The 80808-nt window shown below is 45.0% G+C and carries 80 protein-coding genes and 1 other RNA gene (1 of these 81 only partly in view); 39 read left to right on the forward strand and 42 right to left on the reverse strand.

Going from position 1 to position 80808, the window contains the following annotated elements; translation table 11 throughout:
- From F7R24_RS01365 to F7R24_RS01390, 6 genes are all read right to left on the reverse strand, one after another.
- Positions 1-293 carry the 5' portion of a PaaI family thioesterase gene (locus tag F7R24_RS01365; protein ID WP_240775934.1) on the reverse strand. Its footprint begins 142 nt before the window's first position, so the window shows 293 of its 435 coding nt (coding positions 1-293); its start codon is at positions 291-293; its stop codon lies off the left edge, out of view.
- A 2-nt stretch (positions 294-295) separates the two neighbouring features.
- Positions 296-787 (reverse strand): TlpA family protein disulfide reductase, encoded by a 492-nt coding sequence (locus F7R24_RS01370; protein WP_151669432.1) that lies wholly within the window; start codon positions 785-787, stop codon positions 296-298.
- An 8-nt stretch (positions 788-795) separates the two neighbouring features.
- A complete protein-coding gene (locus F7R24_RS01375; protein WP_151669433.1) occupies positions 796-1104 on the reverse strand; it encodes a hypothetical protein in 309 nt (102 codons plus the stop codon).
- 121 nt (positions 1105-1225) lie between these two features.
- Positions 1226-1579 carry a RidA family protein gene (locus F7R24_RS01380; RefSeq protein WP_151669434.1) on the reverse strand — a complete coding sequence of 118 codons (354 nt, stop codon included), beginning with the start codon at positions 1577-1579 and terminating at the stop codon, positions 1226-1228.
- Positions 1580-1674: 95 nt separating this feature from the next.
- Positions 1675-2274 carry a MarC family protein gene (locus F7R24_RS01385; RefSeq protein ID WP_151669435.1) on the reverse strand — a complete coding sequence of 200 codons (600 nt, stop codon included), beginning with the start codon at positions 2272-2274 and terminating at the stop codon, positions 1675-1677.
- A gap of 5 nt (positions 2275-2279) precedes the next feature.
- Positions 2280-3506: a CynX/NimT family MFS transporter gene (locus F7R24_RS01390; RefSeq protein ID WP_151669436.1), complete on the reverse strand. Its 1227-nt coding sequence runs from the start codon at positions 3504-3506 to the stop codon at positions 2280-2282.
- A gap of 195 nt (positions 3507-3701) precedes the next feature.
- Here F7R24_RS01390 and F7R24_RS01395 point away from each other — a divergent pair, with 195 nt between their 5' ends.
- Complete coding sequence (locus tag F7R24_RS01395) at positions 3702-4904, forward strand: ABC transporter substrate-binding protein (RefSeq protein WP_151669437.1); 1203 nt, start codon at positions 3702-3704, stop codon at positions 4902-4904.
- 98 nt (positions 4905-5002) lie between these two features.
- On the opposite strand, the gene F7R24_RS01400 is transcribed toward F7R24_RS01395, so the two are convergent.
- From F7R24_RS01400 to F7R24_RS01420, 5 genes are all read right to left on the reverse strand, one after another.
- Complete coding sequence (locus F7R24_RS01400) at positions 5003-6274, reverse strand: branched-chain amino acid ABC transporter permease (RefSeq protein WP_240775935.1); 1272 nt, start codon at positions 6272-6274, stop codon at positions 5003-5005.
- Positions 6274-7272, reverse strand: coding sequence for a branched-chain amino acid ABC transporter permease (locus tag F7R24_RS01405; RefSeq protein WP_151669438.1), 999 nt, complete (start codon positions 7270-7272; stop codon positions 6274-6276). Before F7R24_RS01405 ends, F7R24_RS01400 begins: the two co-directional genes overlap by 1 nt.
- Before the next feature lie 18 nt (positions 7273-7290).
- Positions 7291-7995, reverse strand: a complete 705-nt coding sequence (locus tag F7R24_RS01410; protein WP_151669439.1) for an ABC transporter ATP-binding protein — start codon at positions 7993-7995, stop codon at positions 7291-7293.
- A gap of 17 nt (positions 7996-8012) precedes the next feature.
- On the reverse strand, positions 8013-8780 hold the full coding sequence (locus tag F7R24_RS01415; RefSeq protein WP_151669440.1) for an ABC transporter ATP-binding protein: 768 nt from the start codon (positions 8778-8780) through the stop codon (positions 8013-8015).
- 75 nt (positions 8781-8855) lie between these two features.
- Positions 8856-10079 (reverse strand): BaiN/RdsA family NAD(P)/FAD-dependent oxidoreductase, encoded by a 1224-nt coding sequence (locus F7R24_RS01420; RefSeq protein ID WP_151669441.1) that lies wholly within the window; start codon positions 10077-10079, stop codon positions 8856-8858.
- 252 nt (positions 10080-10331) lie between these two features.
- On the opposite strand from F7R24_RS01420, the gene F7R24_RS01425 reads away from it, so the two are divergent.
- The 5 genes from F7R24_RS01425 to F7R24_RS01445 all read left to right on the forward strand — a co-directional run bounded on the left by F7R24_RS01425 (position 10332) and on the right by F7R24_RS01445 (position 15293).
- Positions 10332-10781, forward strand: a complete 450-nt coding sequence (locus tag F7R24_RS01425; protein ID WP_151669442.1) for a hypothetical protein — start codon at positions 10332-10334, stop codon at positions 10779-10781.
- The gene (locus F7R24_RS01430) at positions 10782-12296 is read left to right on the forward strand and encodes a tripartite tricarboxylate transporter permease (protein WP_151669443.1); all 1515 of its coding nucleotides are present in this window, start codon (positions 10782-10784) and stop codon (positions 12294-12296) included. It begins immediately after the preceding gene.
- Between the two features lie 45 nt (positions 12297-12341).
- Complete coding sequence (locus F7R24_RS01435) at positions 12342-13301, forward strand: Bug family tripartite tricarboxylate transporter substrate binding protein (protein WP_151669444.1); 960 nt, start codon at positions 12342-12344, stop codon at positions 13299-13301.
- 149 nt (positions 13302-13450) lie between these two features.
- Entirely contained in the window at positions 13451-14464 is a 1014-nt protein-coding gene (gene ansA / locus F7R24_RS01440) for an asparaginase (RefSeq protein ID WP_151669445.1), read from the forward strand.
- Between the two features lie 13 nt (positions 14465-14477).
- Positions 14478-15293, forward strand: a complete 816-nt coding sequence (locus F7R24_RS01445; protein ID WP_151669446.1) for a helix-turn-helix domain-containing protein — start codon at positions 14478-14480, stop codon at positions 15291-15293.
- A 9-nt stretch (positions 15294-15302) separates the two neighbouring features.
- Here the strand turns inward: F7R24_RS01445 and F7R24_RS01450 are convergent, their stop codons facing one another.
- From F7R24_RS01450 to F7R24_RS01460, 3 genes are all read right to left on the reverse strand, one after another.
- Positions 15303-15584 (reverse strand): hypothetical protein, encoded by a 282-nt coding sequence (locus tag F7R24_RS01450; protein WP_151669447.1) that lies wholly within the window; start codon positions 15582-15584, stop codon positions 15303-15305.
- A gap of 98 nt (positions 15585-15682) precedes the next feature.
- Positions 15683-16198 (reverse strand): protein disulfide oxidoreductase, encoded by a 516-nt coding sequence (locus tag F7R24_RS01455; RefSeq protein ID WP_151669448.1) that lies wholly within the window; start codon positions 16196-16198, stop codon positions 15683-15685.
- Positions 16199-16212: 14 nt separating this feature from the next.
- Complete coding sequence (locus F7R24_RS01460) at positions 16213-16818, reverse strand: LysE/ArgO family amino acid transporter (protein WP_151669449.1); 606 nt, start codon at positions 16816-16818, stop codon at positions 16213-16215.
- A gap of 101 nt (positions 16819-16919) precedes the next feature.
- Between F7R24_RS01460 and F7R24_RS01465 the strand changes: the two genes are divergently transcribed.
- On the forward strand, positions 16920-17786 hold the full coding sequence (locus tag F7R24_RS01465; protein ID WP_151669450.1) for a LysR family transcriptional regulator ArgP: 867 nt from the start codon (positions 16920-16922) through the stop codon (positions 17784-17786).
- Positions 17787-17813: 27 nt separating this feature from the next.
- On the opposite strand, the gene F7R24_RS01470 is transcribed toward F7R24_RS01465, so the two are convergent.
- The gene (locus F7R24_RS01470; RefSeq protein WP_151669451.1) at positions 17814-18386 is read right to left on the reverse strand and encodes a glutathione S-transferase family protein; all 573 of its coding nucleotides are present in this window, start codon (positions 18384-18386) and stop codon (positions 17814-17816) included.
- 63 nt (positions 18387-18449) lie between these two features.
- Between F7R24_RS01470 and F7R24_RS01475 the strand changes: the two genes are divergently transcribed.
- On the forward strand, positions 18450-19529 hold the full coding sequence (locus tag F7R24_RS01475; RefSeq protein WP_168926751.1) for a DMT family transporter: 1080 nt from the start codon (positions 18450-18452) through the stop codon (positions 19527-19529).
- A 9-nt stretch (positions 19530-19538) separates the two neighbouring features.
- Here the strand turns inward: F7R24_RS01475 and F7R24_RS01480 are convergent, their stop codons facing one another.
- From F7R24_RS01480 to F7R24_RS01495, 4 genes are all read right to left on the reverse strand, one after another.
- The gene (locus F7R24_RS01480; protein WP_151669453.1) at positions 19539-20270 is read right to left on the reverse strand and encodes a 3'-5' exonuclease; all 732 of its coding nucleotides are present in this window, start codon (positions 20268-20270) and stop codon (positions 19539-19541) included.
- Positions 20271-20275: 5 nt separating this feature from the next.
- Positions 20276-22144 (reverse strand): DUF294 nucleotidyltransferase-like domain-containing protein, encoded by a 1869-nt coding sequence (locus tag F7R24_RS01485; protein ID WP_151669454.1) that lies wholly within the window; start codon positions 22142-22144, stop codon positions 20276-20278.
- Between the two features lie 73 nt (positions 22145-22217).
- Positions 22218-23849, reverse strand: a complete 1632-nt coding sequence (locus tag F7R24_RS01490; protein ID WP_151669455.1) for a BCCT family transporter — start codon at positions 23847-23849, stop codon at positions 22218-22220.
- Between the two features lie 190 nt (positions 23850-24039).
- A complete protein-coding gene (locus F7R24_RS01495) occupies positions 24040-25671 on the reverse strand; it encodes a BCCT family transporter (RefSeq protein WP_151669456.1) in 1632 nt (543 codons plus the stop codon).
- Positions 25672-26047: 376 nt separating this feature from the next.
- On the opposite strand from F7R24_RS01495, the gene F7R24_RS01500 reads away from it, so the two are divergent.
- From F7R24_RS01500 to mnhG, 7 genes are read left to right on the forward strand one after another with little or no spacing between them, the layout of a single operon-like run.
- A complete protein-coding gene (locus F7R24_RS01500; protein ID WP_151669457.1) occupies positions 26048-28612 on the forward strand; it encodes a putative monovalent cation/H+ antiporter subunit A in 2565 nt (854 codons plus the stop codon).
- 1 nt (position 28613) lies between these two features.
- The gene (locus tag F7R24_RS01505) at positions 28614-29045 is read left to right on the forward strand and encodes a Na+/H+ antiporter subunit B (protein ID WP_151669458.1); all 432 of its coding nucleotides are present in this window, start codon (positions 28614-28616) and stop codon (positions 29043-29045) included.
- 13 nt (positions 29046-29058) lie between these two features.
- A complete protein-coding gene (locus F7R24_RS01510; protein WP_151669459.1) occupies positions 29059-29406 on the forward strand; it encodes a Na+/H+ antiporter subunit C in 348 nt (115 codons plus the stop codon).
- On the forward strand, positions 29403-30908 hold the full coding sequence (locus F7R24_RS01515; protein ID WP_151669460.1) for a Na+/H+ antiporter subunit D: 1506 nt from the start codon (positions 29403-29405) through the stop codon (positions 30906-30908). Before F7R24_RS01510 ends, F7R24_RS01515 begins: the two co-directional genes overlap by 4 nt.
- A complete protein-coding gene (locus F7R24_RS01520) occupies positions 30905-31378 on the forward strand; it encodes a Na+/H+ antiporter subunit E (protein ID WP_151669461.1) in 474 nt (157 codons plus the stop codon). The genes F7R24_RS01515 and F7R24_RS01520 overlap by 4 nt, the downstream gene beginning before the upstream one ends.
- A 20-nt stretch (positions 31379-31398) precedes the next feature.
- Positions 31399-31668, forward strand: a complete 270-nt coding sequence (locus F7R24_RS01525) for an MrpF/PhaF family protein (protein WP_206057448.1) — start codon at positions 31399-31401, stop codon at positions 31666-31668.
- Positions 31661-32101 (forward strand): monovalent cation/H(+) antiporter subunit G, encoded by a 441-nt coding sequence (gene mnhG, locus F7R24_RS01530; RefSeq protein ID WP_151669462.1) that lies wholly within the window; start codon positions 31661-31663, stop codon positions 32099-32101. Before F7R24_RS01525 ends, mnhG begins: the two co-directional genes overlap by 8 nt.
- Before the next feature lie 15 nt (positions 32102-32116).
- On the opposite strand, the gene F7R24_RS01535 is transcribed toward mnhG, so the two are convergent.
- Positions 32117-33409, reverse strand: a complete 1293-nt coding sequence (locus tag F7R24_RS01535; protein WP_151669463.1) for a M18 family aminopeptidase — start codon at positions 33407-33409, stop codon at positions 32117-32119.
- 162 nt (positions 33410-33571) lie between these two features.
- Here F7R24_RS01535 and F7R24_RS01540 point away from each other — a divergent pair, with 162 nt between their 5' ends.
- From F7R24_RS01540 to rpsA, 3 genes are all read left to right on the forward strand, one after another.
- On the forward strand, positions 33572-35665 hold the full coding sequence (locus F7R24_RS01540; RefSeq protein WP_168926752.1) for a carboxy terminal-processing peptidase: 2094 nt from the start codon (positions 33572-33574) through the stop codon (positions 35663-35665).
- Positions 35655-36497 carry a hypothetical protein gene (locus F7R24_RS01545; RefSeq protein ID WP_151669464.1) on the forward strand — a complete coding sequence of 281 codons (843 nt, stop codon included), beginning with the start codon at positions 35655-35657 and terminating at the stop codon, positions 36495-36497. Before F7R24_RS01540 ends, F7R24_RS01545 begins: the two co-directional genes overlap by 11 nt.
- A gap of 239 nt (positions 36498-36736) precedes the next feature.
- Positions 36737-38419 (forward strand): 30S ribosomal protein S1, encoded by a 1683-nt coding sequence (rpsA, locus tag F7R24_RS01550; RefSeq protein ID WP_151669465.1) that lies wholly within the window; start codon positions 36737-36739, stop codon positions 38417-38419.
- A 90-nt stretch (positions 38420-38509) separates the two neighbouring features.
- Here rpsA and F7R24_RS01555 read toward each other — a convergent pair whose 3' ends face one another.
- The 9 genes from F7R24_RS01555 to ffs all read right to left on the reverse strand — a co-directional run bounded on the left by F7R24_RS01555 (position 38510) and on the right by ffs (position 47347).
- A complete protein-coding gene (locus F7R24_RS01555; RefSeq protein WP_151669466.1) occupies positions 38510-40705 on the reverse strand; it encodes a sensor domain-containing phosphodiesterase in 2196 nt (731 codons plus the stop codon).
- 84 nt (positions 40706-40789) lie between these two features.
- A complete protein-coding gene (locus F7R24_RS01560) occupies positions 40790-41254 on the reverse strand; it encodes a YcgN family cysteine cluster protein (protein ID WP_151669467.1) in 465 nt (154 codons plus the stop codon).
- Complete coding sequence (locus F7R24_RS01565; RefSeq protein WP_151669468.1) at positions 41254-41541, reverse strand: YcgL domain-containing protein; 288 nt, start codon at positions 41539-41541, stop codon at positions 41254-41256. Before F7R24_RS01565 ends, F7R24_RS01560 begins: the two co-directional genes overlap by 1 nt.
- Positions 41541-42743 carry a ribonuclease D gene (gene rnd, locus F7R24_RS01570; RefSeq protein WP_151669469.1) on the reverse strand — a complete coding sequence of 401 codons (1203 nt, stop codon included), beginning with the start codon at positions 42741-42743 and terminating at the stop codon, positions 41541-41543. The genes F7R24_RS01565 and rnd overlap by 1 nt, the downstream gene beginning before the upstream one ends.
- Positions 42740-43348, reverse strand: coding sequence for a recombination mediator RecR (gene recR, locus F7R24_RS01575; RefSeq protein ID WP_151669470.1), 609 nt, complete (start codon positions 43346-43348; stop codon positions 42740-42742). The genes rnd and recR overlap by 4 nt, the downstream gene beginning before the upstream one ends.
- Positions 43348-43671 carry a YbaB/EbfC family nucleoid-associated protein gene (locus F7R24_RS01580; RefSeq protein ID WP_151669471.1) on the reverse strand — a complete coding sequence of 108 codons (324 nt, stop codon included), beginning with the start codon at positions 43669-43671 and terminating at the stop codon, positions 43348-43350. The genes recR and F7R24_RS01580 overlap by 1 nt, the downstream gene beginning before the upstream one ends.
- A gap of 13 nt (positions 43672-43684) precedes the next feature.
- Positions 43685-45454, reverse strand: coding sequence for a DNA polymerase III subunit gamma/tau (dnaX, locus tag F7R24_RS01585; protein WP_151669472.1), 1770 nt, complete (start codon positions 45452-45454; stop codon positions 43685-43687).
- Between the two features lie 72 nt (positions 45455-45526).
- Positions 45527-46975, reverse strand: a complete 1449-nt coding sequence (gene nhaD, locus F7R24_RS01590; RefSeq protein ID WP_151669473.1) for a sodium:proton antiporter NhaD — start codon at positions 46973-46975, stop codon at positions 45527-45529.
- A gap of 275 nt (positions 46976-47250) precedes the next feature.
- Positions 47251-47347, reverse strand: an RNA gene (gene ffs / locus F7R24_RS01595) — signal recognition particle sRNA small type.
- A 143-nt stretch (positions 47348-47490) separates the two neighbouring features.
- Here ffs and F7R24_RS01600 point away from each other — a divergent pair.
- Together F7R24_RS01600 and F7R24_RS01605 are read left to right on the forward strand one after the other, a co-directional pair.
- On the forward strand, positions 47491-48036 hold the full coding sequence (locus F7R24_RS01600) for a DUF2058 domain-containing protein (RefSeq protein WP_151669474.1): 546 nt from the start codon (positions 47491-47493) through the stop codon (positions 48034-48036).
- Positions 48037-48090: 54 nt separating this feature from the next.
- Complete coding sequence (locus F7R24_RS01605) at positions 48091-48885, forward strand: response regulator (RefSeq protein WP_151669475.1); 795 nt, start codon at positions 48091-48093, stop codon at positions 48883-48885.
- A gap of 19 nt (positions 48886-48904) precedes the next feature.
- On the opposite strand, the gene alr is transcribed toward F7R24_RS01605, so the two are convergent.
- Together alr and F7R24_RS01615 are read right to left on the reverse strand one after the other, a co-directional pair.
- Positions 48905-49993, reverse strand: coding sequence for an alanine racemase (gene alr / locus F7R24_RS01610; RefSeq protein ID WP_151669476.1), 1089 nt, complete (start codon positions 49991-49993; stop codon positions 48905-48907).
- Positions 49994-50039: 46 nt separating this feature from the next.
- Positions 50040-50429: a RidA family protein gene (locus F7R24_RS01615; RefSeq protein WP_151669477.1), complete on the reverse strand. Its 390-nt coding sequence runs from the start codon at positions 50427-50429 to the stop codon at positions 50040-50042.
- Positions 50430-50638: 209 nt separating this feature from the next.
- Here F7R24_RS01615 and F7R24_RS01620 point away from each other — a divergent pair, with 209 nt between their 5' ends.
- From F7R24_RS01620 to F7R24_RS01630, 3 genes are all read left to right on the forward strand, one after another.
- Positions 50639-51145, forward strand: coding sequence for a winged helix-turn-helix transcriptional regulator (locus tag F7R24_RS01620; protein ID WP_151669478.1), 507 nt, complete (start codon positions 50639-50641; stop codon positions 51143-51145).
- 145 nt (positions 51146-51290) lie between these two features.
- Positions 51291-52238: a GTP cyclohydrolase FolE2 gene (gene folE2, locus F7R24_RS01625; RefSeq protein ID WP_206057449.1), complete on the forward strand. Its 948-nt coding sequence runs from the start codon at positions 51291-51293 to the stop codon at positions 52236-52238.
- Between the two features lie 3 nt (positions 52239-52241).
- Positions 52242-53042, forward strand: a complete 801-nt coding sequence (locus F7R24_RS01630; protein WP_151669479.1) for an RluA family pseudouridine synthase — start codon at positions 52242-52244, stop codon at positions 53040-53042.
- Between the two features lie 282 nt (positions 53043-53324).
- Here the strand turns inward: F7R24_RS01630 and ftsZ are convergent, their stop codons facing one another.
- The 3 genes from ftsZ to F7R24_RS01645 all read right to left on the reverse strand — a co-directional run bounded on the left by ftsZ (position 53325) and on the right by F7R24_RS01645 (position 56760).
- The gene (gene ftsZ / locus F7R24_RS01635) at positions 53325-54533 is read right to left on the reverse strand and encodes a cell division protein FtsZ (RefSeq protein ID WP_151669480.1); all 1209 of its coding nucleotides are present in this window, start codon (positions 54531-54533) and stop codon (positions 53325-53327) included.
- A gap of 46 nt (positions 54534-54579) precedes the next feature.
- On the reverse strand, positions 54580-55839 hold the full coding sequence (gene ftsA, locus F7R24_RS01640; RefSeq protein WP_151669481.1) for a cell division protein FtsA: 1260 nt from the start codon (positions 55837-55839) through the stop codon (positions 54580-54582).
- Positions 55840-56406: 567 nt separating this feature from the next.
- On the reverse strand, positions 56407-56760 hold the full coding sequence (locus F7R24_RS01645; protein WP_151669482.1) for a hypothetical protein: 354 nt from the start codon (positions 56758-56760) through the stop codon (positions 56407-56409).
- Between the two features lie 184 nt (positions 56761-56944).
- On the opposite strand from F7R24_RS01645, the gene F7R24_RS01650 reads away from it, so the two are divergent.
- The 8 genes from F7R24_RS01650 (at position 56945) to gcvP (ending at position 66497) form a co-directional block, all read left to right on the forward strand.
- The gene (locus tag F7R24_RS01650; RefSeq protein ID WP_151669483.1) at positions 56945-57583 is read left to right on the forward strand and encodes an O-methyltransferase; all 639 of its coding nucleotides are present in this window, start codon (positions 56945-56947) and stop codon (positions 57581-57583) included.
- A gap of 31 nt (positions 57584-57614) precedes the next feature.
- A complete protein-coding gene (locus F7R24_RS01655) occupies positions 57615-59690 on the forward strand; it encodes an intermembrane phospholipid transport YdbH family protein (RefSeq protein WP_151669484.1) in 2076 nt (691 codons plus the stop codon).
- A gap of 90 nt (positions 59691-59780) precedes the next feature.
- On the forward strand, positions 59781-59999 hold the full coding sequence (locus F7R24_RS01660) for a YnbE family lipoprotein (RefSeq protein ID WP_151669485.1): 219 nt from the start codon (positions 59781-59783) through the stop codon (positions 59997-59999).
- A gap of 9 nt (positions 60000-60008) precedes the next feature.
- A complete protein-coding gene (locus F7R24_RS01665; RefSeq protein ID WP_151669486.1) occupies positions 60009-60344 on the forward strand; it encodes a YdbL family probable chaperone protein in 336 nt (111 codons plus the stop codon).
- Between the two features lie 29 nt (positions 60345-60373).
- Positions 60374-60883, forward strand: coding sequence for a disulfide bond formation protein B (locus F7R24_RS01670; protein WP_151669487.1), 510 nt, complete (start codon positions 60374-60376; stop codon positions 60881-60883).
- A 10-nt stretch (positions 60884-60893) separates the two neighbouring features.
- On the forward strand, positions 60894-61781 hold the full coding sequence (locus F7R24_RS01675; RefSeq protein ID WP_151669488.1) for a DUF1853 family protein: 888 nt from the start codon (positions 60894-60896) through the stop codon (positions 61779-61781).
- Between the two features lie 106 nt (positions 61782-61887).
- Positions 61888-63459 (forward strand): SulP family inorganic anion transporter, encoded by a 1572-nt coding sequence (locus tag F7R24_RS01680; protein ID WP_151669489.1) that lies wholly within the window; start codon positions 61888-61890, stop codon positions 63457-63459.
- Positions 63460-63596: 137 nt separating this feature from the next.
- Positions 63597-66497, forward strand: coding sequence for an aminomethyl-transferring glycine dehydrogenase (gene gcvP / locus F7R24_RS01685; protein WP_151669490.1), 2901 nt, complete (start codon positions 63597-63599; stop codon positions 66495-66497).
- 127 nt (positions 66498-66624) lie between these two features.
- On the opposite strand, the gene F7R24_RS01690 is transcribed toward gcvP, so the two are convergent.
- Together F7R24_RS01690 and F7R24_RS01695 are read right to left on the reverse strand one after the other, a co-directional pair.
- Positions 66625-67554 carry an electron transfer flavoprotein subunit alpha/FixB family protein gene (locus F7R24_RS01690; RefSeq protein ID WP_151669491.1) on the reverse strand — a complete coding sequence of 310 codons (930 nt, stop codon included), beginning with the start codon at positions 67552-67554 and terminating at the stop codon, positions 66625-66627.
- A complete protein-coding gene (locus F7R24_RS01695; protein WP_151669492.1) occupies positions 67554-68303 on the reverse strand; it encodes an electron transfer flavoprotein subunit beta/FixA family protein in 750 nt (249 codons plus the stop codon). The genes F7R24_RS01690 and F7R24_RS01695 overlap by 1 nt, the downstream gene beginning before the upstream one ends.
- A 380-nt stretch (positions 68304-68683) precedes the next feature.
- Here F7R24_RS01695 and F7R24_RS01700 point away from each other — a divergent pair, with 380 nt between their 5' ends.
- Positions 68684-70318 carry an electron transfer flavoprotein-ubiquinone oxidoreductase gene (locus tag F7R24_RS01700; protein ID WP_151669529.1) on the forward strand — a complete coding sequence of 545 codons (1635 nt, stop codon included), beginning with the start codon at positions 68684-68686 and terminating at the stop codon, positions 70316-70318.
- Positions 70319-70396: 78 nt separating this feature from the next.
- Here the strand turns inward: F7R24_RS01700 and F7R24_RS01705 are convergent, their stop codons facing one another.
- Positions 70397-71878, reverse strand: a complete 1482-nt coding sequence (locus F7R24_RS01705; RefSeq protein WP_151669493.1) for a CYTH and CHAD domain-containing protein — start codon at positions 71876-71878, stop codon at positions 70397-70399.
- A 166-nt stretch (positions 71879-72044) separates the two neighbouring features.
- On the opposite strand from F7R24_RS01705, the gene F7R24_RS01710 reads away from it, so the two are divergent.
- Entirely contained in the window at positions 72045-72515 is a 471-nt protein-coding gene (locus F7R24_RS01710; RefSeq protein ID WP_151669494.1) for a Dps family protein, read from the forward strand.
- 143 nt (positions 72516-72658) lie between these two features.
- Here F7R24_RS01710 and F7R24_RS01715 read toward each other — a convergent pair whose 3' ends face one another.
- Positions 72659-73939, reverse strand: a complete 1281-nt coding sequence (locus F7R24_RS01715) for a HipA domain-containing protein (RefSeq protein WP_151669495.1) — start codon at positions 73937-73939, stop codon at positions 72659-72661.
- A 13-nt stretch (positions 73940-73952) separates the two neighbouring features.
- A complete protein-coding gene (locus F7R24_RS01720) occupies positions 73953-74186 on the reverse strand; it encodes a helix-turn-helix domain-containing protein (protein WP_151669496.1) in 234 nt (77 codons plus the stop codon).
- A 653-nt stretch (positions 74187-74839) separates the two neighbouring features.
- Here F7R24_RS01720 and F7R24_RS01725 point away from each other — a divergent pair.
- The 3 genes from F7R24_RS01725 (at position 74840) to vapC (ending at position 77108) form a co-directional block, all read left to right on the forward strand.
- Positions 74840-76405, forward strand: coding sequence for an ATP-binding protein (locus tag F7R24_RS01725; RefSeq protein WP_151669497.1), 1566 nt, complete (start codon positions 74840-74842; stop codon positions 76403-76405).
- 71 nt (positions 76406-76476) lie between these two features.
- Positions 76477-76710: a type II toxin-antitoxin system VapB family antitoxin gene (vapB, locus tag F7R24_RS01730; protein ID WP_151669498.1), complete on the forward strand. Its 234-nt coding sequence runs from the start codon at positions 76477-76479 to the stop codon at positions 76708-76710.
- Positions 76710-77108, forward strand: coding sequence for a type II toxin-antitoxin system tRNA(fMet)-specific endonuclease VapC (gene vapC / locus F7R24_RS01735; protein WP_151669499.1), 399 nt, complete (start codon positions 76710-76712; stop codon positions 77106-77108). Before vapB ends, vapC begins: the two co-directional genes overlap by 1 nt.
- Before the next feature lie 390 nt (positions 77109-77498).
- On the opposite strand, the gene F7R24_RS01740 is transcribed toward vapC, so the two are convergent.
- Positions 77499-77834: a nucleotidyltransferase domain-containing protein gene (locus F7R24_RS01740; RefSeq protein WP_151669500.1), complete on the reverse strand. Its 336-nt coding sequence runs from the start codon at positions 77832-77834 to the stop codon at positions 77499-77501.
- Entirely contained in the window at positions 77803-78219 is a 417-nt protein-coding gene (locus tag F7R24_RS01745) for a nucleotidyltransferase substrate binding protein (RefSeq protein ID WP_240775936.1), read from the reverse strand. Before F7R24_RS01745 ends, F7R24_RS01740 begins: the two co-directional genes overlap by 32 nt.
- Before the next feature lie 435 nt (positions 78220-78654).
- Here F7R24_RS01745 and F7R24_RS01750 point away from each other — a divergent pair, with 435 nt between their 5' ends.
- From F7R24_RS01750 to F7R24_RS01760, 3 genes are all read left to right on the forward strand, one after another.
- Positions 78655-78942, forward strand: coding sequence for a type II toxin-antitoxin system HigB family toxin (locus F7R24_RS01750; protein WP_151669502.1), 288 nt, complete (start codon positions 78655-78657; stop codon positions 78940-78942).
- Positions 78939-79352: a helix-turn-helix domain-containing protein gene (locus tag F7R24_RS01755; RefSeq protein WP_151669503.1), complete on the forward strand. Its 414-nt coding sequence runs from the start codon at positions 78939-78941 to the stop codon at positions 79350-79352. Before F7R24_RS01750 ends, F7R24_RS01755 begins: the two co-directional genes overlap by 4 nt.
- A 129-nt stretch (positions 79353-79481) precedes the next feature.
- Complete coding sequence (locus tag F7R24_RS01760) at positions 79482-79691, forward strand: CopG family transcriptional regulator (protein ID WP_151669504.1); 210 nt, start codon at positions 79482-79484, stop codon at positions 79689-79691.
- 356 nt (positions 79692-80047) lie between these two features.
- On the opposite strand, the gene relB is transcribed toward F7R24_RS01760, so the two are convergent.
- Positions 80048-80260 (reverse strand): type II toxin-antitoxin system RelB family antitoxin, encoded by a 213-nt coding sequence (relB, locus tag F7R24_RS01770; RefSeq protein ID WP_036514644.1) that lies wholly within the window; start codon positions 80258-80260, stop codon positions 80048-80050.
- Positions 80261-80808: the final 548 nt, after the last annotated feature.

An 80808-nucleotide genomic window follows, 5' to 3' on the forward strand; every position in this document is an offset into this window, starting at 1 on the left:
TCAGGTTTATTGAGAAAGTGACAGGTGAAGTCTGTCGTGACAGCTAAGGCCACCGGCCCAATCCTAGACAGTATGGCAACATAGAGAGCAACATCGGCCAATGCCATCATCGTCGGTCCAGAAACGGTACCGCCCGGACGAAGGTGACTCTCATTGATCCTTTGTTTAACCACAGCCTCATCAGCTGTCACCGCTAAGATTTCGCATTGAAATTGCGGAAACTCACGAACAAGAAACACAGATAGTTCTTGCACGTTCATTTTTAAATTCATGTTGTCGGGCGCTTTTTTCATACTTACAGAGGCACATGCGCTTTAATAAACGCATCCAAATGACGGTCGTGTATCTCACCTAACTGTTCGTTAACTAAACCACCGTCAGCATTAAAAAATTGCGTTGTCGGTAGCCCTCTCACTTGCATGGCTTGATAGGCACGTTGGTGTGAATCCAACAACATATGCTCAAAATCAAGGCCAGCCTCATCAAGATAAGCCTGAATCGTAGCAGCGGATTCGGCTTGATTAATCAGAACCAGCGCAAAGCCTTCTTTCTCTGCATAGCGCGCCAGTAAAGGCATTTCACGAACACAGGGTGGACACCAAGTAGCCCAAAAGTTAATGATCACAGGCTGACCTTCAAAGTCACTCAACTGAATCGTTTCACCCTGCATGTTGACCAGTGCTATGTCATTCGGTATCGAACGCGAAGCTTCAGACTGCTGCAGCCCCCAAAATACGATTAAGGCAAATCCTGCTAAAGCCAATAATCCAATTGGCCATTTCCACATTCGCAACACTATCTCCTTTGACGATGCACAACGGCATGAAGCGCAATCTCGTACTCAAAATAAACGGTAAAGGTTTCATAAACCCAACGACTGATAGGTGGCTGCCCTACTGGCGCTAATCGTTGTTGCGGTTCACCAAAGCGAGCTAATACAGCCTGCTGCGACAACCCGTTCACAAACAGATTATCACCAGGCCGCGCTTCAGGCTGAAAAGTATTAATCGTTAACACATCCGCACTGACGGTTGCACTAGTGAGCGCCAAAAAGATCAATCCCAGAAGACCACAACGTTTAACAAGTCTAGTAATACTGTTCATACGACAATCCTGTTTTAAATCAGCTTTCTATTATAGAACTCTAGACTGCCTAGGTATGGATGACAACTCTTAACAGCTATTTAGAAACATTATGTTCACTGGGATTGATATAAGGCAATGTTTATTCTGGAAGAGCGGCAATCACCATGATTTCTACTTTCCAAGCTGGACCTGCCAAGTTTGACTCTACACAGGCACGGACAGGCGGACGCCCCTGCACTACCCAAGCATCCCAAACAGCATTCATTTCAGAGAATTCAGACATATCTGTTAACCAAATGGTTGCAGAAAGTATGTTTTCTTTAGAAGTACCCGCTTCAGCTAACAGCTTGTCGATTCCGTCGAGAATCTGTTCAGTTTGACCACGAACATCTGCAGATGGATCACTGGCAACTTGACCTGCTAAGTAAACCGTATCCTTGTGGATAGTAACTTGGCTCATACGATGATTGCTGTGAAGATATTTAATGCTCATTATTTAACACTCATTGTTGATGGAAAATTCAGATTTGCATTTTGCCTAAAACTCATATGTAAAACAGCTTGAATCTACAACTTTCTTAAAAGTATTTACGCCGCCATCATATTGACAAAGCCATCATAGATAAACTGTATTGCCAAAGCTGCTAAGATTACGCCCAGAAAACGTCTCAGTATCTCATCACCCGTACGACCTATGACTTTTTTTACGTACTTTGATAACAGCATCAGTACCAGTGTGAGTCCATAAATACTGATGACAGCCATGAACACTGAAACTTCCTGAGTGGTGGTTTGAGCGTTTGAGAATAGCAGGATAGAGAGTGTTAGCGCCCCCGGTCCTGCTAACAAGGGAATCGATAATGGGTAAACAGAAATATCTTTCTTTTCATCTGACTGAGCTAACTTTACCTCACTAGTAATTAAATTAAATGCGGTAAAGAACAGCAGTAAGCCACCGGAAATGCGAAGTGCATTAATGTTAATACCGAGTCTGTTTAAAAAAGCCTCGCCAAAATTACCAAAAATGATGAGCAAGATGACACTAATTAACGTTGCTTTAACCGCCATCACAACCCGATGCCGACGATCGGTTTCTGGAACCAAGGCATGAAAAATCAACGCGGTACCGATTGGATCCACAATCACGAAAAAGCCGGTAAACGCATTTAAAAAAGCGGTGAGTTCCATAAAGTCTATTTCTCTTGATTCGATTGCCGAGTATCCGGTTTAACATAGACGGCGGCAGCGCCCTTCCAGCCAAACGCTAATTGTATTAACTGTAAACACATCAATAGCAGGATAGCATGTAACCAGTGTCCACTTAATTCATGAATCCAAGCCATCACCACTGGGCCGGTTGATGCCAATAGGTAACCCAAGCTTTGCGCCATGGCTGATAACGAGGTTGCCTGAATACCATCTTTTGTTCGTAACACAAAAAACGATAGTGCCAAACTCAGCGATCCTCCGGCACCCATACCGATTAATGAAGCCCATAGCATTGGAGCTTTTTCCGGGGCCAGCCACAAACCAAACAAACCACTAAAAGAAATTGCGAAAATCAGAACCACTAAGATACGCTGATTATTCATACGAGCCGCTAAAATGGGCACAAATAAATTAAATGGAATGCTGACAAGATTAATTAACGCCGTCGCAGTGCCCGCTTGAAGAGGTTCCAGACCACTTTCAATTAAAATTTTTGGTAACCAGGTCACAATCGCGTAAAAAAAGAAAGACTGAAGCCCCATATAGAAAGTGACCGCCCAGGCGGTGCTATTCTTCCATAAGGTGACTTTAGCACCCGTGACGGGTGTGACCGAAGAGCGCAAGCGCAACAGCGGCAACCACAAAAAACAGGTCAATATTGGTAACACAGCCCAAACTAAAACGGGTGCTTTCCAATTATCAAAGGCCTGCATCATCGGCACGGCGATAAACAGTCCCATCCCTGCTCCAAGGCTGAGCATGATGGAATAAAGCCCGGTCATTAAACCGATACGTTTTGGAAAAAATACCTTTACCAGAACCGGAATCAACACATTTAACAAAGCAATAGCAGAGCCAAGAAGCAAGGTTCCGACGATCACCCAGGCGTAATGAGGTGTCAGACGTAACAGAACACCGGCTGCAATAATTAATAATCCTGCAATCACCAGCGTGATTGATGAGAATATCCGTGTGAAAGCCGGTACCAAAATGGAAATTATGGCAAAACAGATCAAAGGCAAGGTTGTTAACAAACCAAATTCGCTAGCACTTAGCGAAAGCGCAGCACGAATCTCCAATACCAATGGCGCAAAAACAACCAAACCACCACGAAGATTAGTGGCGGCCATCAGTAACGCAAGCATGGCTAAACCTATGACCCAAGGCCTAGCGGAGATTAGTGGTGATATATTGGCTTGATGAGAAGACATAGACGTCCTAAAAATAATTAATGCTACCGAAAACAGCTGATTCAGCCCAGCGCTATTTTGTACTCAATACATCTTTGCTGAACGATTGATTTTAAGAGGATAAAGTGTCATAAAAGCATCAGGTCATGACTCTCTTCAGGTTACTCGAGATTCATACCCACTCACAGATCGGCATAAAAATACACGGGAGTTACAATGATTAAAAAAACACTACTGTGCAGCGCCATTGTTGCAGCAACGGCAATGACCAGCCTTGCACATGCAGAAGTTAAGTTAGGTTTCCTGGGCGGGTTCACGGGTCCGATTGAAAGTTTAGCACCCCCTATTTTCAGTGGTGCTCAGCTCGCTATCAGCCAAATCAATGAACAAGGTGGTATCTTGGGTGGTCAAACACTCAGTATCATTTCAGCCGATACCACTTGTACAGATGCATCGGCTGCTATCAACGCCGCTGACCGCATGATCAACTCCGAAAACGTGACAGCGATTGTCGGCGCTTTATGTTCAGGTGCTACGATTGCTTCTGCTAATAACGTTGCTGTACCTGCAGGTGTTCTGATGGTGTCACCTGCGTCAACTTCGCCTGCCATTGCAGAAATTGATGACAATGACTTGGTTTTCCGAACCACCCCATCCGATGCTTATCAAGGGGAAGTATTAGCACGTCTATTGCTATCAAAAGGCATCGATGAAGTCGCCATGACCTTCGTTAATAACGACTATGGCCAAGGCCTTGCAAATGCATTTTCGTCAAATTTTGAAGCCGGTGGCGGTGTTATTGCCGGAAGAGCGGCTCATGAAGATGGCCGTGCTGATTACCGCTCTGAATTAGGTAGCCTTGCATCAAGCGGAGCTGAAACATTGCTGGTGCTTGCTTATGCTGATACATCAGGTCAAACCATTCTTCGCCAAGCTTATGAAAGTGGCATGTTTACCCAATTTATCGGTGCAGACGGAATGGTCGGTGACGCACTTGTCAACGCCGTAGGTGCTGACGTACTGGAAGGTATGATCGCCACTCGCCCTGGTAAACCGGACATTCCAGGCACCGAGTCTTATGCTGAAGCAGCGCGCGCAGCAGGTATGGACCCTAATGCGGTATTTGCCAGCCAAGCATACGATGCGGCTTTCCTGATCGCGCTAGCAATCGAGAAGAACGGTTCAGCAGAGCGTGCCGGACTGAACGAAGCACTGCGTGCGGTTGCTCTACCTCCGGGTGAAGTGATTCTTCCTGGCGAGTGGTCAAAAGCGGTTGAACTGATTGCTCAAGGCGTAGAAATTAACTACGAAGGCGCAGCGGGAACTCAAGACTTTGATGAGCGTGGTAACGTACCCGGTGTCATTGAAGAAATGGTTGTTCGTGATGGTGCTTTCCGTACCGTAGGATTAATTGAGTAATACAGCAAAGCTTAGATATGTTTAGCATCAAGTCTGCCGCCTTTGGCGGCAGACTTGCAATGGCGAGCGAGGTGTAAAACTGAATTACCCCGTTTTAGCTATTGGTGATGTTGTACTTTCTCGGGAAACAATCCTTTCGGTGCATAACGCAGCACTAAGGTGATAATTAACCCGATACTAAATACCCTCGCCTGCAATGCCCGACTACTAAAGTCAGAAGGCGCTTCCCAGGCAAACCACAAATCGCCTAAATAGCTGATCGAGTTCAAAATAAACAAGGCAACCGGTTCAGACATGACCCAAATCACATAGACAAACACGGCACCAAAGATCGTCCCCAAGTTATTACCCGGCCCTCCTAAGATCACCATTACCCAGATCAAGAAGGTATGATTGAGAGGCAAGTAACCATTAGGATCAAAGATACCGTTAAAGGTTGCTAACGCAGCACCACCGATCCCCATCAAGATACAACCCAGGACAAACACTTCTAAACGGCGCTGATTGACATCCTTACCCATGGCTGACGATGACAGCTCGTTATCTCGGATAGCGCGCATCATTCGACCCCAAGGGCCATTGTATGCACGATGTAACAGATAAAAGATAATCGCAATCAGGACGGCTGTGACGGACAGATATAATGCACGTGCCATCACAAACCCCACTTCACTGGCACCAGGAACAGGCCAAGGTAGGGGTGATACCGTTAAGGTACCGCGTGTTAACCAATCAGAGTTTTTCAGGAAGGCCTTAATGATCTCAGCCACACCCAGTGTTGCGATGGCCAGATAGTCACTACGAAGACCTAAACAGATATGGCCAATAAAATAAGCAACGGTTCCTGCCAAGATACCACCGACCAGCCATCCAGCCCACACAGGCAAACCTAGCCCACCGATAAATCCATGTTGGGAAACGATACTCTGCGTCACTGGTGCAAAACCATTCACCACCCACAGATACAAGGTAGCCATGACCATCAGAATAATTGGCAAACGGATACTGCGTGGGACTTTGATGCGGTGTAACTGCATCACGGCAGCAACAAGTGCGACCGCAGCGACCAGCTTTAGAAAGGCAACACCTAATTCACCCGACAGTTCTGAGTCCCAAAAGCTTTGATTCACGGGGAAGGTCAACAACATGGCAGAAAATCCACCGATGGCGACAAACCCCATAATGCCGGCGTTAAATAGGCCTGCATAACCCCATTGAATGGTTAACCCCAAGGCAATGATTGCGTAACAGCTCGCCTCAACCAGCACACGAACACCATAAGCGGTACCCATGACTTGAATAAGTAATAACACCGCAACCGCAAGTGCCACGATCATCAAGGTTTCTTTCATTGGCAGTTTCATTAGCATCAGAGCACCTTACCCTTAAACAGGCCGGTCGGACGCCAGACCAGAATGGCCAGCAGAATAAAGAATGGAACAGTGATTTTATATTCGCTAGGAACAAAGGCTAAGGTAGATGGCAAATCAAACCATAGATAATCACGAAACGGTCTTAACAAAACCGCCCAATTAAAAACGGAAAGTGTTTCTGCAAAGCCGATGACAAAACCACCTGCCAAGGCTCCATAAGGATGACCCACGCCACCGACAATAGCAGCGGCAAAGATGGGCAACAGTAAGTGGAAACTCAAATCAGGTTTTAACGATACATCCAGCGAGAGCATGGTGCCTGCGATGGCAGCTAAAGAGCCGGCAATCACCCAAGTGACTTTCACGACTGTATCGGTATTGATGCCCGATACTCGCGCTAAATCCGGGTTATCTGACATGGCCCGCATCGCTTTACCCAAGCGGGTACGGTTTAAAAACAGATGCAGCGCAATGACGATAATGACCAATAAAACGATGATGATAATCTGCGGATCTGTTAGCACAATGGGACGACTGGCTAACTCAAAAGGCAGTTCGATACGATGTATACCTTTACGATCATCAATGTACATACTGCGCGCACTGGTTCCCATAAACATACGAATGAGACCTTGCAGCATTAAGGTCACACCCAGTGAAGCCATGACAATGACGATCGGCTTTACACCGTGGCGTCTTAGAGGTTTGTAGAAACCTTTGTCTATATAGACAGCCGCCACTGCGGTCATCACCATCGCAAGTGGCAACATCACAAAAGCCGTCGGTAAACCGACAGCAGGGCCGACTGCAGGAAACATCGCCGTTAAGAAAAACGCAAAGAAGGCACCTAAGGTCATTAGATCTGCATGGGCAAAGTGGGCAAAACGCAGAATACTAAAGATCAGGGTGATACCCACTGCACCTAAAGCGTAGATAGAGCCAATCGTCAGGCCCGAGATCACTACGTTATTTATAAAAAAAACCAATTCGTTCAATGTTGTATCCTCAACCGATTAACCGCCCAAGAAGGCTTTGGCTACTTCAGGGTCATTAATCAAATTTTGGCCCGTATCTGTAAAGCGATTTTGTCCTGCCACCAGAACAAAGCCTTTATGGGCGATCTTTAATGCCTGTTTAGCATGCTGTTCAACCATTAAAACTCCCACACCTGCTTTATTGATGGAGATAATGCGCTCGAAAATCTCAGACATATATAAGGGTGATAAACCCGCGGTAGGTTCATCTAGCAAGATCAAACTGGGTTCTGTCATCAAGGCTCGGCCCATTGCCACCATTTGACGTTGGCCACCGGATAACTCACCTGCTGGCTGTTTTCGCTTATCCGCTAAAGGCGGGAAAAAACTGTACACCTTGTCCAGCATGGGTTGAAAATCATCGTGACGAATAAATGCGCCCATCTCTAGATTTTCTTCCACCGTTAAGGAAGGAAAGATATTTTTTTCCTGCGGAACAAACGCCATTTTTCGTTTCACCAATTCGACCGGATCGGCGTTGGTGATCGACTCTCCACGTAACTGAATACTTCCCTCGTTAACATGAAGTAAGCCGAAAATGGCTTTTAACATGGTGGACTTACCGGCTCCATTAGGACCCACAATCACGCCAATTTCATTTGCCTCTAGTGACATATTGACGCCATTGAGGATATTCATCCCACCATAACCGCCATGCACATTAGTCGCTTCAAATAATGCCATCGATTTGCTCTACTCAATCAGTGGGCGTCATTGCCAAAATAGGCTTCAATGACTTCTTCGTTTTGTTGAATCTCTTCGATCGTACCTTTCATCATGACACTGCCTTGTGCCAGCACGATAACGGGGTTACAAAGTTGTGCGATCATATCCATATCATGTTCAATCACTAGAAAGGTATATCCCATCTCTTGGTTGAGGCGCTGAATATTGCGTATCAGATCCTGCAGCAGCGTTCTGTTAACACCCGCTGCGATTTCATCCAGCAACACCACTCGAGCATCCACCATCATGGTTCGACCTAGCTCTAATAGCTTTTTTTGACCGCCGGATAGATTACCGGCCAGCTCGTTACGAACATGCTTCAAGCCAATAAACTCGATCACATCCAGTGCTTTTTGACGCACTTGAGCTTCTTGATCTTTGACGAGCGAGGGTCTAAGCCACGTATTAAATAAGCTTTCACCTGCTTGAGGAGGCACCATCATGAGGTTTTCGAGTGCCGTCATATGGGAGAATTCTTGTGCAATTTGGAAAGTTCGTAGTAAACCGCGATGAAACAGCTGATCCGACGGCACAGCGGTAATATCCTGACCGTCGAAGTAGATAGAACCATTATCGGGAGCAAAGGTACCGGCGATGAGATTAAACAGCGTTGATTTACCCGCGCCGTTAGGGCCAATCAGTCCAGTAATTGAGCCCTGCTCCACTTCAATCGAGCAGTTATTGATGACTTGCAGGGTACCAAATGCTTTATTGACTTGGTCCACTTTTATTATTGATGACATTTATCTACCAATACCCTGTTATTGAACTAACGTATCATAAGTGACTAACGATCTTTCTTAAAGTTTTTTTGATCACTAAACATACTGACCCGCACACCAGCCGCTACTCCAAGCCCATTGAAAGTTAAACCCGCCCAACCAGCCAGTGACGTCCAGCACTTCACCAATAAAATACAAGCCGGGTTCAGACTTTACTTCAAAGGTTTTCGAGGAAATGTGATCGGTACACACCCCCCCGCGAGTCACTTCGGCAGTTTTGTAACCTTCGGTACCGGATGGAACGAGCTGCCAGCCCTGAAACATTGATACTAACGATTCGATATCTTCTCGACTGAGTTGGGCAATGGGCTTTGATTCAATGGATTGCAATTCAGCTCGTTCAAGCCATGCGCTGACAAAGCGCTTAGGCAACAAACGACTTAACTGGGTTTTTAACTCCGCTTTTACTCCCGCCTGTTGCCACTGACGTATTTCAGTCGCTAAATCCATTTGCGGTAAGAAGTTAATGGTCAGCGTATCGCCGGGGTACCAATAATTACTGATCTGTAACGCGGCAGGACCACTGATGCCTTTGTGAGTAAACAACAGCGCTTCTTGGAATATTTGATCACGACACTCGATACTCACAGGCATGGAAACACCTGCTAAGGATTGAGCGAGCGAGAGCAAATCGCCCTTCAAAGTAAAAGGAACCAGCGATGCCTGAAGGTCGGTTACTTTCAAGCCAAACTGACGCGCTAATTCATAACCATAATGACTGGCTCCGAGAGTCGGGATCGACGGCCCACCGGTTGCGATAACCAGTGATTCGCACACCACTGGACCATTGCTGGTTAACAACTCAAAACGTGCCTGTTGTGGGACTTCATCTGTCATTTCATCTTCTGATAAGCGTCGAATACGGCTAACTGCACAGCGGGTTTGAATATCTACGCCACCCAGTTCACATTCAGCCAGAAGAATAGCGAGTAGATCTTTAGCACGATTATCACAAAACAGCTGACCGAGTGTTTTTTCGTGGTAAGCAAGCTCATATCGCTGAACCAGTTCAATAAAGTCATGTTGTGTGTAGCGTTTTAAGGCAGAAATGCAGAAGTGAGGGTTATCGGATAGGAAGTTTTTCGGCTCGACAGTGTAATTGGTAAAGTTGCAGCGCCCCCCGCCCGACATTAGGATTTTTTTGCCTACTTTATTGGCATGATCAACAACTAATACCTGCCGACCCCGCTGTCCTGCCGTAGCAGCACACATCAACCCCGCAGCGCCTGCGCCAATAATCACCGTATCTACAAATCGCATTGAAAACCAAGTCACGTTAAAAAAACATCATCATAACATGTGCACCTAGCCACCGGCACTGAGTACAAGTGAAACTAAATAGCAAAAATAGCGCTACTAGATGCTTATTTAGTATCCAGAAGCATCTAATGAAACCCGATTAGCACGTTACATTTATATCAAATGTATGTTGAAATAAATTGATAACAATAATTGAAGCGAAGCAATGTAAATCGCTTAGTGCCCATGAGTTAACTTAATTGGGAACAAAATATGCTCAGAATTAATTTCTGGTCCGGATTGGCAGTGATTATTTTTTCAATAACGCTTTTAACCTGGATTATTCCTACCTTTGGCGGAGGTGGCTTTTCGTTCGGCTTACCGCCTCAACTGGTAGCAACGATTGGCACATGGATCATGCTCTTAAGTGCAAGTTCTCTTGTCGTCTTATCTGCTGTGACAATGGTGCGTCATAAACACCCCTTTATTGTCGGTGTTAATCTTGGTGAAATATGGCATCAAGTCTGGCCCTTCTTATATGTTCTTTTCTTTATCGTGCTTGCTATTTATCTACCCCTGACTTGGATAGCGCCATTTCTAATCGCCGGGTTGCTATTCATTTTAGACGAGCGTCGTTGGCATATTTACCTCATCTGCTCTCTTACACCCACCGCAGGACTTTATATTCTGACCGTTTATCTTATGCGCATAGGAGTGGTGTAAATGCCTGAATTTAGTCTTTTGTATAGTGCATTCTCAACCGCACTGAGCTGGGAATCCATTACCGTCATTTTAGGTGGTGTTTTACTGGGGTATATAGTCGGGGTGATTCCAGGCCTCAACCGTGCAGTGGCTATCGCTATTGCCATCCCATTAACTTTTTATATGTCACCTTATGCAGCCATATCCTTTTTGATTGGCTTATCCAAAGGTACGGCTGCTGGCAGTGCTGTTTCCGCTATTCTTCTAAACACACCTGGCGAAAGCTCTTCTGCCGCAACCTGTTTAGATGGTTATCCTATGGCGCGAGATGGTCGGCCGCGAACCGCCTTAAAAATAGGTCTACTGGCCTCCGTTATTGGCGATCTTCTTGCGACATTATTACTGATTGCTGTGGCAATTCCCTTCGCGTCTGTAGCTCTAAAATTTGGTCCTTATGAACTCGCTGCCATCTTAGTCTTCGCACTCATCTTCATTGCAGGCATGGCAGGCGGTTCTTTCCTAAAAGGCATGGCAGCAGGGGGGCTAGGCATTATTCTGGGTACCGTAGGCATGGATCCTGAAACAGGAGCTATGCGTTTGACCTTTGGTTACATTGAGTTAATGGATGGTGTGCCGATTTTACCTTTGGTCATCGGCACCTTGGCTTTGTCAGAAATGTTTGTACAGCTAGATGAGTATCGACGCAATAAGGGACAAAAAGCCATCAACCTCTCTCAAAATAAAGATGACAATCTTAAATGGTCAGAATTTAAAACCACCTTACCAACCATTTTCAAGGGTACGGCCATTGGCGCATTTGTCGGCGCACTCCCAGGGCTCGGTCCTTCGGTAGGCTCCTTTATGTCTTACGGTGCAGCCAAACGTGCTGCGAAAAATCCCGATACCTTTGGTAAAGGTGACCCAAGGGGTATCGCAGCATCGGAATCTGCTGACAATGCCGTCATTCCAGCCAGTTATATTCCTCTATTTGGTTTAGGGATTCCAGGCAGTGTATCGGCTGCACTGTTGGTCGGTGCTTTTATGATTCATGGAATTACCGTGGGTCCTTTAATGCTTCGCGAACAGCCTGAAATGCTGTTTTCCCTATTTTCAGGAATGATCGTGGCTAGCCTGTTAATGCTGGCCATCGGTTGGTACGGCTTACGGATCTTTGCCAAAATCACTAGCATTCCATCGCACATGGTCATTCCTATCGTCATTTTCTTGTGCTTAGCCGGTATCCAAGTCCAGGGTTTTGGCACATTTGGACTCTTGGTAGTTTTTGGTTTTTCTATTCTAGGTTTCTTCTTAAAAAAGTTTGATTATTCATTCGTCACTTTTTTAGTCGCATTTATCGTCACACCGATGCTGGAGTTAAATCTCCGACAATCCATTATTTTATCTGGAGGCGATATCGCCATCTTGATTGATAGACCTATTGCAGGCTTTTTTGTCCTGCTAACCGCAGTGTTACTGATTCGCTTTGCCTGGACAGGCATACAACAACGGAAGAAATCACTTCCGAATGCTGATTGAGCCACTGTCTCAATTCAGCAAAATATTAAAACTGAGGGGAACACAATGAAATTGAAAAGTTTAGTTAAAACGGCACTAATCACGGGCGCTCTTGCACTAAGCAGTTCAGCTTTTGCAGATAATTTTCCATCCAAGCCACTAAGCATGGTGATCGGTTGGGGCGCAGGTGGTAGCACCGATATTCAAGGTCGTGTACTTGCCAATGTCATGAGTGAGCACCTAGGACAACCTGTGAACGTAATTAACCGCCCAGGTGCTGGCGGTGCAGTAGCCTTACAACAACTAGCCAACAGCCGTGATGAAGGCTATACGTTTGTGTTTGGCACATCCATGTCGGTAACCTTTGGCCCATTAGCGACGCCTACCAATTTCGATGTCGATAGCTTTACTTATGTGGCAGGCGTAACCCTAGGGCAGTCTGCTATTGTGACGGGTGCAGGTAAACCCTACAGCAACTGGGACGAGTTCCTTGAGTTCGCTAAAGCCAACCCAGGTACCAGCTATGCGTCTCAATTGCCATTTGATCGCATGATAGTTGATTATATTTCCAAGAAAGAAGGGCTCGATTTACGTATCGTTCCCACCTCTGGTGGCGCGGGTATGGCACCGTTAATCCTATCCGGTGATGTTGATTTCGCCTACAGCGGTGGTACGCACTCCGGCTATGCCACCACAGGAGAAATGCCTGTTCTGGCCAGCTTAGCGGATGATCGTCTGGTGGCTTTCCCTGATGCACCCACGCTCCGTGAGCTAGGATACGAAATAGATCCCGGTGAAATTCGCGTAGTCATGGTGCCTAAAAACACGCCTGATAACCAAGTGGCTCGCTTAGCCGAGGTCCTTAAACTTGCGACTCAAGATCCACGTTTTATTGAAATTACCGAAGAGCGTATCCTGATGCCAGTAGTCTATATGGAAGGGACTGAAGTCCATGACACGCTGCGCAATCAGGTTGAAAGCTTTAAAGCTATTCTTGAAGATATTGGCGGCCTAAACGCTGAATAAAGATAGCAACGCTGACGCCTAAACTAACGTCGCCAAGCTCCCCTCACCCAGAAAGATCTGTTTCTGGGTGATTTTTTAAAATGCTCAGTGTCACACTCACCCTATTTTCGATACCCTTACCTAATACTGCCATAATAGGATCAAAAACCATGAAACGCCGCGTGCTAATTGTTTATGCTGGAGGAACCATAGGAATGCAACCTTCTGATAGAGGTTATATTCCTATGAAAGGCTTTCATAAGCACCTTGACAGTTTTTTTCGTGCTCGTGGTCTTAAACACCTTCCCAGCTTCGATATTATCGAGTGTCAAGAGCTCATTGACAGCTCAAACCTGCTACCCAAAGATTGGACAGCACTGTGCCAACTGTTAATGCAACATTGGGATGAATACGATGGTTTTGTATTACTTCATGGAACGGACACGATGGCCTATACCGCTTCTATGCTATCGTTTATGCTTCAGGGATTGAATAAACCTATCATTCTCACTGGCTCCCAGATACCGATGATGGAAGCCAGAAGCGATGCTTCGGAAAACTTAATTGCCTCAATATTGGCTGCAGGAAACCTCAATATCCCTGAAGTATGCATTCTCTTTGCCAATCGAATATTGCGTGGTAATCGCAGTACTAAAATTAAAAGTGCTGGATTCGATGCCTTCGACTCTCCTAACTATCCTTGGTTAGGCAATATCGGGATTAATATCGACATTCAAGACCCGTTATTACTCAGTAAGCGAGTACCTTGTTACCTTGCACCCAGCTTCGATCAAGATGCGGTTGCTGTGCTGCAAACCTATCCTGGCATTTCCACCAATATTCTTACCGCGGTTCTGGATCAACCAGGCATCAAAGGTTTGATTTTACAAACCTATGGTGCGGGTAATCCTCCCGACGCTAACAAAGACTTTATAAAGGCACTTGAGGAAGCGTCAAAACGGAATATTATCACGTTGAATATAACCCAATGCACCTATGGCGCAGTCAGCCAAGGCACGTATGCAACGGGAGCAACACTGAACAGTATTGGCGTGGTTGCGGGAGCTGATTTAACCTTAGAAGCGGCTTTTACCAAGCTACACTTCTTACTCAGCCAAAACCTCTCTGTCGATAAAATTCGACAGAAGCTTAGAACACCGTTGGCGGGTGAAATGACAGTATAAGGGGAGACATTTAATGACAGAGGACTTTTCACGCAATTTACGACTGCTATGCAGTTACTATAAATCGATAGCTGAAGTCTGTCGTCGAATGAAAATGAACCGACCTCAATTTAATCGCTATTTAAATGAACACGCCAAACCTTCGGCTCATACGCTTCGTCGGTTTTGTGATTTTTTTGGCGTGGAGGAACATGAGCTATTACTCCCTCATAATCAGTTTGCTCGGTTAATTCAGGTTCGACCAAGATCAGCCGAACTGGACATCAACCCACTTCCTGATGAATGGCAGCACATCGAGCATCTACTGGATATTGGGCATCAAGGTTTAGATAAATACCTTGGCTATTATTTCGAATATCATATGTCGATGGCATACCCAGGTAAGCTGTTAAGAATGTTGACCTGCATAGAACGTCATGAAGATAAGGTGTATTACCAACGCACGGAGCGTTTACAAGAAACACCCAGTGAAAGAGTTTATCACGGAAAATACATTGGCATTGCCACCTTCTTAATTGATCGGATTTTTATGATTGATTATGAAACCTTGACCGATCAAGAAATAACGCAAACAATTTTATTCCCAACGTTTAAGAATCGTGTTGCACGACTGACAGGGCTCAAACTAGGCGTATCCGGGAGTGGCGAGCGGATGCCCTGCTGTGCTCGAGTTTTGTATGAATATTTAGGTGCTTCTGTGGATATTCGAAGAGCTTTAAAGCTTTGCGGCCTATATGACTTGGATTCGCCGGAGATTGACGAGAGCATCAAACACGCTGTAACCAATGATATTCAACCCAACGAGTGGCATTTTCGAGCACGATATTAAATTGCAGAACTAACTTCGTGAGCGCCAAATTTTGCACACGGCCGAATCAGATCCAAAAATCCCCAACACCAGCGCCACAAAGCCTACCGCGAAAAAAACCACCATAGGGATGAGCGCACCCATCTCACCAGTCACGTTACCCATCCATGCAGATCCAAATGACAAACCCAAAAACAACACTCCCAAAATAATCAAAATGATTCGGTGAGATTTCTGATACCCAACTGCGTCTTCACCTGTCTCAAAGATGCGCAACAATGGCCAAAAGACCTTTTGCAAAATTTTTCTCATGATTAGATTCCTTGATACATTTTACCTAACGATTAGTGATTCACTAATGCCTGCACACATCGCTAAAACCTAACCAACATCTTACTAGAAAAAACTGGCTAATACCTGCCCGCCCACCATAATCGCGCTTTAAGTCCCCAACCACTGGTCAAACCAACTTCAGTGAATCGAATAGTGCCTTCTCGATCTAAGATAAACATAACAGGCACTCCACGAACACCCAAGGCGTTTGCCAATTGACTTTGTGGATCATTTAAGACGGGTAGCTGATGTAGGTCTTGCTCTTCAAGAAACTGCCTTACCTCTTCATCTGTGCCTGATTGTATCGCTATCGTCAGCACCTGATGATCTTTTGCCAGAGGTTGAATCATGGGTAACTCTATTCGACAAATTCGACACCACTCTGCCCAGACAACGATCAGCAATGGCTCTCCACGATACTCGGCTAAAGAGACGGTTTGCCCATCAAGGGTGATACCCTGAAAGTCCGGCGCACTGCCAGCTTCAATATCGGGCGCTTGATAAGCGCGAATCGCAAGAAAAATAGCCACAAACACCAGAATTTCGATAGTCCACCGCGACCAGCGCGGTAGAGATTGATAACGCTTAAACATAGTTTGGCAATTCTTTATCCACTAAAAGGTATCAGTGAGAGTGCCACAATGGATAAAAGTGCCGCCATTCCGCCATCAAATATTCGCCAATGCTTAGGAGAGCGAAGAATTTTAGCCAATTTGGGTGCAAGACCCGTCAATAATGAAAACCATGTCAGTGAGGCCAGACAAGCCCCCATCACGAACGCCAGCTTATTGGTTTGCGACGAGCCAACACTGCCAATCAACACCACGGTATCTAAGTAAACATGGGGATTAAGTAAGGTAATAGCCAATGCCGTTAAACCAATTTGCCATGCGCTTTGGATACGAACCTCTGGGTCAGCCTTTAATCCACCCGTTCCTTTGATAGCACGTTGCGCAGCGTTCCAAGCTAACCACAAGAGCAACGCAACACCCGCCCAAGTTAATACAGGCACTAAAGGAGGTAACCATTCGCGTAGATGATGCACTGAGTAAACTCCTAGCGTAATCAACACAGAGTCACAGACAATACACACCATGGCAATAACAGCGCGATGCTGTCCCCGCATGGACTGACTCAGCACCCAAGCATTTTGCGCACCGATGGCCACGATGAGCCCTAAAGCCACCACAAACCCTGTCACAAATGCGGTCATCACCTATCTCCCCAATATAAAACGTTATCGACTGGGCAAGACTAGCGAAAGATCGTATCATTAATCAAACGAATTATTTTAACCTATTATTAGCTGAGCTTATGATTGACTATCGCCTTCTGCAAGCCATGGCCGCCGTATTAGAACAAGGTGGCTTTGAACGAGCTGCCAACACCTTACATCTCACTCAGTCTGCCGTGAGCCAACGCATTAAACAGTTGGAACAACAACTAGGGCAGCCCGTACTGATTAGAAGCATTCCACCAAAAGCCACATCGTTGGGTCAACGCTTACACAACCATCTTCAACAAGTCAGGCAGCTAGAAGCGGGGCTTGAACTCTCTGCTAACCCGGATGATTTAATTGTTCGTATCACCGTGAACGCAGACTCATTAGACACTTGGTTACCTGCTGCTCTTGTCTTACCTACTTATCCGTTGTTGCGATTTGAAGTCTCTGTGGAGGATCAAGCGGTGGGATTACGACGAATGAAGCAAGGGGAAGTGATGGCTTGCTTATGCGCCAGCGATGAAGTCGTCAATGGTGGCGGCGCTATTGCACTTGGCATCATGCGCTATAGAGCACTTGCTAGCCCCGAGTTTATTGCTCGATTTGAACTCAACACGGCCGATCCCGTTAAACTGAGACAAGCACCTTGTTTGGTGTACAGTCGAGATGACCGACTTCAACATCAATTTATGGCGGAAGTTGCCGGAACCGAACCTGTTTACACGCATCACCTTCCCTCTTCAGAGGGCTTTATTCGTGCTGCTTGTGCAGGGTTAGGCTATGGCATGATGCCCGAGTTACAGGTTAAAACGGAGCTTGAAAATGGATCATTGGTCGATTTAGTACCTGGATACAGTATGGATGTACCGCTTTACTGGCACTATTGGCAGATGGAAAGTCCAGTCATGGAAAAGCTTCGCCAATCAGTGCTTGCGGCTGCTCGGCAAGCACTGTATTGACGCTGAGTGGCTGAAAGTGTTGATCTGCTAGATACGAGGATCCGTCGCACGAACGCTTTTGCGCGCTTGGTGACGCTCATGAAATGCCTGCAGTTCAGGGTAATCAGCAAAATCATTCAGTCGTCTAAACATGACCCAATCGATTAAACAGTAAAGACAAATGGCCGGAAAGTGCCAATACTCGAACACACCCAGTTTTAACTGATCCTCTAGTACCTGTAACGTGGTTTGAATGCGTTCACGCTGCAGATTAAAAAACAATGTATCTTGCGTGGTATCGATGCCTGAACGAGACAAGAGAAGTAGCTCAATGAAAGAGTCACTTGCTGCATTTATTATCGTAATGGCGTTCTCATCATCGATGGTAGTGACTTCTTTTTCGAGTTTATGATTCAGATAATTAAAAATCACTCTAGAATCAAACACCGCTTGCCAATCATCCACTAGCATAGGAATTTTCAGTGCTGGATTGATACTTCTGAGTGTGGCTCGACCTTCTTCACTGTAGATGTCGATATTAACAAACTCATGAGGCACATCTTCCAGCCAAACACGTAAACGACGCACATAAGGGGACGTAGTAGAACCATACAATTTCATAGCAGGCATCCTTATTGTTATACCTGAGATTATTCAGTTCAGCTTAGCCGTTAACTAGGTGAATTGACAAGAGATCTTAGTGGTTCTGTTTTCCGTAATCGTGATATTGTTATCAGGCTGGAAAAAATACAAATCAATCCTAATAAAACCAGCCTGAGTTCTATTCAAGTATTAACTATCGGAGCCGCCCCCATGACACAGCGCCCACTGACTCAGTGGCTTTTACTTTTTTCTTTAGCCATGATCTGGGGGAGTTCCTTTGCACTTACCAGCATTGTCCTGCGTGAACTCAGTCCAGCCTCGGTGGTGTTCTTGCGCAACCTATTTGCCTGCTGTTTGCTCTTTCCTTTGGCGCTAGTGCTTCGTCGCTCATTGCCTAAAGGTACTCGTTTATGGTTGTTTATTTTAGCCATGGCACTGATAGGTAACGCCCTTCCCTTTATGCTCATCAGTTGGGGACAACAAAGAATTGATAGTGCTCTAGCAGGTATTTTGATGGCTGTTATGCCATTGGTAACGATCATCTTGGCGCACTTTTTTATACCGGATGAACCACTCAATCGACCAAAGCTGATAGGTTTTTTTATCGGATTTTTAGGTATTTTTGTGTTGATTGGCCCAAGCGCCTTGAGCGCATTTCAGCTCAGTGGTGAAGCCTTCTGGGCTCAGCTTGCCGTACTGTTAGCAGCGATATGCTATGGCATGAATGGCATCATTACACGACGTAAACCCAAAAGTGACTCATGGAGCACAGCAGCCTCAGTACTGATGATCTCCGCGGTGATGCTATGGCCACTGGCTGCGTTCACATCCGGTTTTAGTCATCAGTTAGAGCTTCAAGGCTTACCTGGTTTTACTAACTTAACTGACTTTTCACAGAAAACCTGGATCGCCATTACCCTATTAGGCTTTATCTGTACGGGTATCGGTACGGTGATTTATATGACTTTAATTCACTCCGCTGGCCCTAGTTTCGTCTCGTTAATTAACTACTTGATTCCTATTTGGGCCATGATACTGGGGGTCACTTTTATGAATGAAGTCTTGTCTTGGAGTCACTGGCTAGCACTCGCCCTGATTCTAAGCGGAATTGGAATCTCCCAAGGACGCAGTTTCAGATCTGTAGTCAAACAAGATCCATGAAGTGGTTGATTATTTCCATAGCTCACGAATAGGCGTGTCTTCAGAAAATCGGTGACTTACTTGCGCTAAAAAAAGCTCAGCGGTTGCCAAGGCGTCTGTGAGTGCGTGATGTTGTCGATAATAGGGTAGATGGTAACGTTCGCGACTGTCTACCAATCTGATCGAAGGTAACGTGTGACCCCGAAAGCGCTGCCAAAGTGTTAAGGGCTTGGCGCGATGAAGTCTCGCTTCCAACTCCATGGTATCAACAACGGGGAAAACAATACCTTCGTTAATACGTTTCTCTAGTGCAGCATTTAAAAAAGGCCGTTCGATTCCACGGTGATGAACCACAACAATTCGACCTTCGAGTGCCTTGAGTAAATATTCAACGATCCGCATCATATCAGGCGCACTTTTAATGTCTGAGTGGGTAATACCGTGCACCACCACAGAGTCTTTATCTAAGGTTGTTCTTGGGCGAACGATCCAGTGTTTAGCGCCTTTGCAGTGAATTCGCTGAAGATCGAAAGGCACTAAACCGATGCTGACGATACCATCACGCTTAGGATCAAAACCGGTAGTTTCAAAATCTACGGCAACAAATGGAATAGCCTTGATGGGGGTATCTGGAGCAAACGTACCGGCTTTATAAAAAGACGTTAAACGATCATCTTTTACAGATGCTAGGCGCTGCTGATAAAGCTGAAGCCAATCAATCTGTTGGATATCCGTCTTAATTTTTTCAGTGCTTAAGTACATAGTATTTATCGCGCACCTTGATAACGGAATTTCATGAATTTTTGTGCATTACTGAGTATCTGGAAAGCATCTTTGAGATTCTTGCGTTCAAACTCGGATAAGTTTTCCGGTGCTATGCTGTTATCGGGTGTTTCCCCTCTTTCTAACGCTAAGGCTTGGTGACGAATTCTAACCATAGAGATCAACTCTAACGCATCACGTAAGTCCTGCCCTCGCCCCCTAGGCAATATATCCGCTTCGATAATCTCATCTAAACGCAAGAAAGAATTACGTGCTTTGGAACCAATCGCCAAGGCATGAACCCTAGCTAAATCAGCTAAAGGGGCGGTACCTCGACGTTTCATATTGATAGTATTGTTTTGGCGGCCATCCTGTTCCATGACAAAATCTTTGAAGAAGCCCAGCGGCGGCGTTCTGTTTAGTGCATTTCTCGACATCGCAGCAAGAAAACGTTTTCCCTGTCTTGCTTTACGGACAATATGGTCATTCAAGTGATCCGCCCACTCGGTTTTGCCCCACACACCTTCTAGATCAAAGAAAATGGAGCTATGCAGCAGGCCTTCCAATGATGGGTTATCAATCCATTCGGTAAAATACTGCTGCCAAACACGCTTAGGCTGACGCCACTGTGTATTGGTCGCCATAATATTGCCTGTACAGTAGGTATAACCGCAGGCATCTAAACCATCGCTAACAAATTTAGCCAAGGCAGCGAAATAGTCATCGTGAAGCTTAGGGTCAAATGAATCATCCAAAATCATGGCGTTGTCTTGATCGGTAACGATCAACATTTCATCTCTCGCCATCGAACCTAATGCCAAGAAACAATAGGGTATCGGCGGAGGACCCAACGCCTCTTCACCTAGCTCTAATAAACGCTGCTTAAAACTGCGACCTATGACCGCCATAGAGCTACCAATCATGCGCGAATTCGCATCTTCATTGACCATACGAATAAAGCTGGCACGCACATCAGAGACGAGGGCTTTTAGATCGTCGACTGAGTGCTGACGGAAGATATTACTAACAACAAACAAACTGTTTTGTGACTCGTAGCGAATGATGTCAGAGATCGCAATAACACCTACTGGACGATCTTTTTGCAATACTGGCAAATGGTGCAAATTATGGCGAAGCATGGCGAGCATGGCTTCAAAAACAAATTGGCTGGCGTCAATGGTAATCAACTCTTCCGTCATGATTTCGCCCACAGGCGTGCTATAGGGTAAACCTTCAGCAACCACGCGAGTACGTAGATCACGATCGGTAATAATACCTGCAACACTATTGGCTTTTGGATGATCAGGAGGATTCATGATCAATAAAGAAGAGATGGATGACTCTGTCATCAGAAGCGCAGCTTCATGAACACTGGCGCTACTGATTATTGAGACAGGTTCACGTGTGATCAAGGAGGTGACTTTGGAAGTCATTAGCTCATTGGCATCTTCTCGACGCGCCACAGCTTGGCGTAATCGTGTTCTGTCTTCAATTTCAACAGCATCGGCAAACTGCTCGAACTCATCGAAGAGTTTATTAAACACAGCCACCGGAAGAAAATAGATTAAGGTATCTTCAATCGCTTTTGCAGGAAATCGAATTTTTCCATCGCGGAGTAAGCCAAACTCGCCAAAAAAACCACCTTCAGAAAGCTTGTTATAAAGCTCGCCATTGCGACGGTAAATATCGACGGCACCCGATCTTATTACATGCAGAGCATCTACTTGTTGGCCAAGTTCCAAAATCTGAGTGTCTGCTTTGAAATAGCCCACTTCAATCTCGGTAACAACCCAACCTAAGGTCTCCTCTGGTAGGCCATTAAAAGGAGGAAAACGTCTGAGAAAATCCAGCACTTCTATTGGCTCAATCTGCATAAAGCCTCAACGATATGATTAATGAAAGCTCGCCACAGCCGAAACGTCTCTGGCGAGCTTTGCGGGTTAAATATCAACCTCGTGGTTCAGACGCCAGTCCTTTGAACAAGGCTACGCAAGCAACCAAGAGTACAATCGTAAATGGAAAGCCTGTACTCACAGCCATGGCTTGCAAGGCAACAAGACCACCGCCTAGTAACAAAGCCACCGCTATTAAGCCTTCAAAGGTACACCAGAATACGCGTTGTGGTGTGGGCGCATTGACCTTACCACCCGCAGCAATGGTATCGATAACCAATGAACCTGAGTCAGAAGAGGTGACAAAGAAGATTACCACTAAGATGATTGCGATGAAGGACGTAATCTGTGCCAGTGGCAATACATCCAGCATGCTAAACAATTGCAGCGGAAGTGCAGCATCCGCGGCGCCAGAGTAGCCACCCACATATTGACTGATCGCTGTGCCACCAAATACAGTCATCCAAAGCACACAGGCCGCCGAGGGTATCAATAGCACAGAGATCATAAACTCACGCACGGTGCGTCCTCGTGACACACGCGCAATAAACATACCGACAAATGGCGACCAAGAGATCCACCACGCCCAGTAGAAAGCAGTCCAGCCAGAAGCAAAGTTACTGTCTTCGCGGCCTATCGGATTAGCAAGTGCAGGTAAGTGTTGAAAATAAGCAGCTAGATTGGCAAAGAAGCCCGTCAATATCGCTAACGTAGGACCAACCAGGATCACAAACAGCATGAGCAAAACAGCCAGCGTCATATTAATCTGAGACAATCGCTTAACACCGGCCTCTAAACCTGCAACCACCGACACTAATGCGATCAAGGTAATACCGAAGATCAATAGCACCTGCATGGTCGTGCCTTCAGGCAATCCAAATAGATAATTTAAGCCTGCCGCTGCTTGAGAAGCACCAAAACCTAATGACGTCGCCAAGCCAAACAGTGTCGCAAACACCGCTAAGATATCAATAATATGACCAGGCCAGCCCCATACTCGCTCACCCAATAGTGGGTAGAAGACTGAGCGAACCGTTAATGGCAAACCTTTATTGAAGGAAAACAAGGCTAACGCCAACGCCAAAACAGCATAGATAGCCCAAGGATGAAGTGCCCAGTGATAAATGGTCGCAGCCATGGCCAAACGTTCAGCCGCTTGTGGATCACCTGCCGCACCACCTAACGGCGCCCAGTCTGTTCTAGCGCCCGCTTCACCAGCAACACCGCCCATTGAGGATGCGAAATGAGACAGCGGTTCAGATACACCAAAGAACATCAATCCGATACCCATACCTGCGGCAAACAGCATTGAAAACCAGCCAAGGTAGGAAAAGTCAGGTGTCGCTTCAGTACCACCTAGGCGGACTTTGCCCAATGGAGAGACAATCAAAAATAAACAGATGAGTACAAAAATATTACCCGCACTGATAAAAAACCAGTCTAAGTTACCGGTTAACCAGTTTCGTAGATTATTAAACAGTGGTTCAAGATGGGCCTGAAAGGCTAAGGTAAGAATAACAAAAGCAACTACCGTAAGACCGGATATTAAAAAGACTCTGTTGTGTATATCAAGGCCAAAAGGGCCTATTTGTAATTCAATATTATCCTGTCCAATTTGGTAATCCGTATCTATGGGATTGACCTCACCGTCAGGCACCATTGGGTCTTTCGAGTCATGCTCACTCATAGTGAAAGAAACCTCGCTTGCTAGTTTTTGTTTAATATTTCCATCGGCAATGTCTCACAAGAAAGCGCACTACATCAGAATAACTTATGATTAATGCATTATTCATAAGGAAATACTATTCAGTCTTTTATGGTAACACCCAGTTTTAGCCTTGTACAATTCAGCTAAAACTGGGAAGACCAACAAAAAGCTAACTTCGCGGCTCTGAAGCAAGCCCTTTCAATACCGCAACGCAAGCCACTAAAAGAACAATGGTGAATGGAAAACCTGTCGAAACCGCCATTGCTTGAAGCGCTGCAAGACCTCCACCTAGTAACAATACAATGGCGATGACACCCTCAAAAGTACACCAAAAAACACGTTGGGGTGTCGGTGCATTGACTTTCCCACCCGCTGCAATCGTATCGATGACCAACGAACCAGAATCTGAAGAAGTGATAAAAAATACTACAACCAAGATAATGGCGATAAAGGAGGTAATCTGGACCAAGGGTAAGGCTTCAAGAGATAAAAACAGCTGCAAAGGTAAAGCAGCATCGGCAGCTGCACTGTACCCCGAAACAAACTGGCTGATCGCTGTACTACCAAACACGGTCATCCACAGCACACAGGCAGCAGAAGGTATCAGTAATACAGAGATCATAAACTCTCGTACAGTGCGTCCACGAGAAACACGCGCTATAAACATACCGACAAAGGGTGACCAGGAGATCCACCAGGCCCAATAGAAAGCAGTCCATCCTGAGGCGAAATTACTATCTTCTCGTGCTATTGGGTTAGATAAAGCCGGTAAATTTTGAAAATACGCAGCTAAGTTTGAAAAGAAACCCGTAAATATAGCGAGTGTTGGGCCCACAAGAATAACGAACAGCATGAGCATGACTGCCATGACCATATTGACTTGTGAAAGACGTTTAACACCCGCTTCTAACCCTGCAATAACTGATATCAATGCAATAATGGTAATTGCAAAGATCAGCACCACTTGTGTGGTTACCCCACCTGGAATATCAAATAAATACTCTAAACCCGCCGCTGCTTGTGAAGCACCGTAGCCTAGAGAAGTTGCCAAGCCAAAAAGGGTTGCAAACACAGCCAAGATATCAATAAAGTGACCTGGCCAACCCCATACCCGCTCACCTAATAACGGATAAAATACCGAACGCATCGTCAGTGGCAATCCTTTGTTAAAGGAGAATAATGCCAAACTTAACGCAATAACCGCATAGATTGCCCAAGGGTGTAATCCCCAGTGAAATATTGTCGCAGCCATCGCCAGGCGCTCTGCGGCCAACGGATCACCTGCTGCGGCTCCTAAGGGAGCCCAATCGGTTCGTGCTCCTACTTCACCAGCAACGCCACCCAATGATGATGAGAAATGAGACAAAGGTTCAGATACGGCAAAAAACATCAGCCCGATACCCATTCCTGCCGCAAACAACATGGAAAACCAACTTAGATAGGAAAAGTCTGGTTTGGCTTCAGTCCCTCCTAAACGAACTTTACCCAAGGGTGAAACAATCAAAAATAGGCAAAGTAATACGAAAATATTAGCTGCACTGATAAAAAACCAACCTAGGTTGCCCGTTAACCAGTTTCTAATCTGAGTAAACAATGGCTCTACTTGAGACTGAAACACCACAGTCAAGATAACAAACGCAACCACTGAAATAGCAGAAATCAGGAAAACACGGTTATGGATATCTAAGCCAAATGGCCCAATTTTTAATTCAATGTTGTCTTGTCCAATTTGGTAGTCTGTATCGATAGCATTGACCTCACCATCAGGCACCATTGGATCTTTAGCGTCATGTACACCCATAATGACAGATACTCCGTTCAATTATGTTGATTGAATATCGCTCTCTGAAATCTTTCTACTGATACCTCAGCAAAGCGTCATAGAGACCGGCAATACAATGCGCTCCTAATATCCACTCATGTTATTTTTCTCAGCAATATCAGCAGAGCACTGATGATTTTTACACTAACAACTCAACCATTTTTCTGCGCCACAACTGCGCCCTACACGTGCTTATTCACGACAAATACAATTACTTAATAAATAAACGTGTCATTTCGATAAGTCTTTACGGAACTTTCTACTTATGTAGAATGTCAGTGAGTATTCATACAATAAGAGTGGCCTGCTACTAGCACGGGCACGTTAAACGACCGGAAATTGAACAGGATAAACCATGCAACTAAGCGTCTTGGTTATTTACCTTCTGGCCGCGCTGACACCCTGGCTGTACAGCAAACAACAGGCCCGAACTGCTAACATTTTGGCACTTCTGCCTGCTGCATTGACCCTATGGTTTGCGTCTCACATCCCCTTAATCACCAGTGGTGGCATATTGGTTCATGAGTACGCATGGATACCCGGCTTAGATATCTCACTGACCATGGTGCTAGATGGTCTATCACTGATGTTCGCGTTATTAATCTGCGGCATTGGTACATTTATTCTGCTTTATGCAGGTAGTTACTTAAAAGGTCATAAAGACTTAGCCAGATTTTTAGTTACCCTACTGGCATTTATGGGGTCTATGCTCGGATTAATCCTTGCTGACAATCTCATCACCCTATTTGTATTCTGGGAACTGACCAGCATCACCTCATATTTACTGATCGGGTTTAAACACGAAAGTGCTGATGCTCGTAAAGCAGCCTTGCAAGGTTTGATAGTTACTGTCGGCGGAGGTCTTGCACTGCTCGCAGGGCTTATCATGCTTGCTGGCGCAGGGGGGAGTTACTCGCTGCAAGAAATCTTCAATAGCTCAGAAGTGTTAAGCGAGCATCCTCTTTATGTGGGCATGATGATCTGTATCCTTTTAGGTGCATTCACCAAATCCGCTCAATTCCCTTTCCATTTCTGGCTTCCCAATGCCATGGCCGCACCGACGCCTGTCAGTGCTTATCTTCACTCTGCAACCATGGTTAAAGCGGGGATCTATTTGATGGCTCGTCTCTACCCTGAACTGGGTGGTACAGAGTTCTGGATCAATACACTGACCTCTTTCGGTGCCCTAACCATGCTAACGGGTGCATTTATGGCCGTTCGCAGCACCGATTTGAAAAAATTGCTTGCCTACTCGACAGTGATGGCTCTAGGTACATTGACTCTGTTGCTAGGTTTAAGTACAGAACTCGCCATGATGGCGTTTGCAGCCTATTTACTAGCGCATTCTCTTTATAAAGGTGCGCTGTTTATGCTGGCGGGGATTGTTGACCACGAAACTGGAACTCGTGATGTCACACAACTCGGCGGGCTAAGAAAATTGATGCCAATTACGGCGATCTGCACCTTAATAGCTGCTTTTTCCCTTGCAGGTTTGCCACCGATGTTTGGCTTTGTCGCAAAAGAATTGTTGCTAGAATCCCTTCTCAAAGGCCCCGTAGGTTTATTAATCATATTAATGGTGATTACATCAGCCATCTTTGTGGTTGTCGTTGCCGCAGTGATCGCGCTCAAACCTTTCTACGGACGCTTTGTGCCACAAGCTCGTACCATTCATGAAGCACCTAAATTGATGCTAGCTGGACCGGTTGTTTTAACAACCTTATCATTGCTTGCGGGCTTGTTCCCTGCTGTGACAGGTCAGTTAATTACCTTACCTGCTTCTATGGCTGTTGCAGGTCAACCGATAGAAGGATATTTAGCACTCTGGCACGGCATTAACCTGCCACTGCTTCTATCAATAATCAGCCTTGCCGTAGGTTATGGTCTATACCGTTATTGGGATACCCTAAGGGATACCTTGCGCATCCTTAACCCCATCATTGAACGAGGTCCAGAAGCAGGTTATTTCCGCTTTATGCAGGGCATTGTGATTGTCTCAGAGTGGCAAACACGTGTGCTACAAAATGGTTCGATGCGTAATTACCTTCGCACCATCATACTGACCTTTGTGGGTGTAACAGGCTACACACTACTATGGCGTTACCAAGTTCACTGGAACTGGGATGTCAGCGTGTATTTACATGAAATAGTCGTTGTACTGATTCTGGTATCAGCCGCAGCCGCCGTCAGTATCACGGGTTCACGACTTGGCGCCGTAGCAACCATGGGATCAGTAGGCTTCTCAGTTGCCTTAATCTTTATTTTATTCAGTGCAACAGATTTAGGCATCACTCAAATCTTAGTGGAAACACTGACCGTCATCCTGCTGGTATTAGTACTCTTCCGCCTTCCGGGTTTCTCCAGCACATCAACCCCTGCGGAGCGCGGCAGAGATGCGTTTGTCGCTGTGCTGACGGGTGTGCTGATGACATTATTGATCATGATCACTATAGATGTGCAGTTGTTCCCATCCATTTCAGACTACATGATCGAAAACAGTCAGCCTTTAGCTTATGGACGTAATATCGTTAACGTCATATTAGTAGACTACCGCGCACTGGATACCCTGGGTGAGATCTTCGTACTCGCACTGGCAGCGTTAGGTGTTTACGCCATGATTAAATTCCGCCCGGATACACAACCCGGGGCAAACCATTATGCCGGAACTCTAATCCTTCCACCCAAGCAGGTTCCCGAAAAGCATCTAGTGTTGTCATTGGATGAGCGTAAGCAGATTAAAGAAGAACAGATTCGTGCAGAAAAATTAAGAATCAAGGCTGAAGCGGAAGCAAAAATTGCCACTGAAACGTCTTCACTGACAGCATCCAATTCTTCTAATGCGACTGAAGATGATTCTTTAAACACAACATCTTCCGATGAGCAGAGCAACAACTCAGAATCAAACAAAGGAGCTCAGTAACATGATGAAGCCAGGTACGTTGATTCTTCATGTAGCGGCTCGTTTTTTAGTTCCGCTACAGTTACTTTTCTCGGTGTTTTTGTTGCTTCGAGGTCACAATGAACCCGGTGGTGGCTTCATTGCAGGTCTTGTTGCCTCAGGAGCCTTTGCGCTGTATCTCTTTACCTTTGGTGCGGTAATGACGCGTGACTTAATGCGAATCGATCCCCGCAATCTTATCGGCATTGGCTTGTTTTTGGGAATGATTTCAATCTTCCCTGCTTGGTTTCAAGGTGAAGCCTTTTTAACCTCACAATGGTGGCCAGTGATGCTTCCAGGTGGCAACGAAATTAAGTTATCGACACCTCTTATTTTTGATATTGGTGTGTACTTTACGGTCTTTGGTTCGGTGATGCTGATGCTAGTGGCATTGACTGAAACTGAAGAGCGCTAAGAAGGGGAAAACAATGGAACCTATAATGGCAATTGCGGTGGGCTGTTTGTATGCCGCCGCTATCTACATGATGCTAAGGCGCAGTATTGTTAAGCTGGTGATTGGCTTAATGCTACTCTCAAATGCGGCTAACTTATTAATATTTACTTCCGCTGGCATGACGCGCGGCGCTCCTCCTCTGATTCCAGTGGGAGCCATGCAGCCTGAAGGCATCATTGCAGACCCCTTACCGCAAGCATTAATTCTAACCGCGATAGTGATTGCATTCGGTGTACTCGCATTTGCAGTGGTACTGATACACCGTGCATACAACATTATTCATACCGACAACCTGGATCAGATGAAGGATACCGACACGTGAGCCCAGAAGTTGCACTGCCGATAATTGTCCCACTGATGACAGGTACGCTAACACTGTTAGTGTGGCGTTCTAATATGTTGCAAAAAATACTTTCCATTATTGGAAGTATCGCTTTGCTGATAGCCAGCATCTGGCTATTGGTCAGCGTCAAGGAACAAGGCCACGTCGTTATGTACATGGGCGGCTGGGTTGCGCCCTATGGTATTACCCTAGTCGCAGACATGCTCAGCGCGATCATGGTTGTACTGACGGGCATGATGGCTGTGGCGATTGCGGTGTTCTCTTTATCGTCTGCATCCGCGAGCCATGAGCGCTTTGGTTACTACCCTTTAATGCACCTTTTGCTGGCGGGTGTTGCAGGCTCCTTCTTAACTGGCGATATTTTCAACCTGTATGTCTGGTTTGAAGTGATGCTAGTCGCCTCTTTTGCCCTGCTGATCTTGGGTGGCGAACGCGCTCAAATGGAAGGGGCTGTTAAGTATGTCACTCTAAACCTTCTCTCCTCAGCAATCTTCCTCAGTGCCATCGGCTTACTCTATGGCTTAGTCGGTACACTCAATATGGCCGATATTGCACTGAAGCTTTCTCAGACTGAGCATACTGGCCTTGTGGATGTGATTGCGGTCATGTTTATGGTGGCTTTTGGCATCAAAGCAGCAGCTTTTCCGCTGTTTTTCTGGCTACCCGCTTCTTATCATACCGGCCCTGTCGCTGTTTCTGCCCTATTCGCAGGCTTGTTGACCAAAGTCGGCGTCTATGCACTTTTCCGTGTATTTACGCTTATATTCAACCAGAGTCCAGAGTTTACTCATCAACTGCTGTTATGGGTGGCTGCATTCACCATGATCACAGGGGTTCTAGGTGCAGCGGCACAGTTTGAGTTCCGTCGAATATTATCATTCCATATTGTCAGTCAGATCGGCTACATGCTGCTTGGATTGGCGCTGTTTACACCTTTAGCCATTATTGGTGGGGTGTTTTATATCATGCACCATATCATCGTGAAGACGAATCTATTCCTGATCAGTGGTATTGCACACCGATTACTAGGAACTTACGACTTGAAAAAGCTCGGCGGTTTGTACAAAAGTCGTCCTTTCTTAAGTGTCATGTTCCTGATACCAGCATTATCACTGGCTGGACTTCCTCCGCTTTCCGGATTTTTTGCAAAATTTATCGTGATTCGCGCAGGGATTGAAGCTGAAGCTTGGGTGGTCACTGGCGTGGCGTTATTAGTGGGACTACTCACGCTGTACTCCATGATCAAAATCTGGGCTGAGGCTTTCTGGAAAAAGCTACCCGATGAAACAGATGGCAGTGGTCTTAATCAAGCCATGACGCCCTCATTGGCAGCGTTATATCTACCTGTGATCATTTTAGCGGCTTGCACCTTATTTATCGGCTTAAATGGCCAGCCCATTTATATGATGGCTGAATTTTCCGCCCAACAATTGATGAACCCAGCGGGTTATATCGAAGCGGTTCTGGGGGTGAAACCATGATGGGATTTATGTGGAACCTGCTACTCGCACTTATTTGGGTGGTATTAACCGGAGATCTTAGCGGCATTAATCTATTCGCGGGCATGGTTGTTGGCTACATCGTCCTAGGACTGATGCAACGCCAAATACCCATGCTAAGGGGGTACACCAGTCGCTTACCACGACTGATTCGCTTTATCTTCTTTTTCTTTAGAGAGTTGATCATGGCAAACATGCGTGTTGCCTTTGATATCGTAACTCCTGTTTGGCATATGAAACCCGGTGTGATCGCCTTTCCTCTGGAAGCTCGCACAGAGATGGAAATCACCATGGTTGCCAACATTATTTCGCTGACACCCGGAACCCTGAGTTTGGATGTTTCCGACGACAGACGGGTGTTATTTATCCATGCGATGTTCCTTGATGATGAGCAGTCTGTTCGTGATGACCTCAAAGAGATGGAGCGTCGGGTTTTAGAAATCCTTCGCTAACCGATTTAACGGGAGGAACTGTGCAATTTGTCATTTATTTAAGCTTTGCCACGATGAGCTTAGCAATGGTGATTATCTTCATTCGACTGATCATCGGTCCAACGCTACCCGATCGAGTCGTTGCCCTAGAGCTATTGGCGTCGGTCATCGTTGCTATGATCGGTGCTTATGCCATTTACACTGATACGTCTAGCTTCATCGATGTTGCCATCGTTGCTGCGTTAACTGCATTTTTAGCCGCGATAGGCTTTGCTCGATTCTTAGAGCGCGGAGGTCCACGAGATGATTGATTGGATAATTAAGTTATTAATGCTTAGTAGCTCTATTTTTATTTTACTCGCTGCCATTGGTGTACTTCGATTACCAGACTTGCTGACTCGCATGCATGCCAGCACCAAAGCAGGTGCCTTAGGCATTACCTTGATGATGATTGCGGCTAGTTTTCACTTTTTTGATTCTGTGGTGATGGCGAAAAGCTTGGCAGTTATTATTTTCATCCTGATTACTGCACCCATCGCAGCGCATGCTATTGGACGAGCAGGTTACTTCGTCGGAGTACCGGTATGGAGTAAAACAGTGAAGGATGAGTTGATCAACTGTTATGATCCAGACTCGCATCGATTAATGAGCGGATTGGAAACCGAAGAAGAACTGGAGGTTTATCGTCAGAATCTCGACTATAAACCTCGCATTAGAGTCTCTTCTAAAGACAAAAAAGATTAAGGATAAAGAGCAGCATTACGACTGGTAATGCTGTTCCAATACTTTCGCTAAGCCAAACGCATCCTCGGCCCCGGCGGTTTCTCTAATGGAATGCATCGCAAACTGAGGAACCCCGACATCAACGGTTGGGATACCGGTTTCCGTCGCAACAATGGGGCCAATCGTGCTACCGCATCCTTGATCACTACGCACCACAAAACTTTGTACCTTAACACCTGCCCTATTGGCTAAATCGCGGAATTGAGCGCTGGTTTCGCTATTACTGGCGTAACGTTGATTGGCGTTAACTTTGATCACGGGTCCCTGATTTAAGAGTGGCCCGTGATTATCATCATGACGCTCTGCAAAATTCGGATGTATTCCATGCGCATTATCAGCTGAAATAAATAGTGAGTTCGCTAAGATGGCATAACGATTTGACTCTCTAGGTAACACTCGGTCCAACCATTGAGACAACATAGGGCCTTGAGCACCACAGGCGCTCGCACTGCCAACTTCTTCATGATCATTACAGATCAATACTTGCCCTGCCCCCGACGTTGATACCAAAAGTGCCTGCAATCCAATAAAACAGCTTAAGAGATTATCCAAACGAGCAGACACGATAAAGTTTTCGTCTAAGCCCACTAAGCTAGCTTTTTGACAGTCATAAAATGCCAGTTCGTAGTCCAAAACCTGTTCAATTGAAGTATCCGTGGTCGATAAAAGCTGCTGTTTCAGTAATTCACGAAAGTCTGGCTTTTCAGTTGCTTGACCTACGATAGGCGGCAAATAGGTTTGCGCATTAATACTTCGTGTGACATTCGCTTCACGATCAAGATGAATAGCTAAGCTTGGTATAATGGCTATGGGCTTTTGAAAATCAATTAAATGACTTTTAATATCACCTGAGGTTTGTTTAACCGTAATACGCCCCGCTAAGGATAGATCACGGTCAAACCAAGGATTGAGCAGAACGCCACCATAAACCTCAACACCGAGTTGGAAATAGCCCTGTTTGAGTAATTCAGGCTGAGGTTTAACTTTTAAGCAAGGGGAATCAGTATGTGCGCCAGTAAAGCGAATACCTGATTCAAAACCATGACTATCAGTAGGCTGCCTCCACGCTATAATTGATGAACCATTTCGCGTAGAGTAATAGCCCTTTCCAGCCTCAAGATTCCAATGTGACGACTCGTCTAAAAAAATAAAACCTGCATCATCTAACAAGCATCTCATACTCTTGACCGCATGAAAGGGGGTTGGTGATGCATCCAAAAAACTTAATAGTTGTTGGTTAAAAACCTGTTTGTTTAACTTGCTACTCACAAGCAGCTCCTAAAAATATGTCAACATTTCCTTTATTTTACATTACTCCTGCCGATGACTACACTGGAATATCCTGTATGATTAGAACCAAACATAATGGAACCAGCGTACACTGAATGATGTCTTACTTCAGAGATGGAATAATCAGGAACTATCCAGACAATGATCAGATTTAAGTTCACAACACTGCTAAGCGTCATTTTGATCGCATTGCTGATGCTTTCAATGCCTATTCACGCTCGTTTCACAGCAGAAAGACAGCATGAAGAAGCCTTGTTAGATGTCATAGCATCACTCCAGCATAATCACTATAGCGGCAAACAACTCAATGAACAGATGTCGTCTGACATTTTTGACCGCTATCTCAAAGATTTAGACCCATCCAGGATCTACCTTTTCTCTTCTGATGTGAGAGAGTTTGAACATGCCAGAGAAGTTATAGGTCTGGAAATACTGATGGGCAATAGCCAAACAGGCTTTGCTATCTATAATCGCTTTCATCAGCGACAGCTTGAACGTCTTAATTTCATGCTCAATCTTTTAAACGATGATAAGCATGTATTTGATTTTAATTCCGAACTAACCATTGAAACAGACAGGTCTGAAGCAGATTGGATCCGTACTTCTGAAGAAATGGATGAGCATTGGTACAAACGCCTAAAAAATGCCTTAATCAGCTTAAAATTAGCCGATCAAACCCTTGCAGAAGCACGCGAAACACTGATTCAGCGTTACGAAAGTCAAATCAATCGTCTGGAGCAAACCAATAACGAAGATGTATTTGAACGTTATGCCAACGCAATTGCTCATGTGTTTGATCCACACAGTCAATATTTATCGCCTCGCAATCAAGAAAATTTCCAGATCAATATGAGCTTGTCTTTAGAGGGAATTGGTGCAGTACTTCAGGGTGAAGATGAGCATACTAAAGTGGTTAGATTGGTTCCGGGTGGACCCGCCGATCTAGCTGGTCAGCTCCGCCCTTCTGATATTATTGTCGGTGTTGGTCAAGATGAAGAAGGCCCCATCCAAGACGTGATTGGGTGGAGACTCGACGAAGTGGTTAATTTGATACGTGGCCCGCGTGAAAGCACGGTTCGCTTACAAATCATCCCAGCCGACTCAATTGATCGCTCAGCTCGTCGTGTCATCACGATTACCCGTGATCGCGTTCGACTTGAGGAACAAGCAGCGCAGCGCCGCATTATCGATGTTGAACGTCAAGGTCAGCCCTATCGCATCGGTGTTATTGAGATACCCGCTTTCTACATCGACTTTGCTGCTATGCAAGCCGGAGATCCAGAATATAAAAGTACCACACGCGATGTAGAGCGTTTAATTGAAGAGTTGAAAACCGAAAATATTGACGCGCTTGTTGTCGATCTTCGCAATAACGGTGGTGGTTCATTGCGTGAAGCAAATGAATTGACCGGTTTATTTATCAGCCGTGGTCCAACCGTTCAAATTCGTGATGCAACCGGACGGGTTGATATTCTGGGTGACTTTGACCCGAAAGTAGCCTGGAGTGGTCCTATGGCGGTCATTGTTAATCGCCTCAGTGCATCAGCTTCAGAGATTTTTGCGGGGGCTATACAGGATTATAATCGTGGATTAGTGGTAGGCAGTCGCACTTTTGGTAAAGGAACAGTGCAAACATTGCTGCCCCTAGAACACGGCCAAATGAAACTGACACATGCCAAGTTTTACCGTATTTCTGGTGAAAGTACGCAAAACAAAGGGGTCGAGCCTCATATCATTTTCCCAACACTGTTTGACGAGAAAGTCGTTGGCGAAAGCGCTTTAGAAGGCGCCCTGCCTTGGGATACTGTTCATCCAGTGCGTCACGGTCGCTTCCCAAGCTTAACACCCGTGTTAGATGATTTAATTCTTCGGCATGAAAATCGCGTCGCTGAGAACCCTGACTTTGTGTTCATGCAACAGCAAGTTGAACGCAGCAGAGAACAACGTCAATTAACCGAAGTACCCTTAAACATTTCAGAAGTCCGTGATCAACGTGACGAAGTAGAGCGTTGGCAGATCAGTACGGAAAATGAACGCAGAATGGCTAAGGGTGAACCACCTATTGCTAAATTAAGCGATCTAGATGACTTACTTCCCAAAGACAGCCAAGGACGATCCATCAATCCAGAAGCTGAGTCAATTCTATTTGAAACAGCAGAAATCATGGTCGATTTTATAGATGTTCATCTATCAAATACCGCTCAGACATCTAACAGAGTCGTGAATGGCAACTGATGACAAAGAAAAAAAGCCAGCCTCTTCTGATGAAGGGGCTGAGCAGTCAACCAAAGGTAAGAAGAATCTAGTAAAAATTATTGCTGCACCCATCGTTGTTATCCTCGTAGGCGTAGCCGGCTTCTTCGGCTACGGGGCCCTTCAGCAACAAACGGCTGCCAACCAAGTTAACCTTGAAAAGTTTGGTTTTGATCTGCGTGGTTCTCAATTCGAATCAACTGAGGGCGTTCTTGGTGAAACCCAGCTTCCTTCCACATTCGGTACAGAAAACTTAACCCCCGCAGAACGTGTAGTGCATAGCCTTGTTCGCGATAGAGAAAACTTAATTATCGAAAACAGAACACTAAGACAGCAAATAGAGGCATTAGAAGTTCAATTACAAAGTTTTGAAGAAGATCGCCGTATTGCTGAACATTTCATGCCAGAAAACTTCAATCAAGAATTACAGCGTGTTGAACGTATGCTGATGACTTATTTACGTCAGTCAGCTGATGCACAGCGCTTTAGCAATTTCCGACTCGAAATTATGGCGGCTGCCGGTCGAATGGAATACGAACGTTTTGTATTTAGTAATTCATTAATGCTGGATGCTGTGCAAAGAACTGAAATTGTTGTCGATTTTTTACCTGCATTCATGTTCTGCGTGGGTGATGCGGTCGACTTAGCCGCTAACAACTTTAGCGAAGAGCGTGAGATTCGCGACTTTTTGGGCAGTCCTGACAACCATCGTTTATCTCCTATTTTACAGGAAGATCTTGATATAGTGCTGCCACCTTGCCAAAGAGAACTTCGAACTGCCTTGCAGCAGCACATGGCTCATCTATTACCCTAACATTAACCTTCTACTGCAATAAAACAGCTCAAACACCTTTCACATCACTCCTTAAAACTGAGCATTTTTTATGCAAAAGGTATCAACTTATATGCAAGCCCTGTATAATTTGACCTCTTTTTTCGTGGAACTGATACTTCGCCAGTAGCGTATCAGCTAAACGATTAATGCTAACCGACCCTGTATAACTGGCGATACAGGCTGGAAGCTGCAATTGCGGCAAACTATAGGACAATTTCATGAGCGAAAGCTTTGCTGATCTTTTTGAAGAATCTTTACAATCTCTGGATATGACTCCAGGCACACTGGTTACAGGTGAAGTCGTTGATATCGATAGCGACTGGGTAACCGTCAATGCCGGTTTAAAATCTGAAGCGGTTATTCCTCGCTCACAGTTTTTAAACGACAACAACGAGCTTGAAATCAAACTAGGTGACTTCGTTAAAGTTGCTCTAGAAGCCGTTGAAGATGGTTTCGGTGAAACACGTCTGTCACGTGAAAAAGCTAAGCGTTCAGAGGCTTGGGAAGTTCTTCAGAGCAAATTTGACGCCGAAGAAACCGTTAAAGGTTATATCTCTGGTAAAGTCAAAGGCGGTTTTACTGTCAGCATTAACAATATTCAAGGTTTCTTGCCAGGTTCATTGGTTGACGTACGTCCAGTTCGTGACGTCGATCACCTTGAAGGCAAGGAATTAGAGTTCAAGCTGATCAAGCTAGATCCTAAGCGTAACAACATCGTTGTTTCACGTCGTGCGGTTATGCAAGAAGCTAACAGCGCTCAGCGCGATGAACTTCTAGCGGCACTTGATGAAGGCCAAGTGGTTAAAGGTTTCGTTAAGAACCTGACTAACTACGGTGCGTTCATCGACCTAGGTGGCGTTGACGGTCTACTTCATATCACTGATATGGCGTGGAAGCGTATCTCTCACCCAAGTGAAATGCTGAACCCAGGTGATGAGATCTCTGTTCGCATCATCAAGTTCGACAAAGATTCTGGCCGTATCTCTCTTGGCCTGAAGCAACTGTCTGAAGATCCATGGGAAGCGATCAAAAACCGTTACCCAGCTGGCTCTAAAGTTGCAGCTCGCGTGACCAACCTAACTGATTACGGCTGCTTTGCTTCTATCGAAGACGGCGTTGAAGGTCTGGTACACGTTTCTGAAATGTCTTGGACTAACAAGAACATCCACCCATCTAAGATCGTTCAGATCGGTGATGAGGTAGAAGTGATGATCCTTGATGTTGATGAAGAGCGTCGTCGTATCTCCTTGGGCATCAAACAGTGCACCGTTAACCCATGGATTGCCTTCTCTGAGAAGTTCGCTGCTAACGATAAAGTCACTGGTACGATCAAAACCATCACTGACTTCGGTATCTTCGTTGGTCTTGATAATGATCTTGATGGACTGGTTCACATGTCTGACATTTCTTGGGAAGCGGATGCTGAAACAGCACTACGCCAGTACAAGAAAGGTGACGAAGTTGAAGCCGTTATCCTGTCAATTGATGCTGAAAAAGAGCGTATCTCTTTGGGCATCAAGCAACTGGAAAGCGATCCATTTGCTGAGTTCGCAGCAAGCAACGACAAAGGCACTATCGTTAACGGTACTGTGAAGAGTGTTGATGCTAAAGGCGCAGTGATTGAACTGGCTGAAGGCGTAGAAGCTCAACTGAAAGTATCTGAGCTATCAGCTGATCGCGTTGAAGATGCTACCAGCATCCTAAAAGAAGGCGATGCGGTAGAAGCTAAGATCATCAATGTTGACCGTCGTAACCGCGTCATCAACTTGTCGATCAAAGCAAAAGATCAAGCTGAAGAGAAAGCTGCTATCAGCGCTGTTCGCAATCAAGAAGTTGAAGTGGCAGGTCCTACCACTATCGGTGACTTGATCAAGCAACAGATGGCTAACCAAAACAACTAATCTGATTAGTGTTTTGTGAAAAAGGCACCTTCGGGTGCCTTTTTTGTGCCTAACGTCTTTTCATTCCAAAGCCTCTATCATTCTGAGAGCTTAAGGCATGAGTTCTGTTAATGGTTGCGGATGAGCGATGCCATAACCCTGAGCATAAGTCACACCAAAAACGGTCAGCATGTCCAACATCTGATCCGACTCAACAAACTCTGCCACAGTCTCCAAGCCCATCGCCTGAGCGACTTGAGCAATAGACTGCACAGTGACTTGATCAACCGGATGGGTCAACATATTGCGAACAAAACGGCCATCTATCTTCAAATAATCAAACTGATATCGATACAGATATTCATAGGAAGCAAAACCGGTTCCAAAATCATCTAATGCCACTTTGCAGCCCATAGCTCGAAGAGCATTGATCACTTTAGATGCTACTCTTTCATCCTCAATCACCTCTGTCTCAGTAATTTCAAAACAAATCTTCTGTTGCTCAACTGGGTAACGTTCAAAACAGCTTTGAATATGTTCAATAAGTTCGGTCGACATCAGTGTTTGCCCCGACAAATTTATGCAACATCGAGCCGTATTTTCCAACCTCTCTGTTCGCTCAGACAAGTATTTTAATGTCTCTTCTATTACCCAATAATCCACAACGGGCATGTAACCAAACACTTTAGCAACATTTAAGCATTCGGCCGGCGCCTGTACTTCACCTCGATCATTCTTAATGCGTATCAGAATTTCATACATCAAACCATTAGATACTTTTGACACTGCTAAAGGCCGTATCATTTGCGCATATAACTGAAGTTTTTGATTATCAATAGCTTTCTTGAGTAGATCAAATTGATCAACTAATGCCTGACGCTGTTCAATCAGCGTAACAGCCTGCGATTCTTTCCAAATACGTCGAGGCATTTTTCTAGCCACATCTACCGCCTGATTAAGCGCAGTTAGACATTTCACCGGCGAATCAAGCTTATTGTCAAAAGGAATGGATGCGATAGCGACTTGGATCGGACGTTTATTGTCTTCTATCTCTTTCAATGGACGATTCAATTGATCATAAAGTTGATTCAGTTGAATATCCGATGTGTCGGTTTGGTCAGACATTAACCAGACATAACTGCCCGCACTTAAACGTGATAATTGACGACACTGAAGCGAAATGAGTTGTTGACTTAGATTACGCTCAATGTCACAGGCAGCATCAAAACCAATCATTAAGCGCAGATCGTCAAAATCCAGTATATCCAACTGGACTAACCGATACTGATCATGATGATTTTTATGTATCCACCTCTCTAAAAATGCGTTTAAACCACGATCATTTTGCAATCCGGTTAAATGATCGCGAACGGCTTGTCGTCTAAAGCCATCTAACAACAGATTTCTTTCTAAACTTAAGGTTGCCACTAAATGAGCCAATAACAGCACACTGGATAGTTGCAATAAAACCTTAATTAATCCATCAATATCAACTATTAACTGGACATCAGCCCATCCTTTTAAGGCAAAAATAACAAACGCCATCGCAAATACAGGTAACAGAGAAAATAGCGTTGCTCGTGCAGCAGTGAGAACTAGCCAGCAGAGTAACGGAAAAAATGTATAGGCCGTAGCAGTAGCATAAAGAGACTGCCCCTGAACACTCCACAACACACTCATGCCAGCCATTAACAGGCTAATAAATAGCCATATTTTCAACTCTTTTCTGGACAGGTCTTCGATTACACGATTAAAAAGATCTCTCTTATCAAGCAAAATGAGTATGGCGATAGGAGCAAAAAGCATGACACCGAAGGCTTCAAAGGCCCAATACACCAGCCAGATATCATGAAAAGCATAGTCATTCAGTGGGTTCTCCAGCATGATACCAACCGTTCCGAACAAGCTACTGATGCCAGATGCCAATAACACCCCACCCAGGTAAAGCCTTATGAGTTGCTGAGTAGGCGTTAAGTCTGATGATGCAGGCTGCATCGCTTTAGCACCCAACCAACTGCCAAATGCTAATCCAAAAGAGAAGAGTAAACTGAGGGTCCATGAAGAACTTTGGAACAACTGACTCCAAAAGACCATAGCCAGAATTAAAACGGGTAGGACTCTAGAACCAAACACCAATACAGCTGCAACAAAAATACCTGCTGGAGGCCAAATCACTGAAAGGGCATAGTCTGGCAATGTAAAGAAACGAGAAATCTCAGAGGAAATAACAAGAAAAACAAATAGATAAAAATAAACTTTAAAAGAAGCGGGACGCACTCTTTGCTTGCCTGGTATGAAGGAAACCACTCGCAACTCCGCTTCTATTAATACAATACATGACTATATTGAAATAATACGGCTCACTATACTCTTAAGATCAATAGGCTTAAATCAACCTCGAAAAATGATGCCTTCTTCCATCACAAAATCGATTAGATCATCATCACACTCTATTTCATCATCTTTAATTTCATAAACATTCAATACTGACATACCTGAGTCTATCATCGACTCTTTGCGCCCACTAACCAATGGATGTCTATCTGGCAAGGGCTGACCTTCATGAACTAAGCGATAAGCACAACTGGGTGGCAACCAATGGAACTCTGAAACATCCTGCGGCCTTAAGTGAACACATGAAGGCACTAAAACGGTGCGTTCTTGGTAACGGGTGCATCGACAGGTTTCATCATCCAGTAAGTGGCAGACCACAGAGGTATAAAAAATCTCATCGGTATCTTCATCTTCGATTTTATGCAAACAGCACAAGGCGCAACCATCACAGAGAGACTCCCACTCTTCATGGTTCATCTCATGTAATTTTTTTCGCTGCCAGAATGGAAGTTGCTCAGTCATTAACGCACTCCTGACTCTGGACGATCCTTAAAAAGATCTAACAAATACTCTTCTTTAGGGGGTGGCATTTGTAGGAAAAAACCTTTTTCACGAATAGCTGCCGTGACGTTTTCAACATCGACACGCGCCAGCTTTCGTCCCGGTAAAATAGGCATATCCATCACATGTAAGGCTTTACCAAAACGATCCATGAGCGCTTCAGGCACCTGTTTTAAGCCATCACGTTTATCTACATAAAGATACATTTCATCTTTTCGAGAACTGCGATATATCGAACAAATAAGCATCAGGTTTCCTGTGTTTCAACGGGTTGGTTATCTATCTTTTTCAGCGCATCCAGTAACTTGTCAGCTAATAACGCTTTCCTCCATCCCTGCAAACTGGGTGGTAGGTGGTAGCCGCCTTGATCATCTTTCGAATTGATCAGTTTTTCTATATCTCGTCGACGGATCAATAGCTCAGGCAGAAGATTTTCTTTTTTGGCTATTTCTTTACCAATTGACTTCAATCTCTTCAAGGCTGCACTGTTATAAACGTGTAATGGAAGCTGGATAGGTTTGGGTGGATCTGCCTCAGCTGACTCTTGCGCCTGCTTAAGAATATTCAAAATGACTTTACCATCATCTTTTAGGTGCTGAGGCCTCAGTACACGAAGATCACTTAACTGTTTAAGATGGGTTGGCCATGTATCGATAATGGTCACAATGGCTTCATTTCTTAACACATGCGGACGACAGAGATTTCGTTTACGACAGGTTTGTTCTCGCCAAGCGGTTAAATCTCGCAAGCCAGCTAAGGTAGAGGCTGAGCGAATGTTCATCTGCGTGAAACGCAAATAATAATCCAAACCTTCAGGGTCTTCATCTCTGGATGAATGACACAGAGATTGGCATTCATCCAACATCCATTCATAACGACCTAAGGCATTTAGCTCGTCAGTCAATTGCTTGGCTATGGCCGGAAGATAGGCTACATCGAGTGCCGCATATAAGGTTTGTTCTTCAGAAAGCGGTCGCTGAAGCCAATCCGAGCGTGTATGGCCTTTCCCTAAACTGATCTGGAGCGCTTTTTCGACAATTTTCTGCAGCCCCATGCTAAATCCCCAACCTGCAAAAGCAGCTGCAATTTGAGTATCGAATAGAGGATCAGGGACCACGCCATAATGATGTCTAAATAACTCTAAATCTTCACTGGCTGCATGTAAAACCTTAATGATGTCAGTATTAGCAAGCACCTCAGCTAAGGGTGCCATATCGCTTATCTCTAGCGGATCAATCAAATAACAGGCATCTTGATCAGCGACTTGAATCAAACCGGGAATGGGGTAGAAGGTATCGATGCGCATAAACTCTGTGTCTAAGGCAATCAATGAAAGTTTCATCCATTGATCACAGTAGTGTTTCAGCTCGGCATCTTTAACTATCCATATCGGCTGTTGCGCACTCTGCTCCAACCGACCAAAGTGATAGTCTTGAATCGTCTCTGTCATCTATTATCCCGACTGATAGTGCGACGCCCAGAAAGGGCATGTGCAAGGGTACCACCGTCTACAAACTCAAGCTCCCCACCGACAGGAACCCCATGTGCGATACGAGTCACGCGAATATCTGCTGAGATCTGCGCCGAGATAAAGTGAGCCGTCGCCTCTCCTTCAACCGTTGGATTGGTTGCCAAGATCACTTCTTTTACCTGACCTTGATCAATCCGTTCCAATAATGCGGGAATGCCTAAATCATCAGGACCGATACCATCAATCGGTGACAAGTGTCCTTTTAAGACAAAGTAAACCCCGTTAAAACCACCACTTTGTTCAATGGCCATTAAGTCTACAGGCGACTCCAGTACACAAATGACACTGTGGTCACGTCCTGAGTCACTACAAATGTCACAGATGGGTGTTTCCGACAAGGCACGGCATTGGTTGCACTCACCTATCTTGTCGACTGCCTCAAGTAAAGCATTTGCCAAGGTGCGAGCGTTTTCTCGATCACGCTCCAGCAAGTGCAGAGCCATACGCTGCGCTGACTTTGGGCCTACACCGGGCAAACAGCGCAGTGCTGTTATTAACGCTTGTAACAGTGGACTTAACGACATCAGAACGGCATCTTAAATCCAGGTGGCATCTGCATACCACCCGTAATTTTAGCCATACGCTGCTGAGAGTCTGACTCAACCTTACGAACGGCATCATTCACGGCAGCAGCGATTAAATCTTCTAGAATCTCTTTATCTTCTTCCATTAGACTGCTGTCGATGGAGACACGTTTCACATCATGACGACCCGTCATTACAATCGTAACCAGACCTGCGCCAGACTCGCCCTGCACTTCAGCATTAGCGATCTCTTGTTGCACGCGCTGCATCTCTTCTTGCATTTTTTGGGCTTGTTTCATGATATCGCCCATACCTTTCATCATAGTGCTTTCCTCTTTAATCTATGGGTCTAACTGAATCTATATCTAACTCAGCAGAAAATTCTTCAATTATACGTTGAACCAGCGGGTCTTTCTGCATAGAAACAACTGCTTCAGCTTGTCGTTCCGCTTTTTTACGTAAACTATATTGTGCCGGTGTTTCCCTGCTTTGCTCCGCTTGGATAAACTCAATGTCTAGGCTAGACCCGACAAACTGCTCTAACGCTTCTTTAATGCGAGCTTGTTGGGTTTCGTTCATCAAAGCACCCTGCTCACGGGTGTAATGAAACACCAATTTTCCTACATCAGCCTGTTCTAAGGAAAGATTACGGCAAATACTGGCTGTCATACCGATTAAAGACAACTCATTAGCCAGCGTTACCCATTGATCTGGGTTCAGCGGCCCAAGCGCTGCTGGGCTAGGCTCAGCAGCTTCAAGCTTTTTTGGAGAGTATGGCTCATGCTCTTCAGGCTGAACCTGAGTAGGTTGTATCGACTCAACACTCGGAGGTAACTCTTCCCAAGGAGGTAGATCTTCTATTTTGTGAGGCTCTTCTATTTCGTGAGTCTCTTCTATTTCGTGAGTCTCTTGAGAAGCAGGGGCTGAAGTAACATTATCAACGGGCGTTTCAACTGCTACTGGCGTTTCAGAAGATTGGCTTGAAAACGCTAAGGGTACTTCATTGTTTCTAGGTGATATATCAGCAGGTCTGAACGCCAGCATTCGCAGCAGCACCATCTCCAAACCTTCGCGCAAATCAGGTGCATAAGGCAGATCTTTACGACCCATTAAGCCGATTTGATAGAACAATTGCACATCTTCTGGCGTTAGCAGCTGAGCCAACTGCATCACTTGTTGCTGATCACCTAAGCTATTATCTATCGCGTTCGGTAACACCTGTGCTAAAGCGACTCGATGCAATAAACTGACTAAATCAGCCAATACCGAGGCATAATCAGGGCTAAACTCAGAGAGCGTTTGCACTGCTTGAATCACATCAGCGGCGTTACGCTGCGTCAAACCAATCAATATTTGATAAACCAATTGCTGATCTATCGTACCCAGCATGGTTCGAACATCGCCCTCATTCACATTGCCAGAGCCAAAAGCAATGGCCTGATCTGTCAAACTTAAGGCATCACGCATTGATCCATCAGCACTGCGGGCTAATAACCAAAGCGCCGGCTCATCAAAACTAATTTGCTCTTCGGTTAATACATAGTTCAGGTGTTCAACAATTCGCTGAGGACTTAAATTCTTCAAATTAAATTGCAAACAGCGAGATAGAACTGTGATGGGCAGTTTTTGTGGATCGGTGGTTGCCAGCAAGAACTTTACGTGCGGAGGCGGTTCTTCAAGCGTTTTTAATAGCGCATTAAATGAACTACTGGAGAGCATGTGTACTTCGTCTATCAGATAGACTTTGTAACGACCATGACTCGGTGCATACTGCACATTCTCAAGTAACTCTCGGGTGTCTTCAACTTTGGTTCGAGACGCAGCATCGACTTCAATCAGATCAACAAAGCGACCCTCAGCAATTTCTCTACAGGCAGAGCAGATCCCACATGGAACAGATGAAACACCCTCTTCGCAATTCAACGCTTTAGCAAATAATCGTGCAATAGAAGTCTTACCGACACCTCGCGTACCGGTAAAAAGATACGCGTGATGCAAGCGATCATTGTCTAACGCATTAACCAATGCACGCAGGACATGTTCCTGCCCAGCCATTTCACTGAATTTTCGTGGCCGCCATTTACGCGCCAATACCTGATAGCTCATGGAGAACGTGGCTCTCTATATCACGCTGATAAAGGAGCTATGCTAGCATGAATTGACTAGTGTCGTCCTGCCTCAATAGACACTAAACAACGACTCATTCAACCATAAATGCATCAGCACACTGGCAATGTAGCCCAGCATAATGACAGGCATCCAACGCAAGTGTCCCATAAAGGTATAAATGCCGCGCGCTTGCCCCATTAATGCTACACCTGCAGCTGAACCCACTGATAACAAACTACCGCCAACACCTGCAGTTAAGGTGATTAATAGCCAATGTCCATGAGACATATATGGTTCCATGGTAATGACCGCAAACATCACTGGAATGTTATCGATTACAGCAGAAATAATCCCCAACGCAATGTTGGCGTAAGTCGCATCCCACTGGTTATAGAGAATTTCTGACATCATTGCCAAATAGCCCATAAAACCAAGTCCGCCAACGCACATAATAACGCCATAGAAGAACAGAAGCGTATCCCACTCGGCACGGGCTACACGACTAAACACATCAAAAGGAACCACACTTCCCAGACGCTCTAAGCGTTTTTTATCTCCAGCATGTTCAGCCATTAAACGTTTTTTTGCCAAAGAGCTAGGCAGTGTCACTCTTAGGAAGTAACCAAAGAATTGCAGATAACCTAAACCTGCCATCATGCCCAATACCGGTGGTAAGTGAAGCACGGTATGACACGCAACCGCGGTTGCAACCGTCAGCAAAAAGAGGGCAAGAATACGTCTAGCACCGCGCTTTAACTCAACTTCTTCATCCACCACACTGGGTTTTTGATTACCCACAAAGAAGCTGATAATGATGGCTGGAATCAAGAAATTCACTAGCGACGGGAAGAAGAGCACTAAGAACTCATCAAAACGCACAAGTCCGGCCTGCCAAACCATCAGAGTGGTGATATCGCCAAACGGACTGAACGCACCACCCGCGTTGGCTGCCACAACGATATTGATACAGCAGAGATTAATAAAGCGATTATCACCCTCACCCACTTTCATCACCACAGCACACATTAACAATGCTGTGGTTAAGTTATCGGCGATTGGGGAGATAAAGAAAGAGAGGAAACCCGTCATCCAAAAGAGAGTTCGGTAGCTAAAACCCTGTCGAACCATCCATGAACGCAGTGCATCAAATAAACGTCGTTCTTCCAGTGCGTTGATATAGGTCATCGCTACTAATAAAAACAGCATCAGCTCAGCAAATTCAAGCAGCGTAATTTTGAAGGCTTCTTCGGGAATCCCAACCATATCAGCTTGAACGTAAACCCAACCGGCAATAGCCCAAATCACCCCCGCAGCAACCAGCACTGGCTTGGATTTTCGCAGATGCAACTTCTCTTCCATCATTACCAGGATATACGCCAAGGTAAAAATAATTAAGGCTACATAGCCGGCACCTGACTTAGTTAAGTCAATAGGTCCTGTGGCAGCAAAAACAAAACTTGGGATCAACAAAAGTGCGAAAATCGCAGCAAGAAAAGAGAAGAAGCGTTTGGAAGCCATGGTCGTTTACTTCTTAAAACATTAAAGTTTGACAACACCGAATGCGTCATCAGGATGGCTGTGCAGTATAGTGCAATGCAACAGACACAACTATGCATCGAAAGAATGAAAACAACACTTCTTTTAGATTAATAACGAATAACTAAAGAACAAAACCAAATGATAAATAGAAGGATTTAGTCCGTAAAAAACATAACAATTCGTCAAGGCGATAAACGATTGGATGGTGGGATTGTCAGGAGGCTTTATTTGGTAAGAATGTGTGATGGAGGCAACTCCACCAGCCACATCCCGGCACACGAGTCGACCGCTGTGGCTGCTCCCTTCCGGGCCTGACCAGGTTCACGGTGTATCGTTGCGAGAGGACCGGCAGAGTTACCATAACGCAATGACTCCTTGAAGAGTCGGCGCGAAGTATAAGCAGCCAGACCATGAATTGCAAATCTTCTTTATACGCCTTCTCTTCATGATACACTTAGTCATTACACATCAATGCGTTTCAAGGGTCGCTTTTCATGGCAGGTTCATTAAAAGATCAATTATTCAACGCTGGTTTAGCCAGTAAAAAACAAGTTAAAAAAGTAGAGCTAGATCAGCGCAAACAGTCTAAGCAAGGTAAAAATTCCAAGTCCAACGAATCTGTTTCCGCTGAAGCGATTGAAGCGGCTCGCCTGCAAAAAATTGAAAAAGATCGAGCCTTGAATGAAGCTCGCAAGCAGGAACAACAAAAACGAGCCGCTCAAGCTGAAATACGTCAACTGGTTCAGCAACACCGTATTCCACTTCCGACAGAAGGTGATGTGCGCTATCAGTTTCTTAGCCAAGGAAAAGTTAAGCAAATTTGGATCAATAGCGATATTCAACGTCAACTAACGAATAGAACCCTAGCTTTGGTATGTGTGGATACTCGATTTGAACTGGTTCCCGTGGTGATAGGGGATCGTATCGTGCAACGAGATCCAACCGCAGTTATTAAAGAAGATACTGAAAAGCGTGAAAAAATTGCGGCTGAAGAAGCAGAATATGCTGAGTTTCAAATTCCGGATGATTTAGACTGGTAAAAAAACACCAGACTGCTAAGGTTGGTATAAAGAGACTCAATTCATGAGGTTATAATGGCATCACTGTCTGCTGCGCAACTCAACATATTGTTGGTTGAACCCTCACCACTGCAACGGAAGATTATTACACAGCAGCTCAACGCAGCCGGTGTTTTAGCCATTGATAGTGCAGACTCTGTCCAAGCAGCGACAGACTCAATAAACCATATAAAACCTGATCTGATTGTCAGTGCACTGCACTTTCCTGATGGTACTGCGCTCGACTTACTGGGCTGGATACGACACACGCCAGAGTTTGCCGAACTGCCTTTTATGCTGGTATCAAGCGAAACACGTCGCCAACAACTAGAAACATTCAAGCAATCTGGTGTTATCGCTATCTTACCAAAACCGTTTACACATCAGAATCTTAGCTCAGCTATTGCGGCTACTATAGACCTGCTATCAAGCGATGAATTATCACTTGAATTTTATGATACTGAAACGTTGAGAGTATTGATTGTTGATGATAGCCGTATGGCCAGAAAAATGATTCAACGCGTACTTAGTAATCTAGGTATAAATAACTTTGCCCAAGCAGCTGATGGCTCCGAAGCCATCACTATGCTAGAAAACGAGACGTTTGACCTAGTGGTTACCGATTACAACATGCCCGAAGTCAACGGATTAGAACTAACCGAATACATTCGCAGCCATGAAACCCTGTCCCACCTTCCCATCTTAATGGTGACTTCTGAAGCCAACCAAACACACTTAAGCAATGTTGCGCAAAGTGGCGTTAATGCCATGGTCGATAAGCCCTTTGAGCCAACTCTAGTAAAGCGCTTACTCCAGCGAATGCTAGATTAATCATCGGCAACAGCTAGCGCTAAATATAGTGGCGCTTAACTCGCCTTGTTAAACCGCTTAACAGCGTATAAGGAATCGTATTGCAACATGCTGCAATCTCGTTTACAGATAGATTAGCGCCCCACAGCTCCACCTTATCCCTCACAACCGCGTCATCATGCCCCGTTAAATCAATGGTAATCATATCCATTGACACGCGTCCAGCAATGGCTGCTCTTCTACCATTTAACCAAACGGGTGTACCACTAGGTGCATGCCGAGAGTAACCATCTGCGTAACCTACCGCTAAGGTTGCTATACGCGTAGGAGTGGTTGCCGTCCATGAAGCCCCATAACCGACGGCATCTCCGGCAGGTACTTCGCGAATAGCAATGATTTCAGTAGACAGGGTCATCCCAGGTTTGAGCTGATCAGCGACGGGATGTGCTTCTGCAAATGGGCTGGCTCCATAAAGCATAATCCCAGGACGTAGCCATTGATGATGTGCACTTGGCCAATGCATAACACCGGCAGAGTTAGAGAAACTTCGAGGTATATCCAAGCCTTGAAGTGACGCACCCAAAACCTCTAACTGACGCAGCGTATCCGGACGATGAGGTTCATCAGCGCAGGCAAAGTGACTCATCACCACAATCGACTCTACCCCCTTCAAGGCTTGCAGTCGCTTTAACATCTCCGGAATATGAACAGGATTCACACCCAATCGATGCATACCGGAATCAATCTTCAACCAAATATGCAATCCATGCACATCGGGATAACGCTGCAAATAGGCTTCAAGCACAGCTAGCTGTTCTAATGAATGTAAGCTTGACCAAAACCGATGCTGATGTATCAGCGGTAGCTCTGAAGCTTCAAAAAAACCTTCAAGGAGTAAAATGGGACGCTGGATGCCCGCTTCACGTAACTCTAAAGCCTCCTCAATTGCGGCAACACCGAAAGCATCCACCTCAGAATCCAATGCCGTTGCTACTGCAACTGCACCATGTCCATAGGCATCCGCTTTGATAATCGCAACCGCTTTTGAGTGTTGGGCTTGAGCTTTGGCGACACGATAGTTGTGCACAATAGCAGCAAGATCAACCTGAGCAATTAAATTACGCGCCATTTTTACTCCTAAGAATCAGTCAGAACAAGGTCAACAGAATTGCTGATTAGTTAGATAAAACCATCACCGCTTCAACTTCGATATCTGCATCTTTAGGAAGCGCTTTTACCGCATAAGCGGCACGTGCAGGGTAAGGCTCACTGAAGTAGCGTTGCATAATCTCATTCACCTGAGCAAAATTACCTAAATCACTCAGTAGAATGGTAAGCTTCACGCAGTCAGCTAGGGATCCACCAGCAGCTTCAGCGACAGCTTTTAAGTTTTCAAAAACACGAACAGCTTGAGCTTCAAAGGATTCCGTGACCATTTCCATAGTGGCAGGGTCCAGTGGGATTTGCCCAGACAGATAAACCGTATTACCTGCTTTCACTGCTTGAGAGTAAGGCCCTATCGCGGCAGGCGCTTTGTCTGTACTGATGATGGTTTTATTAGTCATTGATGACTCCTATAAGAAGTGAAAGATTTGAAATAATGTTTTACTCTTCTCGACTGTTTTATGGTCTCACACCATAAGATCATAAAACGAGCTTTTCGTTTTCCGAAAGATACACTATATTAATTGATAATTAGCAGATATATAATTTGAAATTGAATGTATAATAGCTTTTTTTCTACAAAAAAATAATTTTTACAGGAAAAACGCCCGTGACGAAAGCACTTAGACCAGGCCAAAGAAAACTAGACCGAATCGACCGCAATATTCTAAATATCTTACAAAAAGAAGGCAGAATTTCCTATACAGATTTAGCCGATCGAGTCGGTTTGTCAACCACCCCCTGTATGGAGCGAGTCAAACGCTTAGAGCGCGATGGACTTATCACGGGTTATCATGCTCAGGTCAATCCTGCCATGCTTGGCTTTGACATGCTCGTTTTTGTCGAAATTTCACTCTCCTACCAATCAGCAGATGCATTTGAGTTGTTCAGCAAAGCGGTATCAGAACTTCCTTATATCCTAGAATGCCACCTAGTCTCTGGTGATGCGGATTACCTATTAAAAGCCAGACTCCAAGATATCACTCAATACCGAGGATTATTAGGCGATATGCTGTTAAAGCTCCCGGGTGTTAAGAACTCCAAAAGCTACATTGTCATGGAAAGTGTTAAAGAAAGCATGGCGCTACCTATCGGACCACCTAATTCTCATGGGTGATTAAACCTATGGAAAAACATAAGCTTCAATAACCTTATACTTTACATTTGGCAATCCGGTTAAATCCGAGGATAATAGTCGGTTTTTAAACGAAGACGCACCGATAACATGCGTTACGATTTTTTGCCAAAGAGTGATAAGCCTAATGAATGCCCGTGCTGATATGCCTGATGTTGCCGCCGATGCCAACCCGGTAAATTATGAAACACTGGACTGGGTGGGAATGAGCCACATCTCCCTTCCAGTAAACATAGCGCAAGCTAATGGAAAATGTCAGCCAGTCCTGGCGCACTTGGATATTCATGTAGATATTGTGAACCCTGACGTAAAAGGGATTCACATGTCACGTCTGTACCTATTATTAAACACCTTTGCCGCCGAACAACAGGTAACACCTAGCAGCATTGAACAGTTACTGGAGCAAGTCTGTGAAAGCCATCTTGGCATCAGCGAGTCTGCCATCTTACGCCTAAGCTTTGATTACCCTCTTAATCGACCCGCACTCAAAAGTGACTACAGTGGTTGGAAACCCTATCCATCTGTTATTGAAGCTATCAAACAAAGGGATAATTTTTCACTCGAAATTTCTGTGACGGTTCCCTATTCTTCTACCTGCCCTTGCTCTGCTGCACTGTCCAGACAACTTTTGCAGGAAGCATTCAAAGAAGACTTTGCCAAGCAAGACACTGTCACCAAAGACGCTGTAGAATCTTGGCTGCGCTCAGAGCGAGGTAGCGTTGCGACCCCACACAGCCAGCGAAGCTATGCCAAGGTACGCGCCAAAATCCAACCTAATGACCACATGATTCTCCCTTTGGTCAGTTTAATCGACAGTATTGAAGAATCCCTTAAAACGCCAGTGCAAACCGCAGTGAAACGTGAAGATGAACAAGAGTTTGCGCGGCTTAACGGGGCCAATATGATGTTTTGTGAAGATGCTGCTCGTCGACTTAAATCAACCATGAACCAAATCGATGACTATTTAGATTTCTGGATACGTGTAGAACATCACGAAAGCCTGCATGACCATGATGCCGTTGCAGTGGTAAGCAAAGGCATTCCTGGAGGCTATTCACCTTTGTTAAAACGCTAATTGATGAAGATTGAGATCAAGCACACCGTAACCCCTGAAGAAGCGGGTTGCGATGCAGCCAGTCTTTTAGCCAAACTTAGCGAGCTTCCCAAACAGCGCATTAAAGATGCAATGACGAAGGGAGCAGTTATACTGAAGCGCAAGCAAGGTAAACGATTACGCCGATCAAAGGAAACTTTACTCGCTGGCGACCAGCTCACACTCTGCTACGACGATAAGCTACTGGCCCTTTCACCACCCACAGGTAACTATTGCCTCAAGCGATTAAAAACCTATAGCGTTTGGTATAAACCCGCAGGCCTGATGTCTCAAGGAACTGCTTTTGGCGATCATTTAGCGCTACTCAGGTTAGTTGAACTAGAATTCAACTGCCCTGTCTTTCTGGTGCATCGCCTAGATCGTGAAACATCTGGCATCATGCTATTTGCGCATACCAAAGCCTCGGCAGCTAAACTTTCTAAGTTGTTCGAGCAACATCAGATTGAAAAGATCTATCATGCCAGTGTACTGGGTCAAACTGATGAGCAAGGATCAATCACTGAACCGCTGGATAGCAAGCCTGCAATCACCCATTACCAACGAATTGATTATGATCCTGAAGCTAATCAAAGCCAGCTTCGCATTCGTTTAGAAACAGGACGTCTGCATCAAATACGTAGACACTTATCTGCGATTGACCACCCCGTGATGGGTGATCCTAGATATGGAAGCGGGAATAAGAATCGAGATGGATTACAACTTATCGCCAAGGAACTTAGCTTTGAGTGTCCGGAAACGGGGCGTCGAGTTAGTTATCAGATTTAACTAAGTATCATACTGGCTAAGGAAACACCCCTCCCGTGCATCCATGCACCAGGTGGTTTTTCTAACTTAGTACCCGCATCAGGACGCCGCTCATGCGCATCCATGCGCTCGCGGCATATAGCGCCATGGAGGGCGCGTATGCAGAAAACGCAGGAGCAGTTTTCTGCCCGAACACCCCTCCCGTGCATCCATGCACTCCGGGGTGTAAGTATATCCATATACAAAAAAACCGCCTTCCTTGCGGAGAGGCGGCAACCTGGATGGTTAAAAAAAGTGTGCGTGTCAGTCAGCCTGACGACGCAAAAATGCCGGAATATCCAGAAAATCCATATCGTCCGTTCCGGTTCTCTTCATCTCTTCTTGAAAAGGCGCAGGCGCGTCTGGTTTCTTAACTGCTTTAGCAACTGCCATGGGCTTTTCATCTCGACGTGAACGAATAGCAGTAGGCAGCTCTAACTGACCGTATTCATTTCCTTTACGGCTTGTTGGCATGCCACCACGCGTATCACTTCCAGATACCTGGGCCAGCGCCTGAGCTTTACACAAGCCCGTCGCGACAACAGTGACTTTAATCTCATCGGTCATTTCAGGATCGATGACCGTACCCACGACGACGGTTGCGCCATCTGATGCATAACCTTCAACAATATCTCCGACTTCAGAGAACTCACCTAGGCTTAGATCCAAACCACCGGTAATGTTAACTAAAATACCACTGGCACCTTTAAGGTCGATATCTTCTAGTAAAGGACTGTTGATAGCAGCTTCTGTCGCCGTGACAGCACGGGACTCGCCACGGCCGTAGCCGGTCCCCATCATTGCCATACCCATTTCAGACATGACCGTGCGAACGTCAGCAAAGTCGACGTTGATCATACCCGGACGAATAATCAAATCTGCAATACCCTGAACAGCACCTTTAAGCACATCATTCGCTGCCTTAAACGCTTCGATCAGACTGGTATTGCGCCCTAATACAGGAAGTAGTTTTTCATTAGGGATAATGATTAATGAATCGACGTTTTCCTGAAGCTCACGAATACCTTCTTCAGCGATTTTTTGACGCTTCTTACCTTCAAATGCAAAGGGCTTGGTGACGACAGCAACGGTTAGAATTCCCATCTCTCTTGCTATTTCAGCAACGATGGGCGCTGCGCCAGTACCGGTACCACCACCCATACCCGCAGTAATAAAGACCATGTCAGCACCCTTAAGTGCCTCAGCAATACGCTCACGATCTTCTTGCGCGGCTTGACGCCCCACTTCTGGATTTGCACCTGCGCCAAGGCCTTTTGTTAAGCCACCGCCGATATGCAATGCCGTTCGTGTTGCCGATTTTGCTAGCGCCTGAGCGTCAGTGTTAGCACAGATGAATTCAACGCCTTCAACGTCAGTTGTTAGCATATGTTCTACTGCATTACCGCCACCGCCGCCGACGCCGATAACTTTGATGACCGCGCTTTGCGGTAAGCTATCTACCAGTTCAAACATACTCATCCCTCCAGGATTTTCCCCATTCTTTGACGGGTTTACATAATCAAAAATTACTTTGTAACCAAGACTTCATGCGATTAAAAACATTCACCGACTGCACTGAGTCTTTAGGATGCCTAGCAGCCTCAGGAACCGTTAAACCAGATTCATTTAAATTACTTTGCGCTTGCTTGGCATAGTGCAACAAACCAATACTGGTGGCATAAATAGGATTATGCAGCAGTGTTTCCATGCCTCGAATGCCATCAGGAACCGCTAAGCGTACAGGCATATGAAAGATCTCTTCCGCTAACTCAACAGCACCTTCCATTCGCGCACAACCACCGGTTAATACCAATCCGGCAGCAATTAATTCTTCGAAACCTGATCGACGTATCTCAGATTGAATAAGACCAAACATCTCCTCGTAACGAGGTTCAATCACTTCAGCCAAGGCTTGTCGAGATAAATTTCTAGCAGGACGATCACCCACACTTGGCACCCGAATCATGTCGTCTGCGCTGGATAGCTGAGACAAGGCACAGGCATACTTAATTTTGATTTGTTCGGCGTGTTGAGTGGGTGTTCTCAGCGCCATGGCAATATCACTGGTGATTTGATCACCACCGATAGGAATGACAGCGGTATAACGTATGGCACCGCGGGTAAATACGGCGATATCAGCAGTACCTGCACCGATATCCACCAAACAAACACCTAGATCTTTCTCATCTTCGGTGAGAACTGCATAACCGGAAGCGAGCTGTTCTAAAACAATACCGTCGACATCCAGCTCACAACGACGAATGCATTTTTCCAGGTTATGAATGGCATTGATTGCACCCGTTACCAGATGCACTTTAGCTTCCAATCGAACACCGGACATTCCCAAAGGCTCTTTGATACCGTCTTGGTTATCAATCATGTATTCTTGAGGAAGAATATGAAGAAGTTTTTGATCGGCAGGAACAGCGACAGCACGAGCAGCTTCTATCACACGTTCAAGATCTTGTTCAGTCACCTCTCGATCACGGACAGCCACAATACCATTAGAGTTCAAGCTATTGATATGGCCGGCAGCCATACCGACAGTAACACTGTGAACTTTACAACCTGCCATTAGCTCTGCTTCTTCGACGGCACGTCGAATAGCACTCACCGTAGATTCGATATTAACAACAACACCACGCTTCATTCCGGCAGCAGCATGATTACCGACACCAACAATTTCGATGCTACCGTCTGCACGTAACTCGCCCACCAGACACACCACTTTTGATGTTCCGATATCTAAGGCCACGATCATATTGTTGGCAGTCAGCATAGTGTTTACAAATTCCTAATGAGTCACTCAGAAAACGCTGTTCAATCCAGTTGCCACAGAGTCACATTTTAAGTTAGCAATTAACAGACCAACTGTAAAAGTGATGAGGGTTAATTTCCATTAGCCTTATTATGGCTGAGATATAAACAAACTTTCAAGATTTTTTTATTGAACTACTACGGCAAATAATTGCCACACAAAGAGGCAATTTCTCTAAATTTCATCAACATAGACAACTCTAATGTGAATGATATTGCCGATCAAAAAATAATCAGTCGCATTTTTTTCATCATCGAATCTAGATTTTAAATCAAGATTAAATTTTGAATAAAAAGCGATATTTCAAAACTTAATCTTGAATAATCGCTATAACATCAAAATTTAATCTTGATTTTTCAACAAATATCACCATCAGATTTTGATTTTAAGCAACACTTTTTTTAATTATTTTGAAAGCGATCAAAATCAAGAAAAGTTAAGGATGAGAATTTAATAAAGGAAAAATCAGAGGTACAGACAGAAGGACACAAGATACCACCCGCTTCCAAAACGGGTGGTTAGCAAAGATTACCAATTCCACCACAGCACAGGAATAGACACGACCGCTAAAGCACCACTGACGAAAACATTCTTCAAGTCGCCCAACAAACGTTGAATAACGACAAAATGCGCAACCGGAAAGGAGATAAATACACAACTCAATGGAATCCACCAATCCAGACGAGAGAAACCAAATGCAAGCGCGCCAATTAAGGTGAGCGCTGAAAGATTACCTAATACCATGACAGTGACCAAACCATTTTGGTTTTTCAGATAATCCGGCTTATCGGCCTCCGGTAATTTGTTCAAGGCCCCTGCACTTAAGGCAGCAGACATAGAGACTAGCCCTGTAGCTAGGAAGATGACCAAAGCATCTGACATGGAGACTCCTGTAAAATCGATTGTATTAGTCCCCTATTGTACGACAAAGTGCGCTAAATCAGAAAAAACAGCCGCATTTTTTGATTCAATCACACAAATACAGATAGACCTTGTATTCTAAGGTGCTTTGTTACACGACTTTTTGATAAAATAGCTCTCCAGAAACACAGACTTGGAATCCAACATGCCCGAATTTCTCGTTGATGAAGCGATAGAAGATTATGCTTATGTCAGCACCAAAGCAGAACCCCCTTTACTTCAAGAACTCATTGACGCCACTAATGAACATATGGGCTGGCCACAAAAGCTTTCCGGTCGACTGGTTGGACGATCACTTAAGATGCTAGCGGCATTAACGCAACCCAAGCAGGCTTTAGAGATAGGCATGTTTACGGGCTACTCAGCTCTTTCTATCGCTGAAGGGATGCCTGTAGACGGTAAACTGATCTGCTGCGAAACCAATCCTCGCGCCATTGAGATGGCACAGCGTTTTTTTGATCGAAGTGAACATGGTCATAAAATTGAGGTCATCTTTGGTAGAGCCGCCGATACGCTCGCAAATTTAGATATTGAGCTCGATTTTACCTTTATCGATGCGGATAAGCGCAGTTACCTACACTATTATGAAGAGGTAAAAAAGCGCACCCGTTCTGGAGGCCTCATTATCCTAGATAACGTACTTTGGTCTGGCAAAGTCATTCAACCAGAGTCAGAACTGGATGATATTCTAGTGGAAACTAATCGCTTGATTGCTGCTGATCCAGATGTTGAAAATGTTTTTCTGACCGTTCGCGATGGAATGAACGTCGTCAGAAAATTGTAAATGTAATCAACAAAGAGTTCATGGAGAGAAGATGCTAAAGAAACTGTTATGGATAGTCATGCTCTTCATCATCTTGATGGTTTCTTTAGTCGTGTCTCTGTATTGGTTTTCTCCGCAAATCAGTCGCCTTGCTATCACTCATTGGCTTGAACAGCAGGGCTTTGATTCGGTTGAGTTTCACATGCAACCACCCACGGATCGTGGGCTACGTATCAATCAGCTAGCACTCTCTCAAGCAGACGGCCAACGTCACATCCAGGTTCGTGCAGATTCGTTAGAACTGAGATTTAATCTAGCCCAGATTATTCAGCAGCAAAGACTGGAACTCATTTCTGCTGAGCAAGTTGATGTTGTTATCACCATCGACACTTCCTTACCTGAGCGTTTAGAAACGCTGCAACAAGAAGAGATCGATCTTCACCCTCAACAGCTTTCAGAACTGTTCGCCAGTATTCCCGTAGATCAACTAGTTGTTAATCAACTCAATATTCGCTATCAAGCGGATGCATCACCCGAGCTAGCGACTCAAGGAAAGGTCATATTGAATAACCATGGATTAGAATCTTCTTGGATGATGTCCATTAATCATACAAGACTAGTCGACCTAAATTTTGACCTGTATCGAGACGGGTCTTTGAATGTCCGCTTACGTCAGTTAGAAAAAGATTTACTCAATATCGCAGGAGAGCTGAGCTTTGTTGACGAACAGTGGCAACTTAGTCTAGGACACCAGCTCTTTAGTCAAAACATAATTGACTGGCTCAATAGCAGCTTCTCCTTGTCAATCGCATCAGATTTGGGGCTACAAGACCCCCTCAGCTTTACGGCTCAAGTTCGCTTACCTAGAAACCTGCCTTTGGATCCCGTCAATTTATTGGATAGTTTAGAAGGCGGAGTAACCCTTGCCACTCGATTCCAACCACCGCAAACGGAACCCCTTCCTTATCAACTGACTATTAATCTGCTAACACAACTCACACTTCAACAACGTCAAATAAGTGGGCAATTACAGTTCTCTTCAACAGATGCGTCAGGCCAATTGCCGAATACACACATCAACAGTCAAGTTCGCGTTGCTGGCTCACTGGATAGTGTTGCCTTAAATGGTCATCTCAGTCTTGCCGATCTGAACCAACTCGTCAGCTTTACGACCGAGATACAGGCGGGCAAGCCAACCCACATCAACTGGCGACTCGCGGAAAGAGATGCGATACCTCTGTTTAATCAAGTACGCTCCTATCTGGAAGGTTTACCAGATAATGTCAACCTAGAAACTGGGCGGTTCTCAGCATCGGGTCGAGTCAATATCAACACCCATACAGACACTAAAACATGGACAGTGACTGCTCAAACCCTTCTCAGCAATGCAACAGTGCTTCAGGCAAACAATCGTTTTGAGCGAGTCGATTGGAATGGTCAGCTCAATATCGATCAGACAGGCAATTGGAATAACAGTGGGGACATCGCCTTAAATCGATTAAACATCGGGTTACCCGTTACGCTATCACCTATTCGTTATCAGCTAAGCAATCAATCAGGTAGTCTTCACCTTAATTTATCAGCCTTCACCGCGAGCCTGCTGGGTGGGCGCATCTATTTTCCAGCCTTAAGCTTTGATCCTCTCGCACCTGATTTGATCTTCCTTGTCAGTTTACGAGAGTTTGATTTAGGCTCTATTCTTGACCTGTATGCAGATAAAGGGCTTTATGGAGAAGGCACCATCGATGGCCAACTACCCGTGAGATTTAACACAGAGGGGTTAAGTATCGACGGGGGTAATATTGGTACCATTGCTCCTGGGGTCATTCGTTATCAGCCAGATGTGGGATTACAAAGCATGGCACAAACCAATATTGGACTTCGTTTAGCCTTTGAAGCCTTAAGCGATCTTCAATATCAGTTATTAGATTTAGGTGTTCACTATCAACCTAATGGTGACCTAACGCTCACATCTCGTTTACAAGGAAGTAATCCTGAGTGGCAACAAGGACGACCTATCGACCTTACACTCACGATTGAAGACAATATTCCAGATCTGTTAAGAGCGTTGCAAATTACCGGAAGAATTACAGATGCGATTGACCAACATTTTCAACGATCACCTTGATAGCGTTTGGTTAGGGTTAAGGCAAGATCGGGCAGAATAGACTTAACGTTTGAAAAGCTTATAAAATAAAGCGGACCATGAGAGGATCCTATGCAACTATTTTTTTCCAGATCTGCTGCGCTAGTTTTATCTAGAACAGCGGTGCTTGCAGCTTTGCTAGCACTTTCAGCTTGTACACCCACGGTGCAGGTAGCCGCTCCCACAGACCCAATCACCATTAACTTAAACGTTAAGATTCAGCATGAAATTTTGGTCAAGGTGGACAGAGAAATTGACAACCTGCTGGAAGAAAACAGCGATCTATTCTAGGAGAATGCCATGCAACTATTATCACAACGTTTGATCTGGGTTTTATTGTTAGCGCTGTTATCTCTACCAGCCTTTGCTCAATCGCTTGATCAAGCCAAATCTCAGGGACTGGTAGGAGAACAGCTAAACGGTTATGTAGGTATCGTTACCTCCTCACCGAGCAGTGCTTTAAGAAGTATGGTCACTGAAATTAATCAACAACGTCGTGCCTTATATCAGCGTTCAGCAAAAGAAGCATCGGTCTCTTTAGAAGTATTTGAAGCACGTGCAGGTCAACGTTTACAAGAAAGAGCAAAATCTGGGGAATTTATTCAGGATAACAATGGTCAATGGCGTCGTAAGTAAAATTTACGTAGACAAGTAAGGAGTTCCATTTGTCATTTCTTCGTCAGCTTAGCTACCGCCAAATCAACCTACTGGGGTTGGTGACATGCGTGACTGCCATGCTATTTGCGGTGGGGTTCTTGCAACATTATTTGATGCTGGATCCTTGCCCTCTTTGCGTGATTACGCGTGTTATTGTCATCAGTATGTCGTTGGTGTTTTTTGTTGCCCTGATACATAACCCCGCTCAGTTAGGTCAACGCATCTATGCTTTGCTTGCCATAGCGGTTGGACTGACTGGACTAGGGGTTCAATTCAGACACATCTGGTTACAAAATCTACCACCTGATCAAGTTCCCGCCTGCGGTCCAGGTTTAGAGTTTTTATTGGAAACCCAACCTATCTTTTCTGCACTCAGAACGGTTTTTGAAGGTTCTGGAGATTGTGCTGAGATTGACTGGATATTTCTTGGGCTGACCATACCGATGCAAACCGCATTATTATTTGCCTTCTTACTAGCTTTGGCTATCTGGCAACTGGTTAGAAAACCATCAATTTAGTGTCATAGTGATGCTAAATCGGTTACGTCATCCAGCGGTAAGAGATCTTTACTGGGCCATCAACAGCTCTAGTTTAATCACCACCGCTGATTTGACCCACTGGCAAGACGACACTTCGTTTTTTATTCAGCATCTGAGTCTACTGGATAAACAGCCTGAGCCCTTGATCGATTGGCTATCAAAAGGATTACCATCTCATCGACCTCCTCGATTAGGACAGTATTTCGAGCGCCTCTGGCACTATTACTTCCATCACCACCCTAGCTATCAGCTGATCGCCCACAACTTACAGATCAAATCTGCAGAAAAAATCACCTTAGGTGAACTGGATCTTGTCGTGAAAGATCGACAACGTGATTGTGTCATGCATATCGAATTGGCCGTGAAATTTTATCTCGCACTAAATCACCTTTTTCGAGCCGAATTAACTCCCTTCGAAAATATTGATGCCTACATAGGTCCAGGGTTAAAAGATCGACTCATTGATAAATACCTTCATACCTTTAGGCACCAACTCCCACTGTCATCATCTCCTACCGTTAAGACCATGGGAATTCACATCGATGAAGTACATGCCATTTTTAAAGGAAGATTGTTTCAACCTTGGAGCAATATCAATAGCGATCAACCGATTTGGCTTTTTCAACATCAGTTAAAAAACTTACCCGATAACCTGCTCTACCCAACACTAGCGCGTTCAGAGTGGTTTGCACCCAAGTATTTATCGAATCCAACCATCTCCCCTATTAATGAGCGGCTTCCACTTTGTTTAGAGCGCCCTATTCAAATAGCAGCCATTGATCGAATCACTAAACGTGAAATGAAGCGTTTATTTGTTGTGCCGAATGACTGGGAAGACAGAGCAATCAAATCAATTTTGCCTGAATGCACTTTTTGACGCTCGACGTCTCAGCCATTTGTCTTACATCAGAATGCTATTCGTTGTATTGCTTGCATAAATGTAATGTAATGGTCATCAAAAACTAAGGAATACCATGCATTCAATGAACCTACTTAAATTCAACACATCCCATCTTAAAGGTGATCTGTTTGGCGGTTTGACTGCAGGTATAGTAGCGTTACCCTTGGCCCTGGCATTTGGCGTGGCCTCAGGTGCTGGTGCAGCGGCAGGCTTATATGGGGCGATAGCATTAGGTTTTGTTGCCGCTATGTTCGGTGGCACACGAGGTCAAATTTCCGGCCCGACAGGCCCTATGACCGTAGTATTTGCTTCTGCACTGGCGGCATTTGGTGGCAGCCTTGAAATGGCGATGGCCGTCGTTTTAGTTGGCGGCATATTACAAATAGTCTTTGGATTATTACGCACGGGTACCCTAATCAACTATATCCCTTATCCCGTTATCTCTGGGTTTATGAGTGGTGTGGGTGTGATTATTATTCTACTGCAACTGGCGCCACTGATGGGGGTCTCTGCAGAGTCCTCACCCTTGAAGGCCATCGCCGCATTGATCACTACCTTTCAACACATAAATCTACAAGCACTTTTTCTCGGATTAGCAACGCTACTGATTGTATTTTTAACACCGGTTAGGATTAGCCGCGTCGTGCCATCTCCCTTATTGGCCTTAGTGATTATGACACCTCTTAGTCTAATCGCTGGATTTACAGTGCCAGAAATCGGTCAAATTCCGGTGGGTTTACCTGAACTACACATGCCACAGTTTAGTCTGCAGCAATGGAGCTTAATCTTTACCTTGGGATTAACTCTCGCATTACTGGGAAGCCTAGACAGCTTACTAACCTCACTGGTCACAGATTCGATTACCCAAACACGCCATCGCCCTAATAAAGAACTCATCGGACAAGGTCTTGGCAATATACTTTGCTCATTTATTGGAGGTCTACCCGGTGCCGGTGCCACCATGAGAACTGTGGTCAATGTGCGTACGGGCGGAAGAACTGAGTTGAGCGGCGTCGTACATGCACTATTTTTGTTTACCCTACTACTCGGCCTTGCCCCATTAGCAACCCATATACCCTTGGCAGTACTGGCTGGGATATTAATCAAAGTCGGTATTGATATTCTTGATTATCGCATGTTGAAGCTGTTAAAAACCGCACCCAAGTCGGACACCTTGATTATGCTGGCCGTGTTCGGATTAACCGTGCTTGTTGATCTGGTCATTGCTGTCGGTGTGGGCGTCGTTCTGGCTATGGGCATGCTGACTCATCGGATGGCAAAAGAAGCGGATATTCGTTTTGACGATGGCCATGGTCACAACTCCCATCATCTCGAAAAAGTGGGTCCAGGCGTTCGTGTGATTCATGTCAAAGGACCGCTTTTCTTTGGTTCAGCCAGTCAAATGCTGGATCGAATGGAAACTGTAGACCGATATATCGATACGCATCAAATCATCATAGACTGTCGAAAGGTCGACTTTATGGACTTAACGGCGATCTTTACCTTGGATGGCATGGTCGAGCGTTTATTACATCACGACATTGATGTCAGAGTCGTCACGACCCCTATGATGCGTGAACAGTTATTGGGACTTAACACGGCCTTTCTAAGTGAAACCAGACTCTATACCAATTTGAAAGCAGCTCAGCGATAACCGAGACTAAAGCCTCAAAAGAGGTTAAAATCCCACAATTAAACCAAACGCTAAACTGATCGGCTTCAGTGGATATTTCCTATAAATCGTCATATTCCCAAGCCAAATTTGCTCAAACCATGCAGGACTATCAGGTAATGTGCCCACATTCTCTTTCGTTACATACGCTTGAACACCATGATGCTTTTATCGAACGCCACATAGGCCCATCCATTGAAGAACAGCAGGCTATGCTGGAAACCACAGGGTTCAAAACCCTTGAGGACATGATTCAACGAACGGTTCCCGCCTCGATTCGTTGCGATATTCCAGAAGAACTCGACACGCCACGCACAGAAGCCGAAACCCTGGAAAGACTCAAAGCGATCATGAGTCAAAACATTGTTAAGCGTTCAATGATCGGTATGGGCTTTACTGATGCCATTACTCCCAATGTGATCCTACGCAATGTGCTTGAAAATCCGGGCTGGTATACCGCTTACACACCCTATCAACCGGAAATATCACAAGGTCGCTTAGAAGGCTTACTAACCTTTCAACAAATGATCATGGATTTGACTGGTTTAGAACTTGCCAATGCGTCTTTACTGGATGAGGCCACTGCTGCTGCAGAAGCCATGACGTTAAGCAAACGTATGGCGAAGGCAAAAAATGCCAATGTCTTTATCGTTGACCAGAATCTGCACCCACAAAATATCAGCGTTATTCAAACGCGTGCCGAACCCCTAGACATCCAAGTGGTCATCGGCGATGTTGCACAACTGATTGAAAAGCATAACGATTATTTTGGTGTTGTGGTCCAATATCCAAACACCCTTGGTGAAATCAACGATTATCAAGCCCTGATTGCAAAAGCTCACGAGCAGAAAGCACTTTTCTGTGCAGCAGCCGACATCATGGCGCTGGTATTACTGAAATCTCCCGGTGATTTAGGTGCTGATGTTGTGTTTGGCTCATCACAGCGCTTTGGCGTTCCGATGGGATACGGCGGTCCTTCTGCAGCCTATTTCGCGACACGTGATGCCTTCAAGCGTTCCGTGCCTGGTCGTATTATTGGTGTATCCGTTGATAGCCGTGGCAAGCCAGCACTGCGTATGGCGATGCAAACGCGTGAACAGCATATTCGTCGTGAAAAAGCCATGTCGAACATCTGTACCGCTCAAGCTCTATTGGCAAATATGGCCGCATTTTACGCCGTCTATCATGGTCCCGTCGGCTTAAAAATCATCGCGTCACGTATTCACCGTTTAACCAACATTCTAGCAGCCGGTCTGAAAGCGAAAGGTGTTCAGGTTCTGAATGAAACCTATTTCGACACCCTGACACTGGAACTCGGATTCGCCCGTGATACCGCCTACGAGCGTGCCTCTGAACTGGGCATCAACTTGCGTAAGATCGGTGACACGCAACTCGGTATAACCTGTGATGAGCGCACCACGCGTGAAGAAATTCATACCCTTTGGAAAGCGATTCTAGGTGAAACCCATCACCTCGATATGGATGCTCTGGATTATGAAATCGTTGAAAATGGCTCGACAGCGCTTCCAGCATCTCTATTACGTGAAAACGAAATTCTGACTCACCCTGTCTTCAATACGCATCACAGCGAAACCGAAATGCTGCGTTACCTGAAGAAACTGGAGAATAAAGATATTTCTCTGGCTCACAGCATGATTGCACTGGGTTCATGCACCATGAAGCTGAACGCCACGGCTGAAATGATTCCGGTCACTTGGCCAGAGTTAGCCAACATGCATCCCTTCGCACCGATCGAGCAAGCCAAGGGCTATCAGCAAATGATCGATGAGCTGGATAAGATGCTCCGTGCCATTACCGGTTTTGATGCCATCTGTATGCAGCCTAACTCAGGCGCTCAGGGCGAGTATGCTGGACTTTTAGCGATTCGTAACTACCTGCGTGCAAACGGTGAAGGTCATCGTAATGTGTGTCTAATCCCAACCTCAGCCCATGGCACTAACCCTGCGTCTGCCGCCATGGTCGATATGAAAGTGGTGTTAGTCGATTGTGATGCACAGGGTAACGTCGATGTTGAGGACTTGCGCAACAAAGCGATTGAACATAAACATGACCTTGCTGCACTGATGATCACTTATCCTTCTACACACGGTGTGTTTGAAGAAGAAATCAAAGAGATCTGCGCCATCGTGCATGAATGTGGCGGCCAAGTGTATATGGATGGTGCCAACTTAAACGCTCAGGTCTGTATCAGCAAACCTGCTGATATCGGTGCCGATGTGTCACACATGAACTTGCACAAAACCTTCTGTATTCCGCACGGTGGTGGTGGACCTGGCATGGGGCCTATTGGGGTTAAAGCGCACTTGGTGCCTCATCTGGCGAACCACCCAGTAGTCACTGTCAACAACGATGATCAAAGCAATACCGCTGTTTCAGCGGCTCCTTGGGGTAGCGCCAGCATACTATCGATCAGCTGGGTCTATATCAGCTTAATGGGTGGCAGCGGCCTTCGCCAAGCAACCGAAGTGGCGATCTTAAGTGCTAACTATATTGCCCATCAGTTAAACGAGCACTTCCCTGTGCTATATACCGGTCGTAACGGACGTGTTGCACATGAGTGCATCATTGACCTACGCCCACTGAAAGAACGCACTGGGATCACTGAAGAAGACGTTGCCAAGCGCTTAATGGACTTTGGTTTCCATGCGCCCACCATGTCCTTCCCTGTTCCGGGCACCTTGATGATAGAGCCTACTGAATCGGAATCCAAAGCGGAGCTGGATCGCTTTATTCAAGCCATGATTCAGATACGTGAAGAGATCGCAGCTGTTGAGGCAGGTCAAATGACCGCTGAGCAAAGCCCGCTTCGTCATGCGCCGCATACACAAGCAGATCTGATGGATGCAGAATGGGGTCGTGTCTATAGCCGTGAACAAGCCGCTTACCCTGCGCAGTGGCTGAAAGAGGCAAAAGTATGGCCAACCGTGAACCGTATCGACAATGTCTACGGTGATCGCAATCTATTCTGCGCTTGTATACCGGTCGAAGATTACCGATAAGGCTAAAAGCTCTTAGCTTAAAGAAAGCCCTTAGCGAAAAGAGGGCCCTTAGCAAAAAAGCCCGGTGAAGATTATCTCTTCACCGGGCTTTTTATTGAAAGACTTTTAAACCATCAGCAATCAATAATTAAAGCGCTTTTTCCAACTCAGGAACGGCTTCAAACAGATCTGCCACCAAGCCATAATCGGCTACTTGGAAAATCGGTGCATCTTCATCTTTGTTGATCGCCACGATCACTTTAGAATCTTTCATACCCGCCAAATGCTGAATCGCACCGGACAAACCAACACCGATATACAGCTCAGGCGCAACCACTTTACCGGTTTGACCTATCTGGTAATCGTTAGGAACAAAGCCCGCATCCACCGCCGCACGAGTTGCACCCACCGCAGCACCGAGTTTATCCGCCAGCGTATCCAGCATTTCAAAATGCGCTTTATCGCCCATACCACGACCACCCGCAACGATCACTTTAGCAGTGGTCAATTCAGGGCGATCTGACTTCGCTAACTCTTCAGACACCAAACGGCTTAAACCGGTATCACTAACTTGGCTGAGCGTTTCAATGCTCGCAGAGCCACCTTCAGCCGCCGCAGGATCGAAAGAAGTACCTCGCACAGTGATCACTTTAATGGCATCCAGAGACTGAACCGTCGCAATCGCGTTGCCAGCATAAATAGGACGTTTGAAGGTATCGGCTGACTCAACAGACATAATCTCAGAGATTTGACCCACATCTAACAAGGCAGCAACACGTGGCATAAAGTTTTTGCCGTTAGTGGTCGCAGGTGAAAGAATGTGACTGTAATCTGAGGCCAGACCTTTAATTAAATCAGCAACATTTTCTGCAATTTCGTGATCATAAGCAGCATTATCGGCCACTAACACTTTACGAACGCCAGGAACCTTAGCTGCGCTATCAGCTACCGCTGTGCAGCCGCTGCCCACGATCAACAAATCAATATCACCACCGATTTGAGTCGCTGCTGTCACCGTTGAAAGCGTCGCTGATTTAAGTGCAGCATTATCATGTTCAGCAATCAATAAAATAGCCATTAGATCACCTTCGCTTCATTTTTCAGTTTTTCGACCAACTCAGCCACATTCGCCACTTTGATACCCGCTTGACGCTCGGCAGGTGGCTCTACTTTCAATAAACGAGTATTCGCCTTAATCTCTACACCGTAATCTGCAGGCGATTTAGTCTCTAAAGGCTTCTTCTTCGCCTTCATGATATTGGGTAACGATGCGTAACGAGGCTCGTTCAAACGCAGATCAACCGTCAACACTGCTGGCAATTTAACCGCCAGAGTTTGCAAACCACCATCAATCTCACGAACCACTTGAGCTTCCGTATCACTCACTTCTAGACCAGAAATGAACGTACCTTGAGACATACCCGTTAAAGCGGCCAACATCTGACCCGTTTGGTTGTTATCGGTATCGATAGACTGTTTGCCCATGATCACCAAACCAGGCTGCTCTTCTTCAACAATTTTTGCCAGAATTTTAGCAACAGACAGTGACTCTAGAACGTCATCAGACTGAACTAAAATAGCACGATCGGCACCCATCGCTAACGCAGTACGTAATTGCTCTTGTGCATTTTGCGGGCCCATCGATACCACGATGACCTCTGACGCTTTACCGGCTTCTTTTAATCGAACCGCCTGTTCTACTGCAATTTCGCAGAAAGGGTTAACGGCCATTTTGACATTTTTCAGATCGACATCAGTGTTGTCCGACTTAACACGGACCTTCACGTTGTAGTCGATAACGCGTTTGACTGTAACGAGAACCTTCATGAATAAAATTCCTTCAGTTTTAATCAGCTGAATGCATCACGGACTATAGCAGAAATCACAGATCGCGCCACAAGGGAGCACTCTTAAGAAGCACTGCTACATAAGAAAATTTTATCATATAAGGGTTTTCACTTATACTATTACACAACCAGACTATCGTAGAGTCAGGTAAACTCGTTGATATCAATTAAGATGCGTGTCATTGTTGCTGCATTGCAAGAAATTTTTGTTGTGTAACTGACAAAAAAGGCCACAAACTCGGCAAGATTTGTCGAAAGTGTTCTAAATAGAACATGTAATCAAAGGCTATAATGATGCTATCTAAGAATAATACCTGTCTGAGAACTATATAAGGAGCCAGAACTGTGGAACGCGAATCGATGGAGTTTGACGTTGTTGTCGTCGGTGCCGGTGTCACCGGTTTGGCAGCAGCCTGCCGCCTGATGCAAAAAGCACAGGAAAATGAACAAGAACTGACCGTTTGTGTCGTTGAAAAAGGATCTGAAGTCGGCGCTCACATTCTTTCGGGTGCAGTGATGGAAACTCGGGCACTGGATGAACTTTTCCCGGATTGGAAAGAGCGCGAAGCCCCTATTACTTGCGAAGTCACCGCTGAAGATACCATGCTCCTGCTTAATGATACCAAAGGTGTCAAACTGCCTGGGTTTGCGGTACCTAAGCCCATGCACAACAAAGGCAACTATATCGTTAGCTTAGCCAATGTCACGCGCTGGTTGGGTGAACAAGCTGAAGCCTTGGGTGTTGAAGTTTTCCCTGGCTTCCCAGCCTCAGAGATCCTGTATCACGACGATGGCAGCATCAAAGGCATTGCCACCGGTGATATGGGTATTGGTGCTGATGGTGAGCAAAAAGACAGCTACACGCCTGGTATGGAACTACACGCGAAATACACCCTATTCACCGAAGGTGTGCGTGGCCATCTAGGTAAGCAACTGCTAGCCAAATTCAATCTCGATCAAGACAAAGATCCTCAACACTATGCCATCGGCATTAAAGAACTTTGGGACATTGACCCCGCCAAGAGCAAACCCGGTCTTGTGGTTCATGGTTCTGGCTGGCCATTAAGCGATGGTGCCAGTGGTGGTTTCTTCCTGTACCACGACGAAAACAACCAAGTGGAAGTTGGTCTGATTGTGGACCTTAACTACTCCAATCCTTGGTTAAGCCCGTTTGATGAATTCCAGCGCTTTAAGCATCACCCAGAGATTAAACAGTACCTGGAAGGTGGTAAGCGTGTCTCTTATGGTGCCCGTGCGATCACCAAAGGCGGCTTAAACTGCCTACCTAAAATGACCACACCCGGTGCATTTATTCTGGGATGTAATGCCGGCACACTCAACTTTGCTAAGATCAAAGGCATTCATACCGGTATGAAGTCGGGCATGCTAGCGGCTGAAGTCATCGCTGAATCCTTGAAAGCGGGCGATGAAGGCGGTAAAGACCTGACTCAGTATGAAGACGTCTTTAAAGCATCTTGGTTGTATGATGAACTCTATCGCGGTCGTAACTTTGGTCCTGCGATGCACAAGTTTGGTACTTTCCTTGGCGGTACCTTTAACTTTGTGGATCAAAACATTTTTGGCGGCAAAATCCCAATCACGCTGCATGATACTCACAAAGATCATGAGATGCTGAAACCGGCGGCTGAATCGAAAAAGCTTGAATATCCGAAACCGGATGGCAAATTGTCGTTCGATAAGTTGTCATCTGTCTACTTATCCAATGCCTTACACGAAGAAGATCAGCCCTGTCATTTACGACTGACGGATCCAGATCTACCGATTCGTGATAACTTGCCTAAGTATGCAGAACCTGCACAGCGGTACTGCCCTGCTGGGGTATATGAAGTAGTTGAAGAAAGCACTGGACCCAGATTCCAGATTAACTTTTCCAACTGCGTACACTGCAAAACCTGTGATATTAAAGACCCGGCTCAAAATATCACCTGGGTTACACCCGAAGGTGGCGGTGGTCCAAACTATCCAAATATGTAAGTGTTTGTAAACACTAAAACAAAAATGGCCATCGGTTGTATTAACCGATGGCCATTTTTTATTGGATTAACGCTATTACTAGAATAAACGACTCAATGAACGCAGCGCTGCTTTCTGCTGATCAGCGAGGGTGGCACTTTGTAAACCAGACAAAAATGCCAATGCCGCTTGATATTGAGGATCATTCGCAGTCAAACCGGTTAATACCCGTCTAGACACGAGATGATCATTGATATGACCCAACGCTCTAACTGCCACCACCACTGATTGATAGGTTTTCATGGTTTTCTTTTCAGGCAATACGGCCATAAAAAACTCTAATGCATAGCGCAAGGGCTTAAGCTTGATACGTAATTGATGCAATGAGTCTTCATTTTGTGACTTGAGCGCCAATCGATAGGCTTTTTTCGCACGTTTGACTAACTTCTCTAAGCGCAACTGAGCAAATAACGCCAGTGGCTGATCAATCGAACTGCTCGACTCTAGACTATGTAACTCAAAAACCAAGGTTAAAATCAATGCGCCCTGTCGCTGCAATTCAGGATGATCCATCAGAACCAGTCTGGCTTGATCACGCTGAGATGCAACTAATTGCTGTAATGCAAGCAATGGCCATTCATCTGCACCAGACTGCAACAACACCTTAGGAAGCACTTCATCACACATCACATCCAGATCACGCAAATCAGAAAAAATACGCGCATTTTCAGCCAACACATCACTCCAGTGAGCCACCCATGATTTATTCAAAATCGGACTAAATACTCGCAACAACGCACGTAAACGCCGCTGACTAATGCGAAGTTGATGAATAAACTCCGGATCATTACTAATTGCCGTACCCTTTACATTCGCTTGCCACTGAGCAATACAAGCAAACGCCAAGGCTTTGAATGCATCGAGTGACTGCTGACGTTTTTCCAATGCCACAGGAGGCATTTTCACAGGTGACTCTTCTTCTGAACGGAACAAGCGATACCCACGCTCCGCTTTAGAAACATCTGAGGGTAACAAAGGCAAGGTTTCTGCTAATTGCACGGCTAACTGCAACAGATCCTGAGGCGAACCAGAAACCAATTCCAACTCCACCTCGCATAAAGGAAGCTGTTGACCTTTTGCCAAAATATCCCCCTGATCCACCATCAACAGAATCTCAGCATCCGTATCCGATTTATAGAAAAAGGTCTCACGTGTAAACATGGTCGTAAACACAGGTTGAAGCTGTGGTTGCAGCGCCTGAAGTTTTTTTCGCAGAGACTTTACTTCAATGTCATCAAAATCGAATTCACCTGTGAACGGCTTTTCCCATTCTGGACGTTGACTTAACCCACCCACCGATACTGCGGCACACTTCACAGTCTGCAACCAAACATCACCCTGTTGGCGAGTTCTTAAGGCAATATGTTGAGACTGTAATTGCAGGTCAGGCGTGTCGAAATAGGTATTATCCAAGGTTTTCGGCTCTCCTAACTTCTCAGCAGACACGAATACAGGATGAGCACGCAGCGCCGGTAAACAGACTGATGGTAAGGACAACTTCAACTCAGTTTCTTTTCCCATGACGACCTCGGATGTAAGGGGTGAATTTCAATTGACTATCGTCATTATAAACATAAATTATTGACGCAACTCTGTATTCACACAAAATTCACGCTAGAATGTAAATATATGACGTAAAAACCATTTTGGTAGTAAAGTCAGCTAATCTCAAACAAAGGAGTCAACCATGACGCAAATGGATATCGGTATCAGCAAAGCAGATCGTGAAACCATCGCAGAGAGCCTAAAGCATCTGTTGGCTGACACCTACACCCTTTACCTGCAAACGCACAACTTTCACTGGAACGTTACCGGTCCTCAGTTCCGTGAACTGCACCTAATGTTTGAAGAACATTACAATGAACTGGCTATCGCCGTGGATGATATTGCTGAACGTATCCGCACACTCGATGTCGCTGCGCCTGGCACCTACAAAGAGTTTGTTCGACTCAGTAATATCAAAGAAGTCGAAGGGGTTCCTTCGGCGAAAGAGATGGTCGACCTTCTTACTCAAGGCCATGAAACCGTCGTGAAAACCTGCCGCGAAGTGTTAAAACACTCGCAAAAAGCAGATGATGAATCGACATCAGCACTAGCCTCTGATCGGATGCGTGTGCATGAGAAAACGGCGTGGATGTTGCGGGTGTTGAATAAGTAATCGTAGGTAGATTGCTAGGTTGTCTGCCGCTGCAAAGCGGTAGACATTCAGTAAAAGCTAATACTTCCTTGTTTAGCGCTTTCACACACCGGACCGGGAGATCTGGTATCAGAAAGAAATAGACTCATCCAAGATAGATCCCGTTATCCCAACTGCGCTGACATCTCTCTTATCAACATGTATTCTAATTGTCGAAGAAACCTTAGTTCACCTGCCTTGCTCAAACCATCGTATGACAAGGATTCAAATTCTTCAGCTATTAACCTAAATGACAATAGACACTGATTTCGCATTTTATCAATCTGATTATTTGCATAACGCTCAGATAATTTTAGTAAACTAGCAAGCTTTAATAGATCTTTGCGTGTCACTTCACCCAATGTTTTTGCATGGCCAATTGGCCAAACTAACGAGGCCTGCTTCCAGTGAATACGTGATTCATAAATCGCAGTGGATAGAAGATCATAGAAGGGGCATAGGATCACATCACCGCTTCCAGCAAAGAACGATAGATTTTTTAAGTGGTTATCGGTATTACCGATTAGCAGATTAAACACAAACCATGCAAAAAGTTTTTGGCGTGTACTCGCTTTCTGTCGGCAGAGGGAAACAATGCGTTCAAGTGACTGCTGATTACATTGCTGATACTTAAACACACGGTCAATCGATAGTAACTGACAAGCATCGAGCACATGCAATCGGTGCGTTAAAGTATCTTTTTTCAACCGATCAAATCTTTTAACAAGATAAACGGGTTCAGGAACACGTACAAGATAGACATCTGGTACATCTAAGCCGAGCTGTCGACCAAGGCGCATCATCGTGTACTCATTAACAACGGAATGAGGGTATGAGTTGGGATCACTATGATTGGGCTTAAGTATATGCGTAGAAGGCATTGCTGCACTGGGTTCAAACAGCTGAACGGATTTGGCTTGGTAAATGACTGGTAATTTATGCTGCGCACCGGCTAATGACATACGCTTACTGCTTCCCTGTGACAAGGAAACATGTGGCAAATCTCGAATACGTTTGGACAATTCTTCAGGTAATAGCAGTGTTTTGCTTCCCTCTCCAGGCTGCTCATCGCTTTGTAAAAGCGTTAGAGCACCCGCTGACTCAGAACCGAAGTGCTCTAATAGCGAGAAAGCATCTGCTTGGTCGACAGCCGCATCTTTTGCAAGCAAGTAACGAGCACCTTCTTCTGGAAGAAGGTTATCAAAAAACCACTGTACCGGTCGCTGGCTACTGCCATCCACTAAAACTTTATTCATTACAGGCAGTGCTGGGCATAGATCAAAACCCGTCCAGTCTTGAGCATACTCAAACTGCCAAAGGCCTTTGTGCTCGTGGAGTTGGCCGATAAGCGAGGTATTAAACCATACATTCAAATAGCGTTGGTCGTTTATATCCCTATCGAACATTCTATTATTCCATTCAGTCGACATGATTTGTTTCGGGCAAATCCAAAATGACTTTAATACCTAACTCATCAAGCACTTTAAGCAACAATCCGGCTTGAATAGTCTCTTTTCCTTTTTCAACATCAACAATAAACTTGTGACTACACCCAACCATGGCTCCAAGATCATCCTGGCGTACCTGCTGTGCTTTTCGCACTTCACGCAATAATTCACCTATTTCTTTAATCGTGCTGACATGAGATTGCATAACCCACCCCAAAAATAACCGATTGGTTATAGTTATAAAAACAAGACTGTAATACGATAGCAAAATAACCGATCGTTTAGTTAATTATAGTATACACGTCATTAAATCAAGAAAATAACCAATTGGTAATTTTAGAGAAAAATATAGAAGCAGAAATTTAGACGCATTCTTGCTCTGACTCTAATTTCCTGCGGGTGTAGAATAAGTAATCGTACTGAGATTACTTCATTGTCTGCCGTTGCAAAGCGGTAGACATTCAGTAAGCTAAAACTCTACTGATATAAAGAAAGGGTGAGAGGTTCATTTGGCATCCATGCTAACTCCCCTCTCTCGCTAAGACTTCCTTGTTTAGCGCTTTCACACACCGGACCGGGAGATCTGGTATCAGAAAGAAATATCAGACAACATCATCATTAAAGTTTATAGCCAGTCCTTGGCTGATCTGATATTCCGATCCTATTATCATCATCCAAGCATGTAAACATAAAATTTAATTGAACGTTCGTTTATTGCTCATCAAATGACTTTGATCAATATATGTGGAAATTATTGACTACACTTTAGTCGATCGAATACTACTCGCACATATCCCTAGGAAAACTGCTAAAATATAAAATTGTTTCTTGAGACTGACTCGTACAACGGAGATTAACTTGACCACTGCACAACGTCGACTGAAACTACCTATCGGCATTCAGACCTTTTCGCATATTCGCGAAGGGGGCTATTATTATGTGGACAAGACTCCCTATATCGAAAGGCTGGTTAACCAAGGTAAATATTACTTCTTATCTCGTCCGCGTCGATTCGGAAAAAGCTTACTGATCGATACGATTGGATCCTTGTTCGAAGGACGTAAAGAACTGTTTCAAGGCCTTCATATTGAAGACAAATGGAACTGGGATATCAATCATCCAGTCATTCGATTAAGCTTTGGCAGTGGTGTTTTTCAAACCCGTGAACAACTTGATGAATCAATCCGGGAACTGCTAAATGCTGAAAAAAATCGTCTATGCATCACGTTTGAGAATACATCCATATCGGGTCAGTTCAGAGAGCTGATTAGAAAAGCACACCTGCAATCAAGTAACCCAGTCGTTGTCTTAATCGACGAATACGACAAACCCATATTAGATAACATTCAAGACAGCGATAAAGCGCGTGAGCTGCGTGAGGGACTGAAGAACCTTTACAGTGTTCTGAAAGATGCTGATGCCGACCTGCAATTTGTAATGCTCACAGGTGTTTCTAAATTCAGTAAAGTCAGCTTATTCTCAGGATTAAACAACTTAAATGACATCACGATAGACGCGCCTTACTCCGCCATTTGCGGCTACACGGATGACGATATCGACCACACTTTTGCACCAGAGCTATTCGACTTAGATCGCCAGTCAATAAAAGAATGGTACAACGGTTATCGATGGGGGGAAGAAAACGTTGCCTCAGTTTATAATCCTTTTGATGTCTTACTATTACTCGAAAAAAGAGAGTTTGGGCCCTATTGGTTTGAATCAGCAACCCCAACCTTTTTAATAGAAGTATTAAAAGATCATGGTGTATTCACACCTAATTTAGACCAATGGGAAACTGAATACGAACTACTCAGTCAATTTGATGTCGACCAGATAAGCACCGATGCGCTTTTATTTCAAGCAGGATATTTAACCATTAAATCTATTGCTGAACCGATCACAGGTTATCGTCAATACCTTCTTGGATTTCCTAATCGTGAAGTAGAAACCAGCTTAAACCAGGCACTACTCCCTTCATTGGGATTGAAAAATGCACCCTATCATCGTAAAACGCTATTAAATTGCTTAATAGACAACGACTTGGCACAATTAGAAACTCACCTCAAATCCCTTTACGCCAGTCTTCCTCATGACTGGTATCGCAACAACCCGATTGCGAAGTATGAAGGTCATTACGCCAGTGTATTTTATAGCCATTTCGCAGCACTGGGATTGGATGTTACGGTTGAAGATGCCAGCAACCATGGAAAAGTCGATATGACCGTTCATTTTCAAGGCAGATACTATTTATTTGAGTTTAAAGTCGTCGAACAAATACCCGAAGGCAAAGTGATAGAGCAGCTCAAAAACAAAGGCTACGCAGACAAGTATCGTGCTTCAGGAGAACCTATCTACCTCATTGGCGTTGAATTCTCTAGCGAAAAGCGGCAAATCGTTGGGTTTGATGTTGAAGCTGAAAACTGATCACCTAGCTTGAAAAAACGCAATACCACTATATACTCTGTATATATAGCAACAAGATTAGGTAGAATTACATGTCAACAGGATCAGTGTTTGTCAACAATCGCACCCAAGCTGTTAGGCTTCCCGCAGATAGCAGATTTCCTGAGAGTGTTAAAAAGGTCAATGTAAGAGTCGTCGGGCGTGAACGGATTTTAACACCTGTTGATCACTCCTGGGACAGCTTCTTTCTATGTCAAGACAATGTAACCGAAGACTTTATGACAGAACGAGCGTCACAAGAACAACCTGAAAAAGATCCATTGTAATGTTGAAGTACATGCTAGATACCAACATCGTCATCTATGTTATCAAGAACCGCCCAATCGAAGTACTTAACACTTTTAATCGATACGGAGGACAGATGTGTATTAGCGCCATTACTCTTGCTGAGCTAATGCACGGTGTCGAAAAAAGCACTCAACCAGAGCATAACTTAAGGCAAGTTGAAGATTTCATTTCACGATTAGACATTTTAGAATATGACATCAAAGCAGCATCTCATTATGGTGATATACGAGCGAATCTTGAGAAACAAGGAAAACCAATTGGTGTCAATGATTTACATATAGCAGGTCATGCTCGAAGTGAATCATTAATACTCGTCACCAATAATCTTAAAGAGTTTGAAAGAGTCAGTGGCCTTCGACTAGAAAACTGGGTTTAGGTGAACTACTCCCCACTAAACGGCATTAACCGTTCTCTTCTAGTGTGAGCTTGTGCTGACTCATACTGAGAGAAGTCATTATCTTTACGGCGTACTTCCGCCTGCTCACTCTGTGCGCGCAAAGTGGCAAGCTATAGACATCATTTCAATATCTTTTACCAAAAGCTTTATATGTAGTTTAACGATTATCGAGACCCACGCCGCAAAGCTGTCCTCACTTTTGACCGGCCTACATACAACTGAGCATTGTAAGGAAGGGATTAAGGGTGAGAGGTTCATCTCGCATCCATGCCAACTCCCCTCTCTCGCTAAGACTTCCTTGTTTAGCGCTTTTACACACCGGACCGGGGGAATTTAATTGAACGTCCGTTTACTGCTCATCATATTACTTTAGTTAATATAAGGGTATATTTGCACACCAACACGATCAATGTGGTCTTTTAAAAGAACATTTTTAAGATCTTCATACTTCAACACATCAAAACCTATGGGCAAATCAGTCTCTTCTAAATCTAACTTAATTCGGGAAAGCTGGTGTCTATCGAACTGTCCTTTGAATGCCAAATCAAGATCGCTTCTGTCATGGTAGTTACCTTTGGCTCTCGAACCATAAACGATTACTGCATCGATTTCTGGATGCTTAGTAAAAGAGTTAAGCAACTGCTCAAACCAGACGTGCTTTAGACCCAAAGATTCAGGATTCAAGTTCTTTGGCAATAAGATCATGATAAAACGCCTCTAGTTCTGGTAGATAGGATTCTCGCAGGGTGTTAATGACGGCTTCAAATTTAGTGAAATCGTAAGTATGGCTCATTAGATTACGATCACCAATCATATTAAGCCAAACTTCAGGATTATCAATATACTTAGCAGAATATGCCTGCCTTACGACGGCCTTGGGTGAAATCTGGTCTAAAGCAATACCATCAGACTCCATTACATCTTTAAGCACCTTCCATGCCAATTCAAAGGTATACTCAAAACGCTGAATAATACCCTCTTTCTCTAGTTGGTTTAGCTGGCTTGGTTGCAACTCTAATGCTTCACGCAATAAGCTAAATGCTCTACTGAAATTTCTGAAGCGTTGTTTCCAGCGAATATCTGAATCCACGATTAGGCACTCTGAAAATTAAAGAGGTATTTAATGCTAGCACAAAATGCACAAATATCAGGAGGGATTTTAGGTGAGAGGTTCATTTCGCATCCATGCTAACTCCCCTCTCTCGCTAAGACTTCCTTGTTTAGCGCTTTCACACACCGGACCGGGAGATCTGGTATCAGAAAGAAATATCAGACAACATCATCATTGAAGCTTATAGCCTGTCCTTGGCTGATCTGATGAACTAATCCTATTATCACAAATCAGGCGTGTAAATATAAAATTTAATTGAACGTTCGTTTATTGCTCATCAAATGAGTTTGATCAATATAAGTGGAAATTACTGACTAAACTTTAGTCGATCGATACAGAATGGTTTTTGCAGCATCAGATGATTATCAGAGGTGAGTTTCTTGCAAAAATCTCAATTTGAGATATGCTGACGTTATGAGAATCATCAGTAATAGCACCCTGCGAGCTTTCGCTGCCGATCACCCGAAAGCAGAATCTGCCTTGCAGGGATGGCGACGTGTGATCGAAAAAAACCGATTTGCTAATTGGGCGGAACTCAAAGCTGTTTTCAATACGGTTGATAAGGTTGACGACTTGGTCGTATTTGATATCGGCGGTAATAAATACCGGCTGATTGCTTACATCCGTTTTGGGAAGCAAATCCTGTACATTAAGGCGGTACTCACCCACCAAGATTATGATAAAGGAGCTTGGATATCATGAACGCACCCATCGATGTGAAGCATCTATTACCAGCCTGGGAGCAATTCCGAGCTGCCACTGATATCGCCCCCATCCGAGACGAGGCCCATTACACGCAGATGACCCAAATGCTCGAAGCCCTTCTGGACGAAATCCGAGGTGACGAAAACCACCCCGCTATGGGTTTGGTCGATATCGTCGGTGATCTAATCGAGGACTATGAAGCTGCGCATCACCCACTTCTTGAAGCAACCGGCGTACAAGCTTTGAGGTTTTTAATGGAGCAGCACGGTCTTAAACAAAGTGATCTCTCTGAGATCGGCAGTCAGGGTGTTATCTCTGAAATCCTGACAGGCAAGCGTGACCTCAATATTCGGCAAGTTCGCTTACTCAGCGAGCGTTTCAGGGTTTCGACCGCGTCTTTTATTTAGTCGATTGAATAATACTTTTTATCCCAAAGAGATGAGGGCAACGAAGCCCTTTTTAGCGGTGAGTAGTTCACTACGCGCCCCGATACACATATACTTTCACATATACTTCATCGAGGAGGCCAACTTAAAATGGGACAAGTCACTATCTACCTGGAAGACGAGCTTGAGGCTAAGATGGTGACCAGCGCCAAGGCCCACAATTTGTCCAAAAGTAAATGGATCGCTACTGTTATCCGCGAAAAACTGGTAAACGAATGGCCTCCTGCCGTGCGCGAAGCTGCTGGCAACTGGGACGATTTTCCTGAACTTGACAATATTCGGGGCGAAGCACATACATAAGCCCTTATGACTTATTGATCGCTGGTACCGCACTGGCACAGAATGCCACACTAGTTACACGCAACATCCGGGAATTTAACCGAATTGAAACGCTAAAGATGGAAAATTGGTATTAGCCAAATACATTGAAGCAAAAGTTTACAAGGGTTCTACAAAGAGTAATTGAATAGTTACTCCGACCCTCGTTTCTATGCGGTAGTCGCGAACCCGGTAACGCCATAAGCCGCTCAAATTTTGACTTAATGGTTTACCGAAGCGGCGTGGATCGTGGTTTGTTGCAATTCGTTCTCGAAAGTATTTCCTGCTGCGCCTGTCGGTCAAGTTTACGAAGCTCTTTTGCTGCGGAGTCATCAAATTCAACAGTCCAGGTCACGCTCTTGCTCCATGTCATCTAAAGTCCAACGCTTGCTTGGGTTTTCGAGGCGATTAAGAGCTAGATAGGCATCCTCCATGTCGTCCAGATGGCTCAGAATCGCTTCTCTGGCATAAAATGTTTTGGTGCGCCCTGTTTTAGCTGCTAGGGCAGTTAGGCGGGCTTCAATGTCTTCTGGTAGGCGTATTGCGAGCATGTTAACTTCCATCGCTATACATGTTTTACGTGTATAGCATAGCAGTAAAAGAGGGCATATCCAAATTAAGAGCTCAGGGTAATGCCGTGGCACAAAAGGTGGTGCTGAAGAAAGTTTTTTTCGACAGTTCATTGAAGGTCAATACCGCTCTGGCAAAACAAGTATGCTAAGATTCACTCAATAAACGGGGCATCAAGGTGAAAAGCATGCTAAACGATGCGGTGATTCGCAAAGTGATTCAAATGGCAGAACAAGATCCCACTTCCACTGGCGATGAGTGTCATTACAACAGGTCAAGTCTTGCTAGTTAAAAATAGCTTACGCTTAGCACGCGAAGAAAATCGCATTACCTCTATGTGGGAAATCGACTACAGGTACCACCTACAGCATTATGGATAACCTTGATAAAAGTATGAATTGTTACTCTTGTATCTTACTCAACGGTTACATTATGTTTGTACAGGCATAATGAACCTAGGTGAGTGAGGATGTTTTACTCTTGGGCGGTTCAACCTGTGGGTCAGATTATTCCCTCACCTTCTTGTTTC

The organism is Nitrincola schmidtii (assembly GCF_008973715.1).
Lineage (GTDB): Bacteria > Pseudomonadota > Gammaproteobacteria > Pseudomonadales > Balneatricaceae > Nitrincola > Nitrincola schmidtii.

Coding starts and splice junctions, on each gene's coding strand:
- F7R24_RS01370 (WP_151669432.1), bottom strand. CDS start 787: ATGTGGAAATGGCCAATTGGATTATTGGCTTTAGCAGGATTTGCCTTA.
- F7R24_RS01375 (WP_151669433.1), bottom strand. CDS start 1,104: ATGAACAGTATTACTAGACTTGTTAAACGTTGTGGTCTTCTGGGATTG.
- F7R24_RS01380 (WP_151669434.1), bottom strand. CDS start 1,579: ATGAGCATTAAATATCTTCACAGCAATCATCGTATGAGCCAAGTTACT.
- F7R24_RS01385 (WP_151669435.1), bottom strand. CDS start 2,274: ATGGAACTCACCGCTTTTTTAAATGCGTTTACCGGCTTTTTCGTGATT.
- F7R24_RS01390 (WP_151669436.1), bottom strand. CDS start 3,506: ATGTCTTCTCATCAAGCCAATATATCACCACTAATCTCCGCTAGGCCT.
- F7R24_RS01395 (WP_151669437.1), top strand. CDS start 3,702: ATGATTAAAAAAACACTACTGTGCAGCGCCATTGTTGCAGCAACGGCA.
- F7R24_RS01400 (WP_240775935.1), bottom strand. CDS start 6,274: ATGCTAATGAAACTGCCAATGAAAGAAACCTTGATGATCGTGGCACTT.
- F7R24_RS01410 (WP_151669439.1), bottom strand. CDS start 7,995: ATGGCATTATTTGAAGCGACTAATGTGCATGGCGGTTATGGTGGGATG.
- F7R24_RS01415 (WP_151669440.1), bottom strand. CDS start 8,780: ATGTCATCAATAATAAAAGTGGACCAAGTCAATAAAGCATTTGGTACC.
- F7R24_RS01420 (WP_151669441.1), bottom strand. CDS start 10,079: ATGCGATTTGTAGATACGGTGATTATTGGCGCAGGCGCTGCGGGGTTG.
- F7R24_RS01425 (WP_151669442.1), top strand. CDS start 10,332: ATGCTCAGAATTAATTTCTGGTCCGGATTGGCAGTGATTATTTTTTCA.
- F7R24_RS01430 (WP_151669443.1), top strand. CDS start 10,782: ATGCCTGAATTTAGTCTTTTGTATAGTGCATTCTCAACCGCACTGAGC.
- F7R24_RS01435 (WP_151669444.1), top strand. CDS start 12,342: ATGAAATTGAAAAGTTTAGTTAAAACGGCACTAATCACGGGCGCTCTT.
- ansA (WP_151669445.1), top strand. CDS start 13,451: ATGAAACGCCGCGTGCTAATTGTTTATGCTGGAGGAACCATAGGAATG.
- F7R24_RS01445 (WP_151669446.1), top strand. CDS start 14,478: ATGACAGAGGACTTTTCACGCAATTTACGACTGCTATGCAGTTACTAT.
- F7R24_RS01450 (WP_151669447.1), bottom strand. CDS start 15,584: ATGAGAAAAATTTTGCAAAAGGTCTTTTGGCCATTGTTGCGCATCTTT.
- F7R24_RS01455 (WP_151669448.1), bottom strand. CDS start 16,198: ATGTTTAAGCGTTATCAATCTCTACCGCGCTGGTCGCGGTGGACTATC.
- F7R24_RS01460 (WP_151669449.1), bottom strand. CDS start 16,818: ATGACCGCATTTGTGACAGGGTTTGTGGTGGCTTTAGGGCTCATCGTG.
- F7R24_RS01465 (WP_151669450.1), top strand. CDS start 16,920: ATGATTGACTATCGCCTTCTGCAAGCCATGGCCGCCGTATTAGAACAA.
- F7R24_RS01470 (WP_151669451.1), bottom strand. CDS start 18,386: ATGAAATTGTATGGTTCTACTACGTCCCCTTATGTGCGTCGTTTACGT.
- F7R24_RS01480 (WP_151669453.1), bottom strand. CDS start 20,270: ATGTACTTAAGCACTGAAAAAATTAAGACGGATATCCAACAGATTGAT.
- F7R24_RS01485 (WP_151669454.1), bottom strand. CDS start 22,144: ATGCAGATTGAGCCAATAGAAGTGCTGGATTTTCTCAGACGTTTTCCT.
- F7R24_RS01490 (WP_151669455.1), bottom strand. CDS start 23,849: ATGAGTGAGCATGACTCGAAAGACCCAATGGTGCCTGACGGTGAGGTC.
- F7R24_RS01495 (WP_151669456.1), bottom strand. CDS start 25,671: ATGGGTGTACATGACGCTAAAGATCCAATGGTGCCTGATGGTGAGGTC.
- F7R24_RS01500 (WP_151669457.1), top strand. CDS start 26,048: ATGCAACTAAGCGTCTTGGTTATTTACCTTCTGGCCGCGCTGACACCC.
- F7R24_RS01505 (WP_151669458.1), top strand. CDS start 28,614: ATGATGAAGCCAGGTACGTTGATTCTTCATGTAGCGGCTCGTTTTTTA.
- F7R24_RS01510 (WP_151669459.1), top strand. CDS start 29,059: ATGGAACCTATAATGGCAATTGCGGTGGGCTGTTTGTATGCCGCCGCT.
- F7R24_RS01520 (WP_151669461.1), top strand. CDS start 30,905: ATGATGGGATTTATGTGGAACCTGCTACTCGCACTTATTTGGGTGGTA.
- mnhG (WP_151669462.1), top strand. CDS start 31,661: ATGATTGATTGGATAATTAAGTTATTAATGCTTAGTAGCTCTATTTTT.
- F7R24_RS01540 (WP_168926752.1), top strand. CDS start 33,572: ATGATCAGATTTAAGTTCACAACACTGCTAAGCGTCATTTTGATCGCA.
- F7R24_RS01545 (WP_151669464.1), top strand. CDS start 35,655: ATGGCAACTGATGACAAAGAAAAAAAGCCAGCCTCTTCTGATGAAGGG.
- rpsA (WP_151669465.1), top strand. CDS start 36,737: ATGAGCGAAAGCTTTGCTGATCTTTTTGAAGAATCTTTACAATCTCTG.
- F7R24_RS01560 (WP_151669467.1), bottom strand. CDS start 41,254: ATGACTGAGCAACTTCCATTCTGGCAGCGAAAAAAATTACATGAGATG.
- F7R24_RS01565 (WP_151669468.1), bottom strand. CDS start 41,541: ATGCTTATTTGTTCGATATATCGCAGTTCTCGAAAAGATGAAATGTAT.
- rnd (WP_151669469.1), bottom strand. CDS start 42,743: ATGACAGAGACGATTCAAGACTATCACTTTGGTCGGTTGGAGCAGAGT.
- recR (WP_151669470.1), bottom strand. CDS start 43,348: ATGTCGTTAAGTCCACTGTTACAAGCGTTAATAACAGCACTGCGCTGT.
- F7R24_RS01580 (WP_151669471.1), bottom strand. CDS start 43,671: ATGATGAAAGGTATGGGCGATATCATGAAACAAGCCCAAAAAATGCAA.
- dnaX (WP_151669472.1), bottom strand. CDS start 45,454: ATGAGCTATCAGGTATTGGCGCGTAAATGGCGGCCACGAAAATTCAGT.
- nhaD (WP_151669473.1), bottom strand. CDS start 46,975: ATGGCTTCCAAACGCTTCTTCTCTTTTCTTGCTGCGATTTTCGCACTT.
- F7R24_RS01600 (WP_151669474.1), top strand. CDS start 47,491: ATGGCAGGTTCATTAAAAGATCAATTATTCAACGCTGGTTTAGCCAGT.
- F7R24_RS01605 (WP_151669475.1), top strand. CDS start 48,091: ATGGCATCACTGTCTGCTGCGCAACTCAACATATTGTTGGTTGAACCC.
- alr (WP_151669476.1), bottom strand. CDS start 49,993: ATGGCGCGTAATTTAATTGCTCAGGTTGATCTTGCTGCTATTGTGCAC.
- F7R24_RS01615 (WP_151669477.1), bottom strand. CDS start 50,429: ATGACTAATAAAACCATCATCAGTACAGACAAAGCGCCTGCCGCGATA.
- folE2 (WP_206057449.1), top strand. CDS start 51,291: ATGAATGCCCGTGCTGATATGCCTGATGTTGCCGCCGATGCCAACCCG.
- F7R24_RS01630 (WP_151669479.1), top strand. CDS start 52,242: ATGAAGATTGAGATCAAGCACACCGTAACCCCTGAAGAAGCGGGTTGC.
- ftsZ (WP_151669480.1), bottom strand. CDS start 54,533: ATGTTTGAACTGGTAGATAGCTTACCGCAAAGCGCGGTCATCAAAGTT.
- ftsA (WP_151669481.1), bottom strand. CDS start 55,839: ATGCTGACTGCCAACAATATGATCGTGGCCTTAGATATCGGAACATCA.
- F7R24_RS01645 (WP_151669482.1), bottom strand. CDS start 56,760: ATGTCAGATGCTTTGGTCATCTTCCTAGCTACAGGGCTAGTCTCTATG.
- F7R24_RS01650 (WP_151669483.1), top strand. CDS start 56,945: ATGCCCGAATTTCTCGTTGATGAAGCGATAGAAGATTATGCTTATGTC.
- F7R24_RS01655 (WP_151669484.1), top strand. CDS start 57,615: ATGCTAAAGAAACTGTTATGGATAGTCATGCTCTTCATCATCTTGATG.
- F7R24_RS01660 (WP_151669485.1), top strand. CDS start 59,781: ATGCAACTATTTTTTTCCAGATCTGCTGCGCTAGTTTTATCTAGAACA.
- F7R24_RS01665 (WP_151669486.1), top strand. CDS start 60,009: ATGCAACTATTATCACAACGTTTGATCTGGGTTTTATTGTTAGCGCTG.
- F7R24_RS01675 (WP_151669488.1), top strand. CDS start 60,894: ATGCTAAATCGGTTACGTCATCCAGCGGTAAGAGATCTTTACTGGGCC.
- F7R24_RS01680 (WP_151669489.1), top strand. CDS start 61,888: ATGAACCTACTTAAATTCAACACATCCCATCTTAAAGGTGATCTGTTT.
- gcvP (WP_151669490.1), top strand. CDS start 63,597: ATGTGCCCACATTCTCTTTCGTTACATACGCTTGAACACCATGATGCT.
- F7R24_RS01690 (WP_151669491.1), bottom strand. CDS start 67,554: ATGGCTATTTTATTGATTGCTGAACATGATAATGCTGCACTTAAATCA.
- F7R24_RS01695 (WP_151669492.1), bottom strand. CDS start 68,303: ATGAAGGTTCTCGTTACAGTCAAACGCGTTATCGACTACAACGTGAAG.
- F7R24_RS01700 (WP_151669529.1), top strand. CDS start 68,684: ATGGAGTTTGACGTTGTTGTCGTCGGTGCCGGTGTCACCGGTTTGGCA.
- F7R24_RS01705 (WP_151669493.1), bottom strand. CDS start 71,878: ATGGGAAAAGAAACTGAGTTGAAGTTGTCCTTACCATCAGTCTGTTTA.
- F7R24_RS01710 (WP_151669494.1), top strand. CDS start 72,045: ATGACGCAAATGGATATCGGTATCAGCAAAGCAGATCGTGAAACCATC.
- F7R24_RS01715 (WP_151669495.1), bottom strand. CDS start 73,939: ATGTTCGATAGGGATATAAACGACCAACGCTATTTGAATGTATGGTTT.
- F7R24_RS01720 (WP_151669496.1), bottom strand. CDS start 74,186: ATGCAATCTCATGTCAGCACGATTAAAGAAATAGGTGAATTATTGCGT.
- vapB (WP_151669498.1), top strand. CDS start 76,477: ATGTCAACAGGATCAGTGTTTGTCAACAATCGCACCCAAGCTGTTAGG.
- vapC (WP_151669499.1), top strand. CDS start 76,710: ATGTTGAAGTACATGCTAGATACCAACATCGTCATCTATGTTATCAAG.
- F7R24_RS01740 (WP_151669500.1), bottom strand. CDS start 77,834: ATGATCTTATTGCCAAAGAACTTGAATCCTGAATCTTTGGGTCTAAAG.
- F7R24_RS01750 (WP_151669502.1), top strand. CDS start 78,655: ATGAGAATCATCAGTAATAGCACCCTGCGAGCTTTCGCTGCCGATCAC.
- F7R24_RS01755 (WP_151669503.1), top strand. CDS start 78,939: ATGAACGCACCCATCGATGTGAAGCATCTATTACCAGCCTGGGAGCAA.
- F7R24_RS01760 (WP_151669504.1), top strand. CDS start 79,482: ATGGGACAAGTCACTATCTACCTGGAAGACGAGCTTGAGGCTAAGATG.
- relB (WP_036514644.1), bottom strand. CDS start 80,260: ATGCTCGCAATACGCCTACCAGAAGACATTGAAGCCCGCCTAACTGCC.